Source organism: Litoreibacter sp. JB4-2, from assembly GCF_055693445.1.
Genome location: NZ_CM146334.1, coordinates 3377617 through 3489669, shown reverse-complemented (window position 1 = coordinate 3489669; position 112053 = coordinate 3377617). Strand labels below are relative to the sequence as shown.

Sequence of the window (112053 nt, the reverse complement as noted above, 5' to 3'; positions counted from 1 at the left end):
TACGACGGCTGTGGCCTTTGCCGCCGCGTTCGAGGCGGAGCGGTGTGATATCTATACCGATGTCGATGGGGTCTACACGACCGATCCGCGGATCACATCGAAGGCACGCAAGCTGGACCGGATCGCGTTCGAGGAGATGCTGGAGCTCGCCTCGCTGGGCGCGAAAGTTTTGCAGACGCGGTCGGTTGAGCTGGCGATGCGATATAAAGTGAAGCTGCGGGTTCTGAGCAGCTTTGAGGAAATGGATGACAGCGCGGGCACCTTGGTCTGCGACGAGGAGGATATCGTGGAAAGCAACGTAGTGGCGGGCGTGGCCTATTCGCGCGACGAGGCAAAGATGACATTGATCTCGGTCGCGGACCGGCCCGGCATCGCGGCGGCGATCTTCGGGCCGCTGTCTGAGGCGGGTGTGAACGTGGATATGATCGTTCAAAATATCTCGGAAGAAGGACGCACGGATATGACCTTCTCCTGCCCGGTGAATGAGGTCGCGCGGGCTGAGAAGGCGATGCAGGATGCCAAAACATCCGGCGATATCAACTTCCATGACCTGGTCGCTGACACGGACGTGGCGAAGGTCTCGGTGGTGGGGATCGGGATGCGGTCGCATGCGGGGGTGGCCGCGAAAATGTTCAAGGCGCTGCAGGATGATGGGATCAATATCAAGGTCATCACGACCTCGGAAATCAAGATCTCCGTCCTGATCGACCGCAAATATATGGAGCTGGCCGTTCAGGCCCTGCATGATGCGTTCGAGCTGGAAAAAGCCGCCTGATCTGAATTCCCCGCATGCGGGGAATCTTACAAGCTATTGAAAAGCCATACCCTTTCCAAAAACGTTAAGCATTTGGAAAGGGTTGAAAACGCAAGGCGGCCCACGCCAAGAAAGCTTGCGAAACGCGGCCCCCTTTCCTACAAAATACTATGGATGGCCTGTCGGACCTCGCTGCAACGGTTACGCTGATCCGGTATCTCGTATGGGCGGGTATCGCGCTTGTCGTAGCTGTCGGTCTGTTGCGGGGCAAGCGAGACATCTATTTCGCCCTCTCGATCCTTGTTTTGGTAGGCTACGCGCTGCTTGTCGGCGAAAGGCTTGTCGAAAACTATAAAATGGCCCGCTGGCTGAAACAGGCCGATACCGAGCGCGCTGAATTAAGAAACGCACCAGACTGGGCGTTCGACCCCACAAATATCACATCGCTGCATCTGAATTGGCCGCTTCAAAAAACGCCGTTGGGGCGCTTACGGATCAATTCATCCGTCGTGCCGCTGGATCGTATCTGGCAACTTGCGGATCCGGAAAACGGAACGCGTCTGGAAGTCGGGCGCGCGCCAATCCGGCATCTGCGCCTGTTGGTCGGTGATCCACGCTGTCACAGCGATGACCCCGATCTGATCATGGTTTCAACAACAACCGATGATGATCGCCGCGCGCGGGGCATTTGCCTGCTGTCCGAACCTGTTGCAACGTCTGAGGCTGCGGTGCGGCTAAGCTTTGAACGATCATCAGAACAAGTCGGCGCCGCGTCGGGCACCCAAGGCGAATGGCGCCTTTTCAAAGGCGACAAGGTGCTGGTCGATCGGATCGTGACCTCCGCCGGGACGAAGACGGGAACATCTTTCTTTTTGCCAAACTTGCGCAATATTCCATCGCGTGGCTTTGATCACTATCGGGATGGGCCGATCATTAGATTGCGCGATTGGATGGCGGGTGACGCGGAATTGCAGCAGCATGTGCGCGCGACCAAAGAACAAGCCGGATTGCCTGAGGAGGTTTTGCGGGCAGGGATAGGCGTTCAGGGGCGCGGTTCGGTCGCCGCCAAATCCTTGTCGCTTGCCTGTACCCAATGGGACCGCGCCGACACAGATTTCCGGGCAACGATCATAGAGGCCTTGGCGGCGGCCTTGCGCAAAAGCCCCGAGGCGGCGTCTCTACAGGCTTGTGGACGCAGCTCTTGCACGCCCGACGCGGCGGGGCTGGGGCCAAAGGATATATGCCGCACCCCTGCCCCGCCCCCCATCAGCGAATTGATGCGCTTATGATGATCGCGTGTTTTGGTCGCAATTGAAGTGCCGCAATCGGCACGGTAGGTTGGTCCCATGAAACACATTTTTCCCTTGGCGCTTGCCCTGATGTTGCCCCTTCCAGCGCAAGCGCATCCCCATATCTTCATTGATGCCGGGCTGGACGTGATTTTCGACGATCAGGGCCGCGCCACGCATGTGCGTGTGACCTGGGCCTATGACGCGTTCTATTCCCTGCTGGTCGCCGAAGATCTGGGGATGGATCAGGATGGCGACGGCACCCTGACACCGGCCGAAGAGGCCGAATTGGCGGGGTTTGACGCGCAATGGATTGAGGGGTTCAACGGCGATTTGGTCGCCACGCTTGACGGCGCGCCGCTGGCGCTGTCGGGCCCTTTAGAGCCCACCGCAAGAATGGTCATGGGCCAGATCGTCACCACCCATTTGCGCGAGATCACCAGCGCGCCGGTTTTGAGCAGCGACACATTGTCGTTGAAGGTTTTTGATGAAACTTACTACACCGCCTATGACCTGAGCCTGCCCGTGTCGCTGGTCGGCGCGACCGCCTGCGAGACGGTCACGATTGAGCCCGATATCGACGCCACATTGGCGCGGATGCAGACCATGTTGCTGTCCATCGACGCCAATGCTGACCTTGAAGAAATGGATATTCCGTTGATTGGTGAAGCCTTCGCGACTGAGCTGCGGGTGACATGTCCCGGCTCCTGATTCTGCCGGTTGGTTTGGCGGGTGCGCTTCTGGCTTGGCTCTGGGCGAGCGGCGGGTTTGACGCGCTAGCCATGTGGGCCGCGGGCGAGCAACGCGGCTTTCAAAATGACATGGCGCAAGGGCTGCGCGCGCTGCGGGCAGGACAACCCGGCGCAATCCTGGCGCTTTTAAGCATTTGTTTTGCATATGGTTTCTTCCACGCTATCGGGCCAGGCCATGGCAAGGTGCTGATTGGCGGATATGGTTTGGGGCGGCGCGTGCCCTGGCTGCGGCTGTCGGTGATTTCGCTTCTGGCGAGCCTTGGGCAGGCGGTCACCGCCGTGGCATTGGTGCTGGCCGGTTTCACCCTGTTCGGTCTGGCGCGCGGGCAAATGGTCGACGTGACTGAGAACATTATGGCGCCTGCAAGCTACGCCGCCATCGGGCTGATCGGCGGCTGGCTGGTCTGGCGCGGGTTGCGCAAAACGCTTGCGTTGGGGACCAAGGCGCATGGCCATGCCCATTCCCATGATCACCACCATGACGGCACCTGTTCGAGCTGCGGGCACAAGCACGGGCCAGATATGGATGAGGTCGAAAAGGCAGGCACCCTGCGCGAGGCCTTGACCCTTATTGCAGGCATCGCGATCCGGCCCTGCACCGGCGCGCTTTTCGTGTTGGTCATCACCTGGCAGATGGGCATTTTCGGCGCCGGTGTCGCGGGCGCCTTTGCCATGGCTTTGGGCACCGCTGCTGTGACCATTGGGGTCGGGCTGGCCTCCGTCGGGTTGCGGGGCGGGATGATGCGCGCCCTGCAGGGCACCGCCGCATTGACCTGGATCGTGCCCGCGATTGAGGTTTTGGCAGGCGTTTTGATTGTCGCGATTGCGACCGGGTTGTTTTTGCGCGCGATTGCGTAATGTGCGGGCGAAGGCATCTCCCCTTTGCGGGCGAACTCACCTATACTGACAGACAAGACCTTTGGAACGGGGGGATCGGCCTTGGCCGAACGCACAGAAAGTGAAAGCCGCAAGCTGCTGGGCCGCTTGCGCGAGACGCTGGCCGAAGACAGCGCGGGCCAAGAGCGGTTGGACCGGATCACGCATTTGATTGCGGATTCGATGCAGACGGATGTGTGCTCCATCTACCTGTTTCGCGACGCGGACACGCTTGAGCTTTGCGCCACCGAAGGGCTGAACCCCGACGCGGTGCACCAGACCCGGATGCGTATCGGCGAAGGGCTTGTGGGCCGGGTGGCGCGCAGCAAAACGGCCGTGAACACCCCCGACGCGCCGTCGGCCAAGGGGTTCCGCTTCATGCCAGAGACCGGCGAGGAGATTTATTCCTCCTTCCTGGGCGTGCCGGTGCAGCGTTTGGGCGAAAGCCTGGGCGTGCTGGTGGTGCAGTCGAAAGACGCGCGCAGCTATTCCGAAGACGAGGTCTACGCGCTGGAAGTGGTCGCCATGGTGCTGGCCGAAATGACCGAGCTGGGCGCCTTTGTGGGCGACGGCGAAGGCGCCATGAGCGCGCGCCACACCCAACCCGCGCTGTTTCGCGGCGGCACCGGCCAAGAGGGCGCCGCCGAGGGCCAGGTCTACCTGCATGAGCCGCGCGTGGTCGTCACGAACCCAATCTCCGAAGACCCGCATGAGGAAATGCGCCGCCTGGAAGACGCGATTGGTTCGCTGCGGTCTTCGGTCGACGAGATGCTGAAGAAGGTGGGGCGCGGCGCGGACAAGGAACAGGTCAAGGTACTGGAAGCCTACCGCATGTTTGCCAATTCGCGCAGCTGGGTCAGGCGGATGGAGGAAGACATCGCGCTTGGCCTGTCGGCGGAGGCCGCCGTGGAGAAGGAACAATCAGCCACGCGCGCGCGGATGGAACGGGTGCCCGACGCCTACCTGCGCGAGCGGCTGCATGACCTCGATGACCTGTCGAACCGGTTGCTGCGGCTGCTGACCGGGCAAGGGAAGGACACCGGCGCGGAGATGCCCGAGCGGCCCATCTTAATCGCCCGTAACATCGGGCCCGGCGAGCTGCTGGATTACGGCAAAAAGCTGAAGGGCATCGTGCTGGAAGAGGGCTCCGTCGGCTCGCATGCTGCCATTGTCGCGCGGGCCTGGGCCATCCCGCTGGTGATCAACGCCAAGAAGATTTTGACCGAGGCGCTGAACGGCGACCCCATTCTGGTCGATGGCGATCAGGGCGTGGTGCATCTGCGCCCCGAGGAAAGCGTCACCAAAGCCTTCCGCGACAAGATCGCGATGCAGACCAAGGCGCAGGAGCGCTATGCCTCGATCCGCGACAAGCCTGCGACCAGCCCCTGCGGCAAGACAATTTCGCTGCATATGAATGCAGGGCTGATGGCGGATTTGCCGTCGCTGGAAGGGTCCGGCGCGGAAGGGGTCGGGCTGTTTCGCACCGAGCTGCAATTTCTGACCCGTTCCCGCGTGCCACGCAGATCGGAGCTGGCGGCTATTTACGGCTCTGTCATGGATGCGGCCAAGGACAAGCGCGTTGTCTTCCGCACCCTCGATATCGGGTCGGACAAGGTGCTGCCCTATATGAAGCCGCAGGATGAGCCGAACCCGGCCTTGGGCTGGCGCGCGATCCGGGTGGGCTTGGACAAGCCCGGCGTGATGCGGATGCAGTTGCAGGCGTTGATCCGGGCCGCGAATGGCCGCCCCCTTTCGGTGATGTTTCCCTTCATCGCCCAGTTCGATGAATTCCGCGCCGCACGGCAGATGCTTCTGGATGAGGTGGAGCGGGAGCGAAAGCTGTCCCATGCCCTGCCCGAAGACCTGAAAATCGGCGCGATGCTAGAGACGCCGTCGCTGGGCTTTGCCCCGCGCCAGTTTTTCGAGATGGCCGATTTCATCTCTATTGGCGGCAATGACCTGAAACAGTTTTTCTTCGCCGCCGACCGCGAAAACGAACGCGTGCGCAAACGCTACGACACGCTGAATGTGAGCTTCCTGTCCTTCATCGAGCAGGTCGTGAACCGCTGCGTCGAAGCGGGCACCCCGTTGAGCTTTTGTGGTGAAGACGCGGGCCGCCCAATTGAAGCGTTGTGCTTCGCGGCTATGGGCATGGACACATTGTCTATGCGCCCCGCCTCAATCGGTCCGGTCAAAAGCATCATCCGGCGCACCGATATTGACGCGCTGCGCGAGGTCATCGACGAGGCCCGCGAAAGCGGCGCACAGTCCGTACGCCCGGCGGTCATGGAGCATTTGAAGTCTGTTTAAGGGTAAACGGGGCTTGGAATGTCCTCCTAAGTGAGGAATGGCGACTTCGAGCCCAATCTACCGAATTTCTGTACCGCAGCGAAAGTTCGGTTTCGGGAAACAAGCACAATTGAACTCGTGATCACGATCCATTGCAAACGTTGAACTGACCCGTCTTCATTACGTGCAATTTCCATACAGCAGACGTTGGTCGAAGTTCCCGCGTCGTTGTCGTTTAGCCTCTTTGACGGATTCTCCGTACAAGTTGACAGAACACGTTTTTCGTCGATCAGTTTCGCATATCAGCATCTGCTCAGGATGATCGTAAACATTGTGACAATAAGTGTAGAAGGCGAACCAATGCGATCTTCTTAGCCCGGTTGTCGCCATCGAAAACGTATCAACGACGAGAAATATGGCTATGTCGACGCTTGGAAGCGGCCGGTCACGGGGTGGTGATCGGTGTCTTCGAACCCAAGATCCGCCGTTGAAACGCTTTTCACGACAACATTTGGCGAACAGACGAACCCGTCAATAATTGCGGTGGCGTTTTGTCCGGCGATGTAGGGGGCGTTCAAGGACCGCACTGTTGGGGTTTTTGTGTCCAATGCAAATGACCACCCCTCGTTTAAGGAGGTTTGAGGGAAGTCGATGACCTGCAGTTTGTCTGGTGCGCCAGTGTGCCGGTCAGGATCTGTCGGGGTCAGGCGCATGTTCCAGTCGCCTGCAATCACAACGCAATGTCCTTTTTCATATTCATGCTGGGCAAGCTGCAACAGCTTCTCGAGTTGCCCCATTCGGGTGCGGATGTCTGGGTCGAATGCTGACAGATGGATGTTGAAGACGACCCAGTCGCGACCGGTTTCACCTATGCTGATGCGGTTTATCAAACTACCGTAGCGTTTTGTTAGTCCACCAAAGAAATAGGTGCTGTCCTTTGGGAATAAGACAGCTTCGCAGGACTTGATGTTGACGCGCGCATGGACGGACATGCCATGCTCGATCTTTAAGCACTGCGGCACGAGAACGGACTTCATGTCAGCCCAAAACAGGTTTTGTCGATTGCTCAAGGCAGCTTCGATCGTGTCACGAAGCCCAACGCCCCGGGTTAAAAAACCCGCATTGGCATTTTCCTGAAGGCAAATCACATCGGTCGATTGGCCCGCCAAACGCTGTGCGATGCGTTGCGCGGCCAAGGTGATGTCCTTGGACGAAAGCGCGCGCATGGATCGCCCCTGATCAACAATACTGTCCGCATCCTTGCCCAATGCCCCATATCCAATATTCCATGTCAAAACTGTCAGCGTTTCGCTTGCTGCATGGAGGTTGGTCGGGGGTGTCGGGGAATGGATCGGCCCGACATACGGTGATGTGCGACGATTGGCGACGAAGACCGCCCGGCAATAGATCGCGGCACCAATCAAGATGACCGAGAGGAGGGTCAATATCATATTACGTGCCCGATGCCGCCGCGGGGAAATGTAGCTCTACAAGGTCCTCTGCGGCAGCCGCAATCAATTCGCGGTTGCTGCGCGATATCTTGAACGCGGTGGGTATCTTGGCCAGATGCTCTGCGGGCGTGGCGCTTTGAGCACGGTCGGCTGACGTTGCAAATTTCCAGGTATCCCAGCTAAGCCATCGTGGGTGCGGCGGGGTGCCGGATTGTGTCAGCCGCGCGATATCCATGTAGTTGAAATCGACAAAGTTGATGTTCATGCCGTGCTTTTCATCAAGCACATCAAACATCGTTTCGCGATGCGATGTTGCGTAAACGGTCAGCACGTCCACCAGACGTGTGACATCGCGGCTCCAAATGCTGATATCAAGTGTGTTCTTGGACAGGGTGCTGTCCAGCTGCATACCTGCGTTGAACCCATAAATGGTCGATGTTTGCCCTGGTCCGCGGGCATAGATCGCCTCGCGCAATGTCTCAACGCCCGGGTTCTCAAAGACGCCACCATCGCCAAGATGCCAGTACTGCGGAGGCTTTCCATCGGTCTGTGCCAGCTCAATCGTAGTTGGCCCAAGATATGGTGGAAAGGCCGCTGACGTGGCAACGGCAAGGGTTACGGGAAAATCATCGGGTGCTGCGCGCAAGTTGCCTGCACCTGAAAATGACATAGATCGGAGGCGAGACGGCAGCGCGCTTGGCGTTTCGGCATCATCAGGCGACGGCAGAACCCCGTTGCCAAGGGTGACACGCTGTCCAGTATCATAGCTGACCGTGTTAAAGAAAAAGCTGCGGTTGGCAGGTAGATCGCCAACTGTTGCTGACCCGATGAAATCGGGCCGTGCAAGGGCCTCTTGCAAGGAAGTCAACCGACGCGAAGGGCTGAAGGCCCGAAGCGGCTTGCGCAGTTGCCCCATCTGCACATCCCAAAAATAGTCATGTGCGACAACGTCCTGCATCTGGTCAAAGTAATCGTTTGCGTGGTCCATGTCCGGCACCGGATGCAGTGCGAGGTAGGACGCAGGAAAACCGCCGCCACTTACACTGGACACGTGTGTCACCGCCGACAACAATCCGCGTTCATGCAAAGCCTTCATGCCCGCGGCACCAAAGACGGCCGCACGCGCACCGCCGCCCGACAAAGCAAGACCGACAAATGGTTGATCTGTTTGATCGACGACATGCGCGCCAGACTGTGCCCCAACGCGCGTTCTAAAATGTACTTTGAGCGGTGCGATGAAGCCGTTCAGTACGGCCAAAACAATGACGCAAACCGCGACGATCAACAGACCCCATAAAACCCAAACCATTCGCAGTGCCAATCATAGTTGCTAAAAAAATTCGCCCGATTGGATTTAGCGTGACGCGGCTTTGACGAACACGCAATCGCAATTCGCCCGCTTGGGGATGGAAACTCTTACCTAACGTCAGCTTTTGCTACCGCACCTCCCAAATGGGAGATGCCGCCCCGTCCGACGCTCTCTAGGTCTTTGGTCATCACATCGAAGAGAGAGAATTATGTCAGACTTTATTCAGTACCTAACCAGCCTCGGGACTTACGAAAGCATCGGGGTTCTTGGGTTCTTTGCCTACATCACAGCGTTCGGTGCCGTGCAGCTTGGTTGGCTGGATGGCAACAGCAGCGCCTACACGCTTCTCAATGTGCTGGCCGCATCCCTTGTCGCTGTTAGCCTTCTGCGGGACTTCAACCTTGCCTCGGCGCTGATCCAAGGCAGCTGGATCGTCATCGGTCTGGTCGGGTTGTCGTTGCGGGTCTGGAAGTCTTGGCCCAGCACGCGCCGCATGTTGAACGCCACTCTCGAAGCAGAGGTGCAGTGATGTCCTTGGTAGATACGTTTTCATATTTCGTCACTCTGATCGCTATAGCAGTTGCGCCGGGTCCGCTTCTTTTGCTGTTGATGACCCGTGCAGCCAGTAACGATGTCAAAGGCGCGTTCGGGTTCGCATTTGGAACGGCCTTGGGCAGCTTGACGATCATGACCGCTGTTTGTTTTGGCATGAGCCTGTGGCTGAGCAATACACCAGAGGTCCTGTCTTACAGCAAATACATCATGCTGGCCTACATCCTTTGGATTGCGCGAGATATCTGGAAGGGCGGGTTCGATTTTGACACAACTGTCAAACCGCGCCGTTCTGGCCTGTGGCTGGCAGTTACGGCGGGTTTCGTGACCTGCATCCTGTCTCCTTACATGCTGGTCTTGTTTCCGCTGGTTCTGCCAGAAGTCCTGGACATCACGGAGATTCAGATGCCGGGCTACCTGATCATTGCATTTGCGACCTTCGCGGCTGAGGCTACTGCCGCCGTGCTGGTGATCTGTTTGGCAAAACAGGTGACCCGATTGGTGCGTTCTCAGCAATCCATGATGATCATGAACCGGTCTCTCGCGACTCTTTTGGTTACTGGCGGTGGATGGATGGCCTTGGCCTGACACCGAACGGTTTCGCGTTCCTGAAGGTCGGTCTTCCTGACGATCCTTCAGATACGTGGTGTGTTTGTGATCGATGATGTGATCTTAGCGAACACAGACACACCACATTTTTCTGTTAACTATTGCTTGTGCTGTTCCTGCCGTAGAGGGTTGGCGGGTTGCATATTGGAATTTTCATTATGACAAATGACCTGGAAAAGAAGATCAACCCCGATGGGATCGTTGATCAGCTTTATGATATCGCACTCGATCCGGACTCCTTGGGCACATTCGTAGACGCGTGGAACCATGCGGGGCTGGATGCACAGGCGGCGCGCCAGACCATTGAATCGATTGATCGTTTTGACACCGCATACCGCGCGCATCTTGATCGGGCAGAAACGTTCTTACAGCGAGGGGCCGCCGCCGAAAGCGGTGCTGACCTCGCGGCCACGCTGACCCCATTCGACACGCTGGCAGCCTTCATTGTTGATCGTGACCTGCACATCGTCGCGGCCAACGCTGGGGCAGAACAGGCCTTTGGCATCGAAGAAGGGGCCGCACTGGGCTCGTTGAACCTGCCCGCAGACGCTTTGGACATTGTGCAAGCCAGTTTGAAGGACGTGTTCCGCAACTCCGACAGCCCGGACCGGCTTTTGAAAATTGAACTGTCCGGCACATCGGCGCCGGCCTTGTTTCAAGTCCGCAAGTTAGAAGGGTCCACCCAAGACGACAGTGAACATGCGTTGGTTGTGACCACGCGTTACCATTGGCAGGCCGCGCTCGGGCAAACGCTGAAAGAGGTATTTGACCTCACAGGAGCGGAACAAGGTGTCGTGCGTGCCTTGGTCGAAGGGCTGGATGCAAAATCCATTTCCGCAGAGCGCGGCACCAGTGAAGGCACCGTGCGCGGGCAGATCAAATCTATCCTCGCCAAGATGAATGCACGTACCCAGTCCGAGGTTATTCGCCTCGTCATATCTTTGCGTGATGTATCCCAAGGGGTCGAGCAAGCGGCGGACAAGTCGGATGAAGGCCCCGTTTTGGTGTCAGCGGATTGGCTACACGCAGAGGTCTGGAAACCGTACAAGACGCTGATTTTGCCCGACGGGCGGCGCATGGATTACCATGACACGGGGCCAATCACAGGGGCGCCGGTGCTTTATTCCCACATGGGCTATGGCTTGGCGCGTTGGCACGAACCGATGATAAAGCTGGCCTTTACGCAAGGGCTGCGCATCATTTGCCCGATCCGCGCGGGCTATGGCCTCAGTGAGAACATCGACCCGCAAGCCGATGTGCTTAAGTCGACCCGAGACGACACATTGCACTTGCTGGACCATCTCGGCATCGACAGGCTTCCCTACCTGACCCAAGGCAACGATCTGATATTCGCGGCGGATTTTACGGTTCACCACCCCGCGAAGGTGAGCGAGATCATTGGTTTGTGCGCGCGGCCCTGCTTAGCCGGTGATCAGCACTACGCGAACATGGGCAAGTGGCACCGCTTCTTTTTGTCCACGGCCAAGCACGCGCCGCACCTGCTGAAGTTCACAACCCGCGCGGCCGTTGTGATGGCGCGCCGCCTCGGCGCTAAAGAAATGTTCCGGCAGCTGAACAGCAGCTCACCCGCTGATACAGCATTGCTCGAGGATGATGCGCTTTTGCCGGTCTTGATGGCGAATGCCCAATTGATTGTGGGCAAATCCACGAATGTCGCCCAGGCCTACACTCATGAAATCCTCGCTACAGAGGCAGACTGGACCGACCTCATGCAGAACTGTGCCCAAACCAAAGTCTGGTTCGTCAACGGGGGCCAAGATCCGGCGACAGACATCGCAACTATCGCAGAATACCGTGAGGCCTATCCATGGATCGACATTGAAGTCATTCCAGATGCAGGCCAGATGCTGATCTATCAGCACTACGAATACCTGATCCCAAAAATCGCCACGGCCGCCAGAGAAGTTTGAGGGCATACGGCGGAAAGCTCGGAAAACGATACGTCGCCTCTCTCTTGGTGACGGGACGATGTTGGAGAACGGCAAACATTCTCGCACAAGAGGAATGCAGTCCAAACTTATAGGCGTCACTTCTGGCACAAAGCCGAGGTCGGCTATAGAGAAATGCGTCTTTTCCGAGAAACCGCAGCAAATCTCCACATTCCGCCCGCAGTGCATTTTGCCACCAGTGCGGTTTTTGAAGAGCGGCCATTGGCGATGAAGCTGGCAAACGTAACTATGTCCGCAAAGCCGCCAATGCAAGCCAAGCCCAAAAGATGCGCCCGCCACAGGAACACTGTGGCGGGCGCGTTTGGGTCAGCTCAAAGCGGCCAAGGCTTTCCGTGCGGCGCCGACGGCCCAGACGGCCTCCGGGTCGCTTTGAAAGACGGTGTTCAGCGTGTCGCGGAACGGGCCGGATTTGGCGGCGATATAGCCTTGCACTTCGTCGGTCAGGGCGCGGGCCTCCTCCGCGGACAGGGGCGTGTCATCGGCGCGGCGCGTGTCGAGGTCGACAATAGCCTGCTGCAACGGTTTCAGCCACGCAAAAGCCGGATCGCGGGAGGCGACCTCGTACAGCTCAAGCGGGCTTCCGGTGAAGAAGCTTTGATCGGCCTGGGAGATGAGCAAGTGCCGGTGCAGCTCTTGCAACGCTTTGGAAAGATCGCCCAGCCCGGTTTTCAAGTCTGGGGCTGGCAGGGTGACGGTGGTCATAGGGTAGCCTCCTAAGTCAGGGGTTGGGCGGCCCGGGAGTGGCCCGCTTTCTAGGATTGACCTGAGATGGGAGCGCGCGGGCGGGATTACCAATGCGCCAGACGCATGGCCGTTACCCGTGCTTTACGAGCTGTGCAAATTCAGCAATCAGCGCGGCGCGGTCATGGCCGGTGTCTTCGGCCAGACGGCGCAGGCCGAATTGCACATGGGCGATGTCCTGATAGTAGCTGGTGAAGGCGTAGTTGATCGCAGCCCCCGACACGGCGCCCAGCACCGGAATGGTTTGCGCGGCCAGCTTTTGGCCCAGCACCGTGGCCAGCTTGGGCGCCACGGTTTTCAAAAGCCCCTGCATCGTAGCACCGGTGACGCTGGCACGCAGCGTCAGGAAGCTGAGGTCGGTGCCGTCATCCTCGGCCAGGGGCCCGGCGGCGGCGAAAACCTGCAGGCAATCGGCGCGCGTATCTGGGTGGGCGGGGTCGAACCCGTGCTCGCTGGCGATGCCCTGAATGGCGCGCAACATGACGGTGGTGGTGACGGGCAGCTCGGCCAAGGCCGTGGGCATGCCGCCAAACCCGCCAGCCGCCCCGGTGGCGACGGTGACCGCGCGGGTCAGCCATTGCCCCGTATCGGGCAGGCGGGCGCGGGAGGCTTCGGCGGCCGAAAAGCTCAGCTCCAGCGCTTGCAGCGTCGCGGTGTCGAGCCCGTTGCGGGCGGGCGCGGGCAGTCGGCCGATCAGGCCCTCTGCCTGATTTCCCAGGAGGGAGATCACCTGAATGCCGAGGCCACGCGCGTTGGTATAGCGCTGGGCGAGCGCCGCCAATTGCGCCTCCTTACTGGGGCTGGCGGGGGCGACCGGGGGCAGTATGGTTTGGGTCATGGCAACCTCTCCTTGCCAGCTTGACGTGGCGACGCGGGGGCCGTTTTTCAAGTCAGTGCGTCGAGGACGCTTTTTCCACCTTGCCGGTGACCCCGTCCCACGCGGCGTGGCTGAGTGCCAGCCCGAGGACCCGATCCGGGTTGGTTGGCGGCGGCATCTCGACGCCGGTGAGCTTGGAAAACCCGAAACGCGCATAGTAGGGCGCGTCGCCGACAAGCAGCACCCGGTCCCAGCCGAGCGGCTTGGCCAATGCGAGGCTGGCACCGATCAGACTGGCGCCCAGCCCCTCGCCCTGCCGGGTGGGATGCACCGCAATCGGGCCCAGCAGCAGCACCGGCGCGTCGCCAATACGCACCGGCCAGTAGCGGATCACGCCGCCCAGAATGCCCGCCGGGTCGCGCGCGACCAGCGAAAGCTCCGCCACCGGATCAACGCCGTCACGCAGCCGGTAGGACGACAGCGCCTCCCGGCCCGGCGCGAAGCACAGGTCGTAGAGGGCCTCGACCTCCCACCAATCATCCGCGTTTTCCTGGATCAGCTCCACGCCGCCCGCCTGCCCCGTTTTGTCCTTTCGGCTGGCCTAGCATGGCGCTACCACTTGGGCAAACCAGACAGGAGGCACCTTGATGTTCTACCGCCCCGAAGACGGCCACGGGCTGCCGCACAACCCTTTCAACGCGATTGTAACCCCGCGCCCGATTGGCTGGATTTCGACGCGTGGGGCCGACGGGTCCGAGAACCTGGCACCCTATTCCTTTTTCAACGCCGTGGCCTATGTGCCGCCACAGGTGATGTTCGCCTCTACAGCAGGCAAGGACGACCGCGAGAAGGGCAAAGACAGTGTCGCCAACATCATCGAGACCGGCGTGTTTTGCGTCAATATCGTGGAATATGCCGCGCGTGATGTGATGAATGTCAGCTCTGGCGCCTATGGGCGCGAGGTGGACGAATTCAGCCATGCGGGCATTGAGCGCGCGGACTGCGACACGATCCCCTGTTCGCGCGTGGCCGGTGCCCCGGCCAATCTGGAATGCAAGCTAACCCAGATCGTGGACCTGCCCGGCGAGGCCAATATCGCGGTGTTTGGCGAGGTCACCGGCGTGCATATGCGCGACAATTGCCTGCGGGACGGCCTGTTTGACGTCACAACATTCCAGCCGCTGGCCCGATTGGGCTATCGCGACTACGCGAAGGTGGAGACGGTGTTCAGCCTGAAGCGCCCGGGGGAATGAAATTTCCCGACCCGCATCGAAAATACCCGATACGCTTCGCAGATGGCAGCGAGCATCGCGGCACGATGCATCTGTCGGAAGTCATTGATAACGCCAATTTCCACGTCGGCGCCTTTACATATGCCTCAGATTTCGACCCGCCGGAGGATATGGCCGCGCATCTGGCGCCCTATCTTTTTGAGGGACACCCGGCGCACCTATACATTGGTCGCTATTGCCAGATTGCCCATGGGGTACGGTTCATCACTGCAGCCGCCAACCATGCGACGGTCGGGATTACCACCTACCCGTTTCAAATTTTTGACCCAGACGAGATCGCCAAGCTGGTCGTGGACAGGCGCGATACGCACATCGGGCATGACGTCTGGCTGGGCTACGGCGCACTGGTGCTGCCCGGGGCAACGATTGGTAACGGCGTGATCGTCGGTGCTGGAAGCGTCGTGCGCGGTCAGGTGCCGGACTACGCGGTGGTCACGGGCAACCCCGGCGCGGTTCAACGCCTGCGCTTTGCGCACGATGAGATCGAGACGCTCAACAAATTGGCCTGGTGGGACTGGCCAGAAAACAAGGTAGCCGCCGGGCGAGACGTTCTCATGTCGGGCGATATCGCCGCGCTTGAACGCTTCTCAGACAGGTGGGAGGCCGACGGCGTTAATGCGCGCCGCCCGCCGCCCCGGTCTTGACGGAGTAATCGACCGCAACCGCGTAGTCAGGATCGTCGTCACTATCGACCATCAACTGGCCGGCATTTGTGAGCAACTCATGACAATCGCGGCTGAGATGGCGCAGTTGAACCTCTTTTTCGAGGTCTTGATAGCGCGCGGCAATCGCCTCAATCGCTTGCAGTGCGGATTGGTCGGCCACCCGGCTTTCTGCAAAATCAATGACAACGAGTGAGGGGTCATCTTCCGGTGTGAAAATCTCGGAAAACCCTTCGGCGGAGCCGAAAAACAGCGGGCCTTGCACTTGATAGACTTTCGCACCCTCTGGTGTTTCGTAAGTCTTGGCGTGGATGCGCGTGGCATTCTGCCAAGCATAGGCCAGAGCGGAGACGATCACACCCACGACCACAGCCGTCGCAAGGTCATACATCACGGTCACGATGGTCACCAGAATGATCACGAACGCATCCGTTCTGGGGGCCTTGCGGATGATATTAAAGCTGTTCCACGCGAATGTGCCGATCACGACCATGAACATCACGCCCACCAAAGCGGCCAGCGGGATTTGTTCAATCAGCGGTGCGCCGACCAAGATGAAGGTCAGCAAAAACAGCGCCGCCGCGATGCCCGCAATCCGGGTGCGGCCGCCGGAATTCACGTTGATCATCGACTGGCCGATCATGGCGCAACCGCCCATGCCGCCAAAGAAACCCGTGACCGTGTTGGCCACGCCTTGGGCCACGCATTCTTGCGACGCGCCGCCGCGTTTGCCGGTGATGGCACCCACAAGGTTCAGCGTCAGCAGGCTTTCGATCAGGCCAATTGCCGACAGGATTACGGCATAGGGCAGGATGATCCAGAGCGTCTCCAACGTGAAGGGCGCCAGCAGATCGCCGTAAATGCCCTGCGCGACGGAGGCATTGCCCGCGAAACTGAACGGGATGTGGAAGGACGGAAAACCGCCCGCAATCTCGGCCAGATCACCAACGCGCGGGACCTCAATCCCGAAGCCGATGACCAGTAGCGCCACGATGCCGATGCCCGCCAGAGGCGCCGGAATGGCCTTCGTAACCTTGGGCGTGGCCCAAATGATCGCCATGGTCAAAACCGTCAGCGCCAGCATGATCGCAAGCGGGGTGCCGGACAGCCATTCGCCGCTGGCCATCCCATGCCCGCCAGAGCCATGTTCAGCCGAGCCCGGCACCTGGAATTGGCCCAATTGCGCCAGAAAAATAACGATTGCCAGCCCGTTCACAAACCCCAGCATCACCGGGTAGGGCACCAGCCGGATGAACTTACCCCACTGCATGATGCCAACCCCGATCTGGATCAGCCCCATCAGGATGACGGTCGCAAAGAGGTATTCAACCCCGTGCTGCGCCACCAACGCGACCATGACCACCGCCAAAGCGCCTGTTGCGCCCGAAATCATCCCAGGCCGGCCACCGATCAACGCGGTGATCAACCCCACGATAAAGGCCGCATAGAGCCCCACCAGCGGGTGCACGCCGGCCACAAAAGCGAAGGCCACGGCTTCGGGCACCAAGGCCAAGGCCACGGTCAGGCCCGACAGGATTTCGATCCGCCACCGGCCCGCGCTATAGGCCTGATCGGGCACCAATTGCAGGTCGCTCAGAAGGGTGTTGTTGGACAGGGCTTTGAGAAAGCTGCGGGTCACGCTGGCCTCATTCGGTGTGGAAGACATGTTTGTCACCGCCCTTAACGGGCTGTGCTGAAAGATGCACCCCCGAATGTTCGTTTCAAGGGGGAAACCTACGCGCGGGGCGTTTCATTTTGGTAAATCTTGCGCCACTATTCCCCGCAAGCCTGCGCAGATTTCAAAAGGACACCCCCATGAGCAAAACCAAAATCGCTGTGATTGGCGGATCGGGCATCTATGACATCGACGGGCTGAAAGACGCGACATGGCAGGCCGTGGACACGCCATGGGGCGCGCCGTCGGACGAGATTTTGACCGGCTCGCTGGACGGCGTGGAGATGGCGTTTTTGCCGCGCCACGCACGCGGGCACAAACTGAGCCCGACCACCGTGCCCTACCGGGCCAATATCGACGCGTTGAAGCGGCTGGGGGTGACGGATGTGATCTCCGTCTCGGCCTGCGGGTCGTTTCGCGAAGAGATGGCGCCGGGCGATTTTGTCATTGTAGATCAATTCATTGACCGCACTTTCGCTCGGGAGAAATCCTTCTTTGGAACAGGCTGCGTGGCGCATGTCTCCGTCGCGCATCCAACCTGCCCGCGGTTGGGCGCTGCCTGCCTGGAGGCCGCGCAAGCCGAAGGGATCACAGCCCATAACGGCGGCACCTATCTGGCGATGGAGGGCCCGCAGTTTTCGACGCTGGCCGAAAGCAAAATGTACCGCGACAGCTGGGGCTGTGACGTGATCGGGATGACCAATATGCCCGAGGCCAAGCTCGCCCGTGAAGCGGAGCTGTGCTACGCCTCCGTCGCGATGATCACGGATTATGACAGCTGGCACCCCGATCACGGCGAAGTCGACGTCACCAAGATCATCGAGACGCTGATGGGCAATTCTGCCAAGGCCAAAGGGCTGGTCGCGCGCCTGCCCGGATTGCTGGGGGCGGAGCGTGCCCCATGCCCGCATCTATGCGACAGCGCGTTGGAATTCGCGATCATCACGCAGCCCCCCGCCCGCGACCCGGCATTGATGGCCAAGCTGGACGCCGTCGCGGGGCGGGTGCTTTAGGCGCTAGTGAATGCTGGGCGCTTCAGCGACCTCACTTTCGCGGATCACGCCAAGCTTGGCGCGCAGGAAGACGTCGGGCTGGTGGCCGCCCACTTTGTTGCAATCAAACGGTTGTGCTGGCGCACGAGCTTCAAGGTTCAAAGCCGGGCCTTCGCAGGTCAGAAGCTCCAGATTGGGGATCACGACGGAGGGGGAGCGGAATGTAACCCCGACCGTGCGTTCCCGGCGCTGCGGTTCATCGCTATCCGCGAAACGTGGGTCAACCAGCACCGATTCCACAAGCGAGCGGCGCACGGTGCAGACCTTTTGACGCTGGATCAGCGCGCGCGCCACATCGCAGGCGCATTGCTGGGTCATCATCGGGTTCACACCCGCATCGCGCACGGCAGACACATGGCCGATGAAGGCGATGCGCTCAGCCTCGGTAATGGCGTCCTCCTCAGCCGAAGGAAGCCCCATTTGGCTTTTCGCCCAACCAACCATACGCGCGAAATCGGGCATACTTTCACGCAGCGCGTTCGAATATTCCTTCGACAGAGGAATTTGGTCGATATCCGTTTCGGTCACATCCATAGAACAAATTCGGCCCTGAACGCTTTGGCCGTCAGGCGAAATCGCGACAAGATCGCCCGCGCGGAACAGCTCGGACGTGACCGGGGTTTCAAGCTCGTGATAGGCCACCACGTCCTTGGGACTGATGGCAAAGAGGTAAAGATAGGCAAAAAGCCCGCCGACGATCAACGCGGCGGCAGTCAAAATACGCTTAATCATGATGTCCCCCTAATTTCGTGGACAGCACACGCCAGTGGCGCATTGATAATGAGCGTCAGGGCATTTGGTTTCTTGCGCCGATACAGGAGACGCAAGGAGGGCGGCAAAAAGAATGAGAATACGCATAACATGCTCCAAAAAATGGATTATACTAAAATAAGTCAGTTCAATGCGTTGGAGCATACCATACATTTGGCCCTTTTCCAAATCCGCCGCGCGGCGCAGACGCTTTTCCCCCAATCAGATAAAACAACAGGTCCCTTTCATGTCCAATTTTTCCCAGGTCAAAGATTATATCCGCACGATCCCCGACTTCCCGCATGAAGGGATCATGTTTCGCGACGTGACCACCTTGTTTCTGGACCCGCGCGGGTTTCGCATGGCGATTGACCAGATGCTGGCACCCTGTGTCGGGCAGCGTATCGACAAGGTCGCAGGGCTGGAGGCCCGCGGTTTCATTCTGGGCGGCGCGATTGCCCATCAGCTGTCAGTGGGGTTTGTGCCCATTCGCAAACAAGGCAAACTGCCGGGCAAAACCATCAAGCAAAGCTACACGCTGGAATATGGCGAGGCGACGATGGAGCTGCATGACGACAGCCTTGCGCCGGGAGAAAAGGTATTGCTGGTTGACGATCTACTAGCGACCGGCGGCACGGCGGAGGCGGGTATCAAGCTGATCGAGAAGCTCGGCGCTGAAGTGATCGGGACCTCCTTCATCATCGACCTGCCTGATCTGGGCGGGCGCGAGAAGCTGGAAGCCTTGGGCATGGATGTGCGCGTTTTGTGTGAATTTGAGGGAGACTAATTTCTACAAAGCGGCGGAACTCCGCAAATTTGGAGAGAACGGGAAAATTGTATGAATTTCCCCGTATGATCCCTGTTACCTTCGCGTAAGGTCGCGCGAAACGCGACAAGGGGGGTGGAGTAGATATGCGTATAGCGCGAATTTTGGCTGAAAATCTCTCCGAGGACGAACGCACGCTTTTGCTGAGCTTGTCGTTGAACCCGAAACCTGTCGATAGCCACGAGATCGAAAACTTGCGCTCACTGCGTCTTGTCGAACTGGACTGCCAGCGTCGCGGTATGCGGTTGACCCCTTTTGGGGCCAGCGTGATTGGCGCTTTGCAAGAAATTGACAGCGACCAATCCCAGCGTGACGCTACCCAAATATCGCGCCTGGGTTCATGATGCCCTGCGGGTCCAGCCCCGCTTTGATCGCCCGCATCGCTGCCAGCTTTCCCGGATCGCCGTAACGCGCCAAATCGCCCACTTTGAGCCGCCCAATGCCATGTTCCGCTGAGACTGAGCCACCCAAGCTGTCCGCCAAATCATGCACGAGCGTTTTAACCTGCGCGCGCTCCGCCTCATAGTCAGCGCGGCTGAGGCCTTTGGCGGGAAAGACGTTGTAATGCAGGTTGCCGTCGCCGACATGGCCAAAGCAATTGATCCGAAAATCGCCCAAGGACGCAAGCTGCTGCCCGGCGCGATTGATAAAGTCGGGAATCCGCGTGATCGGCACCGAAATATCATGGCTGGAGACCGAGCCGATGCGCCGGTTGGCCTCAGGGATGGTTTCGCGAATGGCCCAGAACGCGTCGCGCTGCGTCAGCGATTGCGCGATCACCCCGTCGCTGACGAGCCCGCGCTCATGCGCCTCAGCAAAGAGCGTTTCCAGCGCGTCGCCGGCTTGCAGATCACCAAAGCAGCCCAAATCAACTAGGACCATCCAGTCGGGCAGCGTCTCAAAAGGCATCGCCACCTCTGGCCCGACCTCCGCCAGAAAATCGAGCCCCATACGCCCGATCAGCTCAAACGCGGAGACCTGATTGCCCAGCTGTTCGCCAGCTAAAGCCAACAGGTCGAGGGCGGCCTGTGGATCCGGGACGACCATCAGCGCGGCGCCGACCGAGGGCGGCTGCGGGAATAATTTCAGGCTGGCGGCGGTGATAACGCCAAGCGTGCCTTCCGCGCCGATCAGCAAATGGCGCAGATCATAGCCGGTGTTGTTCTTGCGCAAAGGTGTCAGCCCGTTCCAGATCTCGCCCGTGGGCAACACCGCCTCAAGCCCCAGGCACAGGTCGCGTGCATTGCCGTAGCGCAGGACATTCACGCCGCCCGCATTCGTCGCCAGATTGCCCCCGATCCGGGCGGAACCCTGGCTGGCCAGCGTCAGCGGGAAGATGCGGTCCTCCGCCTCGGCGGCGGCGTGGATGCTTTGCAAAATCGTGCCGGCCTCGCACACCAAAACGTTTTCGACCGGGTCGACCGAACGGATATCCGTCATACGTTCCAACGTCATGACCACCGGGGTTGGACCCGCTTCGAACACCTGCCCGCCGACCAGTCCGGTGCCGCCGCCATAGGGGATGACGCCGACGCGCGCGGTGTTGCAGGCTTTGATGATTGTCGCGACCTCCGCCGTTGTGCCGGGGGCCAAAAGCAGCGCGTCAGCGCCTTTGTAGCGGCCGCGCGGTTCTTCAAGATAGGCATTGGTGAGGTCTTTGAAGCAAGCCGCGGGCAAGGCGGCGCGCAGCTTGTCGCGCAAGGCGTCTGTAACGGGGTTCAGCATGGGCTGACCGTTACCGCAGGAGCTGGGCCAGATGCAATCGGCTTCGCCTGCGACCTATTCTTCACCTTCTATTCATCACCGATACCGGGGTTAAAATAGTTGGGTTTCAGCACCATGATCGTGGGCCGCTTGGGCAGGTCGCGCAGCGTGAGTTCGATATAGCTGCTATCGGGCTCAACCACATCAAATTCGTCCCGCATACCGGCCAGAAACGTATTCAGCGACGCCCGCCCCCACCAATGCATCGGGATCACGACCGAGGATTTCAGCCGTTTCAGCACCCGCACCATCGTCGCTGTGTCCAGCGACAGCCCGCCATCGACGGCGGCCATCACGACGTCCAGCCGCCCGATCGCAGCATATTGCGCGGCGTCCGGTTCATGATGCAAATGGCCCAGATGGCCGATGCACAGGCCCGCCACCTCGAAGATAAAGATCGAGTTTCCGTTTTTTTCCGGCGGGCCGCCGAAGCGCGACCGGATATCGGTGGCCACATTGCGCACCAGCATCTCGCCCAGATCAAGGTGGTGATCGGCAATGCCACCGGTTTCCCAGCCTTGCAAAACATGCGGGATGGCGGGGTCGGGCGCAGATGTCCAATGGCTCGAGTGGGCGTGGTTCATGGTCACCACATCCGGGATCAGATCGACCGTCGGCGTATAGCCCACATAGTCGGTCACAGCCGCGAGCCCGCCTTCGGTTTGCAGCAGAAACATCGCGTGATCGATATAGGTCAGCCGTACGGTGTTCTTGGACAAAGGCTGCTGCCAATTAGCTTTGTGCAGATAGGACGCGCCCGGGATAGCCTGCGCCAAAGCGATGCAATGAGAGGGGCGGCGATCTTGCGCCGCGGCCAGTGACGGGATCAAAAGAAGCAGAGCAATGAGATAACGCATGGATTTGATGCTAGGCCAAATCGCGCCAAATTCAAAAATCACTTTTGAATTTTCTTGCGAAGGCCCTTAGCCGGCGTCGGTTTTTCCCCGACGGTCGGCGCGCAAATTGGCATAGAGCACATGATTTCGCCACCTGCCACCAATCTGCAGATAGCTTTGCGCAACGCCTTCATATTTGAAGCCGGATTTTTCCAGAACCCCGCGCGAGGCGGTGTTTTCGGGCAGGCAGGCGGCCTCCACCCGGCTGATGTCGAGCGCGGTGAAGGCGTAATGGACCAAAGCGCCGATGGCCTCCCGCATATAGCCTTGGCGCGCGTGTTTTTGCCCGATCCAGTAGCCAAGCGTGCCCGCCTGACTGGGCCCGCGCCGGATATTGTCCAGCGTGATTGCGCCCAAAAGCGCGCCGTCCTCGCGCCGTTCCATAAAGACCGGGACAGCATTGCCGGAGGTCACAGAGCGCTGCGCCCAATAGACCCGGTTGGTGTAGCTTTTGCGGGTCAGGTGGTCATTGGCCCAAACCGGTTCCCACGGCGTCAGAAATTCGGAGCTTTCCGACCGCAGATTGGCCCAGGCGCGGTAATCGCCGTGCTGCGGCAAGCGCAGCGTCATGCGCTCTGTGACAATCCGGATCTTTTTGCGAGAGCCTAGCATAGGGTGTCAGGCCGCCAGTTTCCGGGTGATCGCCTCTAGGTCGCGGGCCTGTTCAACCGGGCCGTAAAGCGCCATGGCCGCCGCGCCGCTAGAGGCCATCTGCCCCGCGAATGCGCGCACCGCCGCCGCATCGACCGCGTCGATTTTGTCGACAGTTTCGGACAGCGGCGGTACCCGGTTCCAGATGCCCACGATCCGCGCCAGTCGTTCGGCGCGGCTGGACGGGCTTTCCAACCCCATCAGCAAACCCGCTTTCATTTGCGCGCGGGCGCGCGCGACTTCTGCCTCAGAGATATCACCGCTTGCGCGCCGCAGCTCATCCACGGTCAAATCGGCCAGACCCGCGATATCATCGCCTGAGGTTCCTGCGTAAACGGTCATCGTACCGGTGTCGGAATAGCTGCCAACCTGCGCGAAGATCGAATAGCACAGCCCCCGCTTCTCGCGCGCTTCCTGAAACAGTCGCGATGACATACCGCCGCCAAAGGCTGAGGCGAAAATTTGCGCAGTATAGAAAGCGTCGTCGCGGTAGCCCGGGGCCTCCAGGGCCAGTGTGAAATGGGCTTGTTCCAGTGCTTTGACCTCGCGCCGTTCACCTGCGGTGAACTTGGCCGGATCTGCCACCAGCGCCGGGCGCGCGTCCATATCGCCAAACAGGTCTTCGGCCATTTTGACAATCATGTCGTGATCGACCGCGCCGGCCGCCGACAAGATCAGCTGGCCCGGCCCGTAATGTTCCGCCACGAAATTCGACAGGTCGTCGCGCGTGAACGACGACACACGCTCAGACGGGCCCAGAATGGTCCGCCCGATGGGCTGGCAGGGATAGGCTGCTTCTTGTAGCCAATCAAAAACCACGTCATCGGGCGTATCCAGCGATTGGCCAATCTCTTGCAGGATGACGCCGCGTTCGACCTCTATCTCGCTTTGCTCAAAGACCGGGTTGCGCACGATATCGGCGATGACGTCGAGGCCCAAGGCCACATCATCCTTGAGCACGCGGGCATAGTAGGCTGTCACCTCACGCGAGGTGTAGGCGTTGATATAGCCGCCGACATCCTCAATCTCTTCGGCGATTTGCAGCGCGCTGCGCCGCTTGGTGCCTTTGAACGCCATATGCTCCAAAAAATGGGCGATGCCGTTTTGGCTGAGGCGTTCATGCCGCCCGCCGGCATTCACCCAGATGCCAATGCTGGCGCTTTCCAGCCCCGGCATATGTTCGGTGACAATGCGAAACCCGTTGGGCAGGGTGTGCAGCTGTGGTGCGGTCATTGGGATATCCCGTCGCGAATGATTTTTTGGATGGCTGCAAGCTCCCCTTTGACATGGGTGATGGTCTCGTCCCGGTCGTACAGATCCGCCATGCGCGCGGGCAAGGGCGGGTGGATGCCCGATGCGGCCTCAACTGCAGCCGGAAATTTCGCCGGATGCGCTGTGGCCAACGTGATCATCGGGGTCGCGGCCAGATGGTCCTGGGCGACATGAACGCCGACGGCGGAATGCGGACACAAGAGCTCACCCATTTCCTGCTGAGCGGTGGTGATCATGGCGGAGGTTTCTTCTTCCGACGCGCGGCCTGACACGAACGTGTCTTTCAGCGCTTCATAGGCGCCTTGGCTGATCTTGAAGGACCCGGTTTGCTTCAGGCTGTCCATCTGCTCGGCCACGGCAGCACCGTCTTGGTCATAGGCATAGAAAAGCGCGCGTTCGAAGTTGGAGGAGACCTGAATATCCATCGACGGGCTGATCGACGGCGTCACCCCTTCGGTCGTGTAAGACCCGGTCTCCAACGTGCGGTGCAGGATGTCGTTTTGGTTGGTCGCGATCACGAGCTTTTCAATCGGCAGGCCCATCTGCTTGGCGATGTAGCCCGCGAAAATGTCACCAAAATTGCCAGTGGGCACGGTGAAGCTGACTTTGCGGTCCGGGCTGCCAAGCGACAGGGCCGAGGTGAAGTAATAGACCACCTGCGCCAGCACGCGGGCGAAATTGATCGAGTTCACGCCCGCCAGCCGGACGCCGTCGCGGAAGTCGAAATCGTTGAACATGTCTTTCAACGCGCCCTGGCAGGTGTCGAAGTCGCCTTCGACGGCGAGCGCATGGACATTGGATGCGGTTGATGTGGTCATCTGGCGGCGCTGCACTTCAGAGACGCGGCCATCGGGATACATGATGAACACGTCTACCGCGTCGAGGCCTTTGAACGCCTCAATCGCCGCTGACCCTGTGTCGCCGGAAGTCGCGCCGACGATGGTGACCCGCTCGCCCGAGCGTGACAGCGCAGCCTGAAACAGCTGACCGATCAGCTGCATGGCGAAGTCCTTGAAGGCCAGCGTCGGGCCGTGGAACAGCTCCAACAAAAAATGGTTCGGGGCAAGCTGCACCAATGGCGCGCGCGCCTCATGCCCGAATCCGGCATAGGCCTTGGCGATGATCGTCTCGAATTCCGCATCGGTGAACGTGTCACCAATGAACGGGCGCATCACGCGGAAGGCGATTTCTTCATAGAATGCGCCGCGCATGGCGCGAATCTCATCGGCCGACAGGGTCGGGATGGTTTCGGGCAGATAGAGCCCGCCGTCGCGCGCGAGGCCTGTGAGCATGGCCTGCTCAAATGTCAAAACGGGGGCGTTGCCACGGGTCGAGATGTAGCGCATTGGGGTGCGTCCTTTACACAGTCCGCTGCCTGATACGCCAAAGCAGATAGGCTGTCATCCCCGCCCACGCCGCGCAGAGCAAAAACCACGTGATCGCGTATTGCAGGTGGTCATTGGGGATGCCGGTGCTGGACAGCGGCACAGGCTGCACCGTTGGCTGGGTTTTGGTGCTGGCGCGGGCAACGACAAGGACAGGTTCCGTTCCCAACGCTTGCGCCATAGCGTCGAGATCGCGCGCAAACCAGATATTGGTGTCCAGTTCCGGCTCTGGTGTGAACCCGTCAACCTCATCAGGCCAATGCAAATTGCCTTGGACGGTGACGCCTGCGGCCGCGCGATCTTCGACCTTGCGCGGCGTCGGCACAAAGCCGCGATCCACCATGATCTGGCGTCCGGTTTCGGTGTTGAACGCGGCAATCACCCGGTAGCCGGGTCCCTGATTTTTGATCGAAAACAGGACATGCAATTCACTGCCCGTGAAATCGCCGCTGACCTCGACAGGCAGGTATTTATGTTCTGCCAGCGTCGGGCGTTCAGGCAGGGCTACGGGCGGGGCCGCGATCTCGCGGTCGATCTCGGCCAGCTTGGCCTCTTTCCACGCAAGGCGCTGCACCTGCCAAATGCCCAGATACAGCAGGATGCCACAGCCGATCAGGCCGAAGAGCAAGGGGATGATCATGCGTTTGGTCATCGAGGGGCCTCAATAGCAAAGCGCGAGGGGGTGAGCCCTCGCGCCTGAAATCTTAACGTCAGTGACAGGGGTTAGCCGCCCCAGATGTAGACCGCTGCAAACAGGAACAGCCAGACCACATCGACGAAGTGCCAGTACCAGGCCGCGGCTTCAAAGCCCACGTGCTTTTCAGGGGTGAAGTGCCCTGCATAGGCGCGCAGCAGGCAGACGAACAAGAAGATCGTGCCGATGATCACGTGGAACCCGTGAAAGCCTGTCGCCATGAAGAAGTTGGCCCCATAGATGTTGCCGGAGAAGCCGAAGGCCGCGTGGCTATATTCATAGGCCTGAAACGCAGTGAAGATCAGGCCAAGCGCCACAGCGATGATCAGGCCGTTCTTGAGGTCCTTGCGGTTGTTTTCATGCGCGATTGCGTGGTGCGCCCATGTCGCCGCGGCGCCCGAGCACAGCAGGATCAGCGTGTTGATCAGCGGCAGGTGCCATGGGTCGAATGTCTCGATCCCTGCGGGTGGCCATTGGCCGTCAACACCGGGGCTGAGCGGGCCCATCGGATACATTGCGTGTTTAAAGAAGGACCAGAACCATGCGACGAAGAACATAACCTCGGACATGATGAAGAAGATGAAACCGTAGCGCAGGCCGATGCGCACGACAGGCGTATGGTCGCCCACCTGGCTTTCCTCGACCACGTCGGACCACCAGGAGAACATCACATAGAGCACGCCCGCCAAGCCGATCAGGGCCATCCATGGGCTGCCGTCTTTCATCCAGAGAACCGCGCCGGACAGCATCACAAAGGCAAACAGCGCGCCCAGGAATGGGTTAATCGACGGGGGCAGGATGTGGTAGTCGTGGTTCTTTGCGTGTGCCATGGGTGTCCCTCGTTGGCCTTAGTTCTTAGCTGTGTTTTGCGCCGGGTTGGCTTGAATGTCCAGCGCCGCCTGCGTGTCATCATCTGTTTCAGGCAGGTCTATCTGGTAAAATGTGTAGCTTAGCGTGATCGTATCGATGTATTTGCCGTCGCGGTCTTCGACCATCTCGGGGTCAACATAGAAGGTGACCGGCATTTCAACCCGTTCGCCAGGCTGCAGGACCTGTTCCTCAAAGCAGAAACAGTCGATTTTCACGAAAAAGCCGCCCGCAGTGAACGGGAAAACATTGTAGGTGGACGACCCTGCGATGGGGCGGTCGGTCGGGTTATAGGCCTCGTAGAAGGCCATCCCCGTCTCGCCGATACGCACTTCCATCTCGCGCTGCATTGGCTTGAATTCCCACGGGAAGCCCGCATTTTTGGAACCGTCAAACCGCACTGTCACGGTCTTGTCCAAGATCACATCGGAGGCGGCGTCAGACGCCAGCGGCGTGCCGCCATACCCCGTCACCCGGCAGAACCAGTCGTAGAGTGGCACGGAGGCGAAGGCCAAGGACAGCATCGTCAGAACCATGCCAACCAGCAAGACCAAGGTCCGTTGGGCGGGGTCGAGATTTTTGAACATCAGTTCCCCTCCTCAATTGGCATCATTTCGGGGCGCACCACATGGTCGAAGCCTTGGTTTAGCCCGCCATTGGTTATTTTTACGTAAGTCAGCCCGAACACGATGAACACGAAGCAGACCAGCGTCAAAGCCACACCCACGTTGCGCGAGAAGCGGCGTTTGTGCAGCTCATGCTCTACTTGAGGTGCCGCCATGCTACCAAGCCCCCATGCCAAAGCCCTGCACCCAAAGCGCCTGCAAAAGCAGCGCGCCGAAGCTGGCGAACAGGTAGGTCAGGGAGAAGCGGAAATATTTCTTCTCGGCTTTATAGGCATCGGCCTCAGCAGCCGCGTCATCGCGCTGCCAAAGCTGCCAAGCGCCGTAGACGAATTTTGCGTTCAGGTAGAGCGCCGCGACAAGGTAAATCCATCCCCCGATTGAGGTGAACGCGGCGTAGATGGCCAGCGGCGCAAGCAAAGCGGCATAGGCAAAGATGTGTTTGCGCGTCACGGTTTTTCCGTGGGTCACGGTCAGCATCGGCACGCCGGCTTTGGAGTAATCCTCATTCATGAACAGCGACAGCGCCCAGAAATGCGGCGGCGTCCACATGAAGATGATCGCAAACATCAGCACGCTTTCGACCGACACCCCGCCAGTGGCCACGGCCCAACCGATCATCGGCGGGAAGGCCCCGGCAGCGCCGCCAATGACGATGTTTTGCGGCGTCCAGCGTTTCAGCCACATCGTGTAGATCACGGCGTAAAAGAAAATGGTGAAGGCCAGAATGCCCGCAGCGACCCAATTGGCTGCAAGCCCCAGCATGACCACGGCAATCGCCGACAGCCAAAGGCCAATGGAAAGCGCCTCCCCCTTGGTAACCTTGCCCGCGGGAACAGGGCGACGGGCAGTGCGCTTCATAACGGCGTCGATGTCGTGATCATACCACATGTTCAACGCGCCGGACGCGCCGCCACCAAGGGCAATGAACAGGATCGCCACGAAGGCCACAAACGGATGCACATAAACCGGCGCCACGAACACGCCAACAGCTGCCGTAAACACGACCAGCGACATGACGCGAGGCTTGAGCAGCGCGACGTAGTCGCTGAACTGCGCCTCGTCTTCATAGCTACCGATATTCTGGGTGGCGTCTGTCATGGGCATCAAAAGGCGGGCAAATTGCCCACCCTACTCCTTAATTCGGGTCCTTACTTCGAGGCGACTTGCACGGCCTGCGGCGCAGGCGCGATACCGGCATATTCTGCCTTAGCAAGCTCAAGCCAAGCGGCGTAAGCCTCTTCAGACACGACCTTCACTGTGATCGGCATATAGGCGTGGGCCTGACCGCAAAGCTCCGAACACTGGCCGAAGTAAACGCCTTCTTGCTCAGGCGTGAACCACAGCTCGGCCAGACGACCCGGAACCGCATCCTGCTTCACGCCGAAGCTTGGAATGGTCCAGGAATGGATCACATCTGCGCCGGTGATTTGCATGACGATGGTTTTGCCCACGGGAACAACTACGGCTGTATCGGTGGCCAGCAGGAATTCTTCGTCCGAATAGCCGGCTTCCTGCAGCTCTGCGCTGATATCTGGTGTCAGGCGGTTTTCGCCAGCGCCGATCATGAAGCTGTCAAATTCGAACCCGTCATCGACATATTCATAGCCCCAATACCATTGGTAGCCCGTCGCTTTGATGACGATATCGCCTTCCGGGATGATCTGCTGCTTGAACAGAACCGGGATCGAGAACGCGCCAATCACAACCAGAATGATGATGGGGACAATTGTCCAGGCCACTTCCAGCGCCGAGTGGTGCGTGAACGTCGCGGGGGTTGGGTTACGTTTGGCGGCGAATTTCCACGCGGCGTAGGCCAGAAGTGCTGTCACAAACAGGGTGATCACTGTGATGATCACCAGCACAAACCAGTCCAGCCACTGAATGTCGCGGGCCAGTTCGGTCACGGGCGGCTGGAAGTTGATCCCGTCAGGGACCGGCTTGCCGATGATCTCCAGATCGCCCAGAGGCGCGTCCAGGCTCGACTGCGCCCAGGCCGTTCCCGCAACAAAAGCGGAGGCAAGGGCCGGCAAAATCATTGAAAATCGCATATTGTGTTCCCGTCTTTTCAGGGGCGTGCGTCACCTGCACGGAATCCCCCGTTGCGTCTGCGCCCGTCAAAACCATATTAGAGGCTGCGGGGCAAGGCTCACGACGCCCCTCGCGCTACCTTGCCGCAGGTATTCGGCCCAAATTTGAAAGAGAGCCCCGCATGACCGCGAAAATGGACGCCTTTACCCCGTTCGACACGATGCTCGACCGCGACCGTGCTTTATCAATTGTTAAAGCCGCAACGGAGGGCGCGGATGACGGGGAGCTGTTTTTGGAGCGCAAACGCTCGGAGGTGTTCGCCTTTGACGATGGCCGCCTGAAAACCGCCAGCTACGACGCGTCGGAAGGGTTCGGGCTGCGCGCGGTCAATGGCGAGACCGCGGGCTACGCACATGCCACAGAAATCTCCGAGCAAGCGTTGCTGCGCGCCTCGGAAGCGACGCGGCTTGCGGTGGGTGCGGGCGGCGGCACCATGGCCCCTGCCCCGCAAGCCACCAACCGCAAGCTTTACACCGACGAAAACCCGATGGATGGCGCAACATTCCCGGCCAAGGTCGAGCTGCTGAAGGAAATCGACGACTTCGCCCGCAGCCTTGATCCGCGCGTGGTGCAGGTGTCGGCCTCCCTTGCGGCATCGCATCAGCAAGTGGCCATTCTGCGCCCCGACGGCACCCTGGTCTATGACGACCGGCCAATGACGCGCATCAACGTCTCAGTGATGGCCGAAAAGAACGGGCGGCGCGAAAGCGGCAATGCGGGCGGCGGCGGGCGCGACCTATTGACGCCTCTGATGGACCGCTCCCATTGGGAAGGGCTGGTGCGCGAGGCGTTGCGCGTCGCTTTGGTCAATCTGGATGCGGTTCCGGCGCCTGCGGGCGTGATGGACGTGGTGCTTGGCCCCGGCTGGCCCGGCATTTTGCTGCATGAAGCGATTGGCCATGGGTTGGAGGGCGATTTCAATCGCAAGAAAACCTCCGCCTTTGCTGGGCTGATGGGCCAGCAGATCGCGGCCAAAGGCGTGACCGTGCTGGACGACGGAACCATCCCGGACCGGCGCGGGTCAATAACAGTCGATGATGAGGGCACGCCATCGGGCAAGAACACCCTGATTGAGGACGGCGTCTTGGTCGGCTACATGCAAGACCGCCAGAACGCGCGGCTGATGGGGGTGGCGCCCACGGGCAACGGGCGGCGCGAAAGCTACGCCCACGCGCCGATGCCGCGCATGACCAACACCTATATGCTGGGCGGCGACGCGCAGCCGGAGGCAATTGTGAAGGACCTGAAAGACGGCATCTACGCTGTGGGGTTCGGCGGCGGCCAAGTCGACATCACCAACGGAAAATTCGTGTTCAGCTGCACGGAGGCCTACCGCGTGCGAAACGGCGAAGTTGGCGAGCCGGTCAATGGCGCCACGCTGATTGGCGACGGCGCGACAGCGCTCAAACATATTCAGGCCATTGGCAACGACATGGCGCTTGATCCCGGCATGGGCAATTGCGGCAAGCAAGGCCAATGGGTGCCGGTGGGTGTGGGTCAGCCGACCCTGAAAATCGGGAATCTCACTATCGGCGGGTCGCAGACATAATGCTGCGCCGCGCCACAGAGGATGATTTCGCGCCGCTCACCATGCTGTGGGCGGAGGGTTGGGACAATGGCCATGCCAAAATCGCACCCAAAGAGCTGGTCCGCCTGCGCACGGCCGACAGTTTCCACATGCGGCTGCGTAGCTATGGCGATGATCTGCTGGTTTGTGGCGAACGCGGCGCGCCGACGGGCTTTGTCGTGCTCAGGCCCGACAAGATTGACCAGTTCTACGTCCATCCCAAACAGGTCGGTACCGGGCTGGCCGCGCAGCTGATGGCCGCCACGGAAGCCGAGCTGCGCGCGCGCGGCACCACGACTGCCTATCTCGAATGCCACGCTGAGAACTTGCGCGGCTGTGCGTTTTACAAAAAACTGGGCTGGCAGGAACGTGGTATGGACGACATTGTCGTCGACACGTCAAAGGGCCCGTTCAAAATGCCCGCGATGATCTTTGAAAAACGGCTCTGAGCGCCGCGCGCTGGTCAAAAAGATCTCGCAACACCCGCCCCCAATACGGCGTGATTCTGCTGCAAAAGAAAAAAGGTTAATGCCAATCGGAGTTTTAGCATCACTATTTATAGTGAGGGCCGTTAACACTTCCGTTAACCTTTCTAACTTTTGGAAATAAAAATATCCATTAATTACAATTAACTGTGAGAAAAACTTCAGAGAAGAAACACGATTAATTCCTGATTAAGACCTGTGCCCCAAAACTGATTTCACTGATCAGACGGAGACCCAGATGGCCAGCGACCTGCTGTCTACCCCACCCCCCTCGCACCCCCCAAGACATGGGAAGCGACGGTCATCTGGCTTCGTCTGATCAGATCCCACCGCGTCGGATCACAGACTTTTTTCCGACTGTTGGCGGAGCATGGCACGGCAGAAGCCGCGCTGGAGGCCTTGCCGCATGTAGCAAGCAAGGCCGGGGTTGCGAAATATGCGCCCTGCTCGGCCAAGGCGGCCCAGGAAGAGCTGCAAAAAGGCAAAAGACTTGGCGCCAAGCTCTTGTGCTTTGGTGCGGTGGGATACCCCAAACAGCTTGCAGATCTACCCGACCCGCCACCAGTTCTTTGGGCGCTTGGCGACGTCACCCTCACGGACCGCCCAAATATCGCGCTGGTGGGCGCGCGCAATGCGTCGTCGCTGGGGACACGCATGGCCACCTCACTCGCCAAGACACTGGGCGAGGCCGGGTATGTGATCACCTCCGGCCTCGCTCGTGGCATTGACGCCGCCGCCCATGCGGCCGCTTTACAGACCGGTACAATCGCGATCCAGGCGGGTGGGGTCGATCAGGTCTACCCGCGCGAAAATGCATCGTTGCATGACATGATCGCCAAATCCGGGCTGCGCCTGTCAGAACAACCTCTGGGCCTGACGCCAACGGCGCGGCTGTTCCCGCGCCGCAACCGGATCATTTCGGGGCTGGCGCGTGCGGTCGTTGTGGTGGAAGCCGCTGCAAAATCGGGATCCCTCATCACCGCGCGGGAGGCCTTGGATCAGGGCCGCGACGTACTGGCTGTACCCGGCCACCCGTTTGATGCGCGCGCCGCAGGCTGCAACATGCTGATCCGCGACGGCGCGACGCTGGTACGCGGCGCCAAAGACATAGTCGAGGCGCTTGCCGCCCCCGCCCCGCCCAAACCCGCACCCATCGCGCAACCGCAGCGGCCAGTGCATGATGCCGGGCCCGCACATGCGCAGATTTTGGGGCTGTTGGGGCCGACACCCGTGGCCGAAGATCAACTGATCCGTGATTTGGCCTATGACCCCGACCTTGTCGCGCCAAAGCTGCTGGACCTAGAAATGCAGGGCAAAATCACGCGCTCCGCCGGTGGGTTGCTGGCGCGGACCTAGCCTTTCAGGATCGACCAGGCGACGCCACCCAGCACCAGCACTGAGGCCAGTATGAAGCTGAGCGTCACGGCCTCCCCCAAAAAGATCATGCCCCCCGCAAGCGCGATAACCGGCACTGTCAGCTGGGCGATGCCCGCCGTGGCGGCCTCCAACCGCGGCAACACGCGGTACCACAACGCGTAGCCCATGGCGGAGGTCAGCACGCCCGAGATCAGCGCATAGACCGCCCCGCTGCCCGTGATGACGCGTGTGCCAGGCCAGAGCAGATAGAAAGCAACCATCGCGACACTGGCCAGCAGAAAATTCGCTGTGGTAGCGCCAAGCGCATCCGGTTCACCCCTGCCCAAAAGCGTGTAGACGCCCCAACCCGCCCCCGCGCAGGCCATCAAGGCAGCGCCCGTGATATCAGGTGCTGTGGCCCCCGGTAGCAATAAGTAGGCCAAGCCCGCCAATGCCACACCCGCGCCCAGCCATTTCCCTGTAGAAACCCGTGCGCCACCCGCCAATGCGCCGCCAAACACGGTGATTTGCACGACGCCAAACAGGATCAAAGCGCCGACACCGGCGTCGAGCGAGACATAGGCGAGCGAGAACCCGATCATATAGATCGCAAGCGACGCCGCGCCCAACGCGCGACGCCGTCCCCGTAGCGACACCCCGCCGCCGCTGATCCAAACCAAGGCCCCCAACGCCAAAGCGCCGGAGACCAATCTGAGCGCCGCAAAGCTCAGCGGGTCGGTGCCGCCACCCACCAATCCAAGCCGGTTCAGCACCGAATTGGCGGCGAACGCGACCATCGTCAGCGCAACAAGGAAGACCAATTTCATAGCGCACCCATCCCGCGTCGCACCGCCCTTCGCAAGACGCAATTTTGTGATGAAGGCGTTTTGTGTTATACTAAAAAAATAGTTTTCAAAGGTATTTTTATGGAACGGGTTCTTGGCATAGGCGGCGTTTTCTTCCGCGCCAGTGACCGCGCGGCGTTGCGCGACTGGTATGATACCCATCTCGGCGTCGACCAGACGCCGACCGATTACGACACCGCGTGTTGGCGACAAGAGGCAGGCGACACGGTGTGGGAGCCCTTCGCGCAGGACACGGATTATTTTGGCGCGCCCGTGCAGCAATGGATGATCAATTTCCGGGTCCGCGACCTGGATGCGATGATGGCGCAGCTGCGCGCGGGAGGCGTTGAGGTCGAATTTGAGGCGGATGAGCCCAATGGCCGTTTCGCGCGCCTGACCGACCCTGAAGGCAACCCGATCCAGCTGTGGGAGCCGCGCGGCTCAAGTTAACCCCAGTGAAAACGATCCCCGGAGAAAACGAAAAAGAGCGACCCGTTGGGGCCGCTCTTCTTAGACTATTGTAACGTCATGTTCGGCTGAGTGGCTTTCGGTAAGTGCTGCACACTCACCTGCCGCCACCAAACGCGTTTTCCTTACGGAAAACAGCGTTTTACATCATGCCGCCCATGCCGCCCATGCCGCCCATGTCAGGCATGCCACCGCCAGCGCCGCCGCCGTCTTTGGCAGGCGCATCAGCGACCATGGCTTCTGTTGTGATCAGCAGAGCCGCCACAGAGGCCGCGTCTTGCAGGGCTGTGCGGACCACTTTGGCCGGGTCAATCACGCCGAATTTGAACATGTCGCCATATTCTTCGGTCTGCGCGTTGAAGCCAAACGATGCGTCGGAGCTTTCGCGGATTTTGCCAGCAACGACAGCGCCGTCGACGCCTGCGTTCTCAGCGATCTGACGCAGAGGCGCCTCGATGGCTTTGCGCACGATGTTGATGCCAACATTCTGGTCGTTGTTGTCGCCTGTCAGGCCGTCCAGCGCTTTGGCACCTTGAACCAGAGCAACACCACCACCAACAACAATGCCTTCTTGCACGGCCGCACGGGTCGCGTTCAAAGCGTCGTCAACGCGGTCTTTACGCTCTTTCACTTCGATCTCAGACATGCCGCCGACGCGGATCACAGCAACACCGCCTGCCAGTTTGGCAACGCGCTCTTGCAGCTTCTCACGGTCGTAATCGGAAGTTGTTTCCTCGATCTGCTGACGGATCTGAGCGACACGCGCTTCGATCTCAGCCGACGCACCAGCACCATCAACGATGGTTGTTTCGTCTTTGGTAATCTGAACTTTCTTGGCGGTGCCAAGCATGTCCATGGTGACAGATTCCAGCTTCATGCCGAGGTCTTCGGAGATGACCTGGCCGCCAGTCAGGATCGCGATGTCTTGCAGCATGGCTTTACGGCGATCGCCGAAACCAGGTGCTTTGACAGCAGCGATTTTCAGACCGCCACGCAATTTGTTCACAACCAAAGTCGCCAGGGCTTCGCCTTCAACGTCTTCCGCGATGATCATCAGCGGTTTGCCAGACTGAATGACAGCTTCGAGCAGTGGCACCATTGGCTGCAGCGACGAGAGCTTCTTCTCGTGCAGCAGGATCAGGGCGTCGTCCAGCTCTGTGGTCATTTTGTCCGGGTTGGTCACGAAGTAAGGCGACAGGTAGCCGCGGTCGAACTGCATGCCTTCAACAACATCGGTTTCTGTTTCCAGACCTTTGTTCTCTTCAACAGTGATGACGCCTTCGTTGCCAACTTTTTGCATCGCGCCGGCGATTTGCTGACCGATTTCAGCTTCACCATTGGCGGAGATTGTGCCGACTTGCGCAACTTCGTCGCTGTCAGACACAGGGCGGGCTGCCGATTTGATGGCTTCCACAACTGTTGTTGTCGCCATGTCGATGCCGCGCTTCAGGTCCATCGGGTTCATGCCAGCGGCAACCGACTTCAGACCTTCTTTGACGATGGCTTGCGCCAGAACAGTAGCGGTTGTTGTACCGTCGCCTGCTTCGTCATTGGTACGCGAGGCCACTTCTTTGACCATTTGTGCGCCCATGTTTTCGAACTTGTCGTCCAGTTCGATTTCTTTCGCCACGGATACACCGTCTTTGGTGATGCGCGGTGCGCCGAAAGATTTGTCCAGAACCACGTTGCGACCCTTCGGGCCCAATGTGACTTTGACAGCATTTGCCAGAGTGTTGACGCCTTTCAGCATCTTGTTCCGTGCATCTGTGTCGAATTTTACGTCTTTAGCAGCCATTTACATGTGCTCCTTAAAATATCGAATTTGCAGGTGAAGCGGCTTAGGACAGGATGCCCAGTACGTCGCTTTCTTTCATGATCAGCAGCTCTTTGCCGTCAACGGTGACTTCTGTGCCGGACCATTTGCCGAACAGAATTTTGTCGCCTGTTTTGACAGCCATCGGGATCAATTCACCCGAGTCTTTGCGTGCGCCTTCGCCGGCAGCGACGATAACGCCTTCCGCTGGCTTTTCTTTTGCACTTTCTGGAATGATCAGACCACCGGCGGTCTTTTCGTCGCCTTCTACGCGCTCAACGAGAACGCGGTCATGAAGCGGTTTCAATGCCATCTTTGTAGCTCCTAGCTCAAAGTTACTCCCATGGCCCCCATTTGGGGCCGTTAGCACTCAGGGGTAGCGAGTGCTAACGGATGGGTAGGTAAGGAGCAGCGCAGCCCGAGTCAACCGGATTGGGCGCAAAAATCTGTCGCGATTTCACAAGACATCGGAAGCGCCCGACAAGCCCGCGCGGGTTGCTTTTTCAAAACAAAGGTCGCCAAAAAACAAGGCGCCCGCAAACGGGGCGCCTTGGGGCATTTCATTTTGGCAGATCGCTTATAGGCTTGCCTTGAGACCAAACATCAAGCCGCCATCGCTTTTCCAACCCTGCAACGCATCCGGGTAGTAGCGCACGTTCTCGATGCCGACGATCTCGGAGGCATAAAACCATGACAGGGCGCTCAGCTCACCTGTTTGGCAGACACTGATCAACAGCCCCTTGCCGAGCTCAATCCCGCGACCCTCAAGTTCTTTGCGGAACTCTGTTTTTGCGGGATTTGTCAGGTTTTTTGCAGACAACTGGTTCGCAAAAAAGCCGGCGGGGATATATTGCGCAAGCGGCATGCTCATCATTGGCTTGCCGGTTTTGACCGATTTTCGAACTTGCCCATCAAGCCGCGAATCCAGGATCGCGCCCTCTTCCTGATTGGTTGAGATGGCCAAGATATCCAGCGGGTCGGCCCACCAGTCATAGCGGAATGCAACGTCAACATTGGTTTGGGGCGCTTTGCGATGCGCGGTCGTCTCAGGCAATTCTGCTGCCTGCCACGCTTTGAAGCCACCGTTCAGAACAGCAACCTCTTCCGCGCCTGCGGTCTTGAGTATCCAATAGACAATCGCGGCACGGCCGGTCTGGATTGTTTTGCCGGTGTGGTTGTGAACGACGATTGGCTTATCAAGGCTCAACCCCGCCTCCCCAAGCAGCGCTGACAGTTTTTCTGCGGTGGGCGGTTGGCCGGGCCGTTCCTTGGGGCCACGCCACTCTGCAAAAGGCATCCAAACCGCGCCGGGAATGACGCCATGTTTGAGGTATTTCTTTGAGCGGATGTCAATGACTTGCACATCCGGGTCCGAAAACAAGCGCGACGACAACGCTTCTGGCGCCATGTAGCGTGACCAATCGGCATCTGTCGTAGCAATGCCGGGCTTAAGGTCTTCTGCGAAAGCCGGACCAGCAGACAGCATGACACTCGGCATCACCAGCGTGATGCTCAAGAGTAGGGCCCCAAAGAAATTTGACATGTTGGGAAGTTCCTTCTTTTTCTAGACGCCGCGCGCGAGTGGTTTATGGGCGGCGTAGCCCGTGTCTTTCAGCCTCGTGTGGTCTGAATATGACGATAATTTTAGTGAAATAAGAAGAAACTGTGGCCGACCGCATGGCGCAAGACAGGCAAAGGCAGCTGGGGTCGCGAGCGTTAGCCGCTTTGTTTTTTCAACTTTGCCAGCACTTTGCGATCCCCTAACACCCACAAAGATGCCAGAACCACCAAGGCGCAAAGCGCCACTTTCGACATGGTTTCCATAGTGCCTTCGATCAGCAGCGCATGGACCACGCTGCCCACCACGATCACAACAGCCAACAGGCTGTGGCCAATCCGCCATGTCCGCCAGCGCAACCGCAAACGCTTGCGCCAAGCGGCCAACGCGGCGGTCGCAAAAAGCGCCCACATGGCAATCACGCCCCAAAGCGAAAACGGCGTGGGCGAGCGGAACAGCAACACGTCGACGACGTCTTGCGGGCTGGTCACCCAAAGCCCCGCAACATGGGCGATCACGGCCAATACGGTCACTATACCGATCACGCGATGCCACCGCCGTGACACGGATAAGCCAAGGCCCGGAAGCTGCCCCGCTGCCAAAAGCGGCTGCGCGAGCAGCAGCGCCAAGCCAATGATCCCAACGAAGCCCGATGCTATGTAGATGGGATCACGCCATTGTAGCAACGGGCTGACCATCGCCAGCCCCAAAGGCACCGCCATGACCAAGACAAGCGCCAGCCAGATCAGCCAGGCGCTTGCCCTCTTTTTTTGCTGCCGGGCATGGGTGCGTCAGGCAGGTACGACGACGAAATCGGCGCTCAGCGAGGTATCGGATGAGCTTGGCATGATCGGGCGCAAGAACACGTCCTCAAAACCGGGGTTCACGAAAGCTAGGTGGCCATGCGGCTGCCCAAATGCAGGGACAATCTGCGGCATATCCATGCGAAACACGCCGTTTTCATCTGTCAACGCCGTGCCATGGCTATGCAGGTCACGCTCGTGGCCTTCAGTCGTATGCGCCCAGATCTGAACGCGCTGCCCGGCCAAAGGCATGCCATCGCCTGCCCGCCGTACGGTGCCGCTGGTGATAAAGCCACCACCGCCGATACGCTCAACCACAGGGACATCAGGAATGTAATAATTCGCCCCGCCGCGCATGGTCGGTGTCGGCGCAAGGCCTTGGGCACGGGCAGGCACAGTCCAACCCAAAGGTGCGGCGGCCAAAAGCGCGCCTGCACCGGTCAAAAGAAAACGGCGAGATGGTGTAAATTCGGTCATTCACTTGCTCCAAATAGTCTGGGCGGGCTGCGCCGCCGGTGTGGGTCTCCTCTTGCAAGGTGATCTAGGCAAAAGATGCGCCGATTGGAGGCCCCGCGCCCTCACGTTTCGGTGACGATAGCATTTTTCGCAGCTATTCGCTCATCATTTTGACAAACCCGCGCGCGCAGCCCAGCCGGAGGCCCCGGTCAACACTGGTGCCGCACGTTATTGATGTATGAACGGTCCCGTGCCCGCTACGTTGAAAGATGCGGGAAATAATCCTCGCAGCCACCTTCGCGGTAGACATCAGCTGTGCAGCAATGCAGCCCCCCGCCAAAGGCATAGGCGTCGCGCAGCTCCACCTCCACGACATTCATTCCCAGCTTGTCCATCTGCTCGGCCTGATAGACCTCCGACTTTTCGACGCAGACAGTTTTGGGGTCCAGCACCAGCACATTCATCGACAGCCATGTCGAGGAATAGCACAAAGGCGGCGGCGCATTATGCGCAGGCTGCGCGGCATCGACAATTTGCCAATCGTTCTTTTCGAACATTTCGCGTTGATCTTCGGGCAAGCGGCGCTGCGGGTTGTTCAAAATCAAACCCGGACGCAGCGGCGTGAAGGTCGCGTCGATATGAATCGGATAGGGATCACCGGGGAAATTCACGGTATGCACGCGGTGATCGGGGAAGTGACGGCGCAGCCATTCGATACCCTTCAGGTTGGTCGTAAACCCGTGCTGCACCACCAGATCGCGGCCAAAGCGCAGCACATCGGCGGCGTCAAACAGCGGCTCCTTCTCGGTGGTGACAAAGAACTTCTCCGCCGCCCATTGCAGGCGTTTTTCGACGCCGATTTTGTCGCTCAGGTAATCAGGGTGGTAATCCGCATCCGTCAGGCGCGGCTTGGGCGCGCTTTCATGTCGAAAATTCGGATCCTCGTCGAAATACCGCTCCATCAGCGGGCGGTAGTTGAGATATTCAAACCAGCGGCAGCGATAGGACATCGTCGCCTCCAGCATTTCCGAGCCGACGGTCAGCAGCACATCACGCGGCGGCATGCAGCCAAACTGGCTGTCCGTGTGGAAATCGGGCGTGGTGACGGGCTTGGAATGGTCGATGCTGTCGGGCCGGTCGACGCGCACACCGCGCTTTTCCAGCATGGCGGCGAAATTGTCCAAAAGCTCATTGGCGCGGTCGATGGTCTCTTGCGGACGGCGCCCCCATTGGCCGCGCATGTCGCTGTCTTCGGGCACTTTGGCGTCCAGCGCGGGTTCTTCCGGCGGGATGTGGCAATCATCGGCGCGACCGACTATGACATGTTTGAGCGGGTCCCACTCGTTCCAGCTATTTACAACCGTGTTTCCCATCTCACTCCCCTTGCGATGCCAAACGACAAAACCTGCTAGCCTGATCACAGCGCTCTGGCAATAGCCGTTAAAATTAGACGAAAACCTTTGGAGAAAAGGCAGTTTTTGGGACCAAAAAAAGTGGGATAAATTAAGGTTTCTCGCTGAAACTGCCGCGCATGCATCGGGGCAAAACGCGTTCATGAACATATCAAACCCAAAGACGGACTTTCAGCAATATGCGCTGATGGCGGCTGAGTACAGCCGCGACGGCCTGTTGGTGACTGATGCCCAAGACCGCGTGCTTTGGATGAACCGCGAGTTTGAGGACATTACAGGTTTCTCAATGAATGACATGTTGGGACGCAGCCCGGCAGATTTGCTGCGCGCTGATACGACTGACGCGGAAACGATCAAACTGATCGACGATTGCCTTAAACATCGCCGCCCCGTTGACATTGAGGTGCAATATCGCCGCAAAGACGGTACCCCATTTTGGATGGAAAGCCGGATCACCCCGATCTTTGATGATGAAGGACGGCATACGCATTTCATGTCCTCCTCACGCGACGTAACGCAGCGCCGCGCACTTGCCCGCGCCAACCGCGAAGCCGCCCAAAATGAACAGCTTCGCCAGCAAGAACGCCGCATTCTAAGCCAGGTCAGCGAATGGCTGTACTCCGCCAAGTCGTTGCAGGAACTGCTGCAGGTCATCTCGAAATCGCTTGAGACGCTGATGCCGGAGGCTGGCGGGCAGCTATATATCTTCTCCAATTCGCGTGACGCTTTGGACCTTAAAATCCACTGGGGCGATGCCTGCGCTACCCCCGCCCATATCGAGGCTGACGATTGCTGGGCACTGCGCCGTGGCCGCGCTTATTCCTATGGGCTGCGCCCGATCGAATTTCCTTGCGCGCATCTGAAAACGAACACGGATGAGATCCCATATTTTTGCGTCCCGATCATGGCACATGGCCAAACCAACGGCTTGTTGCATTTGCATTTCGCGCCCCTGGCAGCGGAGCGCAAAGAGCGCGCAAAGTTCGAGACATTCCTGAAACAAAGATGGGACCTTGCACTGCTTTGTGCGGAGCAGATCAGCCTCGCAATCGCCAATGTCCAGCTGCGTCACGAGCTGATGGATCAATCCATCCGCGACCCTTTGACAAACCTGTGGAACCGCCGCTGGTTTTTGGAGGCCGCGCACCGCCAGAACGCCAAATCCAATACGACCGAGGAACCCTATTCGATCATCGCCTTCGACATCGACCATTTCAAAAAGTTCAACGACACCTACGGCCATGATGCCGGTGATATGGTGTTGAGGGCCTTTGGCGCGAAGATGTCAGAGTTCTTCAGCGAAAACAGTGCGCCCTGCCGCATGGGGGGTGAAGAATTTGTAGTCTTGTGCCACGGCCTGTCGGAACGTCAAACGCTGATCCTGGCGGAAAATTTTCGTGCCCAAGTAGGCGAGATTTCTATCAAACATTCGGGCACCGCGCTGCCTTCTATATCGGTGTCCGCCGGGGTTGCGATCTGGCCACGCGACGGCGCCGATGTGGCCGAGTTGGTCAAATCAGCCGATATTGCGCTCTACGCCGCAAAAGAACAGGGGCGCAACCGGGTGGTCACGGCCGATACGGTCACGCCGTAAGTGCACCGCTTTCACCGTATTGCTTCAACCCGTCCTCGCCCTTTGGGGTCAGCTGATAAATGCCGGTCGCGACCCGTTCGAACCAGCCATAGTGATCTGCGGCCATGATCCGCGTGGCCCCCGGCACCCCGGTCGCCGCGGCCACCGACGCCCCTTTGCTGGGCCCCGATGACGCCAGATGCGCCGCACATCGCAACGCGTCCTGACGGTAAGCGGTCACCAACCCAACGCGCGTCGCCCCGCCGGTATTCGGGTCCCCTACTCGGCGGGCAAATTCGCGCAGCAAACGCCCTTTGCGCAGCTTGGATTTGCGCGGGGTAAATGGCGCCGGATCAAGATGCACCTCAACCAGCATATCACGCATCCGCACCGTGATCAGCCCCAGCCCAAGCCTGCGGCACAGCGCAAGATTCTCCTTCAGGGTTTTGACAAACCGTTTTCCCGACAGGCGCGGGATGGCCAGATAGACATCATCCGTGATCGCCTGCCGCGCGACGCCCTGATGCACCAGAGACAGCGAGAACGCGACCTTCATCTCGACAATCACCGGGTCGTCATCGCCGCGCAGGCCCACGACGTCGCAGGCGCCAACTTCGCCTTTGACTTCATAGCCCTGCCCCTCAAGGAAACCCTTGATGGGCGCATATAATTCCGTTTCGCGCATGTTTCATGCCTGATTTTACGATCGAACTGCTCTCGCGCAGCATGGGAAAAACGTCCTCGTCAATCAAGCCCCGCCGCAATCGCGCGGCGGGGCAGAGACTGCTTAGCGCCCGCCAGCACGGCCCGGAAAACGCGGCGGCTTGCCACGTCCAAACCGTTGCGAGCGGCCCTTGCCGCGCTTTAAAAGCGCCGGATCGAAACCTGGCTTTGCGGCGGGAATGACTGGCGTCACAGCCTTTTTGGTCCCGCCTTTGCGGGAGGATTGCTTTGTGTTGGGCATATCGTGCCCTTTCTTGACGTGAGTTCGAAAATGGCCCGGCGCTGCGCGCGCGAGCAGGAACGGCCCTCTCAGGAGAGGTCAGTCAAATTGTCCATTGTCGGGGTACTCCCAATGGTAGACGATACGGTTAAGCATCGGTTCTGAGGCGGCGGATTAAACTATGTGGTCCACTGTCAGGGTCCTCCATTAGGGATGAGTTGAGTTACCCAAAAGCCGCAAAAAAGTCAATTAAGCTTGAGGGTGACAAGCCCCGGCGCCATGCCTATAAGACCGGCAAAATACCCCATTTTCTGTAGGATAGACGCATGACCACGCTGATTTTCGGCCACAAATCCCCTGACACCGATTCCACAGGCTCACCCCTGATCTGGGAATGGTTCCTCAACCATCAGGGCGGCAACGCCAAGGCGGCCCTTCTGGGCGAGCCTAATACCGAGGCCGCTTTTGTGCTGACCCGTTGGAACCTGGACAAGCCCGAGATTATTGACGGCGTGGCTGACGGGCAGGATTGCATCATCGTCGACACCAACAACCCTTCAGAGCTGCCCGACAATATCAATGCGGCCAATGTCACGGCGATCATCGACCACCACAAACTGGTAGGCGGGCTGGAAACGGCGGGCCCGATTGACATCACTATCCGCCCGCTGGCCTGCACCGCCACGATCATGCATGACCTGATGGGCGATCACGCGGGCCATATGCCCGAGGCGATCAAAGGCGCGATGCTGAGCTGCATTCTGTCCGACACGCTGGAATTCCGCTCGCCTACAACAACCGACACCGACCGCGCCTTGGCCGAAAGCCTCGCGGCCGATCTGGGCATCAACATCGCCGACTACGCCGCCGAGATGTTTGCGGCGAAATCCGACGTCTCCGCCTTCTCGGAAGCCGAGCTGTTGCGCATGGACAGCAAAGAATACGCAGTAGGCGACACGAACTTCCGGGTCTCCGTTCTGGAAACCACCTCGCCCAAAATGGTGCTGGACCGCAAAGACGCGCTGATGGCCGCGATGCCGAAAGTGGCGCTGGAAGACAGCGTCGATCAAGTGCTGCTCTTCGTTGTCGACATCCTGAATGAGGAAGCCACATTGCTGATCCCCAACGATCTGACCAAAACCGTGGCGGAAGCCAGCTTCGGCGCCAGTGTGTCAGGCGACACCGTTGTCCTGCCCGGCGTCATGAGCCGCAAAAAGCAGATCATCCCCAACCTGAAGGTGTAATATGGCGCTATACGACTCCTCCGTATGTGATTTCGGCTGGCCCGCGCCGGATTTCTCACTCAAAACGCCCGAGGGGGTCGTGGTCACACGTGACAGCATCATGGGCGAAAAGGGCCTGCTTGTCGCCTTTGTCTGCAACCACTGCCCCTATGTGATTGCCGTCGCCGACAGATTGGCCGAAGACGCGGGCGAATTGGCGGAACTTGGCGTCAACACGGTCGCGATTATGTCGAATGACTATCAACGTTACGCGGCAGACGCGCCCGACAAGATGACAGGTTTTGCCGCCAAACACGGCTGGGAATTCCCTTATATCGTTGATGAAACCCAGTCCGTTGGCCAAGCCTACGGCGCAGTTTGTACCCCTGATTTCTTCGGGTTTGACGCGCAAGGCGGGCTGCAATATCGCGGGCGCCTCGACAGCGCCGCGATGGGCGATGCTTCGAACCGCACGCCCGAGCTGCTCAACGCCATGCGCGGTGTGGCCGAAACAGGCCAAGGCCCGCAAAACCAAACGCCATCCATGGGCTGTTCCATCAAATGGCGTTGAACCTCCAATAGTGAGAAAATTATGACCCAGATCATCGGCGCGCTAAGCGAGATTTCCGATCAATATGACGCGCTATTCGTCGACCTGTGGGGCTGCATCCATGACGGCATCACCCCGTTTGAGACTGCAGTTTCGGCGATGCAGGACTACCGCGCCAAGGGCGGCACCGTGATCTACGTCACCAACGCGCCGCGCCACCGGGCTTCGGTCGCCAAACAGCTGACAAAGATAGGCGTGGCCGAGGACAGCTATGACGACATCGCGACCTCCGGCGACAGCGCGCGTGCCGCGATGTATCGCGATGCCGTGGGCTCCAAGGTTTATTTTATCGGCCAGCCGCATGACCAAAACTTCTTTGACCCGTTGAAGCTGATCGAGGACCCGGTTGAGATCACCCAAGTGCCGCTGGATCAGGCCGAAGGCATTATCTGTTGCGGCCCTGTAGACCCGATGGCCGACCCTGAGGTCAACCGGCCAGAGTTCCTATACGCCAAGCAAAAAGGCATGAAACTGCTCTGCGCCAACCCCGATATCGTTGTGGATCGCGGCGAACATCGCGAATGGTGCGCCGGCGCTCTGGCCAAGCTTTATACTGAAATGGGCGGTGAGAGCCTGTATTTCGGCAAACCGCATCCGCCGATCTATGATCTTGCCCGCCGCCGACTGGCGGCTTTGGGAAAAGACGTGCCTGAAGCGCGCATCCTGTGCATCGGCGACGGCGTTTTGACAGATATCCAAGGTGCACAGGGTGAGGACCTTGATTCCCTCTTTATTTCGGGCGGTTTGGCGGCTGAAGAAACAAAGACCGACCGTCATCCTGACCCAGACTTGCTAAGCGCTTATTTACAAAAGGAAATGGTTAGCCCGCGCTACACGATAGGGAAGCTGCGCTGACCCGCTTTTCACTGGACTTTGCTGCAAGCGCAAAGTAATAAAGTTTCAAAATTGCCCCTCGGGGTGCTATTTTGTGACTTAGAGGTGAAGAGATGCTCGATATGCGTACCCCCGGCCCAAGCGACAACCTGCCCGATGATGTGCAACGGGGCACGATCTGCATTGAAGACATTGAGATCGGCATGAAGCGCCATCTGAGCAAGCGCGTGAGTGATCGCGACATCGAGTTGTTCGCCGAGATTTCCACCGACCACAACCCGGTGCATCTGGATGATGAATACGCCCAGGACACCATCTTTGAAGGCCGCATTGCGCATGGCATGCTCACCGCCGGTCTGATTTCCGCCGTGATTGGCGAACAGCTGCCCGGCCACGGCACCGTCTACCTTGGTCAAAGCCTGAAATTCATGGCGCCTGTCCGCCCCGGCGACATGGTCATGGCCGAGGTCGAAGTGACCGAGATTGACCACGCCAAGCGCAAGGTCACGATGATGACCCGCTGCGAAGTGGACGGCAAAAACGTCCTAAAAGGTGAGGCTATCGTGCTGGCGCCGTCGCGCAAATTCGATTGACTTGCACCCCCGCGCCTTGAGCGCTACGCAAGCGAATGCGCATCATTCGTGACTACCAGTTTGTAAGCCCCCAAGACCGCGGCGCGACCGTTGCGATCGGCAATTTCGACGGCGTCCACTTGGGCCACCAAGCGGTCATCGACATTGCCCGCAAGGCGGCTCCGGACGCCCCGTTGGGCATCGTCACCTTCGAGCCGCATCCACGCGAATACTTTGCGCCCGATGCCCCGCCTTTCCGGCTGATGAACGCAGGCGCCAAGGCCAACCGGCTTGAAAAGCTCGGCGTGGAACGGCTGTATGAGCTGAATTTCAACGCGGTCCTCTCAAGCCTCAGCGCGGAAGAATTCGCACGCGACGTCATCGCCGACGGGCTGGGCCTGAAACATGTCGTTGTTGGCGCCGATTTCTGCTTCGGCAAGGGCCGCGCGGGCAATGCGCAGATACTGCAAGAGTTTGGCAAGACATACGGCTTCGGTGTCACCATCTCAAAGCTGGTAGAGGCGAGCGACAAGCAAGTCTCCTCTACAAATATCCGCGCGGCTTTGACAGACGGAAAACCTCAAGACGCCGCGGAAATGCTAGGCCATTGGCACAGGATCGAAGGACCCGTGATCACCGGCGAACAGCGCGGGCGGGAGCTGGGTTACCCAACCGCCAATCAGGACACGACAGGGTTGCACCAACCCAAATTCGGTGTCTACGCGGTCATGGTCGATGTGCTGACCGGCCCTCATAAAGGCAGCTATCAAGGTGCGGCTTCTATCGGCGTGCGACCCATGTTTGGTGAGAACCAACCCAATTGCGAGACCTACCTCTTTGATTTCAAAGGCGATCTTTATGGGGAGGATCTGTCAGTTGCGCTGGTAAGCTACCTGCGCGGCGAAGAAAACTTCGACAGCCTCGACGCGTTGATCACCCAAATGGATGCCGATTGCGCGCAGGCCCGCGCCATTCTGGACGCCCAATGAAAGATCCGATCAACCGTGACGGTTTGCGCCCGAATTTCTGGGAAAAAGTGCCGCTGAAAAACCTCGCGCCCAAGGAATGGGAAGCGCTCTGCGACGGCTGTGGCAAATGCTGTCTGAACAAGCTCGAAGACCCGGAGACCGAAGAAATCGCCTTCACCCGCGTTGCCTGCCGGTTGCTGGACGGGGACACCTGCCGCTGCGCGCAATATGACATCCGCCTGCAATTCGTGCCCGAATGCGTGCATTTGACCCCGCAAAACATCGCCAAAATCGCCTATTGGATGCCGTCCACCTGCGCCTACCGGCTGCTCTACGAAGGCAAGCCGCTTTATGACTGGCACCCGCTGATTTCCGGCACGGCGCAAACCGTCCATGACGCAGGACAATCCGTCAAAGGCTGGACCGTGCCCGAATTTGAAATCCCCGAAGATGAGTGGGAAGATCACATCATCGAAGACCTGTGAGGCGCCCATGAATTTTGCATCCGACAATGCAGGCCCAATGCACCCAAAAGTGCTGGAGGCGGTGATAGCAGCCAATGACGGCCACGCCATGCCCTACGGCGCCGACCCGATCATGGACGAGGTCCGCACCCAAATCCGCGACACGTTCGAAGCGCCAGAGGCGGCGGTCTTTCTGGTGGCGACCGGTACGGCGGCCAATGCGCTCGCGCTTGCGACCTACACCAACCCGTGGGACGCGATTTTTGCGCATCGCGTGTCCCATGTTGAAGAAGATGAATGCGGCGCGCCGGAATTCTACGCGCATGGCGCCAAGCTGGTCTTGATCGAAGGCGACGGCGCAAAGATGGACCCGGCAGATCTGCGCGCCAAGATCACGGCGGCAGAGGTTAAGGACGTCCATTCCATCCAGCGCGGTCCGGTCACCATCACGCAAGCCACGGAGGTCGGCACGGTCTATTCCTTGGATGAAATCAAAGCGATCACCGACGTGGCTCGCGAATTTGGCCTGAAAACCCATCTGGACGGCGCGCGCTTTGCCAATGCCTGCGCCTCGCTTGGGTGCTCCGCGGCCGAGATGACCTGGAAGTCTGGTATCGACATGGTCAGCTTCGGCGGCACCAAGAACGGCTGCGCGGGGGTTGAGGCGGTGATCCTGTTCAACCCGGAACGCGCGCGGGAGTTTGAGTTGCGCCGCAAACGGGGCGCGCATCTGTTTTCCAAGCACCGTTACCTGTCGGCGCAGATGCAGGCCTATTTGACCGATGACCTGTGGCTGGAGCTTGGCAAAGCCTCCAACGCCGCCAGCACCTATCTGGTCGAGCAGCTCAAAACCATAGAAGGCTGCACCATCCCCGACGCACCGCAGGCCAATATGGTCTTCGCCAACCTGCCCCGCGCGGCCCACAGACGCGCCATGGCCGCGGGCGCGAAATATTACCTATTCCCGTTCAATGCCTCGCTCGAAGGCCCGGATGACGAACCCATTCGCTGCCGGATGGTCTGCGACTGGACCAAAACGGAACGCGAGATTGATCAGCTGATCTCAGCGCTTAAGGGCTGAGCGGCGATAAACTCAGAAATGGAAGCGGCGACTTCTACCGCATGGGTCAATGGGACCATATGCCCCGCGCCTTCAATTTGGGCCCGCTGTGTCTGTGGAAGCTGGCCTGCCAATCCATCAAGAACCGGCGCGACAATGGGCGGAGAGGCATCACCGCTGACCAGCAGGCAAGGCATTTCAAGCTGCGCAAGTTGCCCCCAGAGACCCGCACCGTCCTCCAACAGCCCAGAGCTGGTAGCCGCGACCAGGCGCATCCGGTCGGTGATATATTGCATCGCGTCTGGCTTGAGGCTTTCCCAGGCGCGCCCATCGCCCCATTCGGCGGAGAAGGCGCGCGCGGCAGTGACCGTATCGCCCACTGCCATCGCCCCCATAAAACCCCCGGCCTTGCGCTTGTAGGCTTTAAACGCGGCCGCGTCGCTATGTTGTGCCGCAGCGAAAAACACCGGTTCAATCAGGGTCAGGCTGCGCACCATCTCGGGCCGCTCCGCCGCGATGCGCAGCGCAACATAGGCGCCGTATGAATGCCCGATCAGATGTTCAGGACGCTCCAGCAGGCCGATACCCATGTCGCGCGCCATTTCGGCGTAATCGCGGGTGCCGTCCCAATCCTCCGACAACCCGTGGCCAGGCAGGTCCATCGCCGTCATCGACAGATCCGTTCCTAACTTTGCCATCAACTGCTCGAGCACCCGGGCCTCGGCCAGCATGCAATGCAAAACCAAGGCCTCCTGCGCCCCATGGCCCGAGCGCAGCACATGCGTCATCGCGCCGCCGGATGATTGAATGGGCATAGGCGGCTACAACTTACCTTGCAAAAACAGGTCGAGGTCTTCGATTTTGTCCTGCCCCCAGAAGCGCTCATCGCTGTCAGTGATATAAAACGGCGCGCCAAAAACACCTTTTTCGACGGCTTCTTCCAGGTTGGACGCGTATTCTTCCGCCCCGGCCAGCAGGCCCTTGTCTGCAAGGCCCGCGTCGAACCCGTTGGCCTCCAGAACCTCACGCACAACCCCGTCATCGGCCACGTCCTTGTCTTCCGCCCAGCAGGCGCGCACAAAACCATGCACCAGCCCGGCCAGATCGCCGCCACCTTCATTTTGCGCCGCAATGATCGCGTAGGAGGACGGCGCCGGGTTCGTCGGCCAGAACGCAGGCTTGAGGTTGATCGGCATGCCCAGCTTGGCGGCGGTGCGCCGGATCTCTTGCATGCGCCATTCCTGCCGGTTGATATGGCGCTGCGGGGGCGGCGTGCCGCCCGTGCGCCCGAACAGGTCCATGATGCTCAGCGGCTTGTAGCGGATCGTTGCGCCGTGCTTGGCCGCGACCTCCTCCATCCGGGTTCCGGACAGATAGGTATAGGGGGACAGGGTCGCGAAATAGTAGTCAATATGGGGCACGTCGGCGGTCCTTGCATATAAGGTGTTTGCAGGAGGGTAGCGGGGTGCTAAGCGGTGTGCAATGTCGCGGGCGGTGGGGACCGTCACGAATGTCGACTGTGCTGCTAACCTCGGGGACCTTTCATGCCAAATCAATCCGAACCAAAGCTCATCGCAGGCAATGCGAATAAGGAGCTTGCCGCCAATATCGCCAAACGCATGTCGATGCATCGCGGCATCAAGGTGGCACCCGTCGAAGCGCGGGTCGAGCGGTTCAACGATGGCGAGATTTTCGTCGAGGTATTCGAAAATGTTCGCGGCGAGGATATGTTCATTATCCAATCCACATCGAACCCGGCCAATGACAATGTGATGGAGCTGTTGGTCATGACCGACGCGCTGCGCCGATCATCAGCCGCCCGCATTACCGCCGTGATCCCCTATTTCGGCTATGCCCGCCAAGACCGCCGCACCAAAGCCCGCACGCCAATCTCAGCCAAGCTGGTCGCCAACCTGATCGAGACCGCAGGCATTGAACGCGTGTTGACCATGGACCTGCACGCCGCGCAAATTCAGGGCTTTTTCGACCTGCCGGTGGACAACTTGTACGCCTCGCCCATCTTCGCGCTCGATATCATGCACCACTTCAAGGACATGAAAGACGTCATGGTGGTTTCGCCTGATGTCGGCGGCGTGGCCCGCGCGCGGGAACTGGCGCAGCGGATCAAGGCCCCTCTGTCCATCGTCGACAAACGCCGCGAAAAACCCGGCGAGATTGCCGAAATGACTGTGATCGGCGACGTCAAAGGCAAGAAATGCATCATCGTGGACGACATCTGCGACACGGCGGGCACATTGTGTAAAGCCGCTGAGGTATTGATGGCGGCCGGCGCGACGGAGGTACACAGCTACATCACCCACGGTGTGTTGTCCGGCCCCGCGGTTGAGCGGATCACCAAATCCGTCATGAAACGGCTGGTCATCACCGACAGTATCGAGCCGACCGAGGCGGTCAAAGCCTGCAAAAACATCCGCATTGTGCCCACCGCACCGATGTTCGCGCAAGCGATCCTGAACATCTCCGGCGGTAGTTCGGTCTCCAGCCTGTTTGACACCGACACGCTGGGCCCAATCTACGAGGCGATGTACCCGGGCAGCTGATTACGCCGCCAAACGGGGCGCTACATCAGCGCTGAGCGGTTGTTTTTCCTGTGTCGCGCCATCAATTTCTTTTGCCGCCGCCCGATTGGCGTGACGCGTGCCATTTTGTGATAGGTCTTTGCGCGCGAAATCTCGGGGAACAGCACGGCGACCTCCCGCCATCCATCCGGTGACAGTGCTTTCATCGTCTCAGACCCCAGGTACAGGCTTTCCGACCTGGCCCCTTCGGCGAAGAGAATTTCATGCGCATCAAACAGCAAATGAAAATATGCGACCTCGTCGCAACTGGTATCGACAAAAATCCCCGGCAAGGCGGTCAGCTTGATCGCGGCGACAAGAACCTCGTTCGTGCCGAACATGCGGTCGGCAATTTTTGACGACACACAGAGGCGATGCTGCGATGACACCAGCAGATCGCGTTGCGGCAAATGATGCCCCAACGCCCCCGCAACAATGCGTACAGGGCGCAGCTTTGGGTTTTCGGACAGTTCCTGCGCGCTGAGACGACGGCGGCCAATCCAGCGCAACCTCTGCGGCCCATGATCCGCTGTTTCCACCAGGTCACTGACGCGCAACGCGTCAACGCGCTTTGGACCAAGCGGCGTCAAAACGCGTGTTCCGCCCGTGAAACACGGGATAACACCGTCCTCGAAGGCGACAATCCCAACGGTTTCGTTGATGTGGTTGGTTTCAGAATTGGCGGATTGTTCTTCTTCAATAAAGACGCCGACATTTGTGTTGGATTGGCTGTCAATCACCACCGTCGCCGTATCGCCGCCGTTGATCGTCTGCGTCTCGCCCAGAACAACGCTATCGGTAAAGGTCGCGCCCAGTCCAAGCACATCGACATTTTCGTCAACGCCCGTGTGATTGGTCGCGGTGCCTGACGTCGCATCGCCGCCGGCTTGAATGGCAATCCACCCAATGGTCTCTGCGGCATGGACGCCGTCCTGCCCCTCTTCCTCCTGCAAGGTGAGGTTAAAACCGGAGGCGGTAATATTGCTCGGGTCGCTGTCGACCGTCGTTGTGTCATTCTCAGACATCACCGATGTCAGAACGACGGGCGGGTCCGTGAACCCACCGCTGAACGTGGCCGTGGTGCCGGTATTTTGTCCTGTGCTGGACACCGAATTTGTTCCGGCCTCAATAATCCGGCCATCAGGCAGGGTGTGCACCCCTTCCTCAACCGCAAGCCAGTTTATCGTCTCCGTCGCCCCGTGCGGGCCGTCATGGTATTCCCATTCCTCGATGATGAAAGAGAATGAGATCGTGTCGCCGTTCGCGTCGAGCGTCTGGTCAACAATGCGCAAAATGAACTGGTTGCCGCCATTATTGGTAGCGGTCAGGGCGAAGACGGGATCCGTTAAAGGTTCGGTCAAATTGACCGTTATCGGTAAATTCTCCGTTGGAGAATTCGTGACTACACTGCCAGCTTCGCCAATTGCCATTCTCAAAACCGCCTGAATACGGTCCTACTGAACTGCACCTGTTCTATAGATGATGCAGCGACCACATTGATTGCGCCTCATATTTGAAATGAGAAACTATCGGTCAAAAATGTCATTTTTTAGGGGAACGTTTGGTGCCGGGCGACATGGGCGGATCCTGCGATTTGGGCGCATCTGCCTTCAGTACAGGTCCCAATCGTCGTCATGCGGCAGCGATCCAATCGCCATCCAGCTGGCTCGCACCCGCGCGACGCGGCTGTCGCCCCAGGTTTTGAACACTAGGTCAAAACCTGCCTCAGAGATGTTTTCTGCTGATATATCAACGCGTTGATTTTGTTTGTGGTCAATGTCCCACATGCTCAGCGAGACATGCACCGAAGGCGGGCTGACATAGGTTTCATCAAATGCGACGTGGTAGCTATGCGCGCGCGGGCCGGTACCGGTCCACATCGGGCCATCATCGACAAAGTCAGAAAACAGGACGCGTTCGCCCTGGCTGACCCCAATCTTGGCATTGTCTAATCTGCGCATTCGTTAAACCTCACGAACCATTTACCTAAAAATCAAATTTGTCGCAATTTTGTTAAAATAACGAAAAAAGGGCCCCAAGCGGGGCCCTTCAAAATCAGTCTATGCCAGCAGCATATCAGGTCAGCATGATGCCCGCGGTCATGTCTTCGAGCAGCTTGGCGCTATCGTCGGACCCAACCGCATCATGCGATTTCTGCGCCTCGGCAATCAATTCAGCCTTCAGCTCTTCCGTCATGTCAGCGCGCGCAAAGGCACGTTCAGCCAAAACAGATGTCGTTTCCGCAGAGACCTCCGCAAACCCACCTGTGACGAAATACTCATCCGTCCCAGAGGCTGTGACGACCCGCAAATACCCAGGCCGCAGCGTCGTGATAACAGGCGCGTGGTCACGCATCGCGGTGAAGTCGCCCTCAGCGCCCGGGATTTGCACCTCGCTCGCCTCGACAGACGCAAGCTTGCGTTCGGGCGAGACGAGTTCGAATTGCATCGTAGCCATGTGATGGCCTCCTTAAGCGCTGGTTTAAGCGGCGTCTGCGGCCATTTTCTCGGCTTTGGCGATCACCTCGTCGATGCCGCCAACCATGTAGAAGGCGCCTTCGGGCAGGTGGTCATACTCGCCAGCCACAACGGCTTTGAACGACGCAATCGTGTCTTCCAGCGGAACCTGCTTGCCGTCCGCGCCGGTGAAGACCTTCGCCACGTCAAATGGCTGCGACAGGAAGCGCTCGATCTTACGGGCACGGGTCACGGTCATTTTGTCTTCCTCGGACAGTTCGTCCATGCCGAGGATGGCGATGATGTCTTGCAGCGACTTGTAGCGTTGCAGGATTTGCTGCACGTCGGTGGCCACTTTGTAGTGCTCCTCACCGATGATCAGCGGGTCCAACAGACGCGAGGTGGAACCAAGCGGGTCCACAGCAGGGTAAATCCCTTTTTCCGAGATCGAACGATCCAGAACGGTTGTCGCATCAAGGTGAGCAAAGGATGTAGCCGGCGCAGGGTCGGTCAAGTCATCCGCAGGCACGTAAACCGCTTGCACCGATGTAATCGAACCGGATTTCGTGGATGTAATCCGCTCCTGCATCGCACCCATGTCGGTGGCCAGCGTCGGCTGGTAGCCCACAGCGGATGGAATACGGCCCAGAAGCGCGGACACCTCGGAACCCGCTTGCGTGAAGCGGAAGATGTTGTCGACGAAGAACAGAACGTCAGCGCCGGTATCGTCGCGGAACTGCTCTGCCAATGTCAGGCCAGACAGCGCAACACGCATACGCGCACCGGGAGGCTCGTTCATCTGGCCGTAGACCAGCGCAATTTTTGAGTCTTCGAGGTTATCAGGAACGATAACGCCGGATTCGATCATCTCGTGATACAGGTCGTTCCCTTCACGGGTCCGCTCACCCACACCCGCGAACACGGACACACCAGAGTGCACCTTCGCGATGTTGTTGATCAGCTCCATGATCAAAACGGTCTTACCAACACCCGCACCGCCGAAGAGGCCAATTTTGCCGCCTTTGGTGTAGGGGGCCAGCAGGTCGATGACCTTGATACCGGTTGTCAGGATTTCCGATTCAGTTGCCTGATCAGCGAATGCAGGCGCTTCGCCATGGATCGCGCGGCGTGCTGTGTGCTTGACGGGTCCGCCCTCGTCCACCGGGTCACCGGTGACGTTCAGGATGCGGCCCAAAGTGCCGGCGCCGATTGGAACCGAAATCGGCTCTGCCAGGTCGGTCACGTCACCGCCGCGCACCAGACCTTCGGTGGAGTCCATCGCAATCGCGCGCACGGTGTTCTCACCAAGGTGCTGCGCAACTTCAAGGATCAGGCGGTTGCCATTGTTGTCTGTTTCCAGCGCGTTCAGAATCTCAGGAAGCGCGTCGTCGAACTGGACGTCCACAACGGCCCCGATGACCTGAGTGATTTTGCCTTTTGCATTGGCCATGTTGGTTCTCCGGGTCTAGAGCGCTTCCGCGCCCGAAATGATTTCGATAAGCTCGTTGGTGATGACAGCCTGGCGGGTACGGTTGTACTCGATGGTCAGCTTGTCGATCATATCGCCCGCGTTGCGGGTGGCGTTGTCCATCGCGGACATCCGGGCGCCTTGCTCGGACGCGCCATTTTCCAACAAAGCGCTGAAGATTTGTGTCGCAACCGCGCGCGGCAGCAGGTCGGCCAAGATGGCTTCTTCACTGGGCTCGTAGTCGTAGATGGTCGAGGCCGCGCCGTCATCTTCAGGCGCGTCAAACGAGGCTGGGATGATCTGCTGCTCTGTCGGGATCTGGCTGATCACAGACTGGAACTTGGCGTAGTAAATCTTGGCCACGTCAAATTCGCCTGCGTCAAAGCGGCTCAGCGCATCTTGTGCAATCTCGGCGGCATTTGCGTAGCCCATGGTTTTCACCTCGGACAGGTCCACATGGCCCACGAAATGGTCGCCAAGATCACGTTTGATCGCCTCGCGGCCTTTCTTGCCAACGGTCAATACTTTCACCGTCTTGCCCGCAGCGATCAGCTTTGCAGCTTCCGCCTTGGCCAGCTTGGAGATGTTGCCGTTGAAACCGCCACACAAGCCGCGCTCCGCCGTCATGACGATCAGCAGGTGCGTCTGGTCCGACCCGGTGCCCGCCAACAGTTTCGGCGCGCCTTCCGACGAGCCGACGGATGCGGCCAGTTGCCCCATCACAGCGTTGAAACGCTCTGCATAGGGGCGGCCAGCCTCCGCCGCTTCCTGCGCACGGCGCAGTTTTGCGGCGGCGACCATCTGCATCGCCTTTGTGATCTTGCGGGTCGATTTGACCGACGCGATCCGGTTTTTGAGGTCACTTAGGTTGGGCATCTGCCGTCTCCCTTAAGCGAAATCTGCAGCGAATGCGTCGAGTGCCGCTTTGATCTTGTCCTCGGCGTCGCCTTTGATCTTTGGATCCTCATTGGTGATCATGTCCAGCAGGTCCTGATGCTTGCCGCGCAGATGCGCCAGCAGGCCTTTTTCGAACTTGCCCACATCGCTCACTGGCAATTTGTCCAGATAGCCTTTGGTGCCTGCGTAGATCACGCAGACGATCTCCGCGTTGGTCAGTGGCGAGTATTGCGGCTGCTTCATCAGCTCGGTCAGACGCGCACCACGGTTCAGCAGCTGCTGGGTCGCGGCATCAAGGTCGGAACCGAACTGCGCAAACGCGGCCATCTCACGGTACTGCGCAAGCTCTAGCTTAACAGGGCCAGCAACCGATTTCATCGCGTTGGTCTGGGCGGAGGAGCCCACACGAGACACGGACAGACCAGTGTTCACCGCAGGACGGATACCTTGGTAGAACAGCTCTGTTTCCAAGAAGATCTGGCCATCGGTGATCGAGATCACGTTGGTCGGAATAAAGGCCGAAACGTCGCCGCCTTGGGTTTCAATGATCGGCAGCGCCGTCAAGGAACCGGAACCGTTGTCTTCGTTCAGCTTACAAGACCGCTCCAACAGACGGGAGTGGAGGTAGAAAACGTCACCAGGATACGCTTCACGCCCTGGTGGGCGGCGCAGCAGCAGCGACATCTGACGATAAGACACAGCCTGCTTCGACAGGTCATCATAGATGATCAGCGCGTGGCGGCCATTGTCGCGGAAATGCTCAGCCATAGCGGTCGCAGCGTACGGGGCGAGGAACTGCATTGGCGCCGGGTCGGACGCTGTCGCGGCAACCACGATGGAATATTCAATCGCGCCGGTTTCTTCCAGCTTCTTCACCAGCTGCGCCACGGTAGAACGCTTCTGGCCCACAGCAACATAGATGCAATACAGCTTGCCGTTCTCGTCTTTGGCAGCGTCATTGTAAGACTTCTGGTTCAGGATCGCATCCAAAGCCACAGCCGTTTTACCGGTCTGACGGTCACCAATGACCAGCTCACGCTGGCCGCGGCCAATCGGGATCATCGAGTCTACCGATTTCAGGCCGGTTGCCATCGGCTCATGCACCGATTTACGCGGGATGATGCCCGGCGCTTTTTGGTCAGCGACGATGCGGTTCTTGGTTTTGATCGGGCCCTTGCCGTCCAGCGGGTTGCCCAGACCGTCAACAACGCGGCCCAGCAGCTCGTCACCGGCGGGAACGTCCACGATGGAGTTGGTGCGCTTGACAGTGTCACCTTCTTTAATGTCGCGGTCGGAACCGAAGATAACAACACCAACGTTGTCATTTTCGAGGTTCAGCGCCATGCCCTGAATGCCACCGGGGAATTCAACCATCTCACCGGCCTGAACGCTGTCCAGACCGTAAACGCGGGCGATACCGTCGCCGACGCTCAGCACGCGGCCAACTTCGGCCACTTCTACTTCTTTGCCAAAATTCTTGATTTGGTCTTTCAGGATTGCGGAGATTTCCGCTGCTTGGATTGCCATGTTATCCGGCCTCTTTCATCGAATTTTGCAGGGCGGCGAGCTTGGAGCGGATCGACGTGTCGATCATCTTCGAGCCCACTTTAACGACAAGGCCGCCGATGAGGGTCTCATCCACGGCCATATTGATCTTTACGTCCTTGCCCACAGTCGCTTTCAGCGTCTTGGCAAGCTTGTCTTGTTGCGCTTTGGTCAGCGCCTTGGCGGCCGTCACATCAGCTGTGACCTCGCCCTTTTCTTCCGACAGGCGGGCGCGCAGCTCGGACACCAATTGCGGCAGCACGAACAGGCGGCGCTTGGACGCCATCAGCGACAGCGTGTTGGCCACGGTGTCGGACAATTTCATTTTTTTGGCGATTGCCGCGACGGCCGCGCCCTGTTGCTCACGCGTGTAAAGCGGCGATGCGATCAGCGATTTGAAGTCAGCGCTTTCGCCCAAAGCGGCGTCGAGCGCGTCCACATCTTTTTCCAGAGGGCCAAGTTTCTTGCCCTCTTTGGCAAGGTCAAACACGGCTGTCGCATAGCGCGCGGCAATACCGGTTGAGATCGAGACTGGTTCGGACACGTCCACCCTTTCGATTCTTCTGCCCTCGTGGGTGCCTCAGAGGCTTGTCACAAAGGGCCAATGCAAAGGGGTGCGCAGACGCATCCCCCAAAACTCGCTGCGATGTAGCAAAGCCCCCGCGCGGCGCAATAGATTAGCAAGGTTTTCGTGCAATGGATGTCAGACGTTTGGCCAATGTCGTGCCAAAGCCTTGCAAAAAAGGCCAAGATCGCCTGCGACCGAATGTAGCTGTGGATAGTTTTCGCGCTCAGGCGCCTTTGGAGCTTCCAAGCGTTTGCCCCACCGCGCCCGCAGGTGCCGCAGCCCCTGCTCGCAACGGTCGCCCAATTTTGACCGCGCGTCCTTTTGGGCGCGGCGCGTAGACCTGCTTGGTCGCCTCCACCAAAATGACCCCGCCAGCGAAGCGGCCCGAAACCCGGCGCCCGAACCGCTCCATCACCCGCGACAACCGTAACCAGAACCGTTTTTCGCTTGGGATCGCGAACAAGGCCGCCAGATGCTTTTCAGGGGAAAAATTATGACGTTTCAGCTGCGCCTCTAGCTGGCTCAATGAATAAGGCCGTCCAAAGCCGTAGGGCGTGCGGTCGCGCCGCGACCAAATCCCTGCGCGGTTTGGCACAATAAACAAAGCCCGCCCGCCCGGCGCCAGCACGCGCCAGCATTCCTCCAGCAATGCAGACGGGTTTTCCGAAGTCTCCAACCCATGCAACACAATCAGCTTGTCGACCTGTCCCGACTGCAAGGGCCATAAGGTTTCCTCGCACAGGACAGACACATTGGGCTGACCTGCGGGCCAATGCATCACGCCCTGTGGGCCCGGCATGATCGCGATGACGCGGCGCGCATCGTTTAAAAACGGGCGCAGCAATGGCACGGCAAACCCGAACCCCGCGACGGTTTCTCCCTTGGCCGGGGTCCAAAACGCCGCGACCTGCTCACGCACCGCGCGTTGCGCCACCCGCCCCAGATTTGTGCGGTAGTAAAAACTTTTCAGGTCCTGGACGTCCAAATGCATGAATAACCTGCGATAAAAGGGCTCAAACCCCCGAAAACGGCCTTAACGAACTGCTAAGGAAATAAACATTAAGCCTCGACTGCCTATAAAACGCCCTATTTCACACAGAATGTGAACAGAAAAGACTTGAAGCTTGGGAATTTAAACCGAACTGTAAGGTCTAAGAGGCAAAGGTGTACCCGGGTTCTCGACCCGGTTCTGCCCTGATACAAAGGAGCATGGGGTGCCATCATTCTCGGACACTCTGGAAAAAGCCATCCATGCGGCGCTTGCGCAAGCCAATGCGCATCGCCACGAACTGGCTACATTGGAACATTTGCTGCTCGCGCTCACGGATGAGCCCGAGGCGGCGAAAGTTATGCAGGCCTGCGGGGTTGATCTTGAAAACCTGCGCGCCACGCTGGCCGAATTCATTGAGGAAGAGCTTTCAACGCTCGTCACCGATGTCGAAGGGTCGGAAGCCGTGCCAACGGCTGCATTCCAGCGTGTCATCCAACGCGCCGCGATCCATGTGCAGTCCTCAGGCCGCACGGAAGTGACAGGCGCAAATGTGCTGGTCGCAATCTTCGCCGAACGTGAAAGCAATGCAGCCTTCTTCCTGCAAGAACAGGACATGACGCGCTACGACGCAGTCAACTTTATCGCACATGGTGTCGCAAAAGACCCCGAGTTTGGCGAAGTCCGCCCCGTGTCCGGTTCGACCGAATTTGACGACGACGCCAGCACCGACGGCGCGCCGGCCGGCGAAGAAGCTAAAGAATCAGCGCTCGCAAAATATTGTGTCGATCTGAACGCCAAAGCCCGCGACGGCGATGTCGACCCATTGATTGGGCGCGGCCACGAAGTCGAACGCTGCGTGCAAGTGCTCTGCCGCCGCCGCAAAAACAACCCGCTTCTGGTGGGCGATCCGGGTGTGGGCAAAACCGCGATTGCTGAAGGGCTCGCCTTCAAAATCGTCGAAGGTGAAACACCGGAAATCCTGTCGGAAACAACAATCTACTCGCTCGATATGGGCGCACTTCTGGCCGGAACCCGCTATCGCGGTGATTTCGAAGAACGCCTCAAGGCCGTCATGACTGAGCTGGAAGAACACCCAGACGCTGTGCTGTTCATCGACGAAATCCACACAGTGATCGGCGCCGGTGCGACATCTGGCGGCGCAATGGACGCATCCAACCTGCTGAAACCCGCTCTGCAGGGCGGCAAGCTGCGCTGCATGGGCTCGACCACATACAAAGAATTCCGTCAGCATTTCGAAAAAGACCGCGCGCTCAGCCGCCGCTTCCAGAAAATCGACGTGGTCGAACCCTCGGTCGATGATGCGGTTGCCATCCTCAAAGGCATCAAAACCTATTTCGAGGAACATCACGGCATCAAATACACCGCCGACGCGATCAAATCCGCTGTTGAGCTGTCGTCACGCTACATCCACGACCGCAAATTGCCCGACAAGGCGATTGACGTGATTGACGAGGCTGGCGCCGCGCAACATCTGGTCGTCGAAAGCAAACGCCGCAAATCCATCGGTGTGAAGGAGATCGAGGCCGTCGTCGCCAAAATCGCCCGCATCCCACCGAAAACCGTCTCCAAAGACGACGCGGCCACGCTGAAAGACCTCGAAAAAGCTTTGAAACGTCAGGTCTTCGGTCAGGACAAAGCGCTTGAATCCTTGGCATCTGCCATCAAACTGGCTCGTGCCGGTCTGCGAGAGCCCGAAAAGCCCATAGGCAACTACCTGTTCGCGGGTCCAACCGGTGTGGGTAAGACCGAGGCCGCCAAAGCCTTGGCCGACCAGCTGGGTGTGGAACTCATCCGGTTTGACATGTCCGAGTACATGGAAAAACACGCAATCTCCCGCCTCATCGGCGCGCCTCCGGGCTATGTGGGCTTTGATCAGGGCGGCATGCTGACCGATAAGGTCGACCAAAACCCGCATTGCGTGCTCTTGCTTGATGAGATCGAAAAAGCCCATCCCGATGTGTTCAACATCCTGTTGCAGGTGATGGATCACGGCAAGCTGACCGATCACAACGGCCGCACAACGGATTTCCGCAACGTGGTCTTGATCATGACATCAAACGCAGGCGCCGCAGACGCAGCCCGTGCACCGATGGGCTTTGGCCGCGACCGGCGTGAAGGCGAAGACACTGCAGCCATTGAAAAGTTGTTTACGCCCGAATTCCGCAACCGCCTGGACGCCACGATCTCCTTCGCCCCACTTGGCAAGAAGATCATCGCCCAAGTGGTCGAGAAATTCGTGCTCCAACTTGAGGCCCAACTCATGGACCGCAATGTAACGTTCGAGCTGACGCCCGCCGCCGCCGAATGGCTCGGCGACAAAGGCTATGATGAGAAAATGGGCGCCCGGCCACTGGCCCGCGTGATCCAGGAACACATCAAAAAGCCGCTGGCGGAAGAACTGCTCTTCGGCAAGCTCGCCAAAGGCGGCGTGGTCAAGGTTGGCGTCAAGAAGGGTGAGATCGATCTCAACGTGATCGAGCCCGAAAAAGCGCGGATCGCATCCAAGAAAAAGCCGCCTTTGCTGACGGCTGACTAAACAAACTCAAAGAAAAATTAGCCGCCCGCGAATATCACGGGCGGCTTTTTCATGCCTGAAACATCTCAAAACCTTCATTGTTTCAAAAATATTCTCAAGGAGTTTGCCCGCGCAGCTGAGGACGCGAGCGTCCTCAAAGAACGCAAAACATCGCGCGCGGCGCAGCCGCACCTTCAGAAAAAGCCCCCGAAGACCTATTTCTCGGTCAGTTTCAGCTCAATACGCCGGTTCTGGGCGCGGGCTTGCGCCGTATTTTCTGGGTTTACAGGCTGGTATTCGCCAAACCCGTTCGCTGCCAACCGGTCGGGCGGAATGCCAAGCTCTTCGCTCATGTAACGCACCACAGACAGCGCCCGCGCCTGGCTCAGTTCCCAGTTATCGGCAAACACCCCGGACCCGGAGAGCGGTAGATTATCCGTATGACCGTCGACCCGGATCACCCAGTCCAATTCTTCCGGGATGTCCGCGGAGACACTCAACAAAATCCGTGCCACTTTGGCGATTTCAGAACGCCCCGCGGCGGACAAGCCCGCGCGCGCAGGCTCAAACAACACCTCGGATGAAAACACAAACCGGTCCCCATCAATGCGCACGCCATCCTGATCACCCAACAAGTCGCGCAGCTTTCCGAAGAATTCAGACCGGTAGTTTTGCAGCTCCTTGGCTTCCAGCTCCAACCGGCGCCGCTCCGCTTCCTCCAGCGCCAGCCGGCGCGCTTGTTCTTCCGCCAAAGCCGCCTGCTCCGAGGCAACTTTGCGCTGCTCGGACGCGACTTGCGCCAAAGCGGTATTCAACTGCGATCCCAGGGCGCTGATCTGGACATTCGCGTCCACATCACGCGCCGTCGCCGCATCAAGCAACCCCTGCAAAGACCCCAATTGCGATCTCAGCGCGGCAACTTGCTGGTTCAATGCCGCGACCTGACGCTGGCTTTCCGCGCTCGCCGCCTGTTCCGCGCTCAGTGCCTCATTTGCCGTTGCCAGCAAAATGGCGCGCTGCTCGGCCTCGCTAAGCGCGGTTCCGGCATCGGCCTCCGCTGCACGTTGCGCCGCAAGCGCTGCCAGAAGTTGCTTTCGCAGATCGCTTTCAACGAATTTTTGGTCCGTGCCTTGCGCGGTCGCCGCCGCAAGTTGTTCCGTCAAATCGGCAACACGCGCTTGCGCTGCAGCCAGGTCCTGCCGCAACCCGTCGCTGCCTTGACCAGCCGACGCGATTTGCGCCTGCAACGCCGCGATTTCCGAGCGTAATTCGGTCTCAACCTCATCAGCCAACAGTTTCACAGTCTGACCAGCCGCAATCGCTGCCAAAAGCTTGTCATCCAATTCCGCTTCCGCCGCATTGGCAGCGGCCAATAGCGTCAACGTGTCTTCGGCGGCCTGACGTTGTTCTTCCAGTGCCAGCGACATCGCGGTCAGTTCCGCGTCAGCATTCTGCAACCGCGCGCGCAACGCCTCGGCTGCCGCAGCATCCGCTAAGCGGGCGGCTTCTGCGGCGTTCAACGCCTCGCCCTGCGCTTCTGATTTGGCTTCCAGATCATCAACCAAAGCCTGCAGCGCGGCACTTCGCGCAGCGGCCAGCCGCGCCGCTTCCTGGCCCGCGTCGATTTCCGACCGCGCCTGCGCCAAAGCCAATTGCGCCGCTTCTTTTTGCGAAATTTCACGCGCCAGCCCGGCCTCGATATCTACGATCCGCGCCACAAGCGTCGCGTTTTGCGCCTCGCGATCCGCAAGATCAGCCTGCGCCGCGTCACGGTCCTGCGTCAAAGACACGATATTATTTTGCAAATCGGCCTGCTGCGACAACAGGCCTGCGACCTGTTCCTCAAAGCTGGCGATGCGTGCTGTCTGGGCGTCCCGCTCGGCGCTGAGCGAGCTGATCAACGCGGCCTGCGCGTCCGAACGCTCCTGCGCCGACGACAAATCAGCCTCCAACGTGGCACTGCGCGACTGTTCTAACCCCAAGGCATCCGCCAACGAGGCCACCTGCCCCGACAATTGATCCAGCTCGGAATCCTGATCCGTGATGGTTTCGTTCAGCATGAACTGCACCATCATGAAAATCGACAACACGAAGACCAAAACAAGCAAAAGCGCCGTCATCGCGTCGACAAAGCCCGGCCAGATATTGGCTTCAAACCGTTGTCCGTTGCGCCGCGCGAGAGCCATGTCCTAGTCTTCCGATGTCGGGTTGCGGGTGGGCTGGGGGCGCAGGCTTCTGCTTAGCTGCCGTACCGCCTGTGTGACCTGCCCCAAATCGCCCGACATCTGATCAACGCTGTTTTGCCGCCCTTGTTTCAGCTCCTCAAGAAGCTTCAACATCTGCACATCAATCGAGCGCAAACGCATCCGGCTTTCCGGATCCATCCCATCATTTTCGCGATCCACCTGCGCCATGTAGTCGAGCAGGCTTTCCTGACCATCGGCGACCCGGTTCAGTGCCTCGGTTGAATCGATGGCGGAATCCAGTTTATGCGTCAGCGCCGCAACCGCGCCCGTTACGTGTTTCAACTGGTCATTGGTCTCGGCCCGCGCGGCTTCGCTTTGCATGAAAAGCCCCTGCAGGCTGTCGATCTGGTCGACCATATGGTCCAGCACCGTGGCCACCACGGATTGGTCAAACCCGCCGCCCGCGCCATCTTCGCCGGTTGAAAACCCAACGCGTGTGATGGTCGACAGCCATTCCTCCATCTCGCGGTAAAACCGGTTCTGGCCATGGCCCGCAAACAGCTCAAGCAGGCCCACAACCAAAGAGCCCGCAAGCCCCAGCAGCGAGGACGCAAAGGCTGTGCCCATCCCCTCCAACTGGCTTTCAAGCCCGCCGATCAGGTTGGAAAACACGTCCTGACTGGACTGCCCCTCTTCGACATTCAAGGACCGGATGGTTTCGACAATCCCCGGGATCGTTGTGGCGAGGCCATAGAACGTCCCCAAAAGGCCAAGAAAAATCAGCAGGTTAACGATATATCGCGTGATATCACGCGCTTCGTCCATCCGCGTGCCAACCGAATCCAAGATCGATCGTGAGGACGAGGCGCTGATCTGCATCCGCGCCCCGCGCGTCCGAAGCAGCGCCGACAGCGACGCCATCAACCGCGGCGCGCGATCCTCATCACTGCCGCTGCCCGCCGCGAACCGGTCAATCCAAGACACCGACGTAAAAAGCTGGAAGACCTGCCAGAAACAGGCAAACACCCCCAACACAAAGACCGCGATGATGACCCCGTTCAAAAAAGGGTTGGCCAGAAATACCGGCGCAACGGAGGGGTAGATCAGCGAGCCGCCAAATCCAACCAGCCCCAAAATTACCAGCATGACTAAAATCTGGCGAAATGGTCGCGTGAATTGCGAGACGCGCTCCCTGTCAGGCGTGTCCGTCATAATACCCTCGCATTGGCTGTACCGCTCTTTTTTGCGCAAATATACGCAGCGAATACGCAATAGGCCATGCTTTTTTGCGCAGGCTCAATCGCCAGATAAAACGCGCACCCGCGCAACCAGCCAGTCCATATCCGGGTCCTGCACGCCCATCTGCGACAGATGCGCTGCAGTGTTATACAGATAGTCGGTGTTCGGCCCGCGCCCGCCAACGGCATGCGCAATCACCTGCGCCTGGCGCTCAAGACTCAAATCACCGCAATATTGGACGTGATCTTGGTTAATGATGTAGGCAAGCGCCCTGACCTCGCGCCCATCGGCCAGCGTCAGGGGCACGACATCCTCATAGTAGGCCGATGAGATCAGTTCCCGTTCGCGCAGCATCGCCAACACCACATCGCGTTCCGCATCGGCGACTTGAAATGCGACGCCCGCACAGCGGGCATCATCGGCCACGTCCAAGGCCAGCACCAGCCCCGGGTCGTCCTCAGACCCGCGATGATGGATCGACCACATGCAAAACGACCTGTGGTAGCCGCGCAGTTCGGCCACGATGCTGTCAACAGGCGTAAAGCCCGGGTTCCAAAGCAAAGACCCGTAGCCAAACACCCAAAGCGGCGTGGGCAAATCCTGATCAACAACCATCTCTGGCCCTCCTGCCCTTCCCCTAGTAAACCGGGGCGCAAAGCAAAAGGGAAAATGCCAAAGATGCGCAAACTACTTGCCATTATCATTGTCGCCGCCATCGGCTGGGCCGTCTATTGGTTCATCGGGGCGGAGGGGCACAAGACCGCCATGACGACATGGCTTGATGACCGCCGGGCCGAAGGCTGGCAGGTCGATTATGCCGACCACACCGTCGCAGGCTTTCCCAATCGTTTTGACACGACATTTACCGATTTGCGCCTCACCGACCCTGAAACCGGTCTCAGCTGGCAGGCCCCATTCTTCCAAATTCTGTCGCTCAGCTACCAGCCGAACCATTTGATCGCGGTCTGGCCAAACGAACAGGTTTTCGCCACCCCGCGCGAAAAGTTTAGCGTAACGACGACCGGCATGCGTGCCTCGCTCAAGATCAAGCCGTCAACTGCGCTTGAATTGGACGCGGCAACGGTTGAAATCGCGCAGGCCCAGATCACGTCTTCCGAAGGCTGGACCACCGGCTTCGACGCCATGAACGCCGCGATCCGCAACGTTGAAAGCGGCGCGCCGCATTACGACGTAGCCGCCAGTATTGACCGCTTTCTGCCAAGCGGCCCGATGCGTGTCCTGATTGATCATGGCGGCACCCTGCCCGATAGGATCGAAACGGTGCGCTACGACCTGACAGCAGAACTTGCGGGCCCGCTAAACCGTCAAGCGCTGGAGACCCGCCGCCCCGACATCACCAGCCTGAACATTCGTGACGCCCGCGCCGAATGGGGTGAGCTGGAGCTGCGTCTGAACGGTGAAATGTCGGTCGAAAACACCATTCCCGACGGGCAACTCAATGTCAGCGCGCGCAACTGGAAAGAGATGTTGGACCTTGCCGTCAGTGCTGGCGCCGTTGATGGCGAAGCCGCCCGCGCCGCAGAATTCGCACTGTCTTTGCTCGCCGCCAGCTCGGGCGGAGAAAACTCGCTGGACGCCAAGCTTACGCTTTCAGGCGGCTCGATCTTTCTGGGGCCAATCCCAATCGGTCCGGCCCCGCGCATCGCCCTGCCTTAGCGGCAATACGGCCCAGACCGGTACCGCGCCGTGTCGAAATGAAAATGATCGCGGTGAAACTTGTTCAGATCCGGGCCCAGAACCGTGCCGAACGGCCCGCAGGCTGCCTTATGCGCGCGGCGCAAAATACGCCGCTGCTGACCACCGCGCCACCCGTTCAAAACCGTGATGGTTTGCCCATTAATTAGGTTAATGGCCGAGATATCGACAGCCTTGCCCTTGGCATGTTCCGACAGCTTCCCCGTCTTGGCGCTGTTGCGATTGCGGCAGGCATAATGCGCCACGATCCGCAGCGATTTTACCCCGCCGCCGACGCGCCCCACAGCCGGTTTCAACCCGTCCTCAACCCAGGTTTTCAGCGACCGTGCAGTGTCACAATTGATCGTGGGCTTTTGCGACAAGGCGACGCCCGCGACCGAGCTGACCCGCACAGGGTTTGCCACCCCACACGCCCCACGGCCCCGTATAGGTGATATCGCAACGCCCTTGATCGACGGATCGCCGCAGACCGAGCCCCTAGCGCTTTGCGCGATCTTACGGGTCACAAATCGCACTTTTGGCCGTTGTTTGGGGCGCACAGATCGGCGCAGGCCTGACGCTTCGACCAAAACCGCGCGCGGCACTGTAACAGCGGGTGCTTGAACCGGCGCAATGAGCACCCCGCGCGGCAAAGGCCGTTCAGATCTGTCCGGCGCGGCCGCCCAGAGCGGGCTGCAGAGCAAACCCGCCAAAACCGCAAAGCGCCACAGCATCAGCGACCGCGTCCAAAGTTTGGTACATCCGTGTCCTGGCCCGCCTCGATAATGCCACGCCGGATCGCGCGTGTGCGGGTAAAATACTCATGCAAATGGTCGCCATCACCCTGCCGGATCGCGCGCTGCAACGCATACAGCTCTTCCGTGAAACGGCCCAGAATTTCCAGCGTCGCGTCCTTATTGGTCAAAAACACATCGCGCCACATGGTCGGGTCCGAGGCCGCAATCCGGGTAAAATCGCGAAATCCGGCTGCGGAAAATTTGACGACTTCAGTATCCGTCACGCGGCGCAAATCGTCGGCCACGCCGACCATTGTGTAAGCGATCAAATGCGGCACATGCGACGTCACGGCGCAGACCAGATCATGATGGTCGGGCTCCATCTCCTCGATGAGCGCGCCCATGCCTTCCCAATAGCCCCGGTAATTGGCAAGCGCATCTTTGTCGGCATCGCCAGGCGTCATCAACAGCCAACGGTTTTCAAACAGCTCAGCAAAACCTGATCGCGGGCCGGATTGCTCCGTCCCCGCCATCGGATGCGCTGGTATGAAGTGCACGCCGTCCGGGATATGCGGTCCGACCGTTTCAATCACCGCACGTTTGGTAGAACCGACGTCGCTGACCACGCAGCCCGGCTTCAGATGCGGCGCGATCTCAGCTGCCAGCACGCCCATCGCGCCCACCGGCACGCAAAGCACCACCAAATCCGCGCCTTTCACGGCCTCGGCAGCTGTCTCGACCACCTGGTCGCAATATCCCAACTCAGCGGCAATCTCTCGCGTCTCGGCGGAGCGGGCTGTGCCCACAATTTCGCCCGCCAGCCCATGTTTGCGGCTGGCCAATGCCATGGACGAGGCGATCAGCCCCAAACCGATCAAGGCCACACGTTCGTAGAATTGCGCCATCAGCCCTGCCCTTTAAACTCTTTGACCGCTTGCGCCACGCGGCGGCACGCGGCCTCATCGCCAATCGTGATCCGCAAACAGTTTGGCAGGTTATACCCCGCAACCATCCGCACGATCAGCCCCTTGGATTTCAGATAAGCATCACAGCCCTGCGCCTCTTCGGGTGAGCCAAATCGCGCTAAGATGAAATTACATTCCGACGGGTCCGACGGCACGCCGAGCTTGTCCAATTCTCCCGCCAGCCAGGCCCGCCATTTCGCATTCTCACGCCGGCAGCGTTCGGTATAGCCCGTGTCGCGCACTGCCGCATGCGCCGCTTTCAAAGCAGGCCCCGACAGGTTGAACGGCCCGCGAATGCGGTTCAGCGTATCAACGATGTCCTGCGGGCCGTAGCCCCAGCCAATGCGCAAGCCACCAAGCCCGTAAATTTTGGAAAACGTCCGCGTCATAAACACGTTCTCGCGGCTCGCCATAACACTCAGCCCTGCGTCGAACCCCTCAACATATTCGGCATAGGCGCCGTCCAGAACCAGCAGGCAATTCTCAGGCAACCCATCCGCCAGTCTCGCGACCTCCGCCTCCGGGATCATCGTGCCCGTGGGGTTATTAGGATTGGCGATGAACACCAGCCGCGTGCGTTCTGTGACGCCCGCCAGCAGCGCATCGACATCTGTAACTCGTTGGTCTTCAGTCACTTCAACCGGCGTGGCCCCGGCTGCGCGGGCAGAGATCTTATACATCCCAAACCCATGCTCAGTATGCAAAACCTCATCCCCCGGACCAGCATAAGCGTAGCACAAAAACGAGATAATCTCGTCCGAGCCTACCCCGCAAATCACGCGCTCAGGCTCAACGCCATGCACCTCGCCAATCGCTTCGCGCAGACGCTCATGCTGGGTCGATGGGTAGACATGCAGCTCCCCCGCCGATTGCCGAAACGCGTCAGACGCACGCGGGCTGGGCCCATACGGGTTCTCATTCGAGGACAGCTTCACCACATCCGCCACGCCCTCCACCGAGGCCGCGCCGCCTTGGTAAAGCGCGATATCCATGATGCCCGGCTGCGGCGTGATCGTCATAAGACAGGTCCTTCAATCGAAACCCCGCCTATGTATCCGCAGGCTATGCCAATGAAAAGCTGCTTCGTTCTGTCAAAAATACTCATATCGCCGCAGCTCAAAAGAAGCTCTGCGGGTCAATATCGACCGACAATCGCAAATCGCCCTTCAGCTTTAATGGCCTGATCCAATCCGCCAAAGCCGCTTGCAGCGCCACGCCTTTCGGTGCCTTGACCAATAAGCGCACCCTGTGCCGCCCGCGAATGCGTGCAATTGGCGCGGGGGCAGGGCCAAACACCTGCGCGCCAACCCGCTTCAAAGCCGCATCATTGCGCGCCAAATGGTTGCCCAGATCAAAGACCGGCCCGACCTCCGGCCCCGACAACACAATCCCGGCCATGCGGCCGTAAGGCGGCACGCCCGCTTGTTCGCGTTCCGCTGCCTCCGCGCGCCAGAACCCGTCCTCATCGCCTGACAAAATCGCCTGGATCACAGCATGTTCCGGTTGGAAAGACTGCAATAAGGCCAAGCCTTCTTTTTCCGCCCGCCCGGCACGACCCGCGACCTGACGCATCAGCTGAAACGTCCGTTCCGCCGCGCGCAGATCCGAGCCTTGCAATCCCAGATCAGCGTCAATCACGCCCACCAGAGTCAGCAGCGGAAAGTTATGGCCCTTTGCCACCAGCTGCGTGCCGATGATGATATCCGCCTCACCGCTGGCAATCGTTTCGATATGCGCTTTCAACTGCCGCGCCGTCGAATAGTGGTCTGACGACAGGACGGAGACCCGCGCATCTGGAAACAGCTCCGCCACTTCCTCGCCCATCCGCTCAACGCCCGGCCCAATAGGTGACAACCGGTCCTCCGCCTCGCAATGCGGGCAGGTCGTCGGCATCGGCTTGGTTTCCCCGCACTGGTGGCACATCAGCCGTTTCAAAAACCGGTGTTCCACCATGCGCGCGTCGCATTGATCGCAGCCAATCTGATGCCCGCAGGCCCGGCACAGCGTCACCGGCGCATAGCCGCGGCGGTTCAGAAAAATCAGCGACTGCTCACCCCGCGCCACCCGCGCCTCTATCTCGCGCTGCAATGTGGGCGACACCCATTTGCCACCCGGCAAATCCTCGCTGCGCATATCAATCGCGCGCATCTTCGGCATCACGGCTGCCCCAAAGCGCGATGTCAGCTCCACCCGCCGGTATTTGCCCGCTTCCGCATTGGCCCAGCTTTCCAGCGACGGCGTGGCAGAGGCCAGCACGACCTTCGCGCCGCACATGGACGCGCGCAAAACGGCCATGTCGCGCGCGTTATACAGCACACCGTCCTCTTGCTTGTAGGAGGTGTCATGTTCTTCATCGACCACGACCAAGCCCAAATCGCGATAGGGCAAAAACAGCGCAGACCGCGCACCAACAACCAGTTCCGCGCCGCCCTCGCCCACCATTTTCCACACCCGGCGGCGTTCCGTCATGGTCACACCGGAATGCCATTCGGCCGGTTTCGCACCAAACCGCGCCTCCACCCGGGTCAGAAATTCGGATGTCAGCGCAATCTCAGGTAACAGCACCAAAGCTTGCCGCCCGCGGCGCAAGCAATCGGCCACGGCCTCCAAATACACCTCGGTTTTGCCCGACCCGGTGACGCCTTTCAAAAGCGTCGTCGAATACCCGTCGCCCTCATTCAACACCGCGACTGCGGCGGCCTGATCGTCGGTCAGCTCTTTCGATGGCAGGGACGGGTCCAACGGCGCGAAGGGCAGATCGCGGGGCGATTGTTCTTCCGCTACCGCACCCTGCGCGACCAACCCTTTTACCACCGACGTGCCGACCCCCGCCATTTCCGCCAGCTCTTTTAGCGTGAAGGCCAGCCCGCCGAACTCTTCCAGCACGCTCAAAACCTTTTCGCGCGCGGGGGTCATGCGGTCGACCTCCCCCGTGCCCATCCGGTAAATCTTGCGCATCGATGGCGGATCGCCCAAGCCCGGGGACCGCGTCGCCAGCCGCAGCATCGCCGACATTGGCGTCAGCGTGTAAGCGCCCGCTTTTTCAAGAAAGGACACCATCTCCTCGCGCATTGGTGGCACGTCTAGCACGCGGATCACCGACCGCGTCTTGGCATAATCCCAGTCGCCCTTGCCCGGACCCCAGACCACGCCCAACACCTTGCGCGGGCCAAGCGGCACCTCCACAAAAGCGCCTGCAAAACAGCCGCCTTCCGGTGCTTTGTAGTCGAGCATTCGGTCCAGCGGCTGCGTCGTCAGCACGCCAACCAAATCACCTTGATGGAAAAAATCAGTCACCCGGTGAAACTTATCATGCTGCCGCCCGAGGTCGAGAGCCAAACAGCGCCGAACGTTGGTTGCACCGAAAACTTGTTAGCGCTAACACTACGCCAAATCACCGCATCTGATTGCGAAAACCGCAATATTGGGTGTAGAGCCAACAACAGTAAAACCAACCGCGCGCCGGAAAGGGCAGTCCCAGATGAAATTCTTTGTAGATACCGCCGAGATTGACGACATCAAAGAGCTCAACGCCTTGGGCATCGTTGACGGGGTCACCACCAACCCGTCGCTGATCGCCAAATCGGGCCGCGACATCATTGAGGTGACAAAAGAAATCTGCTCCATCGTCGATGGACCGGTCTCCGCCGAAGTTGTCGCCACGGAAGCCGACGCCATGATCGCCGAAGGGCGTGAGCTGGCCAAAATCGCCGACAACATCGCCGTGAAAGTGCCGCTGACATGGGACGGCCTCAAAGCCTGCAACGTGCTGACGAATGAAGGCAACATGGTCAACGTGACGCTGTGTTTCTCCGCCAACCAAGCGCTTTTGGCCGCCAAAGTCGGCGCGACCTTCATCTCGCCGTTCATTGGCCGTTTGGACGATCTGAATCTCGACGGGATGGAGCTGATCGCAGACATTCGCGAAATCTACGACAATTATGGCTATGAGACGCAAATCCTTGCGGCCTCCATCCGGTCGGCAAACCACATGTCCGATTGTGCCAAGATCGGCGCAGACGTGGCCACGGCACCACCCGGCGTCATCAAGAAAATGGCCGATCATGTGCTGACCGACAAAGGCCTCGACGCCTTCCTCAAGGACGCGGCCAAGGCGAATATCAAGATCGTCTAAGGCACCACTTATAACAGCTTTGTGACCGCGGAGGGGTAAGATACCCGTCCGCGGTTTCTTTTTGCCACGCTATGCTCCGCCCACCATCAAGGAGCATTCACATGGCCAAAAAGAAAAACCGCCCCTCCCAAAAGGGCAAACGCGCCAAATCTGACACCCCGCAAACTTCCAACGCTGCCAAAGCACTGAGCCGCCGCAGCGTCTTGCAATATGGCGCGATCGGCGGCGCGGTTTTGATCGGTGGCGGCTATTTCGGCACCCGCGCGGTCGAAGCCGCGATCTGCGAAGTTGACCTGACCAAGATCGGCAAAGGCACGCCCGCCATCGTCCAAATCCACGACCCGGCCTGCCCCGTCTGCACCACGCTGCAACGCGAAGCGCGCAAAGCCGTCAAAGCCATGGACGGCGACCAACCAGAATTCCTTGTGGCCAATATCAAGACGATTGAAGGCTCCAATTTCGCCGCTGATCACGGCGTCGGCCATGTCACGTTGCTGTTGTTCGACGGCAAAGGCGAGATGCGACAGGTCCTGCAAGGCGCCCGCACCCGCACAGAGCTGCGACCGATCTTTGAAGATCACATGGCGCGCTACAACCGCAGCTAGGCTATTTTGACCCACGCAACTTCGTGCTAACTCCTGTCTCATAGGCATTGAGAGGGCGGGTTATGAGCGGCTTACTGGCACTTTTGGACGACGTTGCGGGCATTGCGAAAGTCGCAGCGGCTTCCGTTGATGATGTGATGAGCCAGGCCGCCAAGGCCGGCGCAAAAGCCGCAGGCGCGGTGATTGATGACGCCGCCGTCACGCCAAAATATGTGCAAGGTTTCCAACCTGCGCGGGAGCTGCCAATCGTCTGGCGCATCGCGCGCGGCTCGATCATCAACAAGCTGTTGTTTTTGCTGCCCGTCGGGCTGCTTCTGTCCAATTTCGCGCCATGGATCATCACGCCGCTTTTGATGCTGGGCGGGGCCTATTTGTGCTTTGAAGGCGCGGAGAAGGTGTACCACCTGTTTGTGCCCCATCATCACGACGCGGACGAGCCGGAAAACCTGAACAAAGACCCCGCCCATCTTGAGGAAGAGAAGGTCAAAGGCGCGATCAAGACCGATTTCATCCTGTCGGCCGAGATCATGACCATTGCGCTTGCCCAAATCCCGCCCTCCAACATCTGGATGGAGGCCGCGACCCTCGCAGTTGTTGCTATCGGCATCACCGTCGCGGTCTACGGCTCCGTCGCGCTGATCGTGAAGGCGGATGATTTCGGGCTGTTGCTGTCCTCCAAAGGGCGGCTCAGCATCACCCGCGCGATTGGCAATGGCATCGTCAAAGCCATGCCGGGGTTCTTGAAGCTTCTGATGATCGTCGGCACCGCCGCGATGCTTTGGGTCGGTGGATCGATTGTGCTGCACGGGGCGGAGGTCATGGGCGCGCCATGGCTCTACGACACGATCCACCACATCGCGGAGGACGCCTCCCATGCCGTCACAAGCGCGCAGGGCTTCGTCAAATGGGCCGTCACCGCCGCGCTGGACGGGGTGTTTGGCCTGGCGCTCGGGCTTGTGCTGATCCCCATTGTCGCGAAGGTCTTGATGCCCGCATGGCGGCTGGTGCGCCCTGCAAAGGCGCAGCACTAGCGCAAAAAGCACATTCGCGCCGATCCACGCAAATTGACACGTGATATTAACCTTTCAACCGGCTATAAGATCATCAAAACACGCCCCGATGAAACGAGGACGGTATATGACCGAGCAGGCACCGGTGCTGGATATCATCCGGCAGAAAATTCTTAACGAGCCCGAAGTTGTTCTGGAAGATCAAGACATTATGCGCGCCTTGGTCACCGCCAATGAACGCGCCTTAGGCGGCAATATTGTCGACCTACGCGGCATCGCGATGGAGCGGCTCGAAAGCCGTCTGGACCGTCTCGAAGACACGCACCGCTCCGTCATCGCCGCCGCTTACGAGAACCTGACCGGCACCAACATGATCCAGAACGCCGTGTTGCGGCTGCTGGAACCCACAGATTTCCCCGCATTTCTGAAAAGCCTGTCTGGCGATCTGGTCGAGGCGCTGCGCGTCTCTAAGCTGCGGCTGATCCTTGAAAGCAAGGAACCCGGCGCGGGCATTCCGGGCTTTGACAATGTGCTCTCTATCGTGGGCCCCGGCGTGGTTGACCATTACATCACCGCTGGCCGCAACATCACGGTGCGCCCGGTCACGCTGCGGCAGGTCTCCCCCGCATCGACAGATGTTTACGGCGACAACGCGGATTACATCAAATCCGAGGCGTTGTTGAAGCTGGACCTGGGCGAAGACCGACTGCCCGGCCTGCTGATCATGGGGTCCGAGGACCCGCACCAGTTCCGCCCCAATCAGGGCACGGATTTGCTCACCTTCTTCGGCGCCACGTTCGAGCGCGCCATGCGCAGATGGCTGGCCTGATCATATCCCCAGCCGCGCGCGACAGTCTTGAGGCGTGGCTGAAACATCTCTCCGCCCTGAGTGCTGCTTCCGAGAACACGGTCGAGGCCTACCGGCATGACGTGCTGGGCTTCATTACGTTCATTTCCCAACATTTCGGCGACCAAACCGGGCTGGGACCGCTGAAATCCGTGAAGATTGGCGACATGCGCGCCTGGATGGCCCATGAGCGCGGGCGCGGCGTCTCGGCGCGATCATTGGCGCGGCAGCTTTCGGCGGTGAAAAGCTATTACCGCTGGTTTTCTGAACGCGACGGGTTCGAACCCACGGCCGTCCTGTCCACCCGCGCGCCAAAATTCCAAAAGAAGCTGCCGCGCCCCTTGGCGCAGGACGCGGCCAAAGCGATGATCGACACGGTCGAATTGCAATCCCTCAAAGACTGGGTCGCAGCCCGCGATGTGGCCGTCGTCACGATGCTCTATGGCTGCGGATTGCGCATTTCTGAAGCGCTGGGCCTCAAAGGCCGCGACGCACCCCTGCCCGACGTGCTGCGCATCACTGGCAAGGGCAATAAGGAACGCGTGGTGCCGGTTCTGGCAGCGGCGCGTGACGCGGTGGAGCGCTACCGCGCCCTGCAACCCTTTGAGCTGACACCAGATGAGCCGCTCTTTCGCGGTGTGCGCGGCGGCGCGCTATCGCCACGGCTGATTGCCAAAGCCATGGAAAACGCGCGCCAACAGCTGGGCTTGCCTGCAACGGCCACGCCGCATGCAATGCGCCACTCCTTCGCCACCCATCTGCTGGAGGCGGGCGGCGATCTACGTGCGATCCAAGAACTGCTGGGCCACGCCTCGCTGTCCACAACCCAAGCCTATACCGCCGTGGACACCGCAAGGTTGATGGAGGTCTACGACAAGGCCCATCCGCGCGCGCAAGGGTGAAAAACAAGCATTTTCACGCGAATGTGTGCCATTGTGTCCGCGCGACGCTTTGCATTGGCCACATTTGCCTGCGACAGTTTGACCAAATCATTCACTCGGAGACCCTCATATGAACGCCCGCTCACTCATCGCCACGACGCTTACGCTCGCAGCCTTTGCAACCGGGGCCCAGGCCGCAGATTGCAAAACGGATGTGGAAGACGCGTTCGACCTCGAAGGCGCGCAGATCGAAGAAATCTACGCCTGCATCAAAGACAAAATGCTCGAAGGCTACACCAAGGGCGATGACGCCGTGGCGGCCGTTTACCGCGACTGGACACCTACTGCGACCCGCCCCGCCGTGGCCGGCCCGCATGGCAACCGCCTGCTCAACACCTTCGCCAACAACGTCGCCGCCGAGCAATATCTGAAGTTCGAGGAAGAAGGCGTGGTGATGCCTGCAGGCTCCGTGCTGGCCAAGGAATCGATCAAGATCAACGTCAAGAAAGGCAAAGCCGTCGTTGGCCCGCTCTTCATCATGACCAAGGGCGAGGCGGGTGCCGCCCCCGACGCAAATGACTGGATCTATTCCGCCGTGCAACCGGGCGGCAAGCCGATGAAGATCAAACAAAGCTTCTGCCACAACTGCCACGAAGGCTTCGCCGAACAAGGCGATCTGGGCTACCCGGTCGAAGAGGTGCGGATCACCAACTGATCCCTTGGAAAATCATCCCCAAAAGCCCCGGCATCGCCCGGGGCTTTTTCTTTTTGACAGGTGTTCACATCACCCAACAGCGCCGGTTCAAACCGAAGATGCCGAGCCTTAATGGGCAGCAGCCATCTCAGCTGTCATTTGTCCGCTACGCGGGACTTTGCTACCGTCCACGTCAGGATCGTGACCGGCAGCTTTGAGCCTAGTTGTGCTCCTGAAGAAATGCGACAATTCTGTCTGACAGGTCATCATGAATGTCCGCACGGGGGCGTCCTCCGGCATCATCACAGAGCGGATCAAGCTCGTCCTCATTGATCAAAATTTGCGCTCCCTTTGGTTTGCATTGCGCCAGAAAGCTGAAGTGGATCGCGTCCTCAACTATGGAAAATGTCGCGGTGGGGATCATTTCTGCTGCCCCGCGTGCATATACCCCTGCTGGAACAGTGTCCTCATCGCCCAAGTTAAGGATCAGCATTGGGATATTGATCTCAGCCAAGCTGTCCGCAGTTATGGTTTCAATGATACCTGGGTCAATGATAACGGCCGTCTTGATCCGAAGGTCGCGTAGGTCTTGCGCAGCGGGGGATAGGTCAAAAGTATGCAGATCAATGCCGAAATGAGCCAAGAAGGCACAGTCAGACATGCCGTGATCGGTGTCATCACAAAAGCCTTGTAACAGGTCAGGATCAACGCGCGCACCGGATGTCGCCATAGCTGTGTATCCGCCCGCCGAGAAACCCAGAATCGAGATACGATCCGTATCAATGTATGGGTAATCATCAGGTTTCGCGGTGATCTCATCCAAAACGGCAGACACATCAGCCGGTCGCTCCCATACGCGAACAGCGGCCTCGGCAGACGCATTGCCGCTTGTCGTGCCGGGGTGATTGGGCAAAACAACAACAAAGCCTGCTTGCGCCAGTTCGGACGCGATCCAACCGAATTGCCCCGCATTCCCGCCCGCCCCGTGGGAGATGACAACCATCGGAAAACGTCCCGCTTGGTGTGGTGCATTGCGACCTGCGGGCGTGCCATAAAACACGCCATTGCCACCAACGGTCACGCTTTTGCCGCCGGACATCGCGGGGTACCAGATATGGAAATCAACATCCGTTCCGCGTATCGGTGCGGAAGCTGATCCGTAGGTGATACCTGCATTCCCATCATAAGGTGGTCGCGTCAGTTCATACGCCCCCCACCCAAACGAACCAAGAACCGCCGCGAAGGCTGTTGTCTTGGCGATCGATCCTAAAAGTGACATCGGGTTCCTCCTTGCGTGTCAGATTGGTGATGCCCTTGATGTGATGGGAATGCGCAGGGCAATCGTCCTGAAACGCGTTTGAGGTCGTCCTGAAACACGTTTCAGGATAGAGACAATTGAAATTTACTTGAAAAGCCCGCCTCTTATGTTGTTCGTTCCCCTCCCCTTGTTTGCCAGTTTGTTTCTTGCGCTGTTGTTGTGCCGCATCTTGATTACGCGCGACATGACGCTGCGTGCCCATCAACTGTTTGCAGGCCTCATCGCGCTCTATGCTGTGCAATCGCTTTTGGTATCGCTGCGGTGGGGCTACGAGATCGAGGGCATTGCGACTTACTTGATCATACTGGCCCCCGTGTTACCCGCCGTGGCCTATCTGTCATATGCGGCCCTTGCTGGTCGCCTGACAGGGTGGCGTCTTTGGCCACTTGCCGTCATCGCGCTCAATTGGGTGGCCTTCGCGGTGCTGCCCGTCCTTCCTGATCCGCTTATTCTGATGACATATCTGGGTTTTGGCATTTTGCTCCTTCGGCTTTGGTGGAAAGGCGCGGATGCGCTGGTACTGTCGCCCATCAATGATGCCCGTGAAATCGGGTTTGCCATGTGTCTGACGGGGGCAGCTTTGGTGTTGTCGGCGCTGACTGACATCTACCTCATCATAGATTTCATACAAAATGACGGACGAAATACCGGGTTAATCCTGACCTTCGTGCAGACCGCATTTGTCATCGCAATCGGTGTCTCTGCATCTTTTGGTCGTTCGGACGATTTCCCCGAACCAGAAGAAAAAGTTGTTACACGCGCGCCAGAGGCTTCAGAACAAGACAGCGAAATTGTGACCCGTCTTGAATGTCTTTTTGTAGAAGGCGGACTGCACCGAAACGAAGACCTTAGCTTGAGGCGCTTGGCCCGCAGATTAGGCCTGCCAGATCGTCAGGTTTCAAATGCAATAAACAGGGTGCGGGGTATGAGCGTTTCTCAGTTCGTCAATGATTTTCGCATTCGAGAAGCCTGCATTCTGCTGGGCACAACACAGAAGACAATCCTGGAAGTATCCTTAAGCGCGGGGTTCGCAACGAAATCTAACTTTAATCGCGAATTCTTACGCGTGATCGGTCAAACGCCGTCACAATGGCGCAAAGAAAACTTGTCTGCAAAAGAATGAACTGCTGAGGCTACCATACCTTCAAAACTCCGCGTTCCCTCCGCGGCGTTCTGAAAAATATACCCAAACCCCAAACCTATTAACTCTTTGAACGTTAGAAAATCATGTCACGACGGGGTGTGTACAGGATGTGTACGTGATGTGTACGCCATTTTTATGGTTAATGCGGGCCTTCGACCAACGTCCGCAGGACCGCATCGGGCGCAGTTGCATAGGCGTTAAAATTCGTCCATGAAACGTTGATGACACTCCAGCTCAAAGCGCTCGCCGTCCATCTGTTCACCGCCACTGGCGCGGTTTTCGCCATGCTCGCTATGCTAGCGGCGGTCGATGGCAAATGGGCGCTGATGTTTGTCTGGCTGGTCGTGGCCTTCGTAGTGGACGGCATCGACGGGCCCTTGGCGCGCAAATATGACGTCAAAACCAACGCCCCCAATTTCGACGGTGTTACGCTCGACATCATGATCGACTACATCACCTATATTTTTATCCCCGCCTTCGCCCTATTCAAATCGGGGCTGTTTGAGGGGTGGACCGCGTGGTTCGTGATCATCGTGATCACCTTCTCATCGGCCATGTATATGGTCGACACCCGCATGAAAACAAAAGACAATTCATTCTCCGGCTTCCCGGCCTGCTGGAACATGGTGGCTATTGTCGTCTTCGCGCTGGAGCCCAATTTCTGGGTCATCCTGGTGCTGATCGCTGTGCTGGCGGTCGGAATGTTCCTGCCGCTGAAGTTCATCCACCCGGTGCGCACCGAACGGTGGCGCATCATATCATTGCCGATGGCTTTGGGCTGGACCTTCTTCGCAGGCTGGGCCGCTTGGGTAGATTTTCATCCGCAAAGCTGGGCGCATTGGGGGCTGATCGTGACCTCGCTCTACCTGCTGTTCGCGGGCATCGCGCAACAGGTTTTCCCAAAGCGCGCGACCTAAATCAGCAGACCCGCCGCTCCTTCATGGCGCAGCAGGGCCACTTTCGTTTCCACCCCGCCTTTGCCCGAAAACCCGGTCAGCCCTTTGGCCCCCATCACCCGGTGGCACGGGATCATAATCGGGATTGGGTTCGCTCCACAGGCCTGCCCCACGGCCTGGGCGGGCACGCCTAGGTCTTTGGCAATTTCGCCATAGGTGCGGGTGTAGCCAAACGGGATGGCCAGCATCGCGGCGCAGACATCTTTCTGGAATTGCGTGGCTTGCACATCAAATGGCAGCTCAAATGCCTCACGGGTTCCGGCGAAATACGCGTCCAACTGCGCCACAGCCTCACGCAACAGATCGGTCTGCGGCGCGGCGCCTGCGTCTGACCAATCAAGCTTGGTGATCGCATCCCCATCCTGCCACACGGTCAACGGCCCAAGCGGGGAGGCAAAGGTAGCGCAGCTCACGCGTTGATCCCATCGCGCCCGGTGATCACCATCATTGTCGCCTGCATGGCGGATATCTCTTTGCTCTCGCCGCCCCGTATGGCGAGCGCACGCCCTTCGGTGATGATCAAGGTCTTGCCCGGCTTCATTACGCGGCCTTCAAAGCGGAACCGCTCGCCCGCGGCGGGGCGCAGGAAGTTGGATTTGAATTCAACCGTCAGCACCTCCGCCTCAATCGGCATAAGCGAAAACGCCGCATAGCCGCAGGCGCTATCCAGCACGGTGGTGATAATGCCCGCGTGGATGAAGCCATGTTGCTGAACCAAATCATCCCTGAACGGCATCTCCAGCACGACGCGCCCCGGTTCCACCTCAGCCAGCGTGATGCCAAGCGTCGTCGCAATGATCTGCTTGTCGAAATTGGCGCGGACCCGCGCGTCGAAATGCGGGTCCAGCGGTTTCATTCCGACAACGCCCCTTCGCAGCGCCCACAGACGCCCGCATGGGAATGCGCACCGACATCAGGCAGGATCTTCCAGCACCGCTGGCATTTCTCACCCTCGGACATGGCGAATACCACGCCGACGCCGTCGACATCATCCAACGTGAACGCGCCATCTGGTGCGGCCCCCGTATGCAGCGAGATCTGGCTGGTGATGCACAGATCGGCAAATGTTGCGGGGTTTGTGATGACGGCTGCCAGCTCCGGCGACAGATACACTTCCGGCGCTGCTTCCAGTGACGAGCCGATGACCTTTGCGGTGCGCTGTTCTTCCAACGCGCCGGTGACAACGCGGCGCACAGCCCGCACGGTTTCGGCCCGCGCGGCCAATGCGTCGTCGCGCCAGTCCTCCGGGTTCGCCGGGAAGTCTTGCAAATGCACCGAGCTGTCTTCGCCATTGCGTTCCAGCCAAACCTCTTCGCAGGTGAAGGTCAGGATCGGGGCCAGCCATGTGGTCAGCCGCGCATAGAGGTGATCGAGCACCGTCAGCGCCGCCAGCCGTTCTAGGCTGTCGCCGTCGCAATACAGCGCGTCTTTGCGGATATCGAAGTAGAAGGACGACAAATCCAACGTCGCAAATTCAAAGATCGCGCGGAACACGCCCTGAAAATCGAATTTGGTATAGCCCTCACGCACAACGCCATCCAGCACCGCCAGCTTGTGCAGGATCAGCCGCTCAAGCTCTGGCATGTCTTTCGCGGCAACTGCCTTGCTGGCATCATAATCCGCGAGCGAGCCCAGCATGAAACGCATCGTGTTGCGCAACCGGCGGTAGCTGTCGGCCGCGCCTTTCAGGATCTCGTCGCCAATCCGCTGGTCGGCGGTGAAATCGGTCTGAGCCACCCACAGCCGCAGGATATCAGCGCCATATTGCTTGATCACCTTGTCCGGCACGATGGTGTTGCCGATGGATTTGGACATCTTCATGCCCTTCTCATCCAGCGTGAACCCATGGGTCACGACCGCGCGGTAGGGCGCGCGGCCCGTGGTGCCGACCGATTGCAGTAGCGACGAATGGAACCACCCGCGATGCTGGTCGGTACCTTCCATATAGACATCCGCGATGCCGTCCTCCGTGCCGTCCTCACGATCACGCAGGGTGAAAGCGTGGGTCGACCCGCTGTCAAACCACACGTCGAGAATGTCCATAACTTGGTTATAGTCATCCGGGTTCACGATGCCTGACAAGAACCGCTCTTTCGCGCCGTCCTTGTACCATGCATCCGCGCCTTCCGCCTCGAACGCCTCAAGAATGCGGGCGTTCACCTCTGGGTTGCGCAGCAAGTAATCACCATCGGTGATCGCAGTGCCGTTTTTGGTAAACACGGTCAGCGGTACGCCCCAGGCGCGTTGCCGCGACAACACCCAATCCGGGCGCGCCTCCATCATCGAATGCAGCCGGTTGCGGCCCGATTGCGGCGTCCATTTGACGTTGTCGATCTCGGTCAAAGCCCGCTGGCGGATCGTGGTCCCAAACTGGTCCTGCCCGTCACCCACCGCCTTATCAATCGCTGCGAACCATTGCGGGCGGTTCAGCCGGATCACCGGCGCTTTCGACCGCCAGCTATGCGCATCCGACAGCTTGATCCGTTTGGAGGCCAGCATCGCGCCCAGCTCAATCAGCTTGGCCGAAACGACCTTGTTGGCATTTCCCGGCTTGCCATTTGGCTTGATGATCACCTCGCCCGCGAAGAACGGCAGATCCGCGCGGTAAGAGCTGTCATCGAGGATGTTGTACGTCATCTCCAGCCCGTGTTTGACGCCGACCGCATAGTCATCGTCGCCGTGGCTAGGGGCCGTGTGCACAAGGCCCGTGCCAGCGTCGTCAGTGACGTGATCACCGGGCAAAAGCGGCACGTCATAGTCCCATTCGCCATTCGCGCCTTCCGCCCCGCGCATCGGGTGGGCGCAGGTAAGGCCTGCAAGCTCATCGCTCGACACGTCTGCCACGCGCTTGAACATATCGTCCTCAAGCCGCGCAAGCCCCAGCACTTCGCCCGCCATAGCATCGGCGAGGATGTATTTGTCACCAACCTTGGCCCAACATTCTTCCGGCGTCGCCGTGATCTCATACAGACCGTAGGAGATGTTCGGCCCGAAACACACCGCCCGGTTTTGCGGGATGGTCCAGGGCGTGGTGGTGAAGATGACAACCGTGGTGCCGTCAAGTTCCCCTGAAACGACCGGAAACTTCACCCAGATCGCCTGCGCGTCGCGGTCGTGATATTCGACCTCCGCCTCGGCCAAAGCGGTTTTCTCCACCGGCGACCACATCACAGGCTTGGAGCCTTGATAAAGTGTGCCAGTCATCAGGAATTTCTGGAACTCCTCCGCAATCACCCGCTCGGCGTGGAAATCCATGGTCAGGTAGGGCTTGTCCCAATTGCCGGTGATACCCAAGCGCTTGAATTCCTCGCGCTGGATATCGACCCAACCAGCGGCAAAGTCGCGGCATTCCTGTCGGAACTCCACCAAATCGACGGCATCCTTGTCGCGGCCTTTCTGGCGGTATTTCTCTTCGATCTTCCATTCAATCGGCAGCCCGTGGCAATCCCAGCCCGGGATGTAGCGCGCGTCAAACCCCATCATCTGATGGCTGCGCACAATCATGTCTTTGATGGTCTTGTTCAACGCGTGGCCGATATGCAGATGCCCGTTCGCATAGGGCGGGCCGTCATGCAGCGTAAAGGGTTGGCGCGTCTCGGTCCGGGCCTTCTCGCGCAGCTTTTCATAGACGCCGATTTGCGCCCAACGTTCCAACCAGCCGGGCTCGCGCTTGGGAAGCCCTGCGCGCATCGGGAAGTCGGTCTGGGGCAGGTTCAGCGTGTCTTTGTAATTTACGTCAGGCGTGTCGGCGCACATTTTGGGCGTCCTTTTTGTCGGCGGTCTTGAGGAAATGCGAAAAGGGGCGGTGCGAGCGGTTCAAACACCTTGGCCCGGCGTCTCATGGGATCAGAGCGCCGGGGACATAATTCGTATGATGAAGCGGGACTGCGTCATGGCCGTTTCTATAGCCCCCGCGCGCGGCAGGGTCCAGTGTCGCATTGCCCTTGCGCCCGATCCGGGTATCACTACGCGCATGAGTTTGAAGATTGGGATCGCGGGCGCCGGGATTGGCGGGCTGTCGGCCGGCGCGCTTTTGGCGCAGGCGGGGCATGCCGTGACCGTCTATGATCAGTTCGCGGCGCCAAAACCGGTAGGATCCGGGCTGGTGATCCAGCCGGTGGGGCTTGCGGTGCTTGACGTGATTGGCGCAGGCGCGGACGCGCGGGCCAAAGGCAACAAGATCACCCGGATGCTCGGCCATGAGGCCGAAAGCGGCAAACCCGTCCTGGATGTCTGGTATGACCGCGCAGGCGACGGGGCTACTTTCGGGCTGGCCATTCACCGCGCCAGCCTGTTTCAAGCGATTTTGGACGCCGCGTTGCGCGCCGGGGTCACGCTGGTGCAAAACCATACGGTTACTGGGGCTAGGGCCGGGGTTTTTCACTTTCGCGACCAGGATACCTCACCGCAGTTTGACCTCGCAATCGACGCCTCGGGCGCAGGTAGCGTGCTGTCGCCCCTGGTTGCAAAACCTCTGCCCTACGGAGCCATCTGGGGTACCGTGCCCTGGCCGGAAGGGACCAACCTGCCGCCGCATCAACTCAGCCAAAGCTACCGCCGCGCCGATCGGATGATGGGCGTCCTGCCCTGCGGCACCCTGCCGGGGTCCGATGTGGCGCAAGCGGCGGTGTTCTGGTCCTTGCCGCGCGACGGCTATGCGGCGTGGCGCGCCGCCCCGCTGAGCGACTGGAAGGCTGAGGCCTGCGCGCTCTGGCCTGATTTTGCGCCCTTCATTGACCAGATCACCGCACATGAGCACATGACCATGGCCCGCTATAGCCACGGCACATTGCGCACGCCTTTCGGCGACCGGCTGGCGATTATCGGCGACAGCGCTCACAAAGCCAGCCCGCAGCTGGGCCAAGGGGCAAATATGGCGCTGCTCGACGCGCATGCGCTTGCTTTGGCGCTCGAAAATGAACGCAGCATTCAGGTGGCTTTGCTTAATTATGCGCGCGCACGGCGGGCGCATGTCTGGCTCTACCAAGCAATGAGCTGGGCCTTCACGCCGCAATATCAGTCTGACTCCAGATTTCTGCCAATGCTGCGCGACCGGGTGCTGTTCCCGCTCAGCCAGACCGCGCCAGTTCCACGCATCCTCACCCGCTTGGTCTGCGGCAGTTTGATCCCGCCCACAGGGTCACTGGGCACAGGCTAGCCCCTTCATTGTTTCAAAAATATTACGGAGTGCGGGGCAGAGCCCCGCGTTGCGACACGGCAACGCCGTGGCGCAATCAAGACTTACCTTGGCTTCACTCTTTTGCTCCGCCAAAGAGCCCGGTGAGCGCACGTTTCACCATATTGGTCACGGAAGGCCGGTCCGCCGCCACAAAGGGCAATGGCCTACATACCTCAATAGCGGCGACGCCCACGCGTGCGGTCAGGGCGCCGTTCACAACGCCCTCCCCGAACCGGCGGGAAATACGGCCCAATACACTACCCCCGGCGACCGAGCCGATCAGATCATCGCCCACCGCGACAGCACCAGTTGCCACCAAATGGGTCATCACCGCGCGGGTCAGCCGCCAATTGCCAAGCGTGCCTGCCCGCCCGCCATAGATCTCCGCGACGCGGCGGATCATGCGCAGATTGGCGGTCAGGGCCGTGATCAGATCCGCAAGCGCCAGCGGCACGATCGCGGTGACCGTGGCGACTTGGCGGGCGGCGGCTTCCACCTCGCGTTTGGCGGCCTCATCCAGCGGGGCCATAAGATGCTGTTCGGCCACGCCAAACACGGCAGACACATCGAACAGATCGCCGTCACTGCGCGCGATTTCGCCGCGGGCTGCGTCCAATTCGGGCCGTGCGCGGTAGAGCGACACAATTTGATCGCGCACGCGGCGCGCGGCTTTCAGGTCTGACGTCGCAAATGCGCGATCGGCGCTTTGGCGCAACCCGTCAACACGTTTGAGCCGCACCAGCGCCACCCATTCGCGGCCAGCCACCATAAGGGCTGCCAGACAAAACAACGCCGTCAACGAAAGCGCCACATAACCCAGCACCGGGCTGCTTTCGATCAAACCCGCAACGAAATTCCACGCAGCGACGGAGACGGAAAACCCAAGTAATGCCAACAGCGCGCTCCAGAAAAACCGCGTCAGGCGTGACGGTTTGCGCGCGGCCAGATGCGCCAGATTCTGCATCGCGCGCCCGGTTGGCTGCGGATCTGCAAGGTCCGGGACCACCGGGGCACTTGCTGGTGTCAGTTCTTTTACTTTGGTCTTGGATTTGCGCGGAGCGGTTTCGTCCAAGTCGATCAACACAGGCCCTTGGGAAACCGGCCCTTTAGACACTGGCCCTTTGGAATTTTTGTTCATACCAACCTGTCTCCAATCAAAAATTCCGCCGCGCGGTCGAGGCGGATATGGGGCGGGCCGTCCCCCGGGCTCAGCTCAATTTCGGCAGGCGCGAAGGCCATGACCGCATAATCGCCATCGAGCCATTTGGTTTGCCCATCGCGCGCGGGTCCAATCAGCTTGGACGGGTCATTGGGCAAGTCGCCGGGGAAGAAAGCCGCCCGTTTGCCGCTGTCCAACAGGGTGCCGCGCACTACGTCGAGCGTCTCGCCTTGGTGGTCCATCTGATCCTCTACCGTGGCACGCAACGCGGCGATTGCCATGGCGGACGTCGTAGCGCCCGAGAAATCCGCCCGGTCGCGGGCGTCGCGCAGCAGCGCTTCCATAATCGCGGTCAATTGCGGGTGTTGGCTGTGGTGCAGATGATCGGCCTTGGTGGCTGCAAAAAGGATTTTCTCAACCCGCTTGCCAAACAGCACCGACCCCAGCCAGGAGTTCTTCCCCGGGCGAAACGCCTGCAAAATGTCACTCATTGACTGGCGGAGCGCATCCAGTGCCTGCGGGCCTGCATGGATCGCGCTGAGCGCGTCGACCAGCACAACCTGCCGGTCGATGCGGCTGAAATGGTCTCGGAAGAACGGTTTCACAACTTTGGATTTATAGGCCTCAAACCGGCGTTCAAATTCCCGGTAGAGCGAACCGCGCTTGTTGGCGCCAGGCGGCAGCGGCGCAAAGGTCAGCACGGGGGAGCCTTCCAGATCGCCGGGCAACAGGAACCGTCCCGGGGTGGCATCCGAAAAACCAGCCTCGCGGATTGCATGCAGATAGTTGGTGTAATTTCCGGCAAGCGCTGCAGCCTCTGGCTCATCAAGCTTGGCCTGTGTATCGGTCACATCAACCAGTGTCAGGAAGGCGGCGGCAGCATCGCGCGTCTTGGCGCGTTCAAGGCTTTCAGTCGACCAATCGGCGTAGCTTTTGTCCAGCAGCGCCAGATCAAGCAGCCATTCGCCCGGATAATCCACGATATCCAGATGCACCGTGCGGATGCCAGAGACAGCGCCAATCAGCCCGCCGGGCTGTACGCGCAGTGACAAGCGCAGCTCCGATATGGTGCGGGTCGAATTGGGCCATGCGGGGTTTGGGCCAGTCACCTGCGCCAGATGGTTTTCAAAGTCGAACCGCGCGATTGTGTCATCGGGTTGCGGGTTGAGATAGGCGGATTTGATGCGCCCCTTGGCAGCGCCTTGCAGCTGCACCATGCGGCCCCGGTCCATAAGATTGGCGATCAGCGAGGTGATGAACACCGTCTTGCCCGCCCGCGACAGCCCCGTCACACCAAGCCGAATAGAAGGGTCAAACACCCCTGTGGCCTGCCGCGCGACGTCCTCGATGCTGCGGGTGACCCCGTCGACAATGTCGTTGATAATCAATGCGTCACCTTTCCTGAACTCTCCCTACATAGGCGTGGTCGTCGGCGCTGTGTAGGGGCTTGGTTTGGCGCCGCGTTCGCGATATGGGGGGAAAATGCCCAGATATTCCCTCAAAATCGAATATAACGGCGCGCCGTTCAAAGGCTGGCAGCGCCAGAAAGACCTGCCATCCGTTCAGGGCGCCGTCGAGGACGCGCTGCGCAAACTGCAACCCGGGTTTGACACGATTGCCGCCGCCGGGCGTACCGATACGGGCGTGCATGCCACGGGTCAGGTCGCGCATGCCGATTTGGAGCGGGATTGGGACCCATTTCGGCTGTCGGAGGCGCTGAATTTCCATCTAAAGCCCCTGCCCGTCTGCATTTTGGAGGCCGCACAGGTCGTAGATGATTGGCACGCGCGATTTTCAGCGACGGAACGGCAGTACCTGTTTCGCATCATCGCGCGCCGCGCGCCACTGACCCATCAGGCGGGTCTGGTCTGGCAAGTGAAGCACCCGCTGGATGCAGGCGCGATGCAAAGCGCTGCTGATGCGTTGATCGGAAAGCATGATTTTACCACCTTCCGGTCGACCATGTGTCAGGCCTTGTCGCCGGTCAAAACGCTGGATGAAGCGCGGGTAGAGCAGCTGGACATGCCTTACGGACAAGAATACCGCTTCCATTTCCACGCGCGGTCCTTCCTGCACAACCAAATCCGCAGCTTCGTGGGCTCGCTGGCGCAGGTGGGGTCGGGCGCATGGGAGATCGGGCGGATGGCGGAGGCTTTGGAGGCGCGTGACCGCGCCGCCTGCGGACCGGTTTGCCCGCCAGAGGGATTGTACTTAACGCATGTCAGCTATGACGACATGCCCTTCAAAGGCGCGTTCGATGCCGGGCGCTGAGCTGGACGGGTTCGACCCGAAATGGCGCGACGTGGCGCATTACATCAACGGCATTACCCATGAAATCTGGGAAGAGCGCCGGATCGGAACGTTGAAGCAATATTACGGCGTGGATTTGATCGTGCGCTCGCCTGCCTCCATCGTGCAAGGAAATGACGGCATCATCGCGGCGACAATGGCGACCTTGGCCGAATTCCCGGACCGCCGCTTGCTGGGGGAGGATGTTATCTGGTGCCGAGCGGATACGGGGTTCTTGTCATCGCATCGGCTGATCTGTAGCGCCACGCATAGCGCGCCCGGCGCCTACGGCGCGCCGACGGGACGCAAGCTGGACTACCGCATATTGGCGGATTGTTATTGCCGGGATAACGCGGTGTTGGACGAATGGCTGGTGCGCGACCAATCGGCGATCGTGGCGCAAATGGGGTTTGATCTGGTGGACTGGACCCGCGACCAGATCATGCGCGAAGGCGGACCAGAAGCCTGCGTCGCGCCGTTCACCCCGGCGCGTGACATTGCGGGGCCTTATGCGGAACGTGGCAATGAAAACGAATGGGGCGCGACCCTCTCGGAGATTGTGACGAACGCAATGCGTGCCGATTTTTCTGTGTTCCCCGAGCGCTACGACCGTGCGGCGATGCTGCACTACCCTGCACATGAAACGGCGTTTGGACCGGGCGGCGCGGATCGGTTTTGGCTGCCTTTGCGGTCATCTTTCCCGTCAGCGCAATTCACGGTGCATCATGCGATGGGCCGCGAAGACGCGGGCCTTGCGCCGCGCGCCGCGATCCGCTGGTCGCTGGACGGTCGCCATGATGGATGGGGCCGGTTCGGGGCGCCAACGGGCGCTCATGTTCATGTGATGGGTATCACCCAAGCCGAATTTGGCTCCTACGGGCTACGGCGCGAATGCACTTTGATTGATGAGACCGCGATCTGGAAACAGATCCTACTGGCGACCGGCGGTTAAAACTGGGCCGCTGCGCCTAGTGGCCGATTTGTGACCTGTAGGGCGCGCGCACCCCATTGGCGGCCGCCGCCTGATCATCGCTGCGGCACCCAGCAATGTAGCGTTTCAACAGCCCGGTGTAGAAATTAATCTCATTCTGCCTGAGCCCCATGCGTTTGAGCTGGCGGTCGATGGCGACCGCGTTGTTCTCCAACACATCGGCAGGCGCGTCGCGCGCAATCGACAGGATGTCCAGAAGCGGATTCACAATGTCGCGTAGCACCTCGACGGCGATACGTTCGCGCATGGAGGCCGACGTTACCGGCATTGCAGCGTCAAAGGTGAAGGCCGATTTGATCGCGCCAACATATTCGCGCAACCGCATCATGATCACCTCGGCCCCGTCCTCAGCGCGAGTATAAAGAACGCGCAAGCCACCTATAACCAGCCCGGGCAGGGTCAGCTCAAAATCCGGCAAAGACACGATGCGCCTGTCGGGCCCAAGCATAATCAGGGCCTGTTCCAGCGCATCTGCCAAAGGCTCAACGAATACTTCACGCAGCGATCTATGCTGACGAAACGTATATCTGTTGCGGATTTCGACATGCAGCAGCTCGATCGCTGAGACCCCTGCGACTTGTCCTTTTGATCGCGTCAAATGAACGACGAAGCGATCATTCTCCGACGAGTCGAACTTCTCAATCGCTGTTGACATAGCAACCTTTCGCAATTTGCACGATCCGCCGACCGAGACACCCCTAAGCAGGTAACGATTAGGCAATGAAGGTTAACAAAACGTTTACAAATTTGCGCGAATTCGACCGATACGCTTTTCCCTACTAGTCCCACACCCATTTTTGACTATTGTCACGCCGACGTTAGGTACCTGTTTGAATTGATTTCGTAAAAATTTTATTTCCGGTGCGTGGGGCGCCGTATTGGGGGCGGTTTTGACAAAAGCCAAAAAGAAGAAGACAGATCTTCCCGTTGTTGTCGGGATTGGATCATCCGCAGGCGGGCTGGAAGCAATCCGCGAACTAGCCGCAAGCCTACCACTCGACAACGGCTGCGCCTACGTGATCGTCCAGCACATGTCACCCCAGCACAAAAGCCTGATGACCAGCCTGATCGCGACTGAAACCGGGCTGGAAGTCATGGATATCGTTGACGATACCGTACCCGAGCCAGACGTGATCTACGTCACCCCGCCCCGCGCCGACGTGATCATGGCGGAGGGCAAGTTGCGCTTGGTTCCGCCGAGCGAGGATCTGGGAAAACCAAAACCCTCAGTGGATCGATTCTTGATGACCCTGTCGCGCGATCGGGGCGAGAAATCGATGGGCATTATCCTGTCTGGCACCGGGTCGGACGGCGCTTACGGCATCCAGGCCGTGCGTGAAGCCGGCGGCATCACCATCGCCCAGGACGACGCGTCGGCCAAATATGACGGCATGCCCAATGCAGCGATTGAAACCGGCTGCGTCGACCTGATCCTGCGTCCCAGTGACATCGCTACACATTTGCACAAAATCCTTTCCTCGCCCAGCAACCTTGACCAATTCCGCAGCGATCAGAGCGAGGTTTCCCCCGTTTCGGGCATCTTGCAAATCGTGCTGGCGCGCACCCGCGTGGATTTTCGCGAATACAAGCAATCTACCGTACTGCGCCGCATTGACCGGCGGATGACGGCATTGGGCATTGCGTCCGTAGAGGAATACGTTTCGCACTGCCGCAACGAGCCGCGTGAAGTTGACGCCTTGTTCAAGGACTTGCTGATTTCGGTCACACGGTTCTTTCGCGACCATGAGGAATTCGATGTGCTGCGCGAGCATGTGCAAGACATCGTCGACAAGCGAAATGACCGTCCCCTCAGGATTTGGGTGGCGGGTTGCGCCACCGGCGAAGAGGTATATTCCATTGCCATGATGCTGTCCGAGGCGATGGGCGGCCCGGCCGAACTGGTCAAATCCAAGACCCAAATTTTTGCCACCGACATTGACCGCGCCGCCCTGGAATACGCCCGGCGCGGCCAGTATTCGCAAGGAGCGCTGATGGATGTGCCCAAGGACCTTGCGGACAAGTATTTTGTGCAGCAATCCGAAGGCATTCGGGTGATTGAAGCGCTGCGGTCTGTGATCCTGTTCTCCGATCACAACCTGTGTCAGGACCCGCCCTTCCTGAAGATGGATTTGATCTGTTGCCGCAACCTGATGATCTATTTGTCGTCCAAGCTGCAGACCCGCGTCTTTGGGCGGCTGCACTATGCGTTGCGCCAGGAGGGGTTCCTATTTCTGGGCACCGCAGAGACCGTCACCGGCGCGGAGGATTTGTTCCGGCAAGTCCCTGGCAACCGGCATATTTTCACCAAACGCACTGTGCGCAAGAAGTCTGTGGTTCAAACCAACACATTTGACGACAATTGGGGGGGCACCAAGGCAAAGCTGCGCAAAACCCAAGACGACCAACGCGCGGTTGAGACGGCATCGACAGAGCGGCAGATGTTTGACGCTTTGGCGCGCTCGCTGGGCAAGGATCTCGATCTTGGTCGGCGCAGATCACACGTTTTTGCGAGTCTATGGCAACGTGACCCCTTACGTGAATGTCTCTGAAGACAGCGCGATGAACTTGCAGCTCAATTTGCTGAAGTCACCCTTCCGCGAAGAGGCACGCAGCCTTGTGACGCTGGCGCTCAAGCATGACCAACGGCGCATCGGGACCAAACATACCATCGATGAGATGGGCGAAAATATCATCCGCCTTGAAGCAATTCCGCTCAAGATCCCGTCCATTGAAGAAAAACCGGCTCTGCTGATCATCAATTCCTGGCCGAAAGAAGAGTTCGACAAGATCCACCGGGTGCCTGACAAAAGCGAAACCTTGTCGGAAGACCATTTCCGCGAGCTCGACCAAGAGCTGGCTTCGACCCGCGAGGCGCTTCAACAGACCATCGAAGAGCTGGAAACCTCGAATGAGGAATTGCAGTCGCTCAACGAGGAATTGCAGTCGACCAATGAGGAATTGCAGGCCACCAATGAAGAGATGGAGACTTCCAACGAGGAACTGCAATCGACCAACGAAGAGCTGATCACCGTCAACGAAGAGCTTCAGGTCAACGCCTCCGAGCTGCGCGGCCTAAATGCGGAGCTGGGTTCGCTTTTGGGAACTGTTCCTGTGCCATTGCTGGTGCTCGACAATGCGCTGCAAGTCGCGCGTGCGTCGCAAGAAGCAATGCGGCTGTTCAACATCTCAGGCCCCCAACGCAACCCTCACCTGAGCCAAATTCACCTGCCCGACGGCTTCCCGCGACTGGTCGAGATTTGCAATGAGGCTCTGCAACTGGGCAACAATATCACATTCGATTTCGAAACCGATGGCGGGCCCTACACCGTGCAATGTGCACCGTTCAGCGGCGATGCTGGCCAGATTATCGGCACCACCTTGCTGTTCCTGCGTTCCCCGGCGACGCAATCTCTTGCCACCGAGCTTAACCAGTTCCTGTCCAACGCGCCGGTCTACGTGCTGCAGCATGACGATCAGGGCAAAGTAACACGGATCAGCGAACGCATGGCCCAGGCTCTGGACGTAAGACGCGACAAGGTCCTTGGGATGACGGTAGATGACCTGCTGAGCAACGCCAAATTTGGCCCTGATCATCACATGCGCGCCCTGTTAGAAGGTAAACCCCATACCAGCGCCATCAAATTGCAGCCCCGCGGCAAACAACCGATTTGGCTGGCCTGCAACCGGCAGGCCTATACAGATCCGGGCACCGGGCGTGTGAATATCGTGGTCTTTGCCAGTGACGTCACAGCAGATATTCTTGAATCGATCATCGCCGCAGACATTTCAAAGACCTGGATGCAGTTGGTCGAGGACTTGTCGGAAACCGGCTATTGGCGGCTCGATTTCGAGGATGACAAGCTTTACTGGTCAGACCGGGTCTATGAGATCCACGGGTACGATCCAAAAAAAGGCGTCCCCCTGCTTGATGCAGCGATCGAGGCCTACCATCCTGACGACCAAGAACTGGTCGCGCAAAGTGTTGGGCGCGCCATCAAAGACCATTCCGGTTTCGATTTCCGCGCCCGTCTGATGCATTCCGACGGACAGGCAGTTTGGGTGCATTCATTGGGCCAGACGATCAAGGACGCGTCCGGTGCCCCAACCGCCTTAATCGGCTCTTTCCGCGACATCAGCGGCGAAAAACTAACAGAAACAAGGTTCAATGAGCTGCAGGTCCAATTGGATGCCAACAGCATTGGCTTTGTGTCTTACGACGTTTTGATCGACCGCGCCTATTGGAGCCCCAGCGTCTACAACTTGTTGCAAATTGACACGGACACAGAAGCTGATTTTAAAAGCATCCTTGAGATGACCGCCAAGGCCGATCAGCCCAAGCTTATCGCTGCACGCCAAAAGATGATCGACGACGGCACCCCGATCAAGGACACGTTCAAGGTTAAAACTGGGGAGGGCAAGACGGTTGATATGAGCCTGATGATGGATGTGACCCGCAACAATGCCGGGGCCGTGACCAATTATTTTGGCACAATGCGGGTCCAAGACCTCAAAAACTGACGCGCTTGTGACGCCACAATCGGGCACATCGCGTCTACAGTCGGGTATCTTTCTGAAAGGCTCCGGCTGATGACACGTATTGCCCTTTTCGTCCTCTTCGCATTGCTCGGACATATTTTGCCCGACAGCGCCCGGGCCTGCACTGACCAGACCCCCTGTCAGTTAGGCGATCGATCTTACCACGTAAAAGTCCCCGACGATTGGGACGGGGTCACACCGATGCCCGTTATGCTGCATTTCCACGGCTGGGCGCGGCAGGGCACGCTGATCGTCAAACATGGCCGTATCTCCGGCGCGACGCGCAAACGCGGGGTGCTTTTGCTGGCGCCAAACGGGCTGAACAAAAGCTGGGATTTTTGGCAGCCCGGCAGCCGTGACACAGATTTTGCCGCCGCCGTATTGGAAGACGCGGCCAAAACTTATCCAATCGACCGATCGCAAATCTTTGTTTCGGGCTATTCTTGGGGGTCAAACATGGCCTGGCGATACGCGTGTGAAAACGGCACCGACGTGCGCGCTCTGCTGGCCGTCTCAGGCACGCTCGATCAGAATGAGCCTTGCGAGACGCACCCGCAAGAGGTCCGCCACGTCCACGGGCTCACAGACAATGTACTGGATTTTCCCTTCGGGCCGGGCGGCGATACTGGCTACGCTGCGAAACTGTGGCGCGACATGCTGGACTGCGGGCCAATGTTCGAAACCGAAAGCTACGCCACCACGGATCGCGACCAGTTCAGCCGCACGATCTGGGCGGATTGCGCGCAGGGCGAAGTCATCCTCGACACCCACCCGCGTGGGCATTTTATTCCCCGCGGCTGGTTCGCCTATCAGCTTGATCAGCTTCTAGGGCTTAACTCTTGATCCGGTAGCCGGTTTTGAACATCCAGCCAATGATCGCCAGGCATGCCCCGGTAAACAGCGTGATCGCCAGCAGGCTGACCCCGACAGGCACATCCGCCACCCCGAAAAATGCCCAGCGAAAGCCTGAGATCAGGTACAGCACCGGGTTGAACATGGTAATTGCCTGCCAAACGGGCGGCAGCATCGAGACCGAATAAAACGACCCACCCAGGAACACCAAAGGCGTGATGACCAAAAGCGGCACCAGTTGCAGCTGCTCAAAGCTCTTTGCCCAGATCCCGATGATGAACCCCAGAAGCGAGAAGCTCACGCAGGTCATCACCAAAAACGCGATCATCGCCAGCGGGTGAGCCACCTGCAGATCCACAAAGAAAAATGAGGTGCACAAAATCACCACCCCGATAAACAGCGCCTTGGTCGCGGCAGCCCCGACATAGCCCAATACGATCTCGAAAAAGGAGATCGGGGCAGAGAGCAGCTCATAGATCGTGCCCAGAAATTTGGGGAAATAGATGCCGAAGCTGCCATTGGCCGTCGCCTGCGTCATCACCGACAGCATGATCAGCCCGGGCACGATGAAGGCACCGTAGCTGACCCCCTCAACCGTGTTGATACGCGACCCGATGGCCGTGCCAAACACCACAAAGTAAAGCGACGTCGACAGCACCGGCGATACAAAGCTCTGCGTCAGCGTGCGGAAAAACCGTGACATCTCGAAGATATAGATGGCCTTGATAGCTTGAATATTCATGCTTGCTCCTCCACCAGACCGACAAAGATATCTTCAAGCGTGGATTGCCTTGTCGCGACGTCTTTCAAGACCAGACCCTGTGCCGACAGATCGGTCAGCAATGTCGTGATGCCGGTGCGTTCTGCCCGCGTGTCATACTGGTAGGTGAGTTTTCTTCCGTCGCTCTCCAGGATCAACCCGTAGCTGGTCAGCGCTTTCGGTATGCTCTCTAGCGGCTCCTGCAGCTCGATCTGCAGCTCTTTCTGACCCATGCGGGCCATCAAAGCGTCCTTCTTCTCAACCAGCAATATCTCACCCTTGGAGATCACACCAACCCGGTCGGCAATCGCCTCTGCTTCCTCAATGTAGTGAGTGGTCAGAATGATGGTCACCCCGTCGGCCTGCAGACCGCGCACCACGTCCCACATGTCGCGGCGCAGCTCGACATCGACACCCGCCGTGGGCTCATCCAGAAACAACACCCGTGGCTCATGGCTGAGCGCCTTGGCGATCAAAACGCGGCGTTTCATGCCGCCCGAAAGCTCCTTGATCCGCGCGTCTTTCTTGTCCCAAAGCGACAGCGCGCGCAGGATCTGCTCCAGCTTTGCATCGTCGCGTTTCTTCCCAAACAACCCGCGCGTGAAGCGTACGGAATTGATGACCTTCTCAAACGGCTCAAGGCTGATCTCTTGCGGCACAAGCCCGATCAATTCCCGCGCCGCGCGGAAATCTGTGACAATGTCATGCCCGCCGACGCTGACCTGCCCGCCCGTCGGCGTCACCATCCCGCAAATCGTTGATATAAGGGTTGTTTTTCCGGCGCCATTGGGTCCAAGCAAGGCCAGGATTTCTCCCTCCTCTATGTCCAAAGAGACCGATTTAAGCGCTTCAAACCCGCCCTCATAGGTCTTCTGCAGGTTTTGCACTTTGACAATCTCTGACATCGTCTCGCTTTCCAATTTTTCCGCACTCTAAATCCGCCACCGACCGCATGAAAGCCGCATCAGCGCACATTGACCCTGCTTCGTTTTGTCAGAAATACTCTGATGGGCTGCCCTTGCGGCGGGAAGCGAAGCTTCCCAAGAGCAAAAGTATCGCGCGCAGCGCAGCCGCTCCATAGGATCAAGCGCAGGCGGTTCGAATGGCGCGGATGTTGTCGCCATAAGGTGCAGGGTCAGCGACCGAGCCGCCTTTGAACACGGCGGAGCCCGCAACCAACACATCAGCCCCCGCCTCAAACACTAGTGGCGCGGTCTCAGGCGTTACACCGCCATCGATCTCAATATGAATGGGCCTATCGCCAATCATTGCGCGCAGCTTGCGCACTTTTTCGACCTGACTGTGAATAAATTTCTGACCACCAAAGCCGGGGTTCACCGTCATCACGCAGACCAAATCAACCATGTCCAGAAGGTAGTCGACGCTTTCCACCGGCGTGCCCGGATTCAGCGCCACGCCCGCCTTGGCCCCGGTCCCGCGGATGGCTTGCAACGTGCGGTGAATATGGGGGCCAGCCTCAACATGGGCGGTGATCACATCCGCACCAGCTTGCGCAAAAGCCTCGATATAGGGATCCACCGGCGCGATCATCAGATGCACGTCCATCACCGTCTTGATATGCGGCCGGATCGCCGCGCAGGTCGCGGGCCCAAAGGTAATGTTGGGCACAAAATGCCCGTCCATCACATCAACATGCACCCAATCCGCGCCCTCAGCCTCAATCGCCTCGCATTCCAGACCGAAATTGGCAAAATCGGCAGATAAGATAGACGGCGCGATTTTAAGAGACCGATCAAAACCCATGGGATACTCCTGTTGACTGCACACCTTCCCTAACGTGCATCTGGGCGTTTGAAAACCACCTCTGCCTTGCACTGCGCGCTGCCACATGCGACCAAGAAAACGTTCAGCCACCCCGGAGCCCCCATGGCCGAGACCATCACCCAATTGGAAACCTCGCAGCTGCCGCAAGTGCATCTGCCCCGCAATCCCGGCACCGATCTGGACCTTGACTGGGTCATGGCGGTGCAGGCCAACACCTCCGCCATTGAACGGCGTGCAAAAACCTTACCCGGACGGCGCAGCGTCAAGAAGGATTTTCAGGCCGCATGGCTTCTGAAGGCCGTGACCTGCATCGACCTGACCACCTTGTCTGGCGACGACACAGCGGGCCGCGTACGCCGCCTATGTGCCAAGGCGCGCCAGCCGGTACGGGCCGACATTCAGACGGCATTGGGCGTGGGCGACATCACAACCGGCGCGGTCTGCGTCTATCACGACATGATCGAAACGGCCGCCCATGCACTGGACGGAACGGGCATTCCGGTGGCCGCCGTCTCCACCGGCTTCCCAGCGGGCCTCTCCCCCTTCCATCTGCGCGTGGCCGAGATCGAGGAGAGCGTCAAAGCTGGCGCGCGCGAAATCGACATCGTCATTTCGCGCCGCCATGTGCTCACCCAGAACTGGCAGGCGCTTTATGATGAAATGCGCGCCTTCCGTGCTGCCTGTGGCGATGCGCATGTGAAAGCCATTCTGGCCACGGGTGAGCTGGGCTCTTTGCGCAACGTCGCCCGCGCCTCGCTCATTTGCATGATGGCGGGTGCGGATTTCATCAAGACCTCCACCGGCAAGGAAAGCGTCAACGCCACCCTGCCCGTCTCGCTGACCATGATCCGCGCCATCCGCGACTATCATGACGCCACAGGCCACCATGTCGGCTACAAACCGGCAGGGGGCATTTCCAAGGCCAAGGACGCAATCATCTACCTGGCGCTGATGAAAGATGAGCTGGGCAATCGCTGGCTGCAGCCGGATTTGTTCCGCTTCGGGGCATCGTCCTTGCTCAATGATATCGAGCGACAGCTAGAGCATCACGTCACCGGTGCCTACTCCGCCTCCTACCGCCACCCAATGGGATAAAATCATGACCGTCAAAGAGATTTTTGAAACCATGGACTATGGCCCCGCCCCGGAAAGCAATACGGAAGCGCTGGAGTGGATTGCGTCGCATGCTGGCAAGTTTGGGCATTTCATTGGCGGCAGTTTCACAAAACCGGCCAAAGGCTATGCCTCCTACAACCCGGCGACGGGCGACACGCTCGCGCAAATCAGCCAAGGCACAGCGAAAGACGTGGACGTTGCGGTGAAGGCGGCGCGCAAGGCTCAAGCGAGTTGGGGAAAGACGTCTGGGCATAGTCGGGCCAAATATCTTTATGCGCTTGCGCGGGCGTTGCAGAAACATGCGCGGCTTTTTGCGGTTCTTGAGGTCATGGACAACGGCAAGCCGATAAGGGAGGCGCGCGATATTGATGTGCCGCTCGCCCAGCGGCATTTCTACTTCCATGCGGGCATGGCGCAGCTGATGGAAGAAGAACTGCCCGACCGCGCGCCTTTGGGCGTTTGCGGGCAGATCATTCCGTGGAATTTCCCGCTGCTGATGCTCGCATGGAAAGTCGCGCCTGCCCTCGCTATGGGAAACACGGTGGTGCTGAAACCGGCGGAATATACCTCGCTGACCGCGCTTTTGTTTGCGGAGATTTGCGCGCAGGTCGGCCTGCCTGCAGGTGTTGTGAACATCGTCACAGGCGACGGGCGCACGGGCGAAATGATCGTGGGCAGTGACGTCGACAAGATCGCCTTCACCGGCTCCACCGAGGTGGGGCGCAAGATACGCGCGGCGACGGCGGGCAGCGGCAAGGCGCTGTCTTTGGAGCTGGGGGGCAAGTCGCCCTATATCGTGTTTGACGACGCGGATCTCGACAGCGCCGTTGAGGGCTTGGTCGACGCGATCTGGTTCAATCAGGGGCAGGTCTGCTGCGCAGGCTCAAGGCTGCTGGTGCAAGAAGGCGTATCAGAGAAATTCTATACGAAGCTGAAGGCGCGGATGCAGGGCCTGCGCGTGGGCGACCCGCTGGACAAGTGCATTGATGTGGGCGCGATTGTGGACCCGGTGCAGCTTGAGACGATCAAGGCGATGGTCGACGCCAATACCGACGGCGAGCTGTTTCAAACCGAGGCACCGGACGGGTGTTTTTACCCGCCGACACTGATCACCGGTCTCTCGACCGCCTCAACCCTGATGCAGGAAGAGATTTTTGGCCCCGTTTTGGCCGCTACTACCTTCCGCACTCCGGCGGAGGCTGTGGCGATTGCCAATGACACCCGCTACGGGCTGGCCGCAAGCGTTTGGTCGGAAAACATCAACCTCGCGCTCGATATCGCGCCGAAGCTGGTCAGCGGCATTGTGTGGGTGAACGGCACCAACATGATGGACGCGGCGGCAGGCTTTGGCGGGGTGCGCGAAAGCGGGTTCGGGCGCGAAGGCGGCTGGGAAGGCCTGGCGGGCTATACGCGGGCGAAGGTGACGCCAAAGCCTGTAAAACCCGTTGTGGCGTTTGAAGGCAAAGGCGGGTTAAGCGACCCCATTGACCGGACGGCCAAGCTGTACATTGGCGGCAAGCAGGCGCGGCCCGATGGCGGATATTCCCGTGTCGTCTATGGCGCAAAAGGCGCGGCACTGGGGGAGGTAAGCCTCGCCAACCGCAAGGACCTGCGCAACGCGGTGGAGGCCGCGCAGGGCGCGAAAGCGTGGTCAAAGACCACCGGGCATCTGCGCGCACAAATCCTGTATTATCTGGCCGAAAACCTGTCCGCGCGTGCGGATGAGTTTGCCGCGCGCTTGAAGGCGATGACCGGCAAAGCGGGCAGCAAAGAAGTCGATACCGCAATCTCGACGCTTTTCACCTATGCCGCATGGGCGGACAAATATGATGGGCAAGTCCACGGCGTGCCGATGCGCGGCGTGGCCATGGCGATGAAAGAACCGGTGGGCGTGATTGGCGCGTTCTGCCCGGATGACGCGCCTTTGGCGGGGTTGGTTGGCGTGATGGCGCCCGCGATTGCGATGGGAAACCGGGTGGTCTTGGCGGGCTCAGAGCCGTTCCCGCTGGCGGCCACGGATTTCATTCAGGTGCTGGAGACTTCAGACGTACCGGGCGGCGTGGTGAACATCTTGACCGGGTCGCATGCAGAGCTGGCCCCGCATATGGGCGCGCATGCTGATATTGATGCAGTATGGAGCTTTTCGTCGACAGATCTGGCCAAGGTGATCGAGGCTGGTTCCGTGACCAACTTGAAGCGGACACTGATTGCCCCTGCACTTCTGTCGACGAAAGGGATGTTGGCCGCTGCGACCGAGGTAAAGAACATCTGGGTGCCCTACGGGGAGTGATCTACAAGCCCGGTGTGAACCACCGGGCAGCCCGACGCCCGCGGTCGAGAGCTGCCCTAAACTCTCAAAAGAACCCCAAAAACGGGAAACGCCCGACTGAGGCAGCCGGGCGTCCCAAGAGGCGAACTTCCGGGGGAAGTCTATCTACGGCGCAGTCACCCGCGCTTTATGTAGAAATCCGCCTAATGCACCGCCCAGCAGAGGGGCCACGATGAAAAGCCAGAGCTGGGACAAAGCTTGCGGGCCAGCGAAAAGCGCCGGGCCAATAGAGCGTGCGGGGTTAACGGAGGTGCCCGTAATGGTAATGCCGACGAGGTGGATCATTACTAGTGTCAAGCCGATCACCAGACCCGCAAAGGCCGGATGGCCGCTATCTGAGGTGACGCCCAGAATTACCACCAGGAAGACCGCCGTCGCGACGACCTCAAAGATGAAGGCAGAGATCATGAAGAACTCCCCACCGTAATCTGGGCCCCAACCGTTTTGGCCCAAACCGTTGGCCGCGATGTCGTAGCCACCGACAGTGTTGGTCGCCATGAAATAGATCAGCGCCGCTGCAACAATGGCGCCGAGCGTCTGGAAAATCGCGTAGCCCACGAAATCTTTCGCGTCGATCCGGCCCGCGACCAAGGCGCCCATCGAGACCGCCGGATTAAGATGCGCGCCCGAGATTTGGCCGATGGAATAGGCCATGGCGACAACCGAGATACCGAATGCGAAGCTGATCCCGGTGATTGAGATCGCATCTGCAATACCAATCCCACCGCCCGCAAGCACAGCGGACCCAACACCGAAAAAGACAAGAACGAAGGTCCCAAATGCCTCCGCGATATATTTCTGCATAGTGTCACTCCCACCAAATTAAGTTGTGGGAATAATCGGTCTTTTGCGGGCGCGAATATATGGGAGAAACACCCGGTTTCTCCCCCAATTTACGCCCCGTCAGTCGGCGGATTTGAGATGCTCGAAGGCGGCTGCAAGCCCGGTTTGGTAGGCCGGGAAAGAACCGATATCGGTATGGCCCGCGCCCGCGATCAAGCTGCGGGTCACATTGGGAAGTGTTTCAAATGCTGCACTGCGTTCGGGCAGGATCAACGCGTCCTCGGTGCCGTGCAGCACATGGATCGGCACCGTGACGCGACGCGCGTCATCAAGCGACTTCCACTTTTGCACGAAAGGCAGGTAGCAGGCCGGAAGATAGGACCGCTGCGAAAGCAAACGACACAGCCGGTCATATGGCGCGGCCAGAACCACCCCGTCAACGGGACGGTTTGCGGCCACGTAAGTAGCAAGCCCAGTGCCCAGTGAATAGCCATGCGCCACAGTAGGCTTGCCGAACGCCAGCCCATAATCGGCCGCGATCAGCGCATCAGATTTCAACACTGCCTCGCTTTGCACGCCAGGCCGGCCCGCGCCGCCGCGATATTCTAAAGCGATGACATGGCGGTCGGCTGCAATATGGGGCGTGAAAGCAGTTTCGAACAGCTTCAGCGCCCCGGCATTGCCCATGTAATACAGCACGACGGGGCCCGCGCCTTTGCGTTCTTGCAGATAGATCGGCGTGCCGTCTTCGCCTTTAAGTTCAACGCGTTCGAACCCGTCCAACACCACATCATCGGGTTGAAACGGGTAGATGAAACGCGGATGCAGCCAGATCATCACCACCGCATAGAGCGCATAAAGCGCGATCAGCCCGACCAGCACCTTTTTCACCGAACCGGCCTAGTAGCGCTTCTTCTTGCCTTTGAAACTGTCGAGCCAGCCGCGCATGCCCGCGCGTTTCTCATCCGCATAGGCATCCACGCCGTCCCAAGTGTCCTGAGCGCTGTCGACGATGGGATCGATTTTTTCGCGCCGGAACCATTGCGTCAGCCGGTAAACCCCCAGCATCAGCCCTGCCAGAATGATCAAGATCAGGATGTTAAACCACGGAATAAGCCGCGTGTTCGGATCCTCAATCGGGCGCACTCCGACAGCATTTGGGAAGATCGACAGGAATTCGTTGCGCCAGCCATAGTGCGTCAAGACCACCCATTGCGGAGCCGCTGAGGTGGATTTGTTATCCGCCAGCTCCGTCTGCAGATTAGAGCTATCGAGCTTGAAATAGGGCGGCCAGCCCCAGCCGGTATCTTCATTGCGGTAAACCATCGGGCGTTCGCGGCCTGTTTGGATCAACCCCAGCAGATAGGTGGTTTTGCGCACCGTATTCACAAAGCGAATATCGCGGTTCACCCCGGTCGCATCCTGCCCAGTGTCAGCGCCCGCCCAGAACAAGGAGTTTTCGCCAAAATCTACGCGGCGCACCTCGGTTTCCACGATCCGGGCGATATCGCGTTGCGGCAACGTGTAGTGCAGGAAGGCCAGCAAGAGCACCCAGAACACCGTCCAAAAGGCGCGTTTGACGTAATGCATAGGGTTTCTCCTTACTGGAAATTCACGATGTAGACGAGCACGCCAATCACGAGATAGGGCACGATGAAGACCCCGAAAATCAATTTGCGGCGGAGCGAGCCGTCGTAAAGCTCTAGCCCCTCCTCGATGAACGCATCGCGGTCGCCGCTTTGCGCGCCTTCATCCCACTCTTCCGCCAATTTGCCACGCCGCACGGAGCGCGACCATGTCGACAGGATAAAGTAAACGATGAGCATGACGACGAAAGCCAGGACCATCAGCCTAAGAATTCCTAGTATCATCGCCCCCTCCTCACGGCTCCCCACGGGCCCACGACATCGACGATATCGCGTTCTGGTGCGGTGGGCTCCATCGCCTCTTCCGCCCCGAACAGCGCCTCGCGCGTGCCGGCCTTATCTACCTGATACTCCCGCTCCAGGAAGTTGGCCACAAATTCCTTCTTCTCCTCGGGCCAGGTCGCGTAGCGGGCATAGAACAGCTGCTTGTGGCAGATGAACAGCTGACGCACATCCAGCGGCGCAAGCTCGGCCAGAAGCTGGTTGACCAGATCGCGGTCCGGGTGGTTCGTGGCGCGTAGCGTGTAGAAATAGGCCGGGTCCTTTGACGTGATCCGGGGCCACCCGCCGCCGCCTTCCGCCCATCTGAGCAGATCGTTGAGCTGGTGAAATTCGCGCGGCAGATGCTTGGCGTAGCGCCGGGCAAGTGCACGCAGGTCGCGACGTCTGAGGCCGGTCAGGTCAGCTTCCATACCTGCCGCGACATCCACAATGATGAAATCCAGCTTCTGGCGCAGGATGGATACGGCGTTGACACCCTTGGCCTTAACAATCGGCTCAACAAGGTCATTTTCGTCCAGAAAGGCCGCGATTTTGTTGCGTTCGTCAAACCCGATTGTCAGCTTGGTGGGCAGCTTTCCTAGGTCATCTTTGGGCCCCACCGAAATTGTCGCGGGCTCGTCCACGTCGCGGAAAATATAAAGTCCCCCGAAATGCGAAGTCCAGAAATTCGCCTGCTCAAAATCGGTTTCTTTCAAATGGATCGGCGTGCGGGTGACGTCGCCGGTTTTCTTGGCCAGCGTGATCATATCGGCGATCAGAACGTCGTCCCACCATGCGTCCTCGCGGCTGCGGAATTCATCAATCATACCACTGAGCTTCCCGGCCTCGGCGACATGGCCGCCGGTGGTGTCGGCTTCGATTTGAATTTTGCGGATATCAAACAGATGTGCCGGTTTGTCGACGGTGTAGATCGAATTGACCAGCTCGCCGGCGACCGCGTCGCGGGCCGTCAGGGCGAAGAGTTGCGCCTCGTTATCTTCGATAAACTGCCGCAGGATGCCGCGTGCGGTGGAAAATTTCGCATCCAGCAGCGGGGCGGTCTTTTGTTCGGTCGAGAGCAGAATAAACTGCCGGTTGCAGCCGTTGGGGTTGAGGTAGAGATCATCGCCCAGATCATCGGCGACCTCGGGGGCGAACCCGGAGATATCGATGTGAAAATCAGTGAGCTTGGTGGTCTTGCCGGTGAGATGTTTCAGGGCTCGATTATAGCGCTCCACCAAGGCGGGGGAGCCGACATGAAACAGGTTGCCAAACATCAACCCTTTTTGGATGAGCCGCATCATTTGAATGAAGCCCCGCATGCGGGGGATTTTATAACCATATGATATATATGGGGTTTCAATTTTTATTTACCAGATATTAAGGTGCATATTTCGCCCGACTGTGCGTCTTTCTGATCCTATTGCAAGACCCGTTTCTGCCGCCGCGCCAACACGATGAGACGATACAACATCAGCGGCAACCAGGCAAAGAGCAGTGCGACGGCCCAAAGCGGCGGCATCTGTTCTAGCTCTGCTTCACTGATCAACCCAATATTGAGCGGCACGACGACCACCCATGTCAGAACAAACAATGCAAATAGCAGCGTGATACAGCCCGTTACAGCCTGCAAGACTACGCCCCAAACGCCCTTCCCCCGACGCAAAAAGAGCCGCAACGACCAAAGCCAGCCCAGCACGCAAAGCATCGCCGCAATAAAGAGATAAACCGAAACAAGATACACATTCATGATTGACCCTGCCGTTTCATCCTCAGCGAGCGCCAGATATAGGCGATCACCATCAGCGGAAACCAAATAAGCGCCGTTAGCCAAGACCAGTACCACGCCCATGCGCCAAGCGCGGACAGCCCGCCCGACATCTCCATAAACGCGCCCGCCCAAAGCATGTGGAACATGAAGATCGGGGCGGCAGCGGTCATGGCCGCGATGCCGATATCTTTGGCGAAATCCGCCATGTCCAGCGCCGGCCGCGCCGCACGCCAATAGCCCGAAAACGCGCCCCATGCGGCGGGCATCAGCCAGACAACAAGGAAAAGTGCGGCCATTTATGCGGCCTTTCTTCGGTTGAGTTGGTAGACCACCATTGCGCCCACGCCCGTGCCAAGCAAGGCCCAACCCATCAGCTGTATTGTTGTGGTTTCCCCCTTTACGGCGGAACCGCCGACGAAAAGCACGAACACCAACACATGCACAAACACGCGCTGCACGGTGACCCACCTGCCCTGCCAGTTGGCCAAGCCAATCAACACATCGACACCCCACCACACAAGGATCACCATCCCCGGCCAAAAGGCCGACACACGCGACGAGGTCGTCATGGCGGTGAAATCCCCTTCAAAAAACCAAAAGGCGGAGATGTAGAGATGGACGATATAAGCCACATAGCTCGCCGCCCAGAAGGCGAGCCAGCTGTGATATCGGGATTTGAACCAGATGAAGATATAGGCCGGAATGAGCAGGATCAGCGCGGCCCAAGCGGTATAGGCAGACAGATAGAGCGAAAAGACCCGGTCCGGCGTGACGTCGGGCGCAGGGTTCGGGTTGGCGTCGGTTGGGGGTGGGATGAGGGAGAGAAGGCCCATGTCTTGGGTGTAGTTGGCCAAGGCAAAAGCGAAAGCGAGCAAGGCAAAGGTCAGCAAGGCAGCAGTGCGAGGAGAGGCTAAGGCGTTGGTCATTCCTTTCTATACATTTTCTGAGGCAACGACGGCTAGTGCCCGCGGAAGATTTGGTTTTTCAGACTTGGTTCGAAGCCACGCTGGTTGTTTTGGGAAAAATCTCAAAGGCGGGAATGAGCCCATTTTAACCGATGCTGCAGGGCGCATGATTGTCTGCTTGTATGACGAGAAGAGCTAGGAAGAGAGCTGTTTGCTCGGCATGGCAACCCACTTATCGTGAGTGAAACAGTAGTAGCTCGTTGCTGTTTCCACACGATGACAACGGCAAGGCGTCACCAGTTCTACACTTAAATCAAAAGCTGGCTGCGCGAATGTAACCAGCCACAGAGGTTCATCAACTCCCTTTTTTGCAAAAATAGATCGCAATGTACGGCTGCATATTGTCATAAGTTTCGCCACCTCCAGCAGAACCCGTTCCATTGTTTGACACACCCAGTTCCTTGCTGGATTTGCTGAAGTAGGGGATGTTCGAAGCATCACCTGCGTCATCAATGCTGAGTCCAGGTGCCTTAATGGAAAGATAGGACAAAGAATGGCTATGTTGGGGCATACGCAGATCATTTTCATATCGCCCTCCACTCCTGCCAAAGGCAAACGGTTCATTTGCGTCTTGTACGGCAGCAACAAGGACTTTGCCTCCCCAACTGGTCCCCATATCATCCCAACCGTTGGGGCAACCCGCGCGGCTATCAAACGCAACCACTGCGTTCAACGGAACCCCTTCTGATGCTCGTTGAATGTAAGCATCAATTTTAGGCTTGAGGTAGAGGCCCCAACCTGTGAATGCGGCTACTATGAGTAATCCGAACCCTGCAAGCATCCACGCGGTTACCTGTTTGACAGCCTGATTTCTTACCTCTGCTTTGAATTTTTCTGGCAGATCGTCGGGCATCTGAATCTCCTTGGTGAAAAAATTTATATCTTCAATTTACCAAGTCCTCCGAAGAGTCCAATTGGAAACCCTCTTGGTCAATTGTGCCGAAACCCTTCGTTTCTTAACCATTGGATTGTTTGGGGATTGCGGTGTGGGTAAATTTCTTGCTGCGCTCAACGCAAATTTTCTGTAAGCGGACATCTGGGGCGATATGACGAAAGTCTGGAAAGTCCGCATAGCGGACTTCCACCCTCCCTAGTCAGGGACAAAGGCAAGTTTTTGGCCTTCTAGGATCTTGAAAGCTGTGGGGGGCGTGGCTTTCGAGACCCAGAAGAATTCGCCCGCCCATTCCATGACGAACCAGCCTTCCCAGTCCGCGTCGCGCGGCCAGATGGATTGGTATTCGTCGCGCTCCGCGTCGATGCGCCATTGGCCACGGGTGGAACGCGCGTTTTCCTGCGCGTAGATCGTGGAGCCGTCGGAGGCGAAATATTGGCGGTAGGCTTGGCCTTCCCATGTTCCGACGGCGGTGTTGCCCGTCAGAAGCGCCGCGATCTCATGGGCTTTCAGCTTGACCGCCTGGGCGCTTGCCGGGGTCGTCAGGGTCGCGGCGATCAGCGCGAGTAGCGTCCTGCACCTCATTTATACTGCGCCCGCCTGCTGCCAAACGCGCGCACGCGTCGCCGCCAGGCTTTGTAGCTGCCGGTTTTCAGCCGGTCGCGCATCAGCGCCTTGACCTGCTTTTCCTTCAGCCCGTATTCGGCCTCGATATCGGCGAAGCTGACATGATCCGACAGCGCCATCTGCACGATTTCGCTTTGATGCGCCTCGGGAAGTTGGGTCGTTTTCATCACCGGCAACGTAGCGGGCGCGCGCGGCTTGGCAAGTCACGAGCGGGGGCGCTCCTTCTTGGGATCAAACGCCGCCAAATCCGTGCGGATCGTGGCAGGCAGGCGTTTTTGGTGGCCGTCGAGCTTGCCGATTTCGATCTGCGTGCCGGGCGCTGCATGGGCCACATCGATCCGCGCCATGGCGATGTTTTTGCCTAGAAGCGGCGAGCGCATGGCGGACGTCACCTCCCCGATCTGGGCGCGCCCGATATGGATGCAATCGCCGTGGCCCACATCGACATTGCTGCCGATATCGAGGCCCACAAGTTTGCGCTGCGGATGTTCCTTGCGCCGGATCAGGGCGTCGCGGCCAATGAAGTCGTCTTCCTTGGATTTCAGCGGCACGGTGAAGCCGATGCCGGCCTCAAACGGGTCAGTCTGGTCGGAGAAATCGTAGCCCGCGAAGATCAAACCGGCCTCGATACGCACCAGATCGAGCGCCTCAAGCCCCATCGGCTTCAGGTCAAACTCTGCGCCCGCCTCCCAGATCGCGTCGAAAATTTCGGCAGCGTGTTTGGGATGGCACATGACCTCATACCCCAGCTCGCCGGTGTAGCCGGTGCGCGACAGCACGAAGGGCGTGCCGCTTTCATTCATCAGACGCGCGGGCGTGTGGCGGAACCAGCCGAGCTGGTCGAATTCGGGGTTATGCGGCGCGGTCCAGGTGATTTTGCGCAGCAGGTCGCGCGACTTGGGGCCTTGGACGGCGACATTGTGCAGCTGGTCGGTTGAAGACCGCACCAGCACTTTCAGGCCCAGTTTCTCCGCCTGCTCGCGCAGCCAGTCCCCGCCGTAATCATTGCCGCCGATCCAGCGGAAATTGTCTTTGCCCAACCGGAACACTGTGCCGTCGTCGATCATGCCGCCATGCTCATAACACATCGCGGTGTAGACCACTCCGCCCACGGGCAGGGTCTTCATGTTGCGGGTGAAAATATACTGGCACAGCGCCTCGGCGTCGGGGCCGGTGACTTCGAACTTGCGCAGGGGTGAGAGGTCCATGATGACGGCGCCCTGGCGGCAGGCGTGGTATTCCTCGATCGGGCCGGCCTCGGCGAAGCAATTGGCCAGCCAGTAGCCGTTATATTCGATGAAATTGCGGGTGTGCTTGGCGAAGCTGTCGTGAAAGCCGGTTTGCTTGGTCATTTTCATTTCCGCATCAGGGGTGGGCCGGTACGCGACCGAGCGTTGGAATTTTTCCACGCCTGAATAGGTGCGGACGTGAATGTCGGTGGGGTTCCAGCCATTGGCCGCCGTCGTGTCATCCGGGCAGGCCGAGCTGACGCAGACGATATCGGTCAGCGCGCGCAGCAACACGTAGTCGCCGGGGCGCGACCACGGCTCGTCGGAATACATCACGCCGTGCTCGTCGAGAAACGTGTTGAAGAAGAAGTTAATCGCCATCCAGCCGGGCCGCCCCGTGACATCGAATTTCGACAAGGCGGTGTTGAAATTGTCCGAGCAGTTGGCGTGGCCGGGATAGCCGATATCGTCGTAATATTTGGCGGAACACGCAAGCGCGAAGGCGTCATGCCGCCCGCATGTGTCCTGTACCACCTCGACCAATGGCAGCATTTCCTGATCATAGTATTTCGCATGCAGGCCCGGCATCGGATAGGCATGCCCCATCAGCGTGCGGGTGGTCGTAACATCCAAAGCATGCTCGATCCCCTTATCGAGCTTGCGCGCGGAAAAACATTCAAAATCAGTGCATTGCCGACCATCTACATCAATGATCTGGATATAGTCGCCAGCTTTCACGAAAAACGCTTCCGCCGTGGCGGAATGCACGCGAATGTCGTCTTTGATGTCGGCCAAAGGGTCAGGCAGCTCAAATTTGACGTGGGATTTGATCACCGCGCGTTTGACCATCACGGTCAGCGGCGTGCTGGTGTCCTGACGTTCAATATCCATCGCGGGGCCCGGGGCCGCGATGATCACAACGCCTGCGCGTTGCACCACTAGCTCTTCTTGAGCCTTGGCGCGCGTCTCAGGGCCGAACAGATGTACGGCTTGCGCATCGGCCAGATCAATGCCGCGCGCGTCCAGCCCCATGCGCAGCCCGCGCAGCGATTGATCATTGCTCATCAAAAGCGCGCGTAGCCCGGCGGCCTGCGCGTTCGCTTTTGCGCTCAGAATGCCCGCATTAATCGCGCCCTTGGCGTCGGCGGCGACCAGTTCTGCCACCTGCCCGCCTTCGCTATTGATCACCGTGACCGTGTCGCCGGGTTCCACCGGGATCAGCGCGGCCCCGGCCCCTTCGACAACATAGCGTTCTGTGCCGGGAGGCATCGAAAAGGCACCGGGTTGAATAATTGCGCTGGGGTGCGGCGGTCCGGGCTGGACCTTGGGATAAATTTGATCGAGCATCCGATTTCCCTCCCATGCCCATGTTGCATGAGCGGAATAAAAATTTAATACTGAGAATAACGAGGCCTGTGCCTCCCGGCAAGAGCGACCAGCATCCTACATGAGAAATAATCAATTCAACGTTTTGGGCCGGGGCCTGTTCGGGCGCCCGCTTTTCGGGACGCAGCCCTGATGGGCGCCTTGTCGCTTGGCCTGATCGCCGCACTTTGCTGGGGGCTGCACGATCTTGCGGTGCGCAAAGTCAGTCAAAACACCCCGTTGATGGCTTCGCTTATGGCGGTGCTGATCGCGGGCACCGTGTTTCAATCCGCGCTGATGGCAACGCAGGGGGCCTTCGCGCAGGTGCGCGGCCCGGCCCTTACCTATGCCACCTGCGCGGGCGTGTTCTTTTTGATCGCGAGCCTTGGCCTTTATGGCGCGTTTCAACGCGGCCCCGTTCGGCTTGTCGCGCCCATCATCGCCAGCTACCCGATCTTGTCGGTGAGTTGGGCTGTGCTGACCGGGGTCACGGTCACGCCGTGGCAATGGGGCGCCGTCATCTGCATCATCATCGGGGTGTCTGTCGTGGCAAGCTTGTCAGATGACAGCGACGGAGATGTGCCCCCGAAGGCTCGCACGATCCTGTACGCGCTGGTCGCAGCCATTGGCTTTGCGGGCACCTTCGCGCTGGGCCAGCAGGCCGCGTCCCTGTCGGAGGATTTGCCGTCCATTTTGATCACACGTTTGGTGTCCATCGTTCTTTTGGCGGCGATCATACTGGGCCTGCGCCTGCCGATTTGGCCCGGCAGGCGGGCGCTGCCGGTTCTGATCACTATGGGTGTGTTGGACGGCATTGCGCTGATCTGCGTGCTATCCGCGGGCGGGTTGCCGGACGCGCAATATGCGTCCGTCGCATCGTCGGTGTTCGGGCTTCTGACCATCGTCATGGCATGGGCGTTCTTGAAGGAACGCATGACGCCCGCGCAATGGGGCGGAGTCGCGCTCAGCTTTGCCGGGATCGGCTATCTGGCGCTGTGATGGCTTGAAAAGGGAGGGTGGCGGACAGACAGTCCGTATAACTACTGTTTTTCTACGTTCATACATATTCGAGCATGTCTGTAATTTTTTGTTTTTTACAGTTATATAATTTCATAACCGCTCATTGACGTTCGTGCACAATCATCCT

General features: G+C 59.1%; 111 protein-coding genes and 1 pseudogene (1 of these 112 only partly in view). 46 read left to right on the top strand and 66 right to left on the bottom strand.

From position 1 onward, the window contains the following. From ACZ1G7_RS17435 to ptsP, 5 genes are all read left to right on the top strand, one after another. Window positions 1–775: the 3' portion of an aspartate kinase gene (locus ACZ1G7_RS17435; protein WP_472660648.1), read on the top strand. Its footprint begins 476 nt before the window's first position; the window shows 775 of its 1251 coding nt (coding positions 477–1251); its start codon lies beyond the left edge, outside the window; it ends in the stop codon at window positions 773–775. Between the two features lie 149 nt (window positions 776–924). Next, complete coding sequence (locus ACZ1G7_RS17430) at window positions 925–2043, top strand: hypothetical protein (protein ID WP_472660647.1); 1119 nt, start codon at window positions 925–927, stop codon at window positions 2041–2043. A 57-nt stretch (window positions 2044–2100) separates the two neighbouring features. After that, window positions 2101–2754: a DUF1007 family protein gene (locus ACZ1G7_RS17425; protein ID WP_472660646.1), complete on the top strand. Its 654-nt coding sequence runs from the start codon at window positions 2101–2103 to the stop codon at window positions 2752–2754. Next, window positions 2739–3653, top strand: a complete 915-nt coding sequence (locus ACZ1G7_RS17420; RefSeq protein ID WP_472660645.1) for a nickel/cobalt transporter — start codon at window positions 2739–2741, stop codon at window positions 3651–3653. Before ACZ1G7_RS17425 ends, ACZ1G7_RS17420 begins: the two co-directional genes overlap by 16 nt. 81 nt (window positions 3654–3734) lie before the next feature. Further along, complete coding sequence (ptsP, locus tag ACZ1G7_RS17415) at window positions 3735–5981, top strand: phosphoenolpyruvate--protein phosphotransferase (protein WP_472660644.1); 2247 nt, start codon at window positions 3735–3737, stop codon at window positions 5979–5981. 398 nt (window positions 5982–6379) lie between these two features. Here the strand turns inward: ptsP and ACZ1G7_RS17410 are convergent, their stop codons facing one another. Both ACZ1G7_RS17410 and ACZ1G7_RS17405 read right to left on the bottom strand, forming a co-directional pair. After that, window positions 6380–7411 (bottom strand): endonuclease/exonuclease/phosphatase family protein, encoded by a 1032-nt coding sequence (locus ACZ1G7_RS17410; RefSeq protein ID WP_472660643.1) that lies wholly within the window; start codon window positions 7409–7411, stop codon window positions 6380–6382. 1 nt (window position 7412) lies between these two features. Beyond that, window positions 7413–8720 carry a patatin-like phospholipase family protein gene (locus tag ACZ1G7_RS17405; protein ID WP_472660642.1) on the bottom strand — a complete coding sequence of 436 codons (1308 nt, stop codon included), beginning with the start codon at window positions 8718–8720 and terminating at the stop codon, window positions 7413–7415. A 208-nt stretch (window positions 8721–8928) separates the two neighbouring features. Here ACZ1G7_RS17405 and ACZ1G7_RS17400 point away from each other — a divergent pair, with 208 nt between their 5' ends. From ACZ1G7_RS17400 to ACZ1G7_RS17390, 3 genes are all read left to right on the top strand, one after another. Beyond that, entirely contained in the window at window positions 8929–9249 is a 321-nt protein-coding gene (locus ACZ1G7_RS17400) for a CBU_0592 family membrane protein (protein WP_472660641.1), read from the top strand. Beyond that, entirely contained in the window at window positions 9249–9860 is a 612-nt protein-coding gene (locus ACZ1G7_RS17395) for a LysE family translocator (RefSeq protein WP_472660640.1), read from the top strand. Before ACZ1G7_RS17400 ends, ACZ1G7_RS17395 begins: the two co-directional genes overlap by 1 nt. Before the next feature lie 179 nt (window positions 9861–10039). Further along, window positions 10040–11812, top strand: coding sequence for a bifunctional helix-turn-helix transcriptional regulator/alpha/beta hydrolase (locus ACZ1G7_RS17390; protein ID WP_472660639.1), 1773 nt, complete (start codon window positions 10040–10042; stop codon window positions 11810–11812). 345 nt (window positions 11813–12157) lie between these two features. Here the strand turns inward: ACZ1G7_RS17390 and ACZ1G7_RS17385 are convergent, their stop codons facing one another. The 3 genes from ACZ1G7_RS17385 to ACZ1G7_RS17375 all read right to left on the bottom strand — a co-directional run bounded on the left by ACZ1G7_RS17385 (window position 12158) and on the right by ACZ1G7_RS17375 (window position 13974). Beyond that, entirely contained in the window at window positions 12158–12553 is a 396-nt protein-coding gene (locus tag ACZ1G7_RS17385; protein ID WP_472660638.1) for a hypothetical protein, read from the bottom strand. 112 nt (window positions 12554–12665) lie between these two features. Beyond that, window positions 12666–13430, bottom strand: a complete 765-nt coding sequence (locus tag ACZ1G7_RS17380; protein WP_472660637.1) for an EcsC family protein — start codon at window positions 13428–13430, stop codon at window positions 12666–12668. Between the two features lie 52 nt (window positions 13431–13482). Beyond that, window positions 13483–13974, bottom strand: a complete 492-nt coding sequence (locus tag ACZ1G7_RS17375) for a GNAT family N-acetyltransferase (protein WP_472660636.1) — start codon at window positions 13972–13974, stop codon at window positions 13483–13485. Window positions 13975–14056: 82 nt separating this feature from the next. Between ACZ1G7_RS17375 and ACZ1G7_RS17370 the strand changes: the two genes are divergently transcribed. Together ACZ1G7_RS17370 and ACZ1G7_RS17365 are read left to right on the top strand one after the other, a co-directional pair. Further along, entirely contained in the window at window positions 14057–14662 is a 606-nt protein-coding gene (locus ACZ1G7_RS17370) for a flavin reductase family protein (protein ID WP_472660635.1), read from the top strand. Further along, the gene (locus tag ACZ1G7_RS17365) at window positions 14659–15345 is read left to right on the top strand and encodes a CatB-related O-acetyltransferase (RefSeq protein ID WP_472660634.1); all 687 of its coding nucleotides are present in this window, start codon (window positions 14659–14661) and stop codon (window positions 15343–15345) included. Before ACZ1G7_RS17370 ends, ACZ1G7_RS17365 begins: the two co-directional genes overlap by 4 nt. On the opposite strand, the gene ACZ1G7_RS17360 is transcribed toward ACZ1G7_RS17365, so the two are convergent. Then, window positions 15314–17002 (bottom strand): SulP family inorganic anion transporter, encoded by a 1689-nt coding sequence (locus tag ACZ1G7_RS17360; RefSeq protein ID WP_472663758.1) that lies wholly within the window; start codon window positions 17000–17002, stop codon window positions 15314–15316. The two genes, ACZ1G7_RS17365 and ACZ1G7_RS17360, sit on opposite strands and share 32 nt — an antisense overlap. A 176-nt stretch (window positions 17003–17178) precedes the next feature. Between ACZ1G7_RS17360 and ACZ1G7_RS17355 the strand changes: the two genes are divergently transcribed. Further along, a complete protein-coding gene (locus ACZ1G7_RS17355) occupies window positions 17179–18051 on the top strand; it encodes an S-methyl-5'-thioadenosine phosphorylase (protein ID WP_472660633.1) in 873 nt (290 codons plus the stop codon). Between the two features lie 3 nt (window positions 18052–18054). Here ACZ1G7_RS17355 and ACZ1G7_RS17350 read toward each other — a convergent pair whose 3' ends face one another. Then, complete coding sequence (locus ACZ1G7_RS17350; RefSeq protein WP_472660632.1) at window positions 18055–18822, bottom strand: hypothetical protein; 768 nt, start codon at window positions 18820–18822, stop codon at window positions 18055–18057. Between the two features lie 265 nt (window positions 18823–19087). On the opposite strand from ACZ1G7_RS17350, the gene ACZ1G7_RS17345 reads away from it, so the two are divergent. Next, window positions 19088–19627 (top strand): adenine phosphoribosyltransferase, encoded by a 540-nt coding sequence (locus ACZ1G7_RS17345; protein ID WP_472660631.1) that lies wholly within the window; start codon window positions 19088–19090, stop codon window positions 19625–19627. A 125-nt stretch (window positions 19628–19752) separates the two neighbouring features. Further along, on the top strand, window positions 19753–20010 hold the full coding sequence (locus ACZ1G7_RS17340) for a hypothetical protein (protein WP_472660630.1): 258 nt from the start codon (window positions 19753–19755) through the stop codon (window positions 20008–20010). On the opposite strand, the gene ACZ1G7_RS17335 is transcribed toward ACZ1G7_RS17340, so the two are convergent. The 11 genes from ACZ1G7_RS17335 to coxB form a co-directional block, all read right to left on the bottom strand. Then, window positions 19982–21391: an FAD-binding oxidoreductase gene (locus ACZ1G7_RS17335; protein WP_472660629.1), complete on the bottom strand. Its 1410-nt coding sequence runs from the start codon at window positions 21389–21391 to the stop codon at window positions 19982–19984. The two genes, ACZ1G7_RS17340 and ACZ1G7_RS17335, sit on opposite strands and share 29 nt — an antisense overlap. Window positions 21392–21459: 68 nt before the next feature. After that, window positions 21460–22287: an MBL fold metallo-hydrolase gene (locus ACZ1G7_RS17330; RefSeq protein ID WP_472660628.1), complete on the bottom strand. Its 828-nt coding sequence runs from the start codon at window positions 22285–22287 to the stop codon at window positions 21460–21462. Between the two features lie 66 nt (window positions 22288–22353). Next, window positions 22354–22938: a GNAT family N-acetyltransferase gene (locus tag ACZ1G7_RS17325; RefSeq protein WP_472660627.1), complete on the bottom strand. Its 585-nt coding sequence runs from the start codon at window positions 22936–22938 to the stop codon at window positions 22354–22356. Between the two features lie 6 nt (window positions 22939–22944). Continuing rightward, on the bottom strand, window positions 22945–24210 hold the full coding sequence (locus ACZ1G7_RS17320; protein WP_472660626.1) for a M16 family metallopeptidase: 1266 nt from the start codon (window positions 24208–24210) through the stop codon (window positions 22945–22947). Continuing rightward, window positions 24207–25595 carry a threonine synthase gene (gene thrC / locus ACZ1G7_RS17315; RefSeq protein WP_472660625.1) on the bottom strand — a complete coding sequence of 463 codons (1389 nt, stop codon included), beginning with the start codon at window positions 25593–25595 and terminating at the stop codon, window positions 24207–24209. Before thrC ends, ACZ1G7_RS17320 begins: the two co-directional genes overlap by 4 nt. Window positions 25596–25608: 13 nt before the next feature. Beyond that, complete coding sequence (locus ACZ1G7_RS17310; protein ID WP_472660624.1) at window positions 25609–26286, bottom strand: SURF1 family protein; 678 nt, start codon at window positions 26284–26286, stop codon at window positions 25609–25611. A 71-nt stretch (window positions 26287–26357) separates the two neighbouring features. Beyond that, on the bottom strand, window positions 26358–27158 hold the full coding sequence (locus ACZ1G7_RS17305; RefSeq protein ID WP_472660623.1) for a cytochrome c oxidase subunit 3: 801 nt from the start codon (window positions 27156–27158) through the stop codon (window positions 26358–26360). Between the two features lie 18 nt (window positions 27159–27176). Continuing rightward, on the bottom strand, window positions 27177–27782 hold the full coding sequence (locus ACZ1G7_RS17300; protein WP_472660622.1) for a cytochrome c oxidase assembly protein: 606 nt from the start codon (window positions 27780–27782) through the stop codon (window positions 27177–27179). After that, window positions 27782–27976, bottom strand: coding sequence for a hypothetical protein (locus tag ACZ1G7_RS17295; RefSeq protein WP_472660621.1), 195 nt, complete (start codon window positions 27974–27976; stop codon window positions 27782–27784). The genes ACZ1G7_RS17300 and ACZ1G7_RS17295 overlap by 1 nt, the downstream gene beginning before the upstream one ends. Window position 27977: 1 nt before the next feature. Further along, a complete protein-coding gene (gene cyoE, locus ACZ1G7_RS17290; protein ID WP_472660620.1) occupies window positions 27978–28919 on the bottom strand; it encodes a heme o synthase in 942 nt (313 codons plus the stop codon). A gap of 50 nt (window positions 28920–28969) precedes the next feature. Next, window positions 28970–29869, bottom strand: a complete 900-nt coding sequence (gene coxB, locus ACZ1G7_RS17285; RefSeq protein WP_472660619.1) for a cytochrome c oxidase subunit II — start codon at window positions 29867–29869, stop codon at window positions 28970–28972. A gap of 161 nt (window positions 29870–30030) precedes the next feature. Between coxB and tldD the strand changes: the two genes are divergently transcribed. The 3 genes from tldD (at window position 30031) to dprA (ending at window position 33317) form a co-directional block, all read left to right on the top strand. Continuing rightward, window positions 30031–31458 carry a metalloprotease TldD gene (gene tldD / locus ACZ1G7_RS17280; protein ID WP_472660618.1) on the top strand — a complete coding sequence of 476 codons (1428 nt, stop codon included), beginning with the start codon at window positions 30031–30033 and terminating at the stop codon, window positions 31456–31458. Then, the gene (locus ACZ1G7_RS17275) at window positions 31458–31925 is read left to right on the top strand and encodes a GNAT family N-acetyltransferase (RefSeq protein ID WP_472660617.1); all 468 of its coding nucleotides are present in this window, start codon (window positions 31458–31460) and stop codon (window positions 31923–31925) included. Before tldD ends, ACZ1G7_RS17275 begins: the two co-directional genes overlap by 1 nt. A 339-nt stretch (window positions 31926–32264) precedes the next feature. After that, a complete protein-coding gene (dprA, locus tag ACZ1G7_RS17270) occupies window positions 32265–33317 on the top strand; it encodes a DNA-processing protein DprA (RefSeq protein WP_472663757.1) in 1053 nt (350 codons plus the stop codon). Here the strand turns inward: dprA and ACZ1G7_RS17265 are convergent. Continuing rightward, window positions 33314–34144 carry a DMT family transporter gene (locus ACZ1G7_RS17265; protein ID WP_472660616.1) on the bottom strand — a complete coding sequence of 277 codons (831 nt, stop codon included), beginning with the start codon at window positions 34142–34144 and terminating at the stop codon, window positions 33314–33316. The two genes, dprA and ACZ1G7_RS17265, sit on opposite strands and share 4 nt — an antisense overlap. Window positions 34145–34243: 99 nt before the next feature. Between ACZ1G7_RS17265 and ACZ1G7_RS17260 the strand changes: the two genes are divergently transcribed. Then, on the top strand, window positions 34244–34612 hold the full coding sequence (locus ACZ1G7_RS17260; RefSeq protein WP_472660615.1) for a VOC family protein: 369 nt from the start codon (window positions 34244–34246) through the stop codon (window positions 34610–34612). A gap of 160 nt (window positions 34613–34772) precedes the next feature. On the opposite strand, the gene groL is transcribed toward ACZ1G7_RS17260, so the two are convergent. The 6 genes from groL to ACZ1G7_RS17230 all read right to left on the bottom strand — a co-directional run bounded on the left by groL (window position 34773) and on the right by ACZ1G7_RS17230 (window position 40633). Then, window positions 34773–36425, bottom strand: a complete 1653-nt coding sequence (gene groL, locus ACZ1G7_RS17255; protein ID WP_472660614.1) for a chaperonin GroEL — start codon at window positions 36423–36425, stop codon at window positions 34773–34775. A 43-nt stretch (window positions 36426–36468) separates the two neighbouring features. Next, entirely contained in the window at window positions 36469–36756 is a 288-nt protein-coding gene (locus ACZ1G7_RS17250) for a co-chaperone GroES (RefSeq protein WP_472660613.1), read from the bottom strand. Window positions 36757–37020: 264 nt separating this feature from the next. Continuing rightward, a complete protein-coding gene (locus tag ACZ1G7_RS17245; RefSeq protein WP_472660612.1) occupies window positions 37021–37959 on the bottom strand; it encodes a sulfurtransferase in 939 nt (312 codons plus the stop codon). A gap of 200 nt (window positions 37960–38159) precedes the next feature. Next, window positions 38160–38723 carry a ferric reductase-like transmembrane domain-containing protein gene (locus ACZ1G7_RS17240; RefSeq protein WP_472660611.1) on the bottom strand — a complete coding sequence of 188 codons (564 nt, stop codon included), beginning with the start codon at window positions 38721–38723 and terminating at the stop codon, window positions 38160–38162. 69 nt (window positions 38724–38792) lie between these two features. Further along, the gene (locus ACZ1G7_RS17235; RefSeq protein WP_472660610.1) at window positions 38793–39281 is read right to left on the bottom strand and encodes a twin-arginine translocation pathway signal; all 489 of its coding nucleotides are present in this window, start codon (window positions 39279–39281) and stop codon (window positions 38793–38795) included. A gap of 236 nt (window positions 39282–39517) precedes the next feature. Next, entirely contained in the window at window positions 39518–40633 is a 1116-nt protein-coding gene (locus tag ACZ1G7_RS17230; RefSeq protein ID WP_472660609.1) for a serine/threonine protein kinase, read from the bottom strand. Between the two features lie 181 nt (window positions 40634–40814). On the opposite strand from ACZ1G7_RS17230, the gene ACZ1G7_RS17225 reads away from it, so the two are divergent. Then, entirely contained in the window at window positions 40815–42266 is a 1452-nt protein-coding gene (locus ACZ1G7_RS17225) for a sensor domain-containing diguanylate cyclase (RefSeq protein ID WP_472660608.1), read from the top strand. Here ACZ1G7_RS17225 and ACZ1G7_RS17220 read toward each other — a convergent pair. Together ACZ1G7_RS17220 and ACZ1G7_RS17215 are read right to left on the bottom strand one after the other, a co-directional pair. Then, entirely contained in the window at window positions 42256–42930 is a 675-nt protein-coding gene (locus ACZ1G7_RS17220) for a DUF2161 domain-containing phosphodiesterase (protein WP_472660607.1), read from the bottom strand. The genes ACZ1G7_RS17225 and ACZ1G7_RS17220 overlap by 11 nt on opposite strands. A gap of 102 nt (window positions 42931–43032) precedes the next feature. Continuing rightward, window positions 43033–43209, bottom strand: coding sequence for a hypothetical protein (locus ACZ1G7_RS17215; RefSeq protein WP_472660606.1), 177 nt, complete (start codon window positions 43207–43209; stop codon window positions 43033–43035). Window positions 43210–43514: 305 nt separating this feature from the next. Between ACZ1G7_RS17215 and ACZ1G7_RS17210 the strand changes: the two genes are divergently transcribed. The 7 genes from ACZ1G7_RS17210 to ACZ1G7_RS17180 all read left to right on the top strand — a co-directional run bounded on the left by ACZ1G7_RS17210 (window position 43515) and on the right by ACZ1G7_RS17180 (window position 48940). Next, window positions 43515–44432, top strand: a complete 918-nt coding sequence (locus ACZ1G7_RS17210; protein WP_472660605.1) for a manganese-dependent inorganic pyrophosphatase — start codon at window positions 43515–43517, stop codon at window positions 44430–44432. A 1-nt stretch (window position 44433) separates the two neighbouring features. Further along, entirely contained in the window at window positions 44434–44982 is a 549-nt protein-coding gene (locus tag ACZ1G7_RS17205; protein WP_472660604.1) for a thioredoxin family protein, read from the top strand. Window positions 44983–45003: 21 nt separating this feature from the next. After that, the gene (locus ACZ1G7_RS17200) at window positions 45004–45876 is read left to right on the top strand and encodes a TIGR01459 family HAD-type hydrolase (RefSeq protein WP_472660603.1); all 873 of its coding nucleotides are present in this window, start codon (window positions 45004–45006) and stop codon (window positions 45874–45876) included. A gap of 101 nt (window positions 45877–45977) precedes the next feature. Then, window positions 45978–46448: a MaoC family dehydratase gene (locus ACZ1G7_RS17195; protein WP_472663756.1), complete on the top strand. Its 471-nt coding sequence runs from the start codon at window positions 45978–45980 to the stop codon at window positions 46446–46448. 35 nt (window positions 46449–46483) lie between these two features. Further along, a complete protein-coding gene (locus ACZ1G7_RS17190) occupies window positions 46484–47416 on the top strand; it encodes a bifunctional riboflavin kinase/FAD synthetase (protein ID WP_472660602.1) in 933 nt (310 codons plus the stop codon). Further along, a complete protein-coding gene (locus ACZ1G7_RS17185; protein WP_472660601.1) occupies window positions 47413–47880 on the top strand; it encodes a YcgN family cysteine cluster protein in 468 nt (155 codons plus the stop codon). The genes ACZ1G7_RS17190 and ACZ1G7_RS17185 overlap by 4 nt, the downstream gene beginning before the upstream one ends. Before the next feature lie 7 nt (window positions 47881–47887). Next, on the top strand, window positions 47888–48940 hold the full coding sequence (locus ACZ1G7_RS17180) for a threonine aldolase family protein (protein ID WP_472660600.1): 1053 nt from the start codon (window positions 47888–47890) through the stop codon (window positions 48938–48940). Here the strand turns inward: ACZ1G7_RS17180 and ACZ1G7_RS17175 are convergent. Then, the gene (locus ACZ1G7_RS17175; protein WP_472660599.1) at window positions 48913–49734 is read right to left on the bottom strand and encodes an alpha/beta fold hydrolase; all 822 of its coding nucleotides are present in this window, start codon (window positions 49732–49734) and stop codon (window positions 48913–48915) included. The two genes, ACZ1G7_RS17180 and ACZ1G7_RS17175, sit on opposite strands and share 28 nt — an antisense overlap. 6 nt (window positions 49735–49740) lie before the next feature. Next, complete coding sequence (locus tag ACZ1G7_RS17170; protein WP_472660598.1) at window positions 49741–50340, bottom strand: DsbA family protein; 600 nt, start codon at window positions 50338–50340, stop codon at window positions 49741–49743. Between the two features lie 123 nt (window positions 50341–50463). Here ACZ1G7_RS17170 and ACZ1G7_RS17165 point away from each other — a divergent pair, with 123 nt between their 5' ends. Then, on the top strand, window positions 50464–51480 hold the full coding sequence (locus ACZ1G7_RS17165) for a ribose-phosphate pyrophosphokinase (RefSeq protein ID WP_472660597.1): 1017 nt from the start codon (window positions 50464–50466) through the stop codon (window positions 51478–51480). Between the two features lie 20 nt (window positions 51481–51500). On the opposite strand, the gene ACZ1G7_RS17160 is transcribed toward ACZ1G7_RS17165, so the two are convergent. The 8 genes from ACZ1G7_RS17160 to ACZ1G7_RS17125 form a co-directional block, all read right to left on the bottom strand. Next, window positions 51501–52859, bottom strand: coding sequence for a Hint domain-containing protein (locus ACZ1G7_RS17160; RefSeq protein WP_472660596.1), 1359 nt, complete (start codon window positions 52857–52859; stop codon window positions 51501–51503). Window positions 52860–53108: 249 nt separating this feature from the next. Beyond that, window positions 53109–53459, bottom strand: coding sequence for an H-type lectin domain-containing protein (locus ACZ1G7_RS17155; protein WP_472660595.1), 351 nt, complete (start codon window positions 53457–53459; stop codon window positions 53109–53111). Window positions 53460–53574: 115 nt separating this feature from the next. Then, window positions 53575–53955 (bottom strand): F0F1 ATP synthase subunit epsilon, encoded by a 381-nt coding sequence (locus ACZ1G7_RS17150; protein ID WP_472660594.1) that lies wholly within the window; start codon window positions 53953–53955, stop codon window positions 53575–53577. Between the two features lie 24 nt (window positions 53956–53979). Continuing rightward, window positions 53980–55404, bottom strand: coding sequence for a F0F1 ATP synthase subunit beta (atpD, locus tag ACZ1G7_RS17145; protein WP_472660593.1), 1425 nt, complete (start codon window positions 55402–55404; stop codon window positions 53980–53982). A gap of 15 nt (window positions 55405–55419) precedes the next feature. After that, window positions 55420–56298, bottom strand: a complete 879-nt coding sequence (locus ACZ1G7_RS17140) for a F0F1 ATP synthase subunit gamma (protein WP_472660592.1) — start codon at window positions 56296–56298, stop codon at window positions 55420–55422. A gap of 12 nt (window positions 56299–56310) precedes the next feature. Beyond that, entirely contained in the window at window positions 56311–57846 is a 1536-nt protein-coding gene (gene atpA / locus ACZ1G7_RS17135; RefSeq protein WP_472660591.1) for a F0F1 ATP synthase subunit alpha, read from the bottom strand. 1 nt (window position 57847) lies between these two features. Next, window positions 57848–58408, bottom strand: coding sequence for a F0F1 ATP synthase subunit delta (locus ACZ1G7_RS17130; RefSeq protein ID WP_472660590.1), 561 nt, complete (start codon window positions 58406–58408; stop codon window positions 57848–57850). Between the two features lie 247 nt (window positions 58409–58655). Further along, window positions 58656–59423, bottom strand: coding sequence for a class I SAM-dependent methyltransferase (locus ACZ1G7_RS17125; RefSeq protein WP_472660589.1), 768 nt, complete (start codon window positions 59421–59423; stop codon window positions 58656–58658). 223 nt (window positions 59424–59646) lie between these two features. Here ACZ1G7_RS17125 and clpA point away from each other — a divergent pair, with 223 nt between their 5' ends. Then, window positions 59647–61980: an ATP-dependent Clp protease ATP-binding subunit ClpA gene (gene clpA, locus ACZ1G7_RS17120; RefSeq protein ID WP_472660588.1), complete on the top strand. Its 2334-nt coding sequence runs from the start codon at window positions 59647–59649 to the stop codon at window positions 61978–61980. A gap of 194 nt (window positions 61981–62174) precedes the next feature. Here clpA and ACZ1G7_RS17115 read toward each other — a convergent pair whose 3' ends face one another. From ACZ1G7_RS17115 to ACZ1G7_RS17105, 3 genes are all read right to left on the bottom strand, one after another. Beyond that, window positions 62175–64145, bottom strand: a complete 1971-nt coding sequence (locus ACZ1G7_RS17115; protein WP_472660587.1) for a peptidoglycan -binding protein — start codon at window positions 64143–64145, stop codon at window positions 62175–62177. Between the two features lie 3 nt (window positions 64146–64148). Continuing rightward, window positions 64149–65291, bottom strand: coding sequence for a biopolymer transporter ExbB (locus ACZ1G7_RS17110; RefSeq protein ID WP_472660586.1), 1143 nt, complete (start codon window positions 65289–65291; stop codon window positions 64149–64151). 150 nt (window positions 65292–65441) lie between these two features. Beyond that, window positions 65442–65999 (bottom strand): gamma-glutamylcyclotransferase, encoded by a 558-nt coding sequence (locus ACZ1G7_RS17105; protein ID WP_472660585.1) that lies wholly within the window; start codon window positions 65997–65999, stop codon window positions 65442–65444. 63 nt (window positions 66000–66062) lie between these two features. Between ACZ1G7_RS17105 and ACZ1G7_RS17100 the strand changes: the two genes are divergently transcribed. Continuing rightward, entirely contained in the window at window positions 66063–67061 is a 999-nt protein-coding gene (locus ACZ1G7_RS17100; protein ID WP_472660584.1) for a DUF2125 domain-containing protein, read from the top strand. Here ACZ1G7_RS17100 and ACZ1G7_RS17095 read toward each other — a convergent pair. From ACZ1G7_RS17095 to ACZ1G7_RS17080, 4 genes are all read right to left on the bottom strand, one after another. After that, on the bottom strand, window positions 67058–67813 hold the full coding sequence (locus tag ACZ1G7_RS17095; RefSeq protein WP_472660583.1) for an extensin-like domain-containing protein: 756 nt from the start codon (window positions 67811–67813) through the stop codon (window positions 67058–67060). The genes ACZ1G7_RS17100 and ACZ1G7_RS17095 overlap by 4 nt on opposite strands. Then, window positions 67813–68721 carry a prephenate/arogenate dehydrogenase family protein gene (locus ACZ1G7_RS17090; protein WP_472660582.1) on the bottom strand — a complete coding sequence of 303 codons (909 nt, stop codon included), beginning with the start codon at window positions 68719–68721 and terminating at the stop codon, window positions 67813–67815. The genes ACZ1G7_RS17095 and ACZ1G7_RS17090 overlap by 1 nt, the downstream gene beginning before the upstream one ends. Continuing rightward, a complete protein-coding gene (gene hisC / locus ACZ1G7_RS17085; protein WP_472660581.1) occupies window positions 68721–69800 on the bottom strand; it encodes a histidinol-phosphate transaminase in 1080 nt (359 codons plus the stop codon). Before hisC ends, ACZ1G7_RS17090 begins: the two co-directional genes overlap by 1 nt. A 97-nt stretch (window positions 69801–69897) precedes the next feature. Further along, window positions 69898–72078: a primosomal protein N' gene (locus tag ACZ1G7_RS17080; protein ID WP_472660580.1), complete on the bottom strand. Its 2181-nt coding sequence runs from the start codon at window positions 72076–72078 to the stop codon at window positions 69898–69900. A gap of 184 nt (window positions 72079–72262) precedes the next feature. Here ACZ1G7_RS17080 and fsa point away from each other — a divergent pair, with 184 nt between their 5' ends. The 6 genes from fsa to ACZ1G7_RS17050 all read left to right on the top strand — a co-directional run bounded on the left by fsa (window position 72263) and on the right by ACZ1G7_RS17050 (window position 76974). Beyond that, on the top strand, window positions 72263–72916 hold the full coding sequence (gene fsa, locus ACZ1G7_RS17075; RefSeq protein ID WP_472660579.1) for a fructose-6-phosphate aldolase: 654 nt from the start codon (window positions 72263–72265) through the stop codon (window positions 72914–72916). Between the two features lie 101 nt (window positions 72917–73017). Continuing rightward, window positions 73018–73521, top strand: a complete 504-nt coding sequence (locus tag ACZ1G7_RS17070; protein ID WP_472660578.1) for a twin-arginine translocation signal domain-containing protein — start codon at window positions 73018–73020, stop codon at window positions 73519–73521. Between the two features lie 62 nt (window positions 73522–73583). Beyond that, window positions 73584–74552 (top strand): DUF808 domain-containing protein, encoded by a 969-nt coding sequence (locus ACZ1G7_RS17065; RefSeq protein WP_472660577.1) that lies wholly within the window; start codon window positions 73584–73586, stop codon window positions 74550–74552. 106 nt (window positions 74553–74658) lie between these two features. Then, window positions 74659–75360 (top strand): DUF484 family protein, encoded by a 702-nt coding sequence (locus ACZ1G7_RS17060; protein ID WP_472660576.1) that lies wholly within the window; start codon window positions 74659–74661, stop codon window positions 75358–75360. Further along, window positions 75348–76280 (top strand): tyrosine recombinase XerC, encoded by a 933-nt coding sequence (locus ACZ1G7_RS17055; RefSeq protein WP_472660575.1) that lies wholly within the window; start codon window positions 75348–75350, stop codon window positions 76278–76280. Before ACZ1G7_RS17060 ends, ACZ1G7_RS17055 begins: the two co-directional genes overlap by 13 nt. A gap of 109 nt (window positions 76281–76389) precedes the next feature. Then, window positions 76390–76974: a cytochrome P460 family protein gene (locus tag ACZ1G7_RS17050; protein ID WP_472660574.1), complete on the top strand. Its 585-nt coding sequence runs from the start codon at window positions 76390–76392 to the stop codon at window positions 76972–76974. Between the two features lie 199 nt (window positions 76975–77173). Here the strand turns inward: ACZ1G7_RS17050 and ACZ1G7_RS17045 are convergent, their stop codons facing one another. Further along, on the bottom strand, window positions 77174–78232 hold the full coding sequence (locus tag ACZ1G7_RS17045; RefSeq protein WP_472660573.1) for an alpha/beta hydrolase family protein: 1059 nt from the start codon (window positions 78230–78232) through the stop codon (window positions 77174–77176). A 145-nt stretch (window positions 78233–78377) separates the two neighbouring features. Between ACZ1G7_RS17045 and ACZ1G7_RS17040 the strand changes: the two genes are divergently transcribed. Continuing rightward, on the top strand, window positions 78378–79394 hold the full coding sequence (locus ACZ1G7_RS17040; protein ID WP_472660572.1) for a helix-turn-helix domain-containing protein: 1017 nt from the start codon (window positions 78378–78380) through the stop codon (window positions 79392–79394). A gap of 242 nt (window positions 79395–79636) precedes the next feature. Beyond that, entirely contained in the window at window positions 79637–80332 is a 696-nt protein-coding gene (locus ACZ1G7_RS17035) for a CDP-alcohol phosphatidyltransferase family protein (protein WP_472660571.1), read from the top strand. Here ACZ1G7_RS17035 and ACZ1G7_RS17030 read toward each other — a convergent pair. From ACZ1G7_RS17030 to ileS, 3 genes are read right to left on the bottom strand one after another with little or no spacing between them, the layout of a single operon-like run. Next, the gene (locus ACZ1G7_RS17030; protein ID WP_472660570.1) at window positions 80329–80784 is read right to left on the bottom strand and encodes a methylated-DNA--[protein]-cysteine S-methyltransferase; all 456 of its coding nucleotides are present in this window, start codon (window positions 80782–80784) and stop codon (window positions 80329–80331) included. The two genes, ACZ1G7_RS17035 and ACZ1G7_RS17030, sit on opposite strands and share 4 nt — an antisense overlap. Beyond that, on the bottom strand, window positions 80781–81227 hold the full coding sequence (locus ACZ1G7_RS17025; protein WP_472660569.1) for a PaaI family thioesterase: 447 nt from the start codon (window positions 81225–81227) through the stop codon (window positions 80781–80783). The genes ACZ1G7_RS17030 and ACZ1G7_RS17025 overlap by 4 nt, the downstream gene beginning before the upstream one ends. Then, entirely contained in the window at window positions 81224–84127 is a 2904-nt protein-coding gene (gene ileS, locus ACZ1G7_RS17020) for an isoleucine--tRNA ligase (RefSeq protein WP_472660568.1), read from the bottom strand. The genes ACZ1G7_RS17025 and ileS overlap by 4 nt, the downstream gene beginning before the upstream one ends. 217 nt (window positions 84128–84344) lie before the next feature. Here ileS and ACZ1G7_RS17015 point away from each other — a divergent pair, with 217 nt between their 5' ends. After that, a complete protein-coding gene (locus tag ACZ1G7_RS17015; protein ID WP_472660567.1) occupies window positions 84345–85529 on the top strand; it encodes an FAD-dependent oxidoreductase in 1185 nt (394 codons plus the stop codon). Between the two features lie 94 nt (window positions 85530–85623). On the opposite strand, the gene ACZ1G7_RS17010 is transcribed toward ACZ1G7_RS17015, so the two are convergent. Both ACZ1G7_RS17010 and ACZ1G7_RS17005 read right to left on the bottom strand, forming a co-directional pair. Continuing rightward, window positions 85624–86688, bottom strand: a complete 1065-nt coding sequence (locus tag ACZ1G7_RS17010; protein WP_472660566.1) for a YcjF family protein — start codon at window positions 86686–86688, stop codon at window positions 85624–85626. Continuing rightward, on the bottom strand, window positions 86685–88097 hold the full coding sequence (locus ACZ1G7_RS17005; RefSeq protein ID WP_472660565.1) for a YcjX family GTP-binding protein: 1413 nt from the start codon (window positions 88095–88097) through the stop codon (window positions 86685–86687). The genes ACZ1G7_RS17010 and ACZ1G7_RS17005 overlap by 4 nt, the downstream gene beginning before the upstream one ends. Before the next feature lie 94 nt (window positions 88098–88191). Between ACZ1G7_RS17005 and truA the strand changes: the two genes are divergently transcribed. Beyond that, on the top strand, window positions 88192–88980 hold the full coding sequence (gene truA / locus ACZ1G7_RS17000) for a tRNA pseudouridine(38-40) synthase TruA (RefSeq protein WP_472660564.1): 789 nt from the start codon (window positions 88192–88194) through the stop codon (window positions 88978–88980). A gap of 1 nt (window position 88981) precedes the next feature. Continuing rightward, window positions 88982–89950, top strand: coding sequence for a nuclear transport factor 2 family protein (locus tag ACZ1G7_RS16995; RefSeq protein WP_472663755.1), 969 nt, complete (start codon window positions 88982–88984; stop codon window positions 89948–89950). 16 nt (window positions 89951–89966) lie between these two features. Here ACZ1G7_RS16995 and ACZ1G7_RS16990 read toward each other — a convergent pair whose 3' ends face one another. Continuing rightward, window positions 89967–90644: a hypothetical protein gene (locus ACZ1G7_RS16990; protein WP_472660563.1), complete on the bottom strand. Its 678-nt coding sequence runs from the start codon at window positions 90642–90644 to the stop codon at window positions 89967–89969. Between the two features lie 235 nt (window positions 90645–90879). On the opposite strand from ACZ1G7_RS16990, the gene ACZ1G7_RS16985 reads away from it, so the two are divergent. The 4 genes and pseudogenes from ACZ1G7_RS16985 to ACZ1G7_RS16970 all read left to right on the top strand — a co-directional run bounded on the left by ACZ1G7_RS16985 (window position 90880) and on the right by ACZ1G7_RS16970 (window position 95368). Next, complete coding sequence (locus ACZ1G7_RS16985; protein ID WP_472660562.1) at window positions 90880–92538, top strand: CheR family methyltransferase; 1659 nt, start codon at window positions 90880–90882, stop codon at window positions 92536–92538. A gap of 280 nt (window positions 92539–92818) precedes the next feature. Further along, a pseudogene (locus ACZ1G7_RS16980) lies at window positions 92819–93331 on the top strand (chemotaxis protein CheB); the annotation flags it as partial. Then, window positions 93317–94507: a PAS domain-containing protein gene (locus ACZ1G7_RS16975; protein ID WP_472663754.1), complete on the top strand. Its 1191-nt coding sequence runs from the start codon at window positions 93317–93319 to the stop codon at window positions 94505–94507. The pseudogene ACZ1G7_RS16980 and the gene ACZ1G7_RS16975, both read left to right, overlap by 15 nt. A 69-nt stretch (window positions 94508–94576) precedes the next feature. Beyond that, window positions 94577–95368: a CE1 family esterase gene (locus ACZ1G7_RS16970; RefSeq protein ID WP_472660561.1), complete on the top strand. Its 792-nt coding sequence runs from the start codon at window positions 94577–94579 to the stop codon at window positions 95366–95368. On the opposite strand, the gene ACZ1G7_RS16965 is transcribed toward ACZ1G7_RS16970, so the two are convergent. From ACZ1G7_RS16965 to rpe, 3 genes are all read right to left on the bottom strand, one after another. After that, entirely contained in the window at window positions 95358–96119 is a 762-nt protein-coding gene (locus ACZ1G7_RS16965; protein WP_472660560.1) for an ABC transporter permease, read from the bottom strand. The genes ACZ1G7_RS16970 and ACZ1G7_RS16965 overlap by 11 nt on opposite strands. Further along, complete coding sequence (locus ACZ1G7_RS16960) at window positions 96116–97042, bottom strand: ABC transporter ATP-binding protein (RefSeq protein ID WP_472660559.1); 927 nt, start codon at window positions 97040–97042, stop codon at window positions 96116–96118. The genes ACZ1G7_RS16965 and ACZ1G7_RS16960 overlap by 4 nt, the downstream gene beginning before the upstream one ends. A gap of 178 nt (window positions 97043–97220) precedes the next feature. Then, entirely contained in the window at window positions 97221–97901 is a 681-nt protein-coding gene (gene rpe, locus ACZ1G7_RS16955; protein ID WP_472660558.1) for a ribulose-phosphate 3-epimerase, read from the bottom strand. A 123-nt stretch (window positions 97902–98024) separates the two neighbouring features. Here rpe and deoC point away from each other — a divergent pair, with 123 nt between their 5' ends. Together deoC and ACZ1G7_RS16945 are read left to right on the top strand one after the other, a co-directional pair. After that, window positions 98025–99017, top strand: coding sequence for a deoxyribose-phosphate aldolase (gene deoC / locus ACZ1G7_RS16950; RefSeq protein WP_472660557.1), 993 nt, complete (start codon window positions 98025–98027; stop codon window positions 99015–99017). A gap of 4 nt (window positions 99018–99021) precedes the next feature. Next, window positions 99022–101328 carry an aldehyde dehydrogenase family protein gene (locus ACZ1G7_RS16945; RefSeq protein ID WP_472660556.1) on the top strand — a complete coding sequence of 769 codons (2307 nt, stop codon included), beginning with the start codon at window positions 99022–99024 and terminating at the stop codon, window positions 101326–101328. Between the two features lie 144 nt (window positions 101329–101472). Here ACZ1G7_RS16945 and ACZ1G7_RS16940 read toward each other — a convergent pair whose 3' ends face one another. The 12 genes from ACZ1G7_RS16940 to ACZ1G7_RS16885 all read right to left on the bottom strand — a co-directional run bounded on the left by ACZ1G7_RS16940 (window position 101473) and on the right by ACZ1G7_RS16885 (window position 110888). Continuing rightward, the gene (locus tag ACZ1G7_RS16940) at window positions 101473–102171 is read right to left on the bottom strand and encodes an MIP family channel protein (RefSeq protein WP_472660555.1); all 699 of its coding nucleotides are present in this window, start codon (window positions 102169–102171) and stop codon (window positions 101473–101475) included. Between the two features lie 99 nt (window positions 102172–102270). Further along, a complete protein-coding gene (locus ACZ1G7_RS16935) occupies window positions 102271–103041 on the bottom strand; it encodes an alpha/beta fold hydrolase (RefSeq protein ID WP_472660554.1) in 771 nt (256 codons plus the stop codon). 9 nt (window positions 103042–103050) lie between these two features. Then, window positions 103051–103740, bottom strand: coding sequence for a DUF1523 family protein (locus ACZ1G7_RS16930; RefSeq protein WP_472660553.1), 690 nt, complete (start codon window positions 103738–103740; stop codon window positions 103051–103053). Window positions 103741–103751: 11 nt separating this feature from the next. After that, entirely contained in the window at window positions 103752–104021 is a 270-nt protein-coding gene (locus ACZ1G7_RS16925; RefSeq protein ID WP_472660552.1) for a hypothetical protein, read from the bottom strand. Next, window positions 104018–105361: a DUF6638 family protein gene (locus tag ACZ1G7_RS16920; RefSeq protein WP_472660551.1), complete on the bottom strand. Its 1344-nt coding sequence runs from the start codon at window positions 105359–105361 to the stop codon at window positions 104018–104020. Before ACZ1G7_RS16920 ends, ACZ1G7_RS16925 begins: the two co-directional genes overlap by 4 nt. 116 nt (window positions 105362–105477) lie before the next feature. Next, complete coding sequence (locus ACZ1G7_RS16915; protein ID WP_472660550.1) at window positions 105478–105807, bottom strand: hypothetical protein; 330 nt, start codon at window positions 105805–105807, stop codon at window positions 105478–105480. Further along, window positions 105804–106124: a hypothetical protein gene (locus ACZ1G7_RS16910; RefSeq protein WP_472660549.1), complete on the bottom strand. Its 321-nt coding sequence runs from the start codon at window positions 106122–106124 to the stop codon at window positions 105804–105806. The genes ACZ1G7_RS16915 and ACZ1G7_RS16910 overlap by 4 nt, the downstream gene beginning before the upstream one ends. Then, window positions 106125–106754, bottom strand: coding sequence for a hypothetical protein (locus ACZ1G7_RS16905; protein ID WP_472660548.1), 630 nt, complete (start codon window positions 106752–106754; stop codon window positions 106125–106127). It abuts the gene before it with no gap. 334 nt (window positions 106755–107088) lie between these two features. Beyond that, window positions 107089–107646 (bottom strand): hypothetical protein, encoded by a 558-nt coding sequence (locus ACZ1G7_RS16900; RefSeq protein WP_472660547.1) that lies wholly within the window; start codon window positions 107644–107646, stop codon window positions 107089–107091. 237 nt (window positions 107647–107883) lie between these two features. Beyond that, window positions 107884–108270 (bottom strand): hypothetical protein, encoded by a 387-nt coding sequence (locus ACZ1G7_RS16895; protein ID WP_472660546.1) that lies wholly within the window; start codon window positions 108268–108270, stop codon window positions 107884–107886. Further along, entirely contained in the window at window positions 108267–108479 is a 213-nt protein-coding gene (locus tag ACZ1G7_RS16890) for a DUF2805 domain-containing protein (protein WP_472660545.1), read from the bottom strand. Before ACZ1G7_RS16890 ends, ACZ1G7_RS16895 begins: the two co-directional genes overlap by 4 nt. Before the next feature lie 36 nt (window positions 108480–108515). After that, window positions 108516–110888: a DUF1989 domain-containing protein gene (locus ACZ1G7_RS16885; RefSeq protein WP_472660544.1), complete on the bottom strand. Its 2373-nt coding sequence runs from the start codon at window positions 110886–110888 to the stop codon at window positions 108516–108518. A gap of 171 nt (window positions 110889–111059) precedes the next feature. On the opposite strand from ACZ1G7_RS16885, the gene ACZ1G7_RS16880 reads away from it, so the two are divergent. Next, a complete protein-coding gene (locus ACZ1G7_RS16880) occupies window positions 111060–111905 on the top strand; it encodes a DMT family transporter (protein ID WP_472660543.1) in 846 nt (281 codons plus the stop codon). Window positions 111906–112053 lie beyond the last annotated feature (148 nt).

Excerpts from the sequence above, each read along its gene's own strand:
- ACZ1G7_RS17430 (WP_472660647.1), top strand. The coding sequence starts at position 925 with ATGGATGGCCTGTCGGACCTCGCTGCAACGGTTACGCTGATCCGGTAT.
- ACZ1G7_RS17425 (WP_472660646.1), top strand. The coding sequence starts at position 2,101 with ATGAAACACATTTTTCCCTTGGCGCTTGCCCTGATGTTGCCCCTTCCA.
- ACZ1G7_RS17420 (WP_472660645.1), top strand. The coding sequence starts at position 2,739 with ATGTCCCGGCTCCTGATTCTGCCGGTTGGTTTGGCGGGTGCGCTTCTG.
- ACZ1G7_RS17410 (WP_472660643.1), bottom strand. The coding sequence starts at position 7,411 with ATGATATTGACCCTCCTCTCGGTCATCTTGATTGGTGCCGCGATCTAT.
- ACZ1G7_RS17405 (WP_472660642.1), bottom strand. The coding sequence starts at position 8,720 with ATGGTTTGGGTTTTATGGGGTCTGTTGATCGTCGCGGTTTGCGTCATT.
- ACZ1G7_RS17400 (WP_472660641.1), top strand. The coding sequence starts at position 8,929 with ATGTCAGACTTTATTCAGTACCTAACCAGCCTCGGGACTTACGAAAGC.
- ACZ1G7_RS17395 (WP_472660640.1), top strand. The coding sequence starts at position 9,249 with ATGTCCTTGGTAGATACGTTTTCATATTTCGTCACTCTGATCGCTATA.
- ACZ1G7_RS17390 (WP_472660639.1), top strand. The coding sequence starts at position 10,040 with ATGACAAATGACCTGGAAAAGAAGATCAACCCCGATGGGATCGTTGAT.
- ACZ1G7_RS17385 (WP_472660638.1), bottom strand. The coding sequence starts at position 12,553 with ATGACCACCGTCACCCTGCCAGCCCCAGACTTGAAAACCGGGCTGGGC.
- ACZ1G7_RS17380 (WP_472660637.1), bottom strand. The coding sequence starts at position 13,430 with ATGACCCAAACCATACTGCCCCCGGTCGCCCCCGCCAGCCCCAGTAAG.
- ACZ1G7_RS17370 (WP_472660635.1), top strand. The coding sequence starts at position 14,057 with ATGTTCTACCGCCCCGAAGACGGCCACGGGCTGCCGCACAACCCTTTC.
- ACZ1G7_RS17365 (WP_472660634.1), top strand. The coding sequence starts at position 14,659 with ATGAAATTTCCCGACCCGCATCGAAAATACCCGATACGCTTCGCAGAT.
- ACZ1G7_RS17355 (WP_472660633.1), top strand. The coding sequence starts at position 17,179 with ATGAGCAAAACCAAAATCGCTGTGATTGGCGGATCGGGCATCTATGAC.
- ACZ1G7_RS17350 (WP_472660632.1), bottom strand. The coding sequence starts at position 18,822 with ATGATTAAGCGTATTTTGACTGCCGCCGCGTTGATCGTCGGCGGGCTT.
- ACZ1G7_RS17345 (WP_472660631.1), top strand. The coding sequence starts at position 19,088 with ATGTCCAATTTTTCCCAGGTCAAAGATTATATCCGCACGATCCCCGAC.
- ACZ1G7_RS17340 (WP_472660630.1), top strand. The coding sequence starts at position 19,753 with ATGCGTATAGCGCGAATTTTGGCTGAAAATCTCTCCGAGGACGAACGC.
- ACZ1G7_RS17335 (WP_472660629.1), bottom strand. The coding sequence starts at position 21,391 with ATGCTGAACCCCGTTACAGACGCCTTGCGCGACAAGCTGCGCGCCGCC.
- ACZ1G7_RS17330 (WP_472660628.1), bottom strand. The coding sequence starts at position 22,287 with ATGCGTTATCTCATTGCTCTGCTTCTTTTGATCCCGTCACTGGCCGCG.
- ACZ1G7_RS17325 (WP_472660627.1), bottom strand. The coding sequence starts at position 22,938 with ATGCTAGGCTCTCGCAAAAAGATCCGGATTGTCACAGAGCGCATGACG.
- ACZ1G7_RS17320 (WP_472660626.1), bottom strand. The coding sequence starts at position 24,210 with ATGACCGCACCACAGCTGCACACCCTGCCCAACGGGTTTCGCATTGTC.
- thrC (WP_472660625.1), bottom strand. The coding sequence starts at position 25,595 with ATGCGCTACATCTCGACCCGTGGCAACGCCCCCGTTTTGACATTTGAG.
- ACZ1G7_RS17310 (WP_472660624.1), bottom strand. The coding sequence starts at position 26,286 with ATGACCAAACGCATGATCATCCCCTTGCTCTTCGGCCTGATCGGCTGT.
- ACZ1G7_RS17305 (WP_472660623.1), bottom strand. The coding sequence starts at position 27,158 with ATGGCACACGCAAAGAACCACGACTACCACATCCTGCCCCCGTCGATT.
- ACZ1G7_RS17300 (WP_472660622.1), bottom strand. The coding sequence starts at position 27,782 with ATGTTCAAAAATCTCGACCCCGCCCAACGGACCTTGGTCTTGCTGGTT.
- ACZ1G7_RS17295 (WP_472660621.1), bottom strand. The coding sequence starts at position 27,976 with ATGGCGGCACCTCAAGTAGAGCATGAGCTGCACAAACGCCGCTTCTCG.
- cyoE (WP_472660620.1), bottom strand. The coding sequence starts at position 28,919 with ATGACAGACGCCACCCAGAATATCGGTAGCTATGAAGACGAGGCGCAG.
- coxB (WP_472660619.1), bottom strand. The coding sequence starts at position 29,869 with ATGCGATTTTCAATGATTTTGCCGGCCCTTGCCTCCGCTTTTGTTGCG.
- tldD (WP_472660618.1), top strand. The coding sequence starts at position 30,031 with ATGACCGCGAAAATGGACGCCTTTACCCCGTTCGACACGATGCTCGAC.
- ACZ1G7_RS17275 (WP_472660617.1), top strand. The coding sequence starts at position 31,458 with ATGCTGCGCCGCGCCACAGAGGATGATTTCGCGCCGCTCACCATGCTG.
- ACZ1G7_RS17265 (WP_472660616.1), bottom strand. The coding sequence starts at position 34,144 with ATGAAATTGGTCTTCCTTGTTGCGCTGACGATGGTCGCGTTCGCCGCC.
- ACZ1G7_RS17260 (WP_472660615.1), top strand. The coding sequence starts at position 34,244 with ATGGAACGGGTTCTTGGCATAGGCGGCGTTTTCTTCCGCGCCAGTGAC.
- groL (WP_472660614.1), bottom strand. The coding sequence starts at position 36,425 with ATGGCTGCTAAAGACGTAAAATTCGACACAGATGCACGGAACAAGATG.
- ACZ1G7_RS17250 (WP_472660613.1), bottom strand. The coding sequence starts at position 36,756 with ATGGCATTGAAACCGCTTCATGACCGCGTTCTCGTTGAGCGCGTAGAA.
- ACZ1G7_RS17240 (WP_472660611.1), bottom strand. The coding sequence starts at position 38,723 with ATGGCGGTGCCTTTGGGGCTGGCGATGGTCAGCCCGTTGCTACAATGG.
- ACZ1G7_RS17235 (WP_472660610.1), bottom strand. The coding sequence starts at position 39,281 with ATGACCGAATTTACACCATCTCGCCGTTTTCTTTTGACCGGTGCAGGC.
- ACZ1G7_RS17230 (WP_472660609.1), bottom strand. The coding sequence starts at position 40,633 with ATGGGAAACACGGTTGTAAATAGCTGGAACGAGTGGGACCCGCTCAAA.
- ACZ1G7_RS17225 (WP_472660608.1), top strand. The coding sequence starts at position 40,815 with ATGAACATATCAAACCCAAAGACGGACTTTCAGCAATATGCGCTGATG.
- ACZ1G7_RS17220 (WP_472660607.1), bottom strand. The coding sequence starts at position 42,930 with ATGCGCGAAACGGAATTATATGCGCCCATCAAGGGTTTCCTTGAGGGG.
- ACZ1G7_RS17215 (WP_472660606.1), bottom strand. The coding sequence starts at position 43,209 with ATGCCCAACACAAAGCAATCCTCCCGCAAAGGCGGGACCAAAAAGGCT.
- ACZ1G7_RS17210 (WP_472660605.1), top strand. The coding sequence starts at position 43,515 with ATGACCACGCTGATTTTCGGCCACAAATCCCCTGACACCGATTCCACA.
- ACZ1G7_RS17205 (WP_472660604.1), top strand. The coding sequence starts at position 44,434 with ATGGCGCTATACGACTCCTCCGTATGTGATTTCGGCTGGCCCGCGCCG.
- ACZ1G7_RS17200 (WP_472660603.1), top strand. The coding sequence starts at position 45,004 with ATGACCCAGATCATCGGCGCGCTAAGCGAGATTTCCGATCAATATGAC.
- ACZ1G7_RS17195 (WP_472663756.1), top strand. The coding sequence starts at position 45,978 with ATGCGTACCCCCGGCCCAAGCGACAACCTGCCCGATGATGTGCAACGG.
- ACZ1G7_RS17190 (WP_472660602.1), top strand. The coding sequence starts at position 46,484 with ATGCGCATCATTCGTGACTACCAGTTTGTAAGCCCCCAAGACCGCGGC.
- ACZ1G7_RS17185 (WP_472660601.1), top strand. The coding sequence starts at position 47,413 with ATGAAAGATCCGATCAACCGTGACGGTTTGCGCCCGAATTTCTGGGAA.
- ACZ1G7_RS17180 (WP_472660600.1), top strand. The coding sequence starts at position 47,888 with ATGAATTTTGCATCCGACAATGCAGGCCCAATGCACCCAAAAGTGCTG.
- ACZ1G7_RS17175 (WP_472660599.1), bottom strand. The coding sequence starts at position 49,734 with ATGCCCATTCAATCATCCGGCGGCGCGATGACGCATGTGCTGCGCTCG.
- ACZ1G7_RS17165 (WP_472660597.1), top strand. The coding sequence starts at position 50,464 with ATGCCAAATCAATCCGAACCAAAGCTCATCGCAGGCAATGCGAATAAG.
- ACZ1G7_RS17155 (WP_472660595.1), bottom strand. The coding sequence starts at position 53,459 with ATGCGCAGATTAGACAATGCCAAGATTGGGGTCAGCCAGGGCGAACGC.
- ACZ1G7_RS17150 (WP_472660594.1), bottom strand. The coding sequence starts at position 53,955 with ATGGCTACGATGCAATTCGAACTCGTCTCGCCCGAACGCAAGCTTGCG.
- atpD (WP_472660593.1), bottom strand. The coding sequence starts at position 55,404 with ATGGCCAATGCAAAAGGCAAAATCACTCAGGTCATCGGGGCCGTTGTG.
- ACZ1G7_RS17140 (WP_472660592.1), bottom strand. The coding sequence starts at position 56,298 with ATGCCCAACCTAAGTGACCTCAAAAACCGGATCGCGTCGGTCAAATCG.
- atpA (WP_472660591.1), bottom strand. The coding sequence starts at position 57,846 with ATGGCAATCCAAGCAGCGGAAATCTCCGCAATCCTGAAAGACCAAATC.
- ACZ1G7_RS17125 (WP_472660589.1), bottom strand. The coding sequence starts at position 59,423 with ATGCATTTGGACGTCCAGGACCTGAAAAGTTTTTACTACCGCACAAAT.
- ACZ1G7_RS17115 (WP_472660587.1), bottom strand. The coding sequence starts at position 64,145 with ATGGCTCTCGCGCGGCGCAACGGACAACGGTTTGAAGCCAATATCTGG.
- ACZ1G7_RS17110 (WP_472660586.1), bottom strand. The coding sequence starts at position 65,291 with ATGCTGGTAATTTTGGGGCTGGTTGGATTTGGCGGCTCGCTGATCTAC.
- ACZ1G7_RS17105 (WP_472660585.1), bottom strand. The coding sequence starts at position 65,999 with ATGGTTGTTGATCAGGATTTGCCCACGCCGCTTTGGGTGTTTGGCTAC.
- ACZ1G7_RS17100 (WP_472660584.1), top strand. The coding sequence starts at position 66,063 with ATGCGCAAACTACTTGCCATTATCATTGTCGCCGCCATCGGCTGGGCC.
- ACZ1G7_RS17095 (WP_472660583.1), bottom strand. The coding sequence starts at position 67,813 with ATGCTGTGGCGCTTTGCGGTTTTGGCGGGTTTGCTCTGCAGCCCGCTC.
- ACZ1G7_RS17090 (WP_472660582.1), bottom strand. The coding sequence starts at position 68,721 with ATGGCGCAATTCTACGAACGTGTGGCCTTGATCGGTTTGGGGCTGATC.
- hisC (WP_472660581.1), bottom strand. The coding sequence starts at position 69,800 with ATGACGATCACGCCGCAGCCGGGCATCATGGATATCGCGCTTTACCAA.
- fsa (WP_472660579.1), top strand. The coding sequence starts at position 72,263 with ATGAAATTCTTTGTAGATACCGCCGAGATTGACGACATCAAAGAGCTC.
- ACZ1G7_RS17070 (WP_472660578.1), top strand. The coding sequence starts at position 73,018 with ATGGCCAAAAAGAAAAACCGCCCCTCCCAAAAGGGCAAACGCGCCAAA.
- ACZ1G7_RS17065 (WP_472660577.1), top strand. The coding sequence starts at position 73,584 with ATGAGCGGCTTACTGGCACTTTTGGACGACGTTGCGGGCATTGCGAAA.
- ACZ1G7_RS17060 (WP_472660576.1), top strand. The coding sequence starts at position 74,659 with ATGACCGAGCAGGCACCGGTGCTGGATATCATCCGGCAGAAAATTCTT.
- ACZ1G7_RS17055 (WP_472660575.1), top strand. The coding sequence starts at position 75,348 with ATGGCTGGCCTGATCATATCCCCAGCCGCGCGCGACAGTCTTGAGGCG.
- ACZ1G7_RS17050 (WP_472660574.1), top strand. The coding sequence starts at position 76,390 with ATGAACGCCCGCTCACTCATCGCCACGACGCTTACGCTCGCAGCCTTT.
- ACZ1G7_RS17045 (WP_472660573.1), bottom strand. The coding sequence starts at position 78,232 with ATGTCACTTTTAGGATCGATCGCCAAGACAACAGCCTTCGCGGCGGTT.
- ACZ1G7_RS17040 (WP_472660572.1), top strand. The coding sequence starts at position 78,378 with ATGTTGTTCGTTCCCCTCCCCTTGTTTGCCAGTTTGTTTCTTGCGCTG.
- ACZ1G7_RS17035 (WP_472660571.1), top strand. The coding sequence starts at position 79,637 with ATGACACTCCAGCTCAAAGCGCTCGCCGTCCATCTGTTCACCGCCACT.
- ACZ1G7_RS17025 (WP_472660569.1), bottom strand. The coding sequence starts at position 81,227 with ATGAAACCGCTGGACCCGCATTTCGACGCGCGGGTCCGCGCCAATTTC.
- ileS (WP_472660568.1), bottom strand. The coding sequence starts at position 84,127 with ATGTGCGCCGACACGCCTGACGTAAATTACAAAGACACGCTGAACCTG.
- ACZ1G7_RS17015 (WP_472660567.1), top strand. The coding sequence starts at position 84,345 with ATGAGTTTGAAGATTGGGATCGCGGGCGCCGGGATTGGCGGGCTGTCG.
- ACZ1G7_RS17010 (WP_472660566.1), bottom strand. The coding sequence starts at position 86,688 with ATGAACAAAAATTCCAAAGGGCCAGTGTCTAAAGGGCCGGTTTCCCAA.
- truA (WP_472660564.1), top strand. The coding sequence starts at position 88,192 with ATGCCCAGATATTCCCTCAAAATCGAATATAACGGCGCGCCGTTCAAA.
- ACZ1G7_RS16990 (WP_472660563.1), bottom strand. The coding sequence starts at position 90,644 with ATGTCAACAGCGATTGAGAAGTTCGACTCGTCGGAGAATGATCGCTTC.
- ACZ1G7_RS16970 (WP_472660561.1), top strand. The coding sequence starts at position 94,577 with ATGACACGTATTGCCCTTTTCGTCCTCTTCGCATTGCTCGGACATATT.
- ACZ1G7_RS16965 (WP_472660560.1), bottom strand. The coding sequence starts at position 96,119 with ATGAATATTCAAGCTATCAAGGCCATCTATATCTTCGAGATGTCACGG.
- ACZ1G7_RS16960 (WP_472660559.1), bottom strand. The coding sequence starts at position 97,042 with ATGTCAGAGATTGTCAAAGTGCAAAACCTGCAGAAGACCTATGAGGGC.
- rpe (WP_472660558.1), bottom strand. The coding sequence starts at position 97,901 with ATGGGTTTTGATCGGTCTCTTAAAATCGCGCCGTCTATCTTATCTGCC.
- deoC (WP_472660557.1), top strand. The coding sequence starts at position 98,025 with ATGGCCGAGACCATCACCCAATTGGAAACCTCGCAGCTGCCGCAAGTG.
- ACZ1G7_RS16945 (WP_472660556.1), top strand. The coding sequence starts at position 99,022 with ATGACCGTCAAAGAGATTTTTGAAACCATGGACTATGGCCCCGCCCCG.
- ACZ1G7_RS16940 (WP_472660555.1), bottom strand. The coding sequence starts at position 102,171 with ATGCAGAAATATATCGCGGAGGCATTTGGGACCTTCGTTCTTGTCTTT.
- ACZ1G7_RS16930 (WP_472660553.1), bottom strand. The coding sequence starts at position 103,740 with ATGCATTACGTCAAACGCGCCTTTTGGACGGTGTTCTGGGTGCTCTTG.
- ACZ1G7_RS16925 (WP_472660552.1), bottom strand. The coding sequence starts at position 104,021 with ATGATACTAGGAATTCTTAGGCTGATGGTCCTGGCTTTCGTCGTCATG.
- ACZ1G7_RS16920 (WP_472660551.1), bottom strand. The coding sequence starts at position 105,361 with ATGATGCGGCTCATCCAAAAAGGGTTGATGTTTGGCAACCTGTTTCAT.
- ACZ1G7_RS16915 (WP_472660550.1), bottom strand. The coding sequence starts at position 105,807 with ATGAATGTGTATCTTGTTTCGGTTTATCTCTTTATTGCGGCGATGCTT.
- ACZ1G7_RS16910 (WP_472660549.1), bottom strand. The coding sequence starts at position 106,124 with ATGGCCGCACTTTTCCTTGTTGTCTGGCTGATGCCCGCCGCATGGGGC.
- ACZ1G7_RS16905 (WP_472660548.1), bottom strand. The coding sequence starts at position 106,754 with ATGACCAACGCCTTAGCCTCTCCTCGCACTGCTGCCTTGCTGACCTTT.
- ACZ1G7_RS16900 (WP_472660547.1), bottom strand. The coding sequence starts at position 107,646 with ATGCCCGACGATCTGCCAGAAAAATTCAAAGCAGAGGTAAGAAATCAG.
- ACZ1G7_RS16895 (WP_472660546.1), bottom strand. The coding sequence starts at position 108,270 with ATGAGGTGCAGGACGCTACTCGCGCTGATCGCCGCGACCCTGACGACC.
- ACZ1G7_RS16890 (WP_472660545.1), bottom strand. The coding sequence starts at position 108,479 with ATGAAAACGACCCAACTTCCCGAGGCGCATCAAAGCGAAATCGTGCAG.
- ACZ1G7_RS16885 (WP_472660544.1), bottom strand. The coding sequence starts at position 110,888 with ATGCTCGATCAAATTTATCCCAAGGTCCAGCCCGGACCGCCGCACCCC.
- ACZ1G7_RS16880 (WP_472660543.1), top strand. The coding sequence starts at position 111,060 with ATGGGCGCCTTGTCGCTTGGCCTGATCGCCGCACTTTGCTGGGGGCTG.